Annotated in this window: 108 protein-coding genes and 1 tRNA gene (2 of these 109 only partly in view); 82 read left to right on the forward strand and 27 right to left on the reverse strand. The window is 62.5% G+C overall.

Annotated elements, in window-relative coordinates; genetic code table 11:
• Positions 1 to 597: the 3' portion of an ABC transporter ATP-binding protein gene (locus BM382_RS24160; protein ID WP_011060096.1), read on the forward strand. It extends 336 nt beyond the left edge of the window; the window shows 597 of its 933 coding nt (coding positions 337-933); the start codon falls outside the window, past its left edge; its stop codon occupies positions 595 to 597.
• Positions 594 to 1,373: an ABC transporter permease gene (locus tag BM382_RS24165; protein WP_011060097.1), complete on the forward strand. Its 780-nt coding sequence runs from the start codon at positions 594 to 596 to the stop codon at positions 1,371 to 1,373. Before BM382_RS24160 ends, BM382_RS24165 begins: the two co-directional genes overlap by 4 nt.
• Positions 1,374 to 1,426: 53 nt before the next feature.
• On the opposite strand, the gene BM382_RS24170 is transcribed toward BM382_RS24165, so the two are convergent.
• On the reverse strand, positions 1,427 to 1,942 hold the full coding sequence (locus BM382_RS24170; protein WP_015634695.1) for a DUF2062 domain-containing protein: 516 nt from the start codon (positions 1,940 to 1,942) through the stop codon (positions 1,427 to 1,429).
• A gap of 139 nt (positions 1,943 to 2,081) precedes the next feature.
• Between BM382_RS24170 and BM382_RS24175 the strand changes: the two genes are divergently transcribed.
• From BM382_RS24175 to BM382_RS24230, 12 genes are all read left to right on the forward strand, one after another.
• Positions 2,082 to 4,313, forward strand: a complete 2,232-nt coding sequence (locus BM382_RS24175; RefSeq protein ID WP_072444190.1) for a DNA internalization-related competence protein ComEC/Rec2 — start codon at positions 2,082 to 2,084, stop codon at positions 4,311 to 4,313.
• Between the two features lie 102 nt (positions 4,314 to 4,415).
• The gene (locus BM382_RS24180; protein WP_011060100.1) at positions 4,416 to 5,051 is read left to right on the forward strand and encodes a MotA/TolQ/ExbB proton channel family protein; all 636 of its coding nucleotides are present in this window, start codon (positions 4,416 to 4,418) and stop codon (positions 5,049 to 5,051) included.
• Complete coding sequence (locus BM382_RS24185; RefSeq protein ID WP_011060101.1) at positions 5,048 to 5,476, forward strand: ExbD/TolR family protein; 429 nt, start codon at positions 5,048 to 5,050, stop codon at positions 5,474 to 5,476. Before BM382_RS24180 ends, BM382_RS24185 begins: the two co-directional genes overlap by 4 nt.
• The gene (gene lpxK / locus BM382_RS24190) at positions 5,476 to 6,486 is read left to right on the forward strand and encodes a tetraacyldisaccharide 4'-kinase (RefSeq protein WP_015634697.1); all 1,011 of its coding nucleotides are present in this window, start codon (positions 5,476 to 5,478) and stop codon (positions 6,484 to 6,486) included. Before BM382_RS24185 ends, lpxK begins: the two co-directional genes overlap by 1 nt.
• Before the next feature lie 24 nt (positions 6,487 to 6,510).
• Positions 6,511 to 6,696, forward strand: a complete 186-nt coding sequence (locus tag BM382_RS24195; protein WP_011060103.1) for a Trm112 family protein — start codon at positions 6,511 to 6,513, stop codon at positions 6,694 to 6,696.
• Positions 6,693 to 7,457, forward strand: coding sequence for a 3-deoxy-manno-octulosonate cytidylyltransferase (gene kdsB, locus BM382_RS24200; protein ID WP_011060104.1), 765 nt, complete (start codon positions 6,693 to 6,695; stop codon positions 7,455 to 7,457). The genes BM382_RS24195 and kdsB overlap by 4 nt, the downstream gene beginning before the upstream one ends.
• On the forward strand, positions 7,457 to 7,921 hold the full coding sequence (locus tag BM382_RS24205; protein ID WP_015634698.1) for a low molecular weight protein-tyrosine-phosphatase: 465 nt from the start codon (positions 7,457 to 7,459) through the stop codon (positions 7,919 to 7,921). The genes kdsB and BM382_RS24205 overlap by 1 nt, the downstream gene beginning before the upstream one ends.
• Complete coding sequence (gene murB / locus BM382_RS24210) at positions 7,918 to 8,937, forward strand: UDP-N-acetylmuramate dehydrogenase (protein WP_011060106.1); 1,020 nt, start codon at positions 7,918 to 7,920, stop codon at positions 8,935 to 8,937. Before BM382_RS24205 ends, murB begins: the two co-directional genes overlap by 4 nt.
• A 242-nt stretch (positions 8,938 to 9,179) precedes the next feature.
• Complete coding sequence (locus BM382_RS24215) at positions 9,180 to 9,650, forward strand: (2Fe-2S)-binding protein (RefSeq protein ID WP_011060107.1); 471 nt, start codon at positions 9,180 to 9,182, stop codon at positions 9,648 to 9,650.
• Positions 9,647 to 11,962: a xanthine dehydrogenase family protein molybdopterin-binding subunit gene (locus BM382_RS24220; RefSeq protein ID WP_072444188.1), complete on the forward strand. Its 2,316-nt coding sequence runs from the start codon at positions 9,647 to 9,649 to the stop codon at positions 11,960 to 11,962. The genes BM382_RS24215 and BM382_RS24220 overlap by 4 nt, the downstream gene beginning before the upstream one ends.
• Entirely contained in the window at positions 11,962 to 12,957 is a 996-nt protein-coding gene (locus tag BM382_RS24225; protein WP_019092974.1) for an XdhC family protein, read from the forward strand. The genes BM382_RS24220 and BM382_RS24225 overlap by 1 nt, the downstream gene beginning before the upstream one ends.
• The gene (locus BM382_RS24230; protein ID WP_053149852.1) at positions 12,954 to 13,565 is read left to right on the forward strand and encodes a nucleotidyltransferase family protein; all 612 of its coding nucleotides are present in this window, start codon (positions 12,954 to 12,956) and stop codon (positions 13,563 to 13,565) included. The genes BM382_RS24225 and BM382_RS24230 overlap by 4 nt, the downstream gene beginning before the upstream one ends.
• A gap of 50 nt (positions 13,566 to 13,615) precedes the next feature.
• On the opposite strand, the gene rne is transcribed toward BM382_RS24230, so the two are convergent.
• Complete coding sequence (rne, locus tag BM382_RS24235) at positions 13,616 to 16,831, reverse strand: ribonuclease E (protein ID WP_072444187.1); 3,216 nt, start codon at positions 16,829 to 16,831, stop codon at positions 13,616 to 13,618.
• Positions 16,832 to 17,545: 714 nt separating this feature from the next.
• Between rne and rluC the strand changes: the two genes are divergently transcribed.
• From rluC to sppA, 3 genes are read left to right on the forward strand one after another with little or no spacing between them, the layout of a single operon-like run.
• Positions 17,546 to 18,502 carry a 23S rRNA pseudouridine(955/2504/2580) synthase RluC gene (gene rluC / locus BM382_RS24240; protein ID WP_011060111.1) on the forward strand — a complete coding sequence of 319 codons (957 nt, stop codon included), beginning with the start codon at positions 17,546 to 17,548 and terminating at the stop codon, positions 18,500 to 18,502.
• Complete coding sequence (locus BM382_RS24245; RefSeq protein WP_072444185.1) at positions 18,492 to 19,154, forward strand: HAD-IA family hydrolase; 663 nt, start codon at positions 18,492 to 18,494, stop codon at positions 19,152 to 19,154. The genes rluC and BM382_RS24245 overlap by 11 nt, the downstream gene beginning before the upstream one ends.
• Before the next feature lie 21 nt (positions 19,155 to 19,175).
• A complete protein-coding gene (gene sppA / locus BM382_RS24250) occupies positions 19,176 to 20,165 on the forward strand; it encodes a signal peptide peptidase SppA (protein WP_011060113.1) in 990 nt (329 codons plus the stop codon).
• A gap of 53 nt (positions 20,166 to 20,218) precedes the next feature.
• On the opposite strand, the gene BM382_RS24255 is transcribed toward sppA, so the two are convergent.
• Entirely contained in the window at positions 20,219 to 20,797 is a 579-nt protein-coding gene (locus BM382_RS24255; RefSeq protein WP_011060114.1) for a Maf family protein, read from the reverse strand.
• 105 nt (positions 20,798 to 20,902) lie between these two features.
• On the opposite strand from BM382_RS24255, the gene BM382_RS24260 reads away from it, so the two are divergent.
• From BM382_RS24260 to BM382_RS24355, 20 genes are all read left to right on the forward strand, one after another.
• Positions 20,903 to 21,430, forward strand: a complete 528-nt coding sequence (locus BM382_RS24260) for a YceD family protein (RefSeq protein WP_011060115.1) — start codon at positions 20,903 to 20,905, stop codon at positions 21,428 to 21,430.
• Positions 21,431 to 21,443: 13 nt separating this feature from the next.
• Positions 21,444 to 21,626: a 50S ribosomal protein L32 gene (gene rpmF / locus BM382_RS24265; RefSeq protein ID WP_003179396.1), complete on the forward strand. Its 183-nt coding sequence runs from the start codon at positions 21,444 to 21,446 to the stop codon at positions 21,624 to 21,626.
• A gap of 3 nt (positions 21,627 to 21,629) precedes the next feature.
• Positions 21,630 to 22,640, forward strand: a complete 1,011-nt coding sequence (gene plsX / locus BM382_RS24270; protein WP_072444184.1) for a phosphate acyltransferase PlsX — start codon at positions 21,630 to 21,632, stop codon at positions 22,638 to 22,640.
• A 126-nt stretch (positions 22,641 to 22,766) separates the two neighbouring features.
• On the forward strand, positions 22,767 to 23,705 hold the full coding sequence (gene fabD, locus BM382_RS24275) for an ACP S-malonyltransferase (RefSeq protein WP_011060117.1): 939 nt from the start codon (positions 22,767 to 22,769) through the stop codon (positions 23,703 to 23,705).
• 16 nt (positions 23,706 to 23,721) lie between these two features.
• The gene (gene fabG, locus BM382_RS24280) at positions 23,722 to 24,462 is read left to right on the forward strand and encodes a 3-oxoacyl-ACP reductase FabG (RefSeq protein ID WP_011060118.1); all 741 of its coding nucleotides are present in this window, start codon (positions 23,722 to 23,724) and stop codon (positions 24,460 to 24,462) included.
• A gap of 196 nt (positions 24,463 to 24,658) precedes the next feature.
• Entirely contained in the window at positions 24,659 to 24,895 is a 237-nt protein-coding gene (acpP, locus tag BM382_RS24285) for an acyl carrier protein (protein WP_003175607.1), read from the forward strand.
• 110 nt (positions 24,896 to 25,005) lie between these two features.
• Positions 25,006 to 26,250, forward strand: a complete 1,245-nt coding sequence (gene fabF, locus BM382_RS24290) for a beta-ketoacyl-ACP synthase II (protein ID WP_011060119.1) — start codon at positions 25,006 to 25,008, stop codon at positions 26,248 to 26,250.
• Positions 26,250 to 27,065, forward strand: coding sequence for an aminodeoxychorismate lyase (pabC, locus tag BM382_RS24295; protein ID WP_072444183.1), 816 nt, complete (start codon positions 26,250 to 26,252; stop codon positions 27,063 to 27,065). The genes fabF and pabC overlap by 1 nt, the downstream gene beginning before the upstream one ends.
• Before the next feature lie 3 nt (positions 27,066 to 27,068).
• Positions 27,069 to 28,268, forward strand: a complete 1,200-nt coding sequence (gene mltG / locus BM382_RS24300) for an endolytic transglycosylase MltG (protein ID WP_072444182.1) — start codon at positions 27,069 to 27,071, stop codon at positions 28,266 to 28,268.
• Positions 28,269 to 28,287: 19 nt separating this feature from the next.
• On the forward strand, positions 28,288 to 28,920 hold the full coding sequence (tmk, locus tag BM382_RS24305) for a dTMP kinase (protein ID WP_011060122.1): 633 nt from the start codon (positions 28,288 to 28,290) through the stop codon (positions 28,918 to 28,920).
• Positions 28,913 to 29,899, forward strand: a complete 987-nt coding sequence (locus BM382_RS24310; RefSeq protein WP_072444181.1) for a DNA polymerase III subunit delta' — start codon at positions 28,913 to 28,915, stop codon at positions 29,897 to 29,899. Before tmk ends, BM382_RS24310 begins: the two co-directional genes overlap by 8 nt.
• An 84-nt stretch (positions 29,900 to 29,983) precedes the next feature.
• A complete protein-coding gene (locus BM382_RS24315) occupies positions 29,984 to 30,769 on the forward strand; it encodes a TatD family hydrolase (protein ID WP_011060124.1) in 786 nt (261 codons plus the stop codon).
• A gap of 811 nt (positions 30,770 to 31,580) precedes the next feature.
• Positions 31,581 to 32,219 carry a TetR/AcrR family transcriptional regulator gene (locus tag BM382_RS24320; protein ID WP_011060125.1) on the forward strand — a complete coding sequence of 213 codons (639 nt, stop codon included), beginning with the start codon at positions 31,581 to 31,583 and terminating at the stop codon, positions 32,217 to 32,219.
• Between the two features lie 139 nt (positions 32,220 to 32,358).
• Positions 32,359 to 33,327, forward strand: a complete 969-nt coding sequence (locus BM382_RS24325) for a GTP 3',8-cyclase MoaA (protein ID WP_011060126.1) — start codon at positions 32,359 to 32,361, stop codon at positions 33,325 to 33,327.
• Between the two features lie 100 nt (positions 33,328 to 33,427).
• A complete protein-coding gene (locus BM382_RS24330; RefSeq protein WP_011060127.1) occupies positions 33,428 to 34,030 on the forward strand; it encodes a DUF4823 domain-containing protein in 603 nt (200 codons plus the stop codon).
• 22 nt (positions 34,031 to 34,052) lie between these two features.
• A complete protein-coding gene (locus BM382_RS24335; RefSeq protein WP_011060128.1) occupies positions 34,053 to 34,616 on the forward strand; it encodes a DUF1285 domain-containing protein in 564 nt (187 codons plus the stop codon).
• A gap of 70 nt (positions 34,617 to 34,686) precedes the next feature.
• Positions 34,687 to 35,400, forward strand: coding sequence for a GntR family transcriptional regulator (locus BM382_RS24340; protein ID WP_011060129.1), 714 nt, complete (start codon positions 34,687 to 34,689; stop codon positions 35,398 to 35,400).
• Entirely contained in the window at positions 35,397 to 36,395 is a 999-nt protein-coding gene (locus BM382_RS24345; protein WP_072444180.1) for an ADP-ribosylglycohydrolase family protein, read from the forward strand. Before BM382_RS24340 ends, BM382_RS24345 begins: the two co-directional genes overlap by 4 nt.
• Positions 36,396 to 36,536: 141 nt before the next feature.
• The gene (locus BM382_RS24350; RefSeq protein WP_041116809.1) at positions 36,537 to 38,003 is read left to right on the forward strand and encodes a purine-cytosine permease family protein; all 1,467 of its coding nucleotides are present in this window, start codon (positions 36,537 to 36,539) and stop codon (positions 38,001 to 38,003) included.
• Positions 37,996 to 38,916, forward strand: coding sequence for a PfkB family carbohydrate kinase (locus BM382_RS24355; RefSeq protein ID WP_015634716.1), 921 nt, complete (start codon positions 37,996 to 37,998; stop codon positions 38,914 to 38,916). The genes BM382_RS24350 and BM382_RS24355 overlap by 8 nt, the downstream gene beginning before the upstream one ends.
• Positions 38,917 to 38,942: 26 nt before the next feature.
• Here BM382_RS24355 and BM382_RS24360 read toward each other — a convergent pair whose 3' ends face one another.
• The 3 genes from BM382_RS24360 to BM382_RS24370 form a co-directional block, all read right to left on the reverse strand.
• On the reverse strand, positions 38,943 to 39,323 hold the full coding sequence (locus tag BM382_RS24360) for a Rho termination factor N-terminal domain-containing protein (protein WP_019094643.1): 381 nt from the start codon (positions 39,321 to 39,323) through the stop codon (positions 38,943 to 38,945).
• Between the two features lie 53 nt (positions 39,324 to 39,376).
• The gene (locus BM382_RS24365; protein ID WP_011060134.1) at positions 39,377 to 39,703 is read right to left on the reverse strand and encodes a hypothetical protein; all 327 of its coding nucleotides are present in this window, start codon (positions 39,701 to 39,703) and stop codon (positions 39,377 to 39,379) included.
• Between the two features lie 84 nt (positions 39,704 to 39,787).
• Positions 39,788 to 41,005: an MFS transporter gene (locus tag BM382_RS24370; protein WP_072444178.1), complete on the reverse strand. Its 1,218-nt coding sequence runs from the start codon at positions 41,003 to 41,005 to the stop codon at positions 39,788 to 39,790.
• Positions 41,006 to 41,216: 211 nt separating this feature from the next.
• On the opposite strand from BM382_RS24370, the gene BM382_RS24375 reads away from it, so the two are divergent.
• On the forward strand, positions 41,217 to 41,696 hold the full coding sequence (locus BM382_RS24375; RefSeq protein WP_011060136.1) for a GNAT family N-acetyltransferase: 480 nt from the start codon (positions 41,217 to 41,219) through the stop codon (positions 41,694 to 41,696).
• A gap of 92 nt (positions 41,697 to 41,788) precedes the next feature.
• Here the strand turns inward: BM382_RS24375 and BM382_RS24380 are convergent, their stop codons facing one another.
• Entirely contained in the window at positions 41,789 to 42,841 is a 1,053-nt protein-coding gene (locus BM382_RS24380; protein ID WP_019094642.1) for an NAD(P)-dependent alcohol dehydrogenase, read from the reverse strand.
• Positions 42,842 to 43,021: 180 nt separating this feature from the next.
• Between BM382_RS24380 and BM382_RS24385 the strand changes: the two genes are divergently transcribed.
• Positions 43,022 to 43,912: an AraC family transcriptional regulator gene (locus BM382_RS24385; RefSeq protein WP_011060138.1), complete on the forward strand. Its 891-nt coding sequence runs from the start codon at positions 43,022 to 43,024 to the stop codon at positions 43,910 to 43,912.
• Between the two features lie 169 nt (positions 43,913 to 44,081).
• Here the strand turns inward: BM382_RS24385 and BM382_RS24390 are convergent, their stop codons facing one another.
• Complete coding sequence (locus tag BM382_RS24390) at positions 44,082 to 45,746, reverse strand: electron transfer flavoprotein-ubiquinone oxidoreductase (protein ID WP_011060139.1); 1,665 nt, start codon at positions 45,744 to 45,746, stop codon at positions 44,082 to 44,084.
• A 549-nt stretch (positions 45,747 to 46,295) separates the two neighbouring features.
• Between BM382_RS24390 and BM382_RS24395 the strand changes: the two genes are divergently transcribed.
• The 14 genes from BM382_RS24395 (at position 46,296) to BM382_RS24460 (ending at position 57,871) form a co-directional block, all read left to right on the forward strand.
• Complete coding sequence (locus BM382_RS24395; protein ID WP_015634720.1) at positions 46,296 to 47,045, forward strand: electron transfer flavoprotein subunit beta/FixA family protein; 750 nt, start codon at positions 46,296 to 46,298, stop codon at positions 47,043 to 47,045.
• A 2-nt stretch (positions 47,046 to 47,047) separates the two neighbouring features.
• The gene (locus BM382_RS24400; protein ID WP_011060141.1) at positions 47,048 to 47,977 is read left to right on the forward strand and encodes an electron transfer flavoprotein subunit alpha/FixB family protein; all 930 of its coding nucleotides are present in this window, start codon (positions 47,048 to 47,050) and stop codon (positions 47,975 to 47,977) included.
• Between the two features lie 81 nt (positions 47,978 to 48,058).
• Positions 48,059 to 48,883 (forward strand): substrate-binding periplasmic protein, encoded by an 825-nt coding sequence (locus BM382_RS24405; protein WP_015634721.1) that lies wholly within the window; start codon positions 48,059 to 48,061, stop codon positions 48,881 to 48,883.
• A 9-nt stretch (positions 48,884 to 48,892) separates the two neighbouring features.
• On the forward strand, positions 48,893 to 49,249 hold the full coding sequence (locus tag BM382_RS24410; RefSeq protein ID WP_011060143.1) for a DUF4398 domain-containing protein: 357 nt from the start codon (positions 48,893 to 48,895) through the stop codon (positions 49,247 to 49,249).
• On the forward strand, positions 49,246 to 50,058 hold the full coding sequence (locus BM382_RS24415) for an OmpA family protein (RefSeq protein ID WP_072444177.1): 813 nt from the start codon (positions 49,246 to 49,248) through the stop codon (positions 50,056 to 50,058). The genes BM382_RS24410 and BM382_RS24415 overlap by 4 nt, the downstream gene beginning before the upstream one ends.
• Positions 50,059 to 50,263: 205 nt before the next feature.
• On the forward strand, positions 50,264 to 51,703 hold the full coding sequence (locus BM382_RS24420) for an aminotransferase-like domain-containing protein (RefSeq protein WP_011060145.1): 1,440 nt from the start codon (positions 50,264 to 50,266) through the stop codon (positions 51,701 to 51,703).
• 77 nt (positions 51,704 to 51,780) lie between these two features.
• Positions 51,781 to 52,281 carry a hypothetical protein gene (locus tag BM382_RS24425; RefSeq protein ID WP_026020149.1) on the forward strand — a complete coding sequence of 167 codons (501 nt, stop codon included), beginning with the start codon at positions 51,781 to 51,783 and terminating at the stop codon, positions 52,279 to 52,281.
• Between the two features lie 170 nt (positions 52,282 to 52,451).
• On the forward strand, positions 52,452 to 52,706 hold the full coding sequence (locus BM382_RS24430; protein WP_011060147.1) for a YkgJ family cysteine cluster protein: 255 nt from the start codon (positions 52,452 to 52,454) through the stop codon (positions 52,704 to 52,706).
• 43 nt (positions 52,707 to 52,749) lie between these two features.
• Complete coding sequence (locus BM382_RS24435; protein WP_011060148.1) at positions 52,750 to 53,358, forward strand: START domain-containing protein; 609 nt, start codon at positions 52,750 to 52,752, stop codon at positions 53,356 to 53,358.
• Between the two features lie 143 nt (positions 53,359 to 53,501).
• Complete coding sequence (locus tag BM382_RS24440) at positions 53,502 to 53,735, forward strand: hypothetical protein (RefSeq protein WP_015634724.1); 234 nt, start codon at positions 53,502 to 53,504, stop codon at positions 53,733 to 53,735.
• Positions 53,736 to 53,947: 212 nt separating this feature from the next.
• Entirely contained in the window at positions 53,948 to 54,289 is a 342-nt protein-coding gene (locus tag BM382_RS24445; RefSeq protein WP_011060150.1) for a ribonuclease E inhibitor RraB, read from the forward strand.
• Between the two features lie 440 nt (positions 54,290 to 54,729).
• Entirely contained in the window at positions 54,730 to 56,139 is a 1,410-nt protein-coding gene (locus tag BM382_RS24450) for a circularly permuted type 2 ATP-grasp protein (RefSeq protein ID WP_072444175.1), read from the forward strand.
• 11 nt (positions 56,140 to 56,150) lie between these two features.
• Positions 56,151 to 57,101, forward strand: coding sequence for an alpha-E domain-containing protein (locus tag BM382_RS24455; RefSeq protein WP_072444173.1), 951 nt, complete (start codon positions 56,151 to 56,153; stop codon positions 57,099 to 57,101).
• Positions 57,098 to 57,871, forward strand: a complete 774-nt coding sequence (locus BM382_RS24460; protein ID WP_072444171.1) for a transglutaminase family protein — start codon at positions 57,098 to 57,100, stop codon at positions 57,869 to 57,871. The genes BM382_RS24455 and BM382_RS24460 overlap by 4 nt, the downstream gene beginning before the upstream one ends.
• A gap of 69 nt (positions 57,872 to 57,940) precedes the next feature.
• On the opposite strand, the gene BM382_RS24465 is transcribed toward BM382_RS24460, so the two are convergent.
• A complete protein-coding gene (locus BM382_RS24465) occupies positions 57,941 to 58,747 on the reverse strand; it encodes a c-type cytochrome (protein WP_011060154.1) in 807 nt (268 codons plus the stop codon).
• Positions 58,744 to 59,193, reverse strand: a complete 450-nt coding sequence (locus tag BM382_RS24470; RefSeq protein ID WP_011060155.1) for a rhodanese-like domain-containing protein — start codon at positions 59,191 to 59,193, stop codon at positions 58,744 to 58,746. The genes BM382_RS24465 and BM382_RS24470 overlap by 4 nt, the downstream gene beginning before the upstream one ends.
• A 609-nt stretch (positions 59,194 to 59,802) precedes the next feature.
• Here BM382_RS24470 and BM382_RS24475 point away from each other — a divergent pair.
• The 3 genes from BM382_RS24475 (at position 59,803) to BM382_RS24485 (ending at position 64,006) form a co-directional block, all read left to right on the forward strand.
• Positions 59,803 to 61,008 carry an acetyl-CoA C-acetyltransferase gene (locus BM382_RS24475; protein WP_015634728.1) on the forward strand — a complete coding sequence of 402 codons (1,206 nt, stop codon included), beginning with the start codon at positions 59,803 to 59,805 and terminating at the stop codon, positions 61,006 to 61,008.
• 25 nt (positions 61,009 to 61,033) lie between these two features.
• Complete coding sequence (locus tag BM382_RS24480; RefSeq protein ID WP_072444169.1) at positions 61,034 to 63,178, forward strand: 3-hydroxyacyl-CoA dehydrogenase NAD-binding domain-containing protein; 2,145 nt, start codon at positions 61,034 to 61,036, stop codon at positions 63,176 to 63,178.
• Between the two features lie 105 nt (positions 63,179 to 63,283).
• Complete coding sequence (locus BM382_RS24485) at positions 63,284 to 64,006, forward strand: amidotransferase (protein ID WP_015634730.1); 723 nt, start codon at positions 63,284 to 63,286, stop codon at positions 64,004 to 64,006.
• A gap of 43 nt (positions 64,007 to 64,049) precedes the next feature.
• Here BM382_RS24485 and BM382_RS24490 read toward each other — a convergent pair whose 3' ends face one another.
• The 3 genes from BM382_RS24490 to BM382_RS24500 all read right to left on the reverse strand — a co-directional run bounded on the left by BM382_RS24490 (position 64,050) and on the right by BM382_RS24500 (position 66,797).
• Complete coding sequence (locus tag BM382_RS24490) at positions 64,050 to 65,021, reverse strand: magnesium and cobalt transport protein CorA (RefSeq protein WP_019093266.1); 972 nt, start codon at positions 65,019 to 65,021, stop codon at positions 64,050 to 64,052.
• Between the two features lie 145 nt (positions 65,022 to 65,166).
• Entirely contained in the window at positions 65,167 to 65,889 is a 723-nt protein-coding gene (locus BM382_RS24495) for a lysophospholipid acyltransferase family protein (protein ID WP_011060160.1), read from the reverse strand.
• 218 nt (positions 65,890 to 66,107) lie between these two features.
• Complete coding sequence (locus BM382_RS24500; RefSeq protein WP_011060161.1) at positions 66,108 to 66,797, reverse strand: crotonase/enoyl-CoA hydratase family protein; 690 nt, start codon at positions 66,795 to 66,797, stop codon at positions 66,108 to 66,110.
• A gap of 318 nt (positions 66,798 to 67,115) precedes the next feature.
• Here BM382_RS24500 and BM382_RS24505 point away from each other — a divergent pair.
• Positions 67,116 to 67,205: transfer RNA gene (locus tag BM382_RS24505), tRNA-Ser, on the forward strand.
• 183 nt (positions 67,206 to 67,388) lie between these two features.
• Here the strand turns inward: BM382_RS24505 and BM382_RS24510 are convergent.
• Positions 67,389 to 67,658, reverse strand: a complete 270-nt coding sequence (locus tag BM382_RS24510) for a hypothetical protein (protein ID WP_019093267.1) — start codon at positions 67,656 to 67,658, stop codon at positions 67,389 to 67,391.
• A gap of 920 nt (positions 67,659 to 68,578) precedes the next feature.
• On the opposite strand from BM382_RS24510, the gene BM382_RS24525 reads away from it, so the two are divergent.
• From BM382_RS24525 to BM382_RS24540, 4 genes are all read left to right on the forward strand, one after another.
• On the forward strand, positions 68,579 to 69,019 hold the full coding sequence (locus tag BM382_RS24525) for a hypothetical protein (protein WP_011060167.1): 441 nt from the start codon (positions 68,579 to 68,581) through the stop codon (positions 69,017 to 69,019).
• A gap of 399 nt (positions 69,020 to 69,418) precedes the next feature.
• Positions 69,419 to 69,784 (forward strand): glycine zipper domain-containing protein, encoded by a 366-nt coding sequence (locus BM382_RS24530; protein ID WP_015634733.1) that lies wholly within the window; start codon positions 69,419 to 69,421, stop codon positions 69,782 to 69,784.
• A gap of 90 nt (positions 69,785 to 69,874) precedes the next feature.
• Positions 69,875 to 70,054 carry a hypothetical protein gene (locus BM382_RS24535; protein ID WP_019095883.1) on the forward strand — a complete coding sequence of 60 codons (180 nt, stop codon included), beginning with the start codon at positions 69,875 to 69,877 and terminating at the stop codon, positions 70,052 to 70,054.
• A gap of 152 nt (positions 70,055 to 70,206) precedes the next feature.
• The gene (locus BM382_RS24540; RefSeq protein WP_011060169.1) at positions 70,207 to 70,902 is read left to right on the forward strand and encodes an HAD-IA family hydrolase; all 696 of its coding nucleotides are present in this window, start codon (positions 70,207 to 70,209) and stop codon (positions 70,900 to 70,902) included.
• Between the two features lie 83 nt (positions 70,903 to 70,985).
• On the opposite strand, the gene BM382_RS24545 is transcribed toward BM382_RS24540, so the two are convergent.
• On the reverse strand, positions 70,986 to 71,732 hold the full coding sequence (locus tag BM382_RS24545; protein ID WP_011060170.1) for a 3-oxoacyl-ACP reductase family protein: 747 nt from the start codon (positions 71,730 to 71,732) through the stop codon (positions 70,986 to 70,988).
• Between the two features lie 123 nt (positions 71,733 to 71,855).
• On the opposite strand from BM382_RS24545, the gene BM382_RS24550 reads away from it, so the two are divergent.
• The gene (locus BM382_RS24550) at positions 71,856 to 72,779 is read left to right on the forward strand and encodes a LysR family transcriptional regulator (RefSeq protein WP_011060171.1); all 924 of its coding nucleotides are present in this window, start codon (positions 71,856 to 71,858) and stop codon (positions 72,777 to 72,779) included.
• Positions 72,780 to 72,815: 36 nt separating this feature from the next.
• On the opposite strand, the gene BM382_RS24555 is transcribed toward BM382_RS24550, so the two are convergent.
• From BM382_RS24555 to BM382_RS24565, 3 genes are all read right to left on the reverse strand, one after another.
• Entirely contained in the window at positions 72,816 to 73,544 is a 729-nt protein-coding gene (locus BM382_RS24555; RefSeq protein ID WP_019093271.1) for an aspartate/glutamate racemase family protein, read from the reverse strand.
• Between the two features lie 54 nt (positions 73,545 to 73,598).
• A complete protein-coding gene (locus tag BM382_RS24560; RefSeq protein WP_019093272.1) occupies positions 73,599 to 75,140 on the reverse strand; it encodes an NCS1 family nucleobase:cation symporter-1 in 1,542 nt (513 codons plus the stop codon).
• Between the two features lie 488 nt (positions 75,141 to 75,628).
• Positions 75,629 to 76,363: a phosphoadenylyl-sulfate reductase gene (locus BM382_RS24565; protein ID WP_011060174.1), complete on the reverse strand. Its 735-nt coding sequence runs from the start codon at positions 76,361 to 76,363 to the stop codon at positions 75,629 to 75,631.
• 175 nt (positions 76,364 to 76,538) lie between these two features.
• Between BM382_RS24565 and thrH the strand changes: the two genes are divergently transcribed.
• Positions 76,539 to 77,156, forward strand: coding sequence for a bifunctional phosphoserine phosphatase/homoserine phosphotransferase ThrH (gene thrH / locus BM382_RS24570; RefSeq protein WP_011060175.1), 618 nt, complete (start codon positions 76,539 to 76,541; stop codon positions 77,154 to 77,156).
• 128 nt (positions 77,157 to 77,284) lie between these two features.
• On the opposite strand, the gene pabB is transcribed toward thrH, so the two are convergent.
• From pabB to BM382_RS24590, 4 genes are all read right to left on the reverse strand, one after another.
• Positions 77,285 to 78,628 (reverse strand): aminodeoxychorismate synthase component I, encoded by a 1,344-nt coding sequence (gene pabB, locus BM382_RS24575; RefSeq protein ID WP_072444167.1) that lies wholly within the window; start codon positions 78,626 to 78,628, stop codon positions 77,285 to 77,287.
• 176 nt (positions 78,629 to 78,804) lie between these two features.
• Positions 78,805 to 79,791 (reverse strand): alpha-L-glutamate ligase-like protein, encoded by a 987-nt coding sequence (locus BM382_RS24580; protein WP_019093273.1) that lies wholly within the window; start codon positions 79,789 to 79,791, stop codon positions 78,805 to 78,807.
• Positions 79,791 to 81,323: an osmotic stress tolerance membrane protein RloB gene (locus BM382_RS24585; protein ID WP_011060178.1), complete on the reverse strand. Its 1,533-nt coding sequence runs from the start codon at positions 81,321 to 81,323 to the stop codon at positions 79,791 to 79,793. Before BM382_RS24585 ends, BM382_RS24580 begins: the two co-directional genes overlap by 1 nt.
• Before the next feature lie 5 nt (positions 81,324 to 81,328).
• Positions 81,329 to 81,865, reverse strand: a complete 537-nt coding sequence (locus tag BM382_RS24590; RefSeq protein ID WP_011060179.1) for a retropepsin-like aspartic peptidase RloA — start codon at positions 81,863 to 81,865, stop codon at positions 81,329 to 81,331.
• Between the two features lie 267 nt (positions 81,866 to 82,132).
• Between BM382_RS24590 and BM382_RS24595 the strand changes: the two genes are divergently transcribed.
• The 6 genes from BM382_RS24595 (at position 82,133) to prpD (ending at position 90,757) form a co-directional block, all read left to right on the forward strand.
• Positions 82,133 to 82,855 carry a GntR family transcriptional regulator gene (locus BM382_RS24595; protein ID WP_065363437.1) on the forward strand — a complete coding sequence of 241 codons (723 nt, stop codon included), beginning with the start codon at positions 82,133 to 82,135 and terminating at the stop codon, positions 82,853 to 82,855.
• A complete protein-coding gene (gene prpB, locus BM382_RS24600) occupies positions 82,852 to 83,745 on the forward strand; it encodes a methylisocitrate lyase (RefSeq protein WP_011060181.1) in 894 nt (297 codons plus the stop codon). The genes BM382_RS24595 and prpB overlap by 4 nt, the downstream gene beginning before the upstream one ends.
• Before the next feature lie 174 nt (positions 83,746 to 83,919).
• Positions 83,920 to 85,047, forward strand: a complete 1,128-nt coding sequence (gene prpC / locus BM382_RS24605; RefSeq protein ID WP_011060182.1) for a bifunctional 2-methylcitrate synthase/citrate synthase — start codon at positions 83,920 to 83,922, stop codon at positions 85,045 to 85,047.
• A 201-nt stretch (positions 85,048 to 85,248) separates the two neighbouring features.
• A complete protein-coding gene (acnD, locus tag BM382_RS24610) occupies positions 85,249 to 87,843 on the forward strand; it encodes a Fe/S-dependent 2-methylisocitrate dehydratase AcnD (RefSeq protein ID WP_072444165.1) in 2,595 nt (864 codons plus the stop codon).
• 61 nt (positions 87,844 to 87,904) lie between these two features.
• A complete protein-coding gene (gene prpF, locus BM382_RS24615; RefSeq protein ID WP_011060184.1) occupies positions 87,905 to 89,095 on the forward strand; it encodes a 2-methylaconitate cis-trans isomerase PrpF in 1,191 nt (396 codons plus the stop codon).
• A gap of 177 nt (positions 89,096 to 89,272) precedes the next feature.
• Positions 89,273 to 90,757 carry a 2-methylcitrate dehydratase gene (prpD, locus tag BM382_RS24620; protein ID WP_011060185.1) on the forward strand — a complete coding sequence of 495 codons (1,485 nt, stop codon included), beginning with the start codon at positions 89,273 to 89,275 and terminating at the stop codon, positions 90,755 to 90,757.
• A gap of 118 nt (positions 90,758 to 90,875) precedes the next feature.
• Here prpD and BM382_RS24625 read toward each other — a convergent pair whose 3' ends face one another.
• The gene (locus BM382_RS24625) at positions 90,876 to 91,829 is read right to left on the reverse strand and encodes a DMT family transporter (RefSeq protein WP_065363439.1); all 954 of its coding nucleotides are present in this window, start codon (positions 91,827 to 91,829) and stop codon (positions 90,876 to 90,878) included.
• 93 nt (positions 91,830 to 91,922) lie between these two features.
• Between BM382_RS24625 and BM382_RS24630 the strand changes: the two genes are divergently transcribed.
• Positions 91,923 to 93,347, forward strand: coding sequence for an aminotransferase-like domain-containing protein (locus BM382_RS24630; RefSeq protein WP_072444264.1), 1,425 nt, complete (start codon positions 91,923 to 91,925; stop codon positions 93,345 to 93,347).
• 48 nt (positions 93,348 to 93,395) lie between these two features.
• On the opposite strand, the gene BM382_RS24635 is transcribed toward BM382_RS24630, so the two are convergent.
• Positions 93,396 to 94,214: a posphoenolpyruvate synthetase regulatory kinase/phosphorylase PpsR gene (locus BM382_RS24635; protein ID WP_011060188.1), complete on the reverse strand. Its 819-nt coding sequence runs from the start codon at positions 94,212 to 94,214 to the stop codon at positions 93,396 to 93,398.
• 174 nt (positions 94,215 to 94,388) lie between these two features.
• Between BM382_RS24635 and ppsA the strand changes: the two genes are divergently transcribed.
• The 9 genes from ppsA (at position 94,389) to BM382_RS24680 (ending at position 103,959) form a co-directional block, all read left to right on the forward strand.
• Complete coding sequence (gene ppsA / locus BM382_RS24640) at positions 94,389 to 96,764, forward strand: phosphoenolpyruvate synthase (protein WP_011060189.1); 2,376 nt, start codon at positions 94,389 to 94,391, stop codon at positions 96,762 to 96,764.
• 102 nt (positions 96,765 to 96,866) lie between these two features.
• Positions 96,867 to 97,856, forward strand: coding sequence for an alpha/beta fold hydrolase (locus BM382_RS24645; RefSeq protein WP_011060190.1), 990 nt, complete (start codon positions 96,867 to 96,869; stop codon positions 97,854 to 97,856).
• Positions 97,857 to 98,103: 247 nt separating this feature from the next.
• On the forward strand, positions 98,104 to 98,595 hold the full coding sequence (rraA, locus tag BM382_RS24650) for a ribonuclease E activity regulator RraA (RefSeq protein WP_011060191.1): 492 nt from the start codon (positions 98,104 to 98,106) through the stop codon (positions 98,593 to 98,595).
• 25 nt (positions 98,596 to 98,620) lie between these two features.
• A complete protein-coding gene (locus BM382_RS24655) occupies positions 98,621 to 99,616 on the forward strand; it encodes a zinc transporter ZntB (protein ID WP_015634750.1) in 996 nt (331 codons plus the stop codon).
• 63 nt (positions 99,617 to 99,679) lie between these two features.
• A complete protein-coding gene (locus tag BM382_RS24660; protein WP_011060193.1) occupies positions 99,680 to 99,925 on the forward strand; it encodes a hypothetical protein in 246 nt (81 codons plus the stop codon).
• A 2-nt stretch (positions 99,926 to 99,927) separates the two neighbouring features.
• Positions 99,928 to 100,752: a mechanosensitive ion channel family protein gene (locus BM382_RS24665; protein WP_011060194.1), complete on the forward strand. Its 825-nt coding sequence runs from the start codon at positions 99,928 to 99,930 to the stop codon at positions 100,750 to 100,752.
• A gap of 88 nt (positions 100,753 to 100,840) precedes the next feature.
• The gene (gene sigX / locus BM382_RS24670) at positions 100,841 to 101,431 is read left to right on the forward strand and encodes an RNA polymerase sigma factor SigX (RefSeq protein WP_011060195.1); all 591 of its coding nucleotides are present in this window, start codon (positions 100,841 to 100,843) and stop codon (positions 101,429 to 101,431) included.
• A gap of 107 nt (positions 101,432 to 101,538) precedes the next feature.
• Positions 101,539 to 102,516, forward strand: coding sequence for an OmpA family protein (locus BM382_RS24675; protein WP_011060196.1), 978 nt, complete (start codon positions 101,539 to 101,541; stop codon positions 102,514 to 102,516).
• A gap of 423 nt (positions 102,517 to 102,939) precedes the next feature.
• Complete coding sequence (locus tag BM382_RS24680; RefSeq protein WP_011060197.1) at positions 102,940 to 103,959, forward strand: quinone-dependent dihydroorotate dehydrogenase; 1,020 nt, start codon at positions 102,940 to 102,942, stop codon at positions 103,957 to 103,959.
• 133 nt (positions 103,960 to 104,092) lie between these two features.
• On the opposite strand, the gene BM382_RS24685 is transcribed toward BM382_RS24680, so the two are convergent.
• Positions 104,093 to 104,308 carry a ribosome modulation factor gene (locus tag BM382_RS24685; protein ID WP_015634760.1) on the reverse strand — a complete coding sequence of 72 codons (216 nt, stop codon included), beginning with the start codon at positions 104,306 to 104,308 and terminating at the stop codon, positions 104,093 to 104,095.
• A gap of 544 nt (positions 104,309 to 104,852) precedes the next feature.
• Between BM382_RS24685 and rlmKL the strand changes: the two genes are divergently transcribed.
• Together rlmKL and BM382_RS24700 are read left to right on the forward strand one after the other, a co-directional pair.
• The gene (rlmKL, locus tag BM382_RS24695) at positions 104,853 to 107,117 is read left to right on the forward strand and encodes a bifunctional 23S rRNA (guanine(2069)-N(7))-methyltransferase RlmK/23S rRNA (guanine(2445)-N(2))-methyltransferase RlmL (protein ID WP_053150032.1); all 2,265 of its coding nucleotides are present in this window, start codon (positions 104,853 to 104,855) and stop codon (positions 107,115 to 107,117) included.
• A 136-nt stretch (positions 107,118 to 107,253) separates the two neighbouring features.
• Complete coding sequence (locus BM382_RS24700) at positions 107,254 to 109,653, forward strand: sensor domain-containing diguanylate cyclase (protein WP_072444163.1); 2,400 nt, start codon at positions 107,254 to 107,256, stop codon at positions 109,651 to 109,653.
• Between the two features lie 42 nt (positions 109,654 to 109,695).
• Here the strand turns inward: BM382_RS24700 and dacB are convergent, their stop codons facing one another.
• Positions 109,696 to 111,156 (reverse strand): D-alanyl-D-alanine carboxypeptidase/D-alanyl-D-alanine endopeptidase, encoded by a 1,461-nt coding sequence (gene dacB, locus BM382_RS24705; RefSeq protein WP_015634763.1) that lies wholly within the window; start codon positions 111,154 to 111,156, stop codon positions 109,696 to 109,698.
• 234 nt (positions 111,157 to 111,390) lie between these two features.
• On the opposite strand from dacB, the gene BM382_RS24710 reads away from it, so the two are divergent.
• Entirely contained in the window at positions 111,391 to 111,735 is a 345-nt protein-coding gene (locus BM382_RS24710) for a YggL family protein (protein WP_011060201.1), read from the forward strand.
• Between the two features lie 190 nt (positions 111,736 to 111,925).
• On the opposite strand, the gene BM382_RS24715 is transcribed toward BM382_RS24710, so the two are convergent.
• Positions 111,926 to 112,979: the 3' portion of a benzoate/H(+) symporter BenE family transporter gene (locus tag BM382_RS24715; protein WP_015634764.1), read on the reverse strand. It continues 137 nt past the right edge of the window; the window shows 1,054 of its 1,191 coding nt (coding positions 138-1,191); its start codon lies off the right edge, out of view; it ends in the stop codon at positions 111,926 to 111,928.

Consider the following 112,979-nt stretch of genomic DNA (forward strand, 5'->3'; position numbering starts at 1 on the left):
GCCAAGCAGCGCGCCGAGCAGTACCTGACCCAGCTCGGCCTGTGGGACAAGCGCGATGTGCCTTCGCGTTCCCTGTCCGGTGGCATGAAGCGGCGCCTGATGATCGCCCGCGCGCTGGTGCATGAACCGCGCCTGTTGATCCTTGACGAACCTACCGCCGGGGTCGATATCGAGCTGCGCCGTTCCATGTGGAGCTTTCTTACCGAGCTCAACCAGAAAGGCATCACCATCATCCTCACCACCCACTACCTGGAAGAGGCTGAGCAACTGTGCCGCAACATCGGCATCATCGACCACGGCACCATCGTCGAGAACACCAGCATGCGCCAGTTGCTCAGCCAACTGCATGTGGAGACTTTCCTCCTCGACCTGAAGAACGACCTGAGCGTGGCGCCGCAACTGGCCGGCTATCCGACCCGGCTGGTGGACAGCCATACCCTGGAGGTCCAGGTGGACAAGGCCGTGGGCATCACCGCGCTGTTCGGCCAACTGGCCCTGCAGAACATCGAGGTGCTGAGCCTGCGTAACAAAACCAACCGTCTTGAGGAGTTGTTCGTGTCCCTGGTGGAGAAGAATCTGTCGAAGGTGGCGGTATGAGTTCGGAGTTCAAACCCAACCTGGTGGCGCTCAACACCATTGTCTATCGCGAAGTCCGGCGCTTCACCCGGATCTGGCCGCAGACCCTGCTGCCCCCGGCCATCACCATGGTCCTGTACTTCGTCATCTTCGGTAACCTGATCGGCCGGCAGATCGGCGACATGGGTGGTTTCACCTACATGGAGTACATCGTCCCGGGGCTGATCATGATGTCGGTGATCACCAACTCCTACGGCAACGTGGTATCGAGCTTCTTCGGCAGCAAGTTCCAGCGCTCCATCGAGGAGTTGATGGTCTCGCCGTTGTCGCCCCATACCATTCTCATCGGCTACACCTTGGGCGGGGTGCTGCGGGGGCTGATGGTGGGGGTCATCGTGACGCTGCTGTCGCTGTTCTTCACCACGCTGCAGGTGCACCACCTGGGCATCACGGTGCTGGTGGTAGTGTTGACCGCGACCATCTTCTCGCTGCTGGGCTTCATCAACGCAGTCTTTGCACGCAACTTCGACGATATCTCGATCATCCCGACCTTCGTGCTGACGCCCCTGACCTACCTGGGCGGGGTGTTCTACTCGATCAACCTGCTGCCGCCGTTCTGGCAGACGGTGTCCCTGGCCAACCCGGTGCTGCACATGGTCAACGCCTTCCGTTTCGGCATCCTCGGGGTGTCGGACATCAAGATCAGCATCGCCATTACCTTCATGCTGGTGGCCACCCTGGTGCTGTATATCGGTTGCGCCCGGCTGCTGGTGAGCGGGCGCGGCATGCGTCAGTAAATGCCTTTAGTGCGTCATGCAAACGGCCTCCCTCGGGAGGCCGTTTTCGTTGGTCACTGCCGTTGCTGCTTGCGCCTGGACCATTGGCGCGCGACCCACCAGCGCCAATAGAGCATGGTCAGGCAATAGGCAGTGGCCCCCAGCACCAGCCCGGCCACCACCGAGCCGAGGAGGAAGGGTTGCCACAGGGTTGCCAGCTGGCTGCTGATCCACTCCCAGGTCAGCTCGTCGGGCAGGGTGCGCGGCGGCACGTTCATCAGCCAGGCCCCCAGTTGGTAGGTGCAGAAGAACACCGGCGGCATGGTGATGGGGTTGGTCAACCAGACCAGGCTGACACTGATGGGCATATTGCCGCGCAGCCAGATGGCCAGTACCGCAGCCAGCAACATCTGCATTGGAATGGGAATAAAGGCGGCGAACAGGCCCACGGCCATGGCCCGGGCCACCGAGTGTCGATTGAGGTGCCAGAGGTTGGCGTCATGCAGCAGGGTGCCGAGAAAGCGTAAGGACTTGTGTTCCCGGATGCTGGTCGGATCTGGCATGTAACGTTTGAATAAGCGCCGGGGCATAAGGCTTCTCGGTCGGGTCAGGCGACGATTATGACCGGATTCTAGTCGGCGAAAATTCAGACATTGTGACAAATGATAAAGCCGCGCTGCCCATCCTCGACTAAGCCAAGAGTATGAACTCCCAAGGAGGGGTGGGCGGATGCGTAGCGCAATGCTGGCGCTGGCTGCGGGGCTGCTGGCGCTGGGTTTCATGCCGGCCTTGCCCCCAGGCTGGCTGCTGCTGTGTATGGCGATACTGGCCTTGATGCTGTTGCCGTTTCGTACACATCCGGTGGCATTTTTCCTGTTCGGTTTCACCTGGGCCTGTGTCTCCGCGCAGTCGGCCCTGGATGATCGCCTGGCGCCGCGCCTGGAGGCACAGACCCGCTGGCTGGAGGGGCGGGTGAGCGGCCTGCCGGAGCAGGCGGGCGGCGTGGTGCGTTTCGAGCTGGAAGATGCCCAGGCCCGCCGTGAGCGGCTGCCCCGGCGCATGCGGCTGGCCTGGCATGAGGGCCCGGCGCTCAAGAGTGGCGAGCGCTGGCGGCTGGCGGTCAAGCTTCGCCAGCCGATGGGTTTGTTGAATCCCCAGGGCTTCGATTACCAGGCTTGGCTGCTGGCGCGCCGTATCGGCGCCACCGGCACGGTCAAGGCCGGGCAGTTACTGGCACCGGCCCCGCAGGCCTGGCGGCAAGGCTTGCGCCAGCGCTTGCTAGAGGTCGAGGCACAGGGGCGCGGTGCGGGGCTGGCGGCGCTGGTGATGGGCGACGGTTCCGGCCTGACGCGGCAAGACTGGCAGCTGTTGCAGGACACCGGCACCGTCCACCTGATGGTGATTTCCGGGCAGCACATCAGCCTGCTGGCTGGGGTGATCTATTTCGCGGTGGCCGGGCTGGCCCGCCATGGTCTCTGGCCCGAGCGCTTGCCGTGGTTGCCCTGGGCCTGTGCCCTGGCCTGGCTCGGCGCCCTGGGCTACGGCCTGCTGGCGGGGTTCGATGTGCCAGTGCAGCGCGCCTGTGTGATGGTCGCCCTGGTACTGCTCTGGCGCATGCGCTTTCGCCATCTGCGGGCCGGCTGGCCCCTGCTGCTGGCGTTGAATGCGGTGTTGCTGGCCGAGCCGCTGGCCAGCTTGCAGGCGGGGTTCTGGCTGTCCTTTGCCGCAGTGGCAATCCTGATCTTGATCTTTGCCGGGCGCCTGGGGGCGTGGAGCTGGTGGCAGGGCTGGACCCGGGCCCAATGGTTGATCGCCATTGGCCTGCTGCCGCCGTTGCTGGCTCTGGGGCTGCCTATCAGCCTCAGCGGGCCGCTGGCCAATTTGCTGGCGGTGCCCTGGATCAGCTTTCTGGTGTTGCCGCAGGCTTTGCTCGGCAGCCTGCTGCTGCCGGTGCCTTATGTGGGTGAGGGCCTGTTGTGGCTGGCCGGTGGATTGCTGGACGGGTTGTTCCGCTTGCTCGGATTGATTGCCGGTGGGTGGCCGGCCTGGGTGCCGCCGCAGATCCCTCTGTGGCTATGGGGCATGAATGCTCTGGGCTGCCTGTTGCTGCTGTTGCCCAGGGGCGTGCCCATGCGGGTTCTGGGTTGGCCGCTGTTGCTCCTGGCGGTCTGGCCACCCCTGGCGCGCGTGCCCGAAGGCGAGGTGGAGGTCTGGCAGCTGGATGTGGGGCAGGGCCTGTCATTCATCCTGCGTACCCGTGATAACGCCCTGCTGTATGACGCTGGCGCGCGGGTCGCCGAATTCGACCTGGGAGAGCGAGTGGTAGTGCCGACCCTGCACAGGCTCGGCATCCGGCGGCTGGACCTGATGCTGCTCAGCCATGCCGACAACGACCATGCCGGTGGCGCCCAGGCGGTGCAGCGCGCAATGCCCGTGGGCGAGGTCCGCGGAGGCCAGCCCGAAGCCTTGCCCGCGGGCCTGCAGGCAAGGCCTTGCGACAGTGGGCTGAGCTGGGTGTGGAATGGCGTGCGCTTTCGCCAGTGGCAATGGGCAGCGGCGACCGACGGCAATCAGGCCTCGTGCGTGCTCCAGGTCGAGGCTGCCGGCGAGCGCCTGCTGCTCACCGGGGACATCGACGCCCGTGCCGAGCGAGCCTTGCTCGACAGCCCGCTGGCGGTGCGGACCCACTGGCTGCAGGCCCCCCATCACGGCAGCCGTACCTCTTCATTCATGGCCTTGCTGCAACGGCTGGCCCCCGACGCGGTGCTGATTTCCCGTGGGCGGGGCAATGCCTTCGGCCACCCCCATCCTCAAGTGCTGGCACGCTATCGGCGCCTGGACATGGCAATTTATGACAGTGCCGAACAGGGTGCCCTGAGGCTGCAACTGGGGGCCTTCGGGGCGGCGCATGGGCTTCGCGAGCAGCGGCGATTCTGGCGTGAGCCGCCCACAATGCCTTAAATAACCGTGGGTTATTAAAGCCTGTGAGCATGCGACATCACGGTCTTCGGTGCGTCCGGCCCCTATGTTAGAGTGGCGCACTTTTTCGAGGGGGCTGTCACTGTGTGGGAATTGGTCAAATCCGGCGGCTGGATGATGTTGCCGATCATTCTGAGTTCCATTGCTGCCGTGGGCATCATTGCCGAGCGTCTGTGGACCCTGCGGGCCAGCCGTGTCACCCCGCCCCACCTGCTGGGGCAGGTCTGGCGCTGGATCAAGGACAAGCAGCTGAATAAGGAAAAGCTCAAGGAACTGCGCGCCGATTCGCCCCTGGGCGAGATTCTGGCGGCGGGCCTGGCCAACTCCAAGCATGGCCGCGAGATCATGAAGGAATGCATCGAAGAGGCTGCCGCCCGGGTCATCCATGAGCTGGAGCGCTACCTCAACGCCCTCGGCACCATTGCCGCCATGGCACCGCTGCTGGGGCTGCTGGGCACCGTGCTGGGCATGATCGACATCTTCAGTTCGTTCATGGGCTCGGGCATGACCACCAACGCGCACATCCTCGCAGGCGGTATTTCCAAAGCCCTGATCACCACCGCCGCCGGCCTGATGGTGGGCATTCCCTCGGTGTTCTTCCACCGATTCCTGCAACGCCGGGTCGATGAACTGGTGGTGGGCATGGAGCAGGAGGCGATCAAGCTGGTGGAAGTGATCCAGGGCGACCGCGATGTCGATCTGGCCGAGGGCAAAGCGTGAAATTCCGTCGCAAGCCCCGGGAAACCGTGGACATCAACCTGGCGTCGTTGATCGACGTGGTGTTCATCCTGCTGCTGTTCTTTGTTGTCACCACCACCTTCACCCGGGAAACCGAGCTGCGGGTCGACCTGCCGGAAGCGGTCAGCGGCTCGCCGGCCGAAGACCAGCAGGTCAAGCAACTGGATATCGCCATCAGCGCCGACGGCGTGTTCTCGGTGAACAACCAGGTCCTGCCCAAAAATGACCTGGAGACCTTGATCGAGGCCCTGCAGAAGGAGTCGGCGGGCGACACCAACCTGCCGCTGTCCATCAGCGCCGACGGCAAGACCCAGCATCAAGCGGTGATCACTGCCATGGATGCAGCCGGCAAGCTCGGTTTCAGCCACCTGCGCATGACCACCGTCGAGGCGGACCCGGCACCCTGATGGCACTTTCCGATCGCCTGCTCAATGCCTGGTACAACGGCCACCCCGCGCTGAAACTGCTGCGCCCCCTGGAATGCCTGTATCGCCGAGTGGTGACGGGCAAGCGCCAGCGCTTTCTTGCCGGTGAGGGGGCGATCTATCAACCACCTGTGCCGCTGATCGTGGTGGGCAACATCACCGTCGGCGGCACCGGCAAGACGCCGTTGATCCTGTGGCTGGTGGAGCACTGCCAGCGCCTCGGATTGCGGGTCGGGGTGGTCAGCCGCGGCTACGGTGCCAAGCCGGCGCAACTGCCCTGGCGCGTCAGCGCCGAAGATTGCGCCGCGGTGGCCGGTGATGAGCCGCTGCTGATCGTCCAGCGCTGCGGCGTGCCGCTGATGATCGATCCGGATCGCGGCCGCGCCGTACAGGCCCTACTGGCCGCCGAGCCGCTGGACCTGATCCTGTCCGACGACGGCCTGCAGCACTACCGCCTGGCCCGTGACCTGGAGCTGGTACTGATCGATGCCGCCCGCGGCCTGGGCAACCGCCGCTGCCTGCCTGCCGGGCCGCTGCGCGAGCCGGCGGAGCGTTTGCAGAGCGTCGACGCGGTGCTCTACAACGGCGCAGTTGATGACCGTGACGAGGGGTTCGCCTTTCATCTCAAGCCCTCGGTGCTGGTCAACCTGCGCAGTGGAGAGCGCCGTGCGCTGGAGCATTTCGCCCCCGGCCAGGCGCTGCATGCGGTGGCGGGCATCGGCAATCCCCAGCGTTTCTTCAACACCCTTGAAACGCTACACTGGCGGCCTGTTCCCCATGCATTTGCCGATCACGCTCAATACAGTGCGCAGGCCTTGACCTTCACCCCGTCATTGCCGCTGGTCATGACCGAGAAAGATGCGGTCAAGTGCCGGGCTTTCGCGGCAGACGACTGGTGGTACCTGGCGGTCGATGCCCAGCCTTCGCCGGCCTTCGTCGCCTGGTTCGATACTCAGTTGATGCGCCTGCTGCCTGATCGTCTGCTGCCTTAATTCGCTTTTATCCAGGGAATCCTCATGGACACCAAACTGCTCGACATCCTCGCCTGCCCGATCTGCAAAGGCCCCCTCAAACTCAGCGCCGACAAGACCGAGCTGATCAGCAAGGGCGCGGGCCTTGCCTATCCGATTCGCGATGGCATCCCGGTGATGCTGGAAAGCGAGGCGCGCACCCTGACCACCGAAGAGCGCCTGGACAAATGAGCAGCGCCTTTACCGTTGTCATCCCGGCGCGCTACGCCTCCACTCGCCTGCCAGGCAAGCCGCTGCAACTGATCGCTGGCAAGCCGATGATCCAGTGGGTCTGGGAACAGGCGCGCAAGAGCAGCGCCGAGCGGGTCGTGGTGGCCACCGATGATCAGCGCATCGTCGAGGCCTGCCAGGGCTTTGGCGCCGAGGCGCTGCTGACCCGGGAAGATCACAACTCCGGCACCGACCGGCTGGCGGAAGTCGCCGCCCAGCTGGGCCTGGCCGCGGATGCGATCGTGGTCAACGTACAAGGCGACGAGCCGTTGATCCCGCCGTCGGTGATCGATCAGGTAGCGGCCAACCTGGCAGCCCACACCGAAGCGCGCATGGCCACCCTGGCCGAGCCGATCGAGGACGTGCAGACCCTGTTCAACCCCAATGTGGTCAAGGTGGTCAGCGACCTCAACGGCCTGGCCCTGACCTTCAGTCGCGCCACCTTGCCCTGGGCTCGGGATGCCTTTGCCCAGAGTCGTGAGCAACTGCCCGAAGGCGTGCCTTATCGCCGTCACATCGGCATCTATGCCTACCGCGCCGGCTTTCTTCACGACTTCGTCAGTTGGGGCCCGTGCTGGCTGGAAAACACCGAATCCCTGGAGCAACTGCGTGCCCTGTGGCATGGCGTGCGGATCCACGTGGCCGACGCCCTGGAAGCACCGCCTACCGGCGTCGATACCGCCGAAGACCTTGAGCGCGTTCGGCGCCTGCTGGAGGCCTGATGCGGGTTCTGTTCGTCTGCCTGGGCAATATCTGCCGCTCGCCCACCGCCGAAGGCGTGCTGCGCCGCAAGTTGCACGAGGCCGGCCTGGGTGACCAGGTGCAAGTCGCCTCTGCGGGCACCAGCGACTGGCACATCGGCAAGGCCCCGGACAAGCGCAGCCAGCAGGCTGCCTTGCGGCGCGGCTACGACCTGTCGGCACAACGGGCGCAGCAGGTCGGCAGCGCCGATTTCGCTGCCTATGACCTGATCTTCGCCATGGACCAGAGCAACCTGCGCAACCTCAAGGCCCTGCAACCGGCTCGGGGCAAGGCCGAGCTGGACCTGTTCCTGCGTCGCTACGAGGCGGCGCTGGATGAAGTGCCGGATCCGTACTACGACGGCGAGCAGGGTTTCGAGCAGGTGCTGGACCTGATCGAGGATGCCTGCGACCGGCTGGTGGTCGAATTGAAGGGGCGGCTATGACCCTGGACATTCAGGCCGATGTGTCCCTCAAGCCGTTCAACAGCTTCGGGGTCGAGGTCAAGGCGAAGTGGTTTGCCCAGGCCCACAGCGATGACGAGGTACGCGAGGCCCTGGCCTATTGCGCTACCCACCAGTTGCCGCTGCTGGTGATCGGCGGCGGCAGCAACCTGCTGCTGACGGCGGATATCCAGGCCCTGGTGCTGCGCATGGCCACTCGTGGCATTCGCCTGCTCAGCGATGACGGGCAGCGGGTGGTGGTCGAGGCCGAGGCCGGGGAAACCTGGCATCCCTTTGTCCAGTGGACCCTGGAGCAGGGCCTGTCCGGGCTGGAGAACCTGAGCCTGATTCCCGGCACCGTCGGCGCCGCACCGATGCAGAACATCGGCGCCTATGGGGTGGAGATCAAGGACGTGTTCGCCGGCCTGACCGCCCTCGATCGGCAGACCGGCGAGCTGCGGGAATTCGACCTGGCGCAGTGTCAGTTCGCGTACCGCGACAGCCTGTTCAAGCATCAGGCCGGTCGCTGGTTGATCCTGCGGGTGCGCTTTGCCCTGAACCGTGTCGATCACCTGCACCTGGAATACGGTCCGGTGCGCCAGCGCCTGAGCGAGCAGGGCATCGAACAGCCGACGGCCAGCGATGTCAGCCGGGCGATCTGCAGCATCCGCAGCGAGAAGCTCCCGGACCCTGCGGTGCTGGGCAATGCCGGCAGCTTCTTCAAGAACCCGGTGGTGCCGGCGGCACTGGCGGCGCAGATCAAGCAGTCGCATCCGGGGCTGGTGGGTTACCCCCAGGCCGATGGGCAGGTGAAGCTGGCGGCCGGTTGGCTGATCGAACAGGCGGGCTGGAAGGGCTTTCGCGAGGCGGATGCCGGGGTCCATCGCTTGCAATCGCTGGTGCTGGTCAACTATGGCGGCGCCAGCGGCCTGCAGTTGCTGGAACTGGCGCGGCGGATCCAGCGCGATATCGCCGAGCGTTTCAGTGTCGAGCTGGAGATGGAGCCCAACCTCTATTAGCGAGAGCCGGCTTGCGGTGGATAGCAAAAAGCCTTGCCTGGCTGACGTTCGGGCAAGGCTTTTTTGTTAATTGCGGCTTAACTTAGCAGGCTAAGAATCAGCTTTCTGCTGTTCCCAAAGGCCCGGTGAAGCCTGTCTTCACAAGAGAGCCCGATTAGCCTGAGCCGATCTGCGTGCACCGCAGCCGCGGTACTGCACGGCGGATGACTCGACCCCATCACTCAGAAAATGCGGGCGTGCCCATGATTACCCTGAAGCTCAACGGTCAAGATCATCAACTGGACGTCACCGAGGACATGCCGCTGCTGTGGGCTATCCGCGACGTGGCGGGCTACAACGGTACCAAGTTCGGCTGCGGCATGGGCCTGTGCGGCGCCTGTACGATTCATATCGACGGCGACCCGGCGCGCAGTTGCATCACGCCGATAGGCTCGGTGCAGGGCAAGAACGTCAGCACCATCGACAACCTGCATACCGACCCGGTAGGGCAGGTGGTGCAGCAGGCCTGGCTGGATACGGCGGTGGCCCAGTGCGGTTACTGCCAGGGCGGGCAGATCATGTCGGCCACTGCCTTGCTCAAGGTTCACCCCAACCCCAGCGACGAGCAGATCGAAGAGGCGATGCTCGGCAATATCTGCCGCTGCGGTACTTACAACCGGATCAAGACCGCGATCCGCCAGGCTTCCAGCCATCTGCAGGAGGCCAAGGCATGAACCGCCTACCGCAGGATTTTGCCCTGAGCAACCTCAGCCGCCGGGGCTTTCTCAAAGGTGTGGGGGCCACTGGAGCCCTGGTGCTGGCTGCGAGCTGGGGCTGGCAGGAAGCCTTTGCCGAGGCCAAGAAATTCGGTGCCGACGGCATGCCCCACGGCTGGGTCGATGACCCCAAGGTCTACGTGAGCATTGCCAGCGACGGCAGCGTCACGGTGATCTGCAATCGCTCGGAGATGGGCCAGGGCGTGCGCACCAGCCTGAGCATGGTGGTGGCCGATGAACTGGACGCCGACTGGGCGCAGGTCAAGGTTCGCCAGGCACCGGGTGACGAGGTGCGTTTCGGCAACCAGGACACCGACGGCTCGCGCAGCATGCGTCATTGGTACGAGCCCATGCGCCGCTGTGGCGCGGCTGCGCGGACCATGCTGGAACTGGCCGCCGCTGCGCAGTGGCAGGTGCCATTGGCGCAGTGTCGGGCGCAGTTGCACAAGGTGGTTCACCAGCCCACCGGGCGTGAGCTGGGCTATGGCGCCCTGGCCGCTGCGGCAGGCGCCCTGGCGGTGCCTGCCCGGGATAGCCTGCGCCTGAAGCAGCCCGGGGAGTTCCGCTACATCGGCAAGGAGGCCACCCGGGCCATCGATGGCCAGGACATCGTCAACGGCCGTGCGGTGTACGGCGCCGATGTGCATTTCGACGGCATGCTGTTCGCGGCGGTGGCGCGGCCCCGGGTGTATGGCGGCAAGGTCAAGTCGGTGGATGACAGCGCAGCCTTGAAGGTACCGGGGGTGATCAAGGTCATGCCCATCGACAGCCGCCCCTTGCCTTCGGAGTTCCAGCCCCTGGGCGGCGTGGCTGTGGTGGCGAGCAACACCTGGGCGGCGATCAAGGGCCGCGATGCCTTGAGGATCGAGTGGGAGGATGGTGCCAACGCTGGCTACGACTCCATCCAATACCGCAAGCAACTGGAGGCGGCGGCGCGGCAACCGGGCAAGGTGGTGCGCAGTACCGGCAACCTGGATGAGGCCCTGAAGGGTGCCGAGAGCAGCCTGGAGGCCAGCTATTACCTGCCGCACCTGGCCCAGGCGCCGATGGAGCCGATGGTGGCCGTGGCGCGATTCCAGGACGGTCGCTGCGAGGCGTGGGCACCGAGCCAGGCGCCACAGGTGACCCGCGAGCGAATCGCCGAACGCCTGGGGATCGGCTTCGAGCAGGTCACGGTGAACGTCACGCTGCTGGGCGGCGGCTTCGGGCGCAAGTCCAAGCCCGACTTCATCCTGGAGACGGCGATCCTGGCCAAGGCCTTTCCCGGCAAGGCGGTGCGGGTGCAGTGGACCCGCGAGGACGATATCCACAACTCCTACTTCCATACCGTGTCGGCGGAATACCTCAAGGCCGGGCTGAACAAGGACGGCCTGCCGGCGGCCTGGCTGCACCGCACCGTGGCGCCGAGCATCACCGCGCTGTTCGCCCCGGGGATGAATCACGAAGGCGCCTTCGAGCTGGGCATGGGCTTTACCAACATGGCCTACGCGATTCCCAACGTGCGCCTGGAAAACCCCGAGGCCGCGGCCCATACCCGGGTCGGCTGGTACCGTTCGGTGTCGAACATTCCCCATGGCTTCGCGATCCAGAGTTTTGTCGACGAACTGGCCCACAAGGCCGGCCAGGATCCGCTGCAGTACCAGCTCAAGCTGCTGGGGCCGGATCGTCAGATCGACCCCCGAACCCTGAGCGAGGAGTGGAACTACGGCGAATCCCCCGAGCGCTACCCCATTGATACCGGGCGCCTGCGCACGGTGCTGGAAACCGCGGCCAAGGCGGCCGGCTGGGGGCGCTCGCTGCCCAAGGGACGCGGTCTGGGGCTGGCCGTGCACTACAGCTTCGTGACCTATGTGGCGGCGGTGATCGAGGTGGAAGTGAAGGACGATGGCACGCTGATCGTGCATCAGGCCGATATCGCCGTGGATTGCGGCCCGCAGATCAACCCCGAGCGTATCCGCTCGCAATTCGAAGGGGCTTGCGTCATGGGCCTGGGCAATGCGGTGCTGGGGGAGATCAGCTTCAAGGAGGGCAAGGTCCAGCAGGACAATTTCCATATGTACGAAGTGGCGCGCATGTCCCTGGCGCCGAAACAGGTGCAGGTGCACCTGGTGACGCCGCCGGGGGACGTGCCCCTGGGCGGGGTGGGAGAGCCCGGTGTGCCGCCGATTGCGCCGGCCCTGTGCAACGCGATCTTCGCCGCCACCGGCAAGCGCATACGCAACCTGCCGGTGCGCTACCAGTTGCAGGGCTGGCAGCAGGCGAGCGCCTGATGGACAGCGTCGACCTGAATGTCCTGCGCAGTGTCCTGGAATGGCGGCGCGCCGGGCGCGGCGTGCTGCTGTACAGCGTGGTGCAGACCTGGGGCAGCGCGCCGCGGCCACCCGGCGCCATGCTGGCCTTGCGCGACGACGGGGTGGTGATCGGCTCGGTGTCCGGAGGCTGTATCGAGGATGACCTGATCAGCCGCCAGGGCGATGGGCGCCTGTCTCGCCACGGGCCGCCGGTGCAACTGGTGACTTACGGCGTGACCCTGGAGGAAGCGGCGCGATTCGGCCTGCCCTGTGGCGGCACCTTGCGCCTCACCGAAGAGCGGGTTGGCGACCCGGCCTGGGTCGCCGAATTGCTCCAGCGCTGCGAGGCACACCAGATCGTGGCCCGGGAGCTGAACCTGGGCACCGGCCAGGTGCTGCTCAAGACGGCGAACCGCGGCGATGAATTGGCGTTTGACGGGGTCACCCTGCGGGCGATCTACGGACCGCGCTGGCGCTTGCTGCTGATCGGCGCCGGGCAGTTGTCGCGCTATGTGGCGCAGATGGCCCGCTTGCTGGATTTCGAAGTGCTGATCTGCGATCCGCGCCAGGAGTTCGTGCATGGCTGGGAGGGGCAGGATGGACGTTTTGTCGCCGGGATGCCCGACGATGCGGTGCTGAGCATCGAGCCCGACGAGCGCACGGCAGTGGTGGCCCTGACCCATGATCCGCGCCTTGATGACATGGCGCTGCTGACGGCGCTCGACTCCCGGGCATTTTACGTCGGCGCCCTGGGTTCCCGGGCCAACAGCCAGAAACGCCGGGACAATCTGGCGCTGCTGGGTCTTTCGGCGCAGGCCATCGAGCGCTTGCACGGGCCGGTCGGATTGCCCATCGGCAGCCATACGCCGGCGGAGATTGCCTTGTCGTTGCTGGCGGAAATCGTCGCGCTGAAAAATGGCGTCGAACCGCTGCAGAAGAAGCTCCCGGTGCGAGTGGCGGAGACGGTGAGGTGAGCCGCAAGCCTTGCGCGATCATCCTGGCGGCGGGGCAGGGCAGGCGTTTTCGCCAGGTGGCCGGGGCCGGGCAGGACAAGCTGTTGGCGCCCTGCCGCGGGCGTGACGGGGTGCAGCGGCCGGTGCTGGAGCAGGTGCTGGTGAGCCTGCCGGTGGACGTTGCCCAGCGAGTGCTGGTGACCACGGCGGATCGACCCCAGGTGGCGGATCTGGCGCGTGCCTACGGTTGTCAGGTACTGGTGCTGGACTCCGTGGGCATGGGGCATAGCCTGGCCGCGGCAGTGGCTGCCTGCGCCGATGCCCATGGCTGGATGGTCTGGCTGGGGGACATGCCCTTTATCCTGCCCGCCACCGCCAGTCGGGTGATGGAAGCAATGACCGAGGAGGGCATCAGCGTGCCGCGGCTGGGGGATGAGTTGGGTCATCCGGTGGGCTTTGGCCGGTCTTATGGCGCAGCGTTGCAGGGCCTGTCTGGTGATCGGGGAGCCCGGCCGCTGTTCGCTTCGGGGCGGGTGGTGGAAGTTCCGGTGACGGATCCGGGGGTGACCTGGGATGTGGACGTTCCGCAGGCGTTGCTGTTTCCGGATTGTCAGGTGCTCCAGGTATAAAAAAGCCCCGCCCGGTTACCCGGGCGGGGCTTTTTCATGGGCTGTTGGAATCAGGCGAGAGGTTTAGGCTCGTGCTGTTCTTCCTCGGCATGCGCAGCGTGCTCGACAGCGCGCGGTGCTTGCTCGGCCACAGGGGCCGCTTCTTCCACTGCAGGTTCGGCCACTGGCGCCGGTGCAGTCTCTTCGGCTGGCGCAGGGGCGGCCTCGACCACCTCCGGCGCTTCTACCGGAGCCGGCTCGGCGGTCACCACGGCTTCAGCCGGAGCAGCGGCAGCCAGCTCGGCTTCCTTCTGCAGGCGCTCGGCTTCACGCTTGCGGCGACGCACTTCGCGTGGGTCGTTCGGTGCACGGCCATTGCTGGTCAGGGTGCTGACCGGCGCGGCTTCAGCTTCGACAGCGGGTGCGGGCTCTTCGGCCACCACTGGTGCTGCAACCGGAGCCGGCTCTTCAACCTGGGCAGGCTGCTGGGCCGCTACAGGCTCTTCAACCACCACTGCTGGCTCGGCAACCGGGGCTGGCGCAGGGGCTTCCTGAACCGGCTCGATGGCCTTTTCTTCAACCACTGGCGCCTGGGCTACAGGTTCTGCTGCCGGTTGTTCGGCAACCACAGGCTGGGCTTCGACAACCACGGCCGGTTCGGCAGCCACTTCAACCTGAGCCTGCTCTTCAGCCACTGGAGCCACTTCCACTGCAGGAACCACTGGGGCTTCTACCGGCGTGGTGGCTTCAACCACTGGGGCTTCCGGAGCCTTGTCTTCTACAGCGGCAGTCGCACGTTCGGCTTGCTGGTGAGCTTCGGCTTCAGCGTTGGCGCTGATGGCGGTGCTGGCAACCGCGGCAGTTACCGCAAGGCCGGCAGCCAGATCGGCGCTGCTTGGCTCTTCGGCGTTTTCTTCCGAGCCTTCGATCACATTGCCGTTGGCATCACGTTGGCGCTCGCGACGGTTGCTGCGACGACGCTGGCCGCGGGAGCGACGACGTGGACGTTCGCCTTCGGCGTTGTCCTGGCCGTCTTCCTGCAGTTGCTCTTCGTTCGGCAGCGCTTCTTCTTCGCTGGCGGCAGCGGCTTGAGCCTGTTCGGCACGTGGTTGGCGCTCTTCACGTGGCGCACGTGGCTGGCGCTCTTCGCGAGGCTGGCGCGCCGGACGTTCTTCGGCAACAACGGCGGCGGTAGCAGCGGCTGCAGCTGGAGCGGCGTCCAGAGGCTCGCGCAGTTCACGCACACGTTCTTCACGCTCGCCACGTGGCTTGCGCTCTTCACGCGGGGCGCGTGGCTGGCGTTCTTCGCGCGGTGCACGGGGTGCGCGTTCTTCGCGGGCTACCGCTTGAACTTCTTCACGGGCTTCGCGAACTTCGCGTGGCTGACGCTCTTCCCGTGGTGCGCGTTCTTCACGCGGGGTACGTTCTTCGCGCGGCTTGCGCTCCTCATCGCGGCGACCGTTACGGTTGCGGCTCTGCTGGCGGCCATTGCGACGCTGTTCTTCGTTGCTGCGAGCAGGGCGCTCGGTCACTGGCTTCTCGACCACGACCGGTGCGGCTGGCTCTTCCTTGGTAGCGAACAGGCTGACCAGGGACTTCACCAGGCCTTTGAACAGGCTTGGTTCGGCCACTGGAGCCGGTGCAGCTACAGGGGCAGCGACGACTTCGGTCGGAACCGGAGCGTTGGCGCGGGCCGGGGCAGTCTTCACTGCCGCTTCCTGGCGAACCAGGGTGCGGGTGGCGGCGGTTGGCTGGACTTCTTCGGCTTCGGCGGCGGCCGCTGCGATTTCGTAGCTGGACTGGTTGGTGTTGGCTTCCGGGCTGTCATCACGCAGGCGCTGAACTTCGAAGTGTGGCGTTTCGAGGTGATCGTTCGGCAGGATGACGATGCGGGCGCGGGTGCGCAGTTCGATCTTGGTGATCGAGTTGCGTTTTTCGTTGAGCAGGAAAGCGGCGACCGGAATCGGCACTTGGGCGCGCACTTCGGCGGTGCGGTCTTTCAGGGCTTCTTCTTCGATCAGGCGCAGGATCGCCAGGGACAGCGACTCGACATCACGGATGATGCCGGTGCCGTTGCAGCGCGGGCAGACGATGCCGCTGCTTTCGCCCAGGGATGGACGCAGGCGCTGACGGGACATTTCCAGCAGGCCGAAGCGCGAGATGCGGCCGATCTGCACGCGAGCGCGGTCGGCTTCCAGGCATTCGCGGACTTTTTCTTCCACGGCACGCTGGTTCTTGGCCGGGGTCATGTCGATGAAGTCGATGACGATCAGGCCGCCGATGTCACGCAGGCGCAGTTGGCGAGCGATTTCTTCCGCTGCTTCCAGGTTGGTCTGCAGGGCGGTTTCTTCGATGTCGCTGCCTTTGGTGGCGCGGGCCGAGTTGATGTCGATGGACACCAGGGCTTCGGTCGGATCGATGACGATGGAGCCGCCGGAAGGCAGTTCGACCACGCGCTGGAAAGCGGTCTCGATCTGGCTTTCGATCTGGAAACGATTGAACAGCGGCACGCTGTCTTCGTACAGCTTGATCTTGCTGGCGTACTGCGGCATCACCTGGCGGATGAAGGTCAGGGCTTCGTCCTGGGCTTCAACGCTGTCGATCAGCACTTCGCCGATGTCCTGGCGCAGGTAGTCGCGGATCGCGCGGATGATCACGTTGCTTTCCTGGTAGATCAGGAATGGCGCGGAACGATCCAGGGACGCTTCCTTGATGGCGGTCCAGAGTTGCAGCAGGTAGTCGAGGTCCCACTGCATCTCTTCGCTGCTGCGGCCCAGGCCGGCAGTGCGCACGATCAGGCCCATGTCGGCGGGTGCCACCAGACCGTTCAGCGCTTCACGTAGTTCGTTGCGCTCTTCGCCTTCGATGCGGCGGGAGATACCGCCGGCACGCGGGTTGTTCGGCATCAGTACCAGGTAACGACCGGCGAGGCTGATGAAGGTGGTCAGGGCGGCGCCCTTGTTGCCACGCTCTTCTTTCTCGACCTGGACGATGACTTCCTGGCCTTCGCTCAGGACGTCCTTGATGTTGACGCGGCCTTCGGGGGCTTTCTTGAAGTATTCGCGGGAGATTTCTTTGAGGGGCAGGAAGCCGTGGCGCTCAGAGCCGAAATCGACAAAGGCAGCCTCCAGGCTTGGTTCGATGCGAGTGATGCGGCCTTTATAGATGTTGGCCTTTTTCTGCTCGCGGGCTCCGGACTCGATGTCCAGGTCGTAGAGGCGCTGGCCGTCTACCAGAGCAACACGCAACTCTTCGGGTTGAGTTGCGTTAATCAGCATTCTTTTCATGTAGTACCGTCGGTTTCCGGGCTGCCGGAAACGGCGTTCGGCACACACGACTTCTCACGGTCGGTGTCAGGTGCGTCAGGAGTGGTTGACCACTCGAGTGTCTAGCGAGGTTCGTCCGGGTAACTAAGAACGAAGTCGCGACTTACGCGTCCTGCTTGCTGTGGTGACTAAGGCACCGCTTAAGCAAAAGTCTGTCAGGAGGAGGAATCAACCGGCGACTGTGGACGAGATGAAGCGTCTTGATAAAGCCTAATGCTACACAGTCCGACGGTTGTGCATCTCCACCCTACACGTATCCCTGATAATTCGGGTGCTGCCGCGCGCAGAATCCGCAGCGGGTTGGCATTTACCGTGAACTCCGAAAGGGGAGGTCACGCATCATGGCTAAAGGCGTTGTTTCCGCAACTTTCGCTCGGGATCGTTTGTCGCTGACTGCACTTTGTGAACTGGCCGTTAATCGCTGCGTAAAAGGCGAGTAGTCACTCTGCTTTCTACGGGTTTCAGGCCTCATGTCACCTGCGCTTGTTACAACGCCGAACTCTTCCGTTAGATAGTGAAAACTGCGTAGGACGGCCTTGCGTCCTTATGAATTGCGTTGGTCAGGGCCGGCTGTTTGCCGCTGTTCCTCTGCCCAGCCGCTTTTGGCGGCGTTCGCGACTATAGCAGCAATCATTAAGTGCTTCAAATCCATAAAAAATTGTTATCATTCGCGCCATGACGACTACTGCCCCCTCGACTCCAGGCGTTCAATTGCTTGAGGTCTCGCCGGAATATGCCGGCCAACGTATTGATAACTTCCTTCTCGCCCGGCTCAAAGGCGTGCCCAAGACCTTGATTTACCGTATTTTGCGTAAAGGCGAAGTGCGAGTGAACAAGGGGCGGATCAAGCCCGAGTACAAGCTGCAAGCGGGTGATGTGGTGCGCGTGCCTCCCGTGCGTGTGCCCGAGCGCGACGAGCCGGTGCCGCTGGCTCAAGGGTTGCTGCAGCGCCTGGAAGCCTCGATCGTCTTCGAAGACAAGGCCCTGATTGTGATCAACAAGCCTGCCGGGATTGCCGTGCATGGCGGCAGCGGCTTGAATTTCGGGGTGATCGAAGCCTTTCGTCAGTTGCGCCCGGACGCCAAGGAGCTGGAGCTGGTACATCGCCTCGATCGGGACACCTCCGGCCTGCTGATGATCGCGAAAAAACGTAGCATGCTGCGTCATCTGCATGCCGCGCTGCGGGGTGATGGCGTGGACAAGCGCTACATGGCGCTGGTCCGTGGCCATTGGGCCACGGCGGTGAAGCAGGTGCGTGCGCCGCTGCTCAAGAGCAACCTGCGCTCCGGCGAGCGCATGGTGGAGGTCAACGAAGAGGGCAAGGAGGCCTTGACCGTGTTCAAGGTGCTGCGCCGCTTCGGTGATTTCGCCACCATGGTCGAGGCCAAGCCGGTGACCGGGCGTACTCACCAGATTCGTGTGCACACCCTGCATGCCGGGCACTGCATTGCCGGTGACAGCAAGTACGGCGATGACGATTTCACTCGCGAGATCCGTGAGCTGGGCGGCAAGCGCCTGTTTCTCCATGCCTATATGTTGACGGTGCCGCTGCCCGATGGCGGCGAGCTGAAATTGCAGGCCCCGGTGGATGAGATGTGGGCCAAGACCGTGGAGCGCCTGAGTGCACCCTGATTACAAACTGCTGATCTTCGACTGGGACGGCACTCTGGCCGATTCCATTGGTCGGATTGTCGAGTCGATGCACGCATCTGCTGATCGTTCCGGCTTTCCTCGCCGCGATGACTACGCCGTCAAGGGCATTATCGGTCTGGGATTGCCAGAGGCGATTCGCACACTGTATCCGGAAATAGATGATGGGCAGTTGGTAGCCTTTCGTCAGCATTATGCGGATCACTACATTGCCCTCGAGGCCGAGCCTTCGCCTCTGTTTGCTGGTGTGGTGCAGTCTCTCGACGCCTTTCGGGATGAGGGATATCAGCTGGCTGTCGCCACCGGCAAGGCCCGGCGAGGGCTGAATCGAGTGTTGAAGGCCCATGGTTGGGAAGGGTATTTCGATATCACCCGGGCGGCCGACGAAACCGCCAGCAAGCCTCATCCGTTGATGCTGGAGGAAATCCTTGCTCATTGCGGGGTTGGGCCGCGGCAGGCTTTGATGGTTGGCGATTCGTCCTTTGATCTGTTGATGGCGCGCAATGCCGGAATGGATTCGGTGGCCGTGAGCTACGGTGCTCAGTCCATCGAGGCCTTGCAGGCATTCGAGCCGCGCTTGTCCATCGACCGTTTTCCTCAATTGCACGCCTGGCTGAGCCAGGGTGCCGATTAAGTTTTTGCTGGGGTAGCAGGCATGACCGACGAATGGAAGGCGCCGAGCAAGGCGGGCGCTGAAGGTGGTGATGATAAAAGCTGGAAACTGCTGGAGAAGACGCTGTTGGCCAGCGTCCAGGAACAGCGTCGCTCGCGGCGCTGGGGCATTTTCTTCAAGCTGTTGACCTTTGTTTACCTGTTCGCGGCGCTGGCGTTGTTCACGCCGCTGATGACCATGGAAAAGAATGCCACTCGTGGCGGTAGCTACACCGCGGTGATCGATGTCACGGGGGTGATTGCCGACAAGGAATCGGCCAGTGCTGACAATATTGTCGGCAGCCTGCGTACTGCGTTCGATGATCCCAAGGTCAAGGGCATTGTGCTGCGTATCAACAGCCCTGGCGGCAGCCCGGTGCAGTCCGGCTACGTCTATGACGAGATCCGTCGTCTGCGGGCTTTGCACAAGGACACCAAGGTCTACGCGGTGATCTCGGATCTCGGGGCGTCGGGTGCTTACTACATCGCCAGCGCTGCTGACGAGATCTATGCCGACAAGGCGAGCCTGGTGGGTTCCATTGGTGTGACGGCGGCCGGCTACGGCTTTGTCGGCACCATGGAGAAGCTGGGGGTTGAGCGTCGCACCTATACCTCGGGCGAGCACAAGTCGTTCCTGGATCCGTTCCAGCCGCAAAAGCCTGAAGAGACCCAGTTCTGGCAGGGCGTGCTGGACACCACTCATCGCCAGTTCATTGCCAGCGTCAAGCAGGGCCGTGGCGATCGCCTGAAGGACAAGGAGCATCCGGAGCTGTTCTCCGGCCTGGTGTGGTCGGGCGAGCAGGCGCTGCAATTGGGGTTGATCGATGGCCTGGGCAATACCAGTTCGGTGGCGCGGGATGTGATTGGCGAGAAAGAGGTGGTGGACTTTACCGTCCAGGAATCGCCATTTGATCGCTTCTCGAAGAAGCTCGGTGCCAGCGTGGCAGAGCAGATCGCCATGTGGATGGGCTTTCAGGGCCCAACCTTGCGCTGATCGGGTGTTGCTCAATAAAAAGCCGGCTTGAGTGCCGGCTTTTTTATGGCGGCTCAGGGTGTCTCTACGCCCTCGGCCAGCAGCATGTCCACGAGGCGGATCAGTGGCAGGCCTATAAGGCTGGTGGCGTCGCTGCCGGCGGTGCTCTGGAACAGGCTGACCCCCAGGCCTTCGGCCTTGAAGCTGCCGGCGCAATCATAGGGCTGTTCGGCGTGCAGGTAGCGTTCGATGCGGGTGCTGTCCAGGGTGCGCATGTTGACCGTGAACGGGACGCAGTCGACCTGGCAGTGGCCGGTCTGGCTGTTGAGCAGGGCCAGGCCGGTGAGGAAGGTCACACTGGCGCCGCTGGCGTCCAGCAGTTGCTGGCGGGCTTTTTCGAAGGTATGGGGTTTGCCGATGATGCGCTCGCCGAGCACCGCGACCTGGTCGGAACCGATGATCAGGTGTGCTGGATGGCTGCTTGCCAGGGCGCGGGCCTTTTCCTCGGCCAGGCGTTTCACCAGGGCCGTGGCAGACTCTCCGGGACGATGGCTTTCGTCGATGTCAGGAGAGCAGCAGGTGAAGGGCAGGCGCAGGCGGGACAGCAATTCCCGGCGGTAGGCCGAGCTTGAGGCAAGTAATAAAGGCAGCATGTGCGTCTCCTGAGGCAGGCCGGGAATTCTAGCGAGGCTTGCAAGTGACGGACAGGGCTGAATTTCCTTTGACATGGCCTGGGGCATCCCTATAATGCTGCGCCTATGTTGAATGACCCGATTCCACCTCACGTTGACCCGCGCAAATTGGCTGACCGTGGCACCACCCTTCAAGGTGAACTGCTGCTGGCCGATTTGGAGAGACTCTGCGACCCGCTTTCCGACAATGTCGGTACGGTGCAGGCTAAATTCGTTTTCGAGCGTGACGAGCGTAAAGCTGTAGTTATCCACAGCTCCATCGACGTCGAAGTCAAAATGGTTTGCCAGCGTTGTCTTGAGCTGGTCACCCTGCCGATCCACAGTGAGTGCAGTTACGCTGTGGTGAAGGAGGGTGCGAATACCCAGTCGTTGCCGAAAGGTTATGACGTGCTGGAACTGGGCGAAGATCCTTTGGATCTGCAGGCGTTGGTCGAGGAAGAGCTTTTGCTTGCCTTGCCAATCGTGCCTGCTCATCATCCGGAAGAATGCCAGCAGCCGGCGGGGCTCGATGAGCCCGAACCGAGCGAGGACGAGGTAACGCGGTCCAACCCGTTCAGTGTATTGGCGCAGTTAAAGCGTGACCCAAACGTTTAGGAGTTAATCAATTATGGCTGTTCAGCAGAACAAAAAATCCCGCTCTGCCCGTGACATGCGTCGTTCCCACGATGCTCTCGAGGCTAGCACCCTCTCCGTAGAAAAGACCACCGGTGAAGTTCACCTGCGTCACCACGTATCGCCAGAAGGCGTATACCGTGGTCGTAAAGTGATCGACAAGGGCGCTGACGAGTAATCCTTGTCCGCTCAAGTCATCGCGATTGACGCAATGGGCGGGGACTTCGGTCCCCGCAGCATTGTTCAGGCGAGTATTGCTTGTCTGTCTGCTACCCCCTCGCTGCACCTGACCCTGGTTGGTCAACCCTCCCTTCTTGAAGAACTGATTTCCGGTCAAACGGCTGTGGATCGCGCGCGCCTGACGATTACCCCTGCGAGCGAGGTGATCACCATGGACGAAAAGCCTTCCCAGGCCCTGCGGGGCAAGCCGGACTCTTCGATGCGGGTGGCCCTTGAGCTGTTGCGCGATGAGAAGGTCCAGGCCTGCGTCAGTGCCGGTAATACCGGTGCGCTGATGGCGCTGTCGCGTTATGTGCTGAAAACCCTGCCCGGAATCGATCGGCCGGCGATGGTGGCTGCCATCCCGACTCAGCGTGGCTATTGCCAATTGCTGGATCTGGGAGCCAACGTCGATTGCAGTGCCGAGCACCTGTTGCAGTTCGCCGTCATGGGCTCGGTTGCGGCGGAAACCCTGGGCATCGTGCGGCCGCGGGTGGCCTTGCTGAATATCGGCACCGAGGACATCAAGGGCAACCAGCAGGTCAAGCTGGCGGCGAGCTTGCTGCAGCAGGCCCGTGGCCTCAACTACATCGGTTTCGTCGAGGGCGATGGGTTGTATCGGGGCGAGGCGGACGTGGTGGTGTGCGACGGTTTTGTCGGCAACATCCTGCTCAAGTCCAGCGAGGGGCTGGCGACCATGATCGCCGCGCGTATAGAAGCCTTGTTCAGGCAGAATCTGCTGTCCCGGGCTGTTGGGGCGCTGGCCTTGCCGCTGATGCGCAGGTTGCAGGCGGACTTGGCGCCAGCGCGGCACAACGGTGCGAGTTTCCTCGGCTTGCAGGGGATCGTGGTGAAAAGCCATGGTTCTGCAGGCGTTCAAGGTTTCCAGAGTGCCATTCAGCGGGCGTTGATCGAGATCCAGGAAGACCTGCCGCGCCGCTTGCATGGGCGTCTTGAAGACTTGTTGCTTTAGGCGTTTTCCCTGTGGAGTGCTTAAATGTGACCGCTCAGTTCAATTGGCCATCCAACTGTCAGTTTCTTGCGTCCACCACGGTGTGACGTCAATTCTCCGACGACAAGATCATTAGGGGCTTGTTACATGTCTGCATCCCTCGCATTCGTCTTTCCAGGACAGGGCTCGCAGTCCCTCGGCATGTTGGCCGAGCTGGGCGCGCAGTACCCACTGATCCTCGATACGTTCAAAGAAGCCTCCGATGCTCTGGGCTACGACCTCTGGGCTCTGACCCAGGAAGGTCCTGCAGAGCTGCTCAATCAAACCGACAAGACCCAGCCGGCCATCCTCACCGCGTCCATCGCCCTGTGGCGTGTATGGCTGGCCGAAGGTGGCGCGCGCCCGGCTTTCGTCGCTGGTCACAGCCTGGGTGAATACAGTGCCCTGGTCGCCGCTGGCAGCCTGACCCTGGGGGAAGCGGCCAAGCTGGTCGAGCGTCGTGGCCAGTTGATGCAGGAAGCCGTGCCGGCAGGGCAGGGCGGCATGGCTGCAATTCTCGGCCTGGAAGATGCCGATGTGGTCGCCGCCTGTGCTGAAGCCGCGCAGGGCGAGGTGGTCAGCGCCGTGAACTACAACTCCCCTGGCCAGGTGGTGATCGCCGGGGCCAAGGCGGCTGTGGATCGCGCCATCGAGGGCTGCAAGGCGCGGGGCGCCAAGCGCGCCATGCCGCTGCCGGTCAGCGTGCCTTCCCACTGTGAGCTGATGCGCCCGGCCGCCGAGCGCTTTGCCGAGTCGATCGCTGCGATCAACTGGCAGGCACCGCAGATTCCATTGGTACAGAACGTCAGTGCCGCTGTGGCCGCCGACCTGGACACCCTCAAGCGCGACCTGCTGGAGCAGTTGTACAAGCCGGTGCGTTGGGTCGAGTCGGTCCAGACTCTGGCAGCCAATGGCGCCACCGAGCTGGTCGAGTGCGGCCCGGGCAAGGTCCTGGCCGGCCTCAACAAGCGCTGCGCCGAAGGCGTGTCGACCTCTAACCTGAACACCCCAGATGCTTTCGCTGCCGCCCGTGCAGCGTTGGCCTGAACTAGGAGAAGCTTGCATGAGTCTGCAAGGTAAAGTTGCACTGGTGACCGGCGCCAGCCGTGGTATCGGCCAGGCCATCGCGCTTGAGCTGGGGCGTATGGGCGCCACCGTGGTGGGTACCGCCACGTCCGCTTCGGGTGCCGAGCGCATTGCTGCCACCCTCAAGGAAAATGGCATCCAGGGCACCGGCCTTGAGCTGAACGTTACCAGTGACGAGTCCGTGGCTGCAGTCCTGGCCAGCATCACCGAGCAGTTCGGTGCGCCGGCGATCCTGGTGAACAACGCCGGCATCACTCGCGACAACCTGATGATGCGCATGAAAGATGACGAATGGTACGACGTGGTCGATACCAACCTGAACAGCCTGTATCGCCTGTCCAAGGGCGTTCTGCGTGGCATGACCAAGGCTCGTTGGGGTCGAATTATCAGTATTGGCTCGGTTGTGGGTGCCATGGGCAACGCAGGCCAAGTAAACTACGCGGCCGCCAAGGCTGGTCTCGAAGGTTTCAGCCGTGCCCTGGCCCGTGAAGTGGGTTCGCGGTCGATCACGGTGAACTCGGTTGCTCCAGGTTTTATCGACACCGATATGACCCGCGAACTGCCGGAAGCGCAGCGTGAAGCGCTGCTGACGCAAATTCCGCTGGGTCGTCTGGGCCAGGCTCAAGAGATCGCGCAAGTGGTCGCTTTTCTGGCATCCGACGGTGCGGCATACGTTACTGGGGCTACAATCCCGGTCAACGGCGGGATGTATATGTGAGTCAAATGTGACGGATTGCTTCAAAAAAATGTCATACGAGCTGTCTAAAATCCGTTATAAAGCTGCAATCAATTTATAGGCAGATGGCCAAAGGGTTTGAGGGACAAAGCTTTCAGTTGAAAAGCTGAAAAGCCTTTCTATACACTTACCCACTGGCCAGCTGCCTGAATTTGTCCATTAGGAGTGAAAACAAGGTATGAGCACCATCGAAGAGCGCGTCAAGAAAATCGTTGCTGAGCAACTGGGCGTTAAAGAAGAAGAAGTTGTTAACACCGCTTCCTTCGTTGAAGACCTGGGTGCCGACTCCCTTGACACCGTTGAGCTGGTGATGGCTCTGGAAGAGGAATTCGAGACCGAAATCCCTGACGAAGAAGCTGAAAAGATCACTACCGTTCAAGCAGCTATCGACTACGTTACCAGCCACCAGGCTTAATCGTTTGTAGTCGTCTTTTGCTGTCATGGAAAAACCGCACTGCCGTTACGGCGTGCGGTTTTTTCTTTAGGCCTGATACAAAGTGTCGTCATTAGAAAAAGGAGAGTGCTGTGTCGCGTAGACGCGTCGTAGTCACCGGTATGGGTATGTTGTCGCCACTGGGTACGGATGTGCCAAGCAGCTGGCAGGGCATTCTGGCTGGCCAAAGTGGCATCGGTCTGATCGAACACACCGACCTTTCTGCCTATTCCACCCGTTTTGGCGGCTCGGTAAAGGGCTTCAATGTCGAGGAATACCTGTCGGTCAAAGAGGCCCGCAAACTCGACCTGTTCATTCAATACGGCCTGGCAGCCGGTTTCCAGGCGGTACGCAACGCCGGTCTGGAAGTCACCGATGCCAACCGTGAACGCATCGGCGTGGCCATGGGCTCGGGTATTGGCGGTTTGACCAATATCGAGGAAACCAGCCGCATCCTGCACGATTCCGGCCCACGACGGATTTCTCCGTTCTTCGTGCCTGGCTCGATCATCAACATGATTTCCGGTTTCCTGTCCATCCACTTGGGTGCCCAGGGGCCGAACTACGCCATTTCCACTGCGTGCACCACCGGTACCCACTGCATCGGCATGGCTGCGCGCAACATCGCCTACGGCGAAGCCGACGTGATGATCGCCGGCGGTGCTGAAATGGCTGCCTGTGGCCTGGGCATGGGCGGCTTCGGCGCGTCCCGTGCACTGTCGACCCGCAACGACGAGCCGACCCGCGCCAGCCGTCCCTGGGACAAGGGGCGTGATGGCTTCGTCCTGTCCGACGGCGCCGGCGCCCTGGTTCTGGAAGAGCTGGAGCACGCCAAGGCTCGTGGGGCCACCATCTATGCGGAGCTGATCGGCTTCGGCATGAGCGGTGACGCCTATCACATGACGTCGCCTCCCGCCGATGGTGCCGGTGCTGCGCGCTGCATCGCCAATGCCCTGCGCGACGCCAAGCTCAACGTGGACCAGGTGCAGTACATCAACGCCCATGGTACTTCGACCCCGGCCGGCGACCTGGCCGAGGCCGAAGCGATCAAGAGTGTGTTCGGCGATCACGCCTACAAGCTGGCGGTCAGTTCCACCAAGTCCATGACGGGTCACCTGCTGGGTGCTGCGGGGGCGATCGAGGCGATCTTCAGTGTGCTGGCAATCAACAGCCAGGCCGCGCCGCCCACCATCAACCTGGATGAGCCGGATGAAGGCTGTGACCTCGATTTCGTGCCGCACACCGCGCGCAGCATGGACATCGACGTAGTGCTGTCCAACTCCTTCGGTTTTGGTGGCACCAACGGCTCCCTGGTGTTCCGCCGGTTCTCCGAGTGATGCACAGCTGGGTCGACGGTCAGCCGGCTGACGCACTGTCGCTCAAGGACCGCGGCCTGGCTTACGGTGATGGTCTGTTCGAGACCATTGCCGTCAAATCCGGGCGCCCGCGGCTGCTGGAGCGGCATCTGCAGCGTCTGGCCGAAGGATGTCGGCGCCTGGCGCTGACGGCGGATCAAGCCCTGATCCGCAGTGAGCTGCAGGCCTATGCGGCGGCTTTGGGGGAGGGTGTGCTCAAGCTGATCCTGACCCGGGGCGACAGCCAGCGCGGCTATGCCGCCGATCCTGCAACCGCTGCACGGCGGATTCTCCAGGGCTCCGCATTGCCGGTGTATCCCCTGGCCCATGCCGAGCAAGGCATTCGTCTGTTTCCCTGTACCACGCGCCTGGCCGAGCAGCCGCTGCTGGCCGGCCTCAAGCACCTCAATCGTCTGGAGCAGGTTCTGGCTCGTGCCGAGTGGCGTGATGCCGAGCATGCCGAAGGCTTGATGCGAGATACCTCTGGGCGAGTTATCGAAGGCGTGTTCAGCAACCTGTTCCTGGTCAGCCAGGGGCGGCTGCTGACGGCTGACCTGGGTCGCTGCGGCGTGGCCGGGGTGATGCGCGCTGAAATATTGTTTCAGGCCGAGTCATTGGGCATCCCTGCGCAAGTCGGGGATATCAGTCTCGATCAACTGCAACAGGCTGATGAAGTCTTTGTCTGCAACAGTGTCTATGGCGTCTGGCCAGTGCTTGGCTGTGCCGGGATGAGCTGGTCGGCGGGTGCGCTCACCCGTAAACTGCAGGGCATTACCCGCGCACTACTGGATGCTTGATTCGTGAGACGTAAATTACTGCTCCTGCTGGAAACCGGACTGGTCCTGGCAGGACTGCTGTTGGGTGCGAGTGCCTGGAAACTGTACTCGGCCCTGGAACAACCGCTTAACCTGAGCCAGGAACAGTTGCTCGATGTTCCCGCCGGCTCGACGCCCACCGGCACCTTCAATCGTTTGCAAGCCGAGGGTGTGCTCGATGATGCCTTCTGGCTGCGCCTGTACTGGCGCTTCAATATGGCGGGCCAGCCTCTGCACAGCGGCGAGTACCGCATGACCCCAGGCATGACCGCCGAAGGCCTGATCGGCCTCTGGCAGCGCGGTGAGGTGGTGCAGTACAGCCTGACCCTGGTGGAAGGCTGGAATTTCCGCCAGGTACGCAGCGCCCTGGCCAAGAGCGAAAAATTGCAGCAGACCCTGACGGGGCTCAGCGACAGCCAGGTGATGGAAAAGCTCGGGCATCCCGGGGTTTTCCCTGAAGGGCGTTTCTTCCCTGACACCTATCGTTTCGTTCGGGGCATGACCGACGCCGAGCTCCTGGAAAAAGCCTACGACCGCCTGGACGATGTGCTGGCCAAGGAGTGGAGCAAGCGTGCCGACGATGCGCCTTACAGCGATCCTTATCAGGCGCTGATCATGGCCTCGCTGGTGGAGAAGGAAACCGGCGTACCCCAGGAGCGTGGGCAGATCGCAGGCGTGTTCGTGCGTCGCATGCAGATTGGCATGCTGCTGCAGACCGATCCTACGGTGATCTACGGCCTCGGTGAGCGTTACACCGGCAAGTTGACCCGGGCTCATCTCAAGGAAGCCACGCCCTATAACACCTACGTGATTGCCGGCCTGCCGCCGACGCCGATCGCCATGGTCGGACGCGAGGCGATCCACGCCGCCCTCAACCCGGTGCCCGGCAAGAGCCTGTATTTTGTCGCGCGGGGCGACGGCAGCCATGTGTTCTCCGATGACCTGGATGCCCACAACAGCGCGGTGCGCGAGTTTCAGCTCAAGCGTCGCGCCGACTACCGTTCCAGCCCGGCCCCAGCCGCCACGCCAGCGGTTCCCGAAGCGGCAGGTCCGGTGCCGGAGACGCCTGCAACCCCTGGCCCGGAGACGGCTCCGGCAAGCGCCCCGCAAGCTGCGCCCGAGCCGCCTGCGACTCCGGCTCCTGCCGAGCCTGTGCCCGAGCCCGCGGCGAAAAGCCCGCAATGACATTGATTAAGGACTGCCCGTGACTGGCTTGTTTATTACCCTGGAAGGCCCGGAAGGCGCGGGCAAAAGCACCAATCGCGAGTACCTCGCCGAGCGCCTGCGCGCTGCGGGGATCGAGGTGCTGTTGACCCGTGAACCCGGTGGCACGCCGCTGGCCGAGCGGATTCGCGATGTGCTGCTGACCCCGGTGGAAGAGGTCATGAATGCCGATACCGAGCTGTTGCTGGTGTTCGCCGCGCGTGCCCAGCACCTGGCAACGGTGATTCGCCCGGCCCTGGAGCGCGGTGCGGTGGTGCTGTGCGACCGTTTCACCGACTCCACCTACGCCTACCAGGGCGCGGGCCGCGGCCTGAGCCTTGCGCGCATTGCTGCGCTGGAGGATTTCGTCCAGGGCGAGTTGCGCCCCGACCTGACCCTGGTCTTCGACCTGCCGGTGGATGTCGGCCTGGCGCGAGCCAGTGCCCGTGGCCGGCTGGATCGCTTCGAGCAGGAAGGCCAGGCCTTCTTCCAGAAGGTTCGCGAAGCCTTCCTGGCCCGCGCCGCAGCGGCGCCGCAGCGTTATGTGCTGGTGGATGCGGCGCAGCCCCTGGCCCAGGTCCAGCAGTCCCTGGACAGCTTGTTGCCGCAATTGCTGGAGCGCGCCCGTGGCTGAAGTCTTCCCCTGGCAGGACAGCCTCTGGCAGCAATTGGCGGGGCGTACCCAGCATGCCCATGCCTACCTGTTGCATGGCCCGGCGGGTATCGGCAAGCGGGCCCTGGCCGAGCGGCTGATGGCGCGCTTGCTGTGCCAGCGCCCGGAAGGCCTGGACGCCTGTGGTCAATGCAAGTCCTGCCTGTTGCTGCTGGCCGGCAGCCACCCGGACAACTACGTGCTGGAGCCGGAGGAAGCGGACAAGGCGATCAAGGTCGACCAGGTCCGCGAACTGGTGAGCTTCGTGGTCCAGACCGCCCAGTTGGGGGGGCGCAAGGTGGTGCTGATCGAGCCGGTGGAGTCGATGAATATCAACGCCGCCAACGCCCTGCTCAAGAGTCTCGAGGAGCCTTCCGGCAACACTGTGCTGTTGCTGGTAAGCCACCAGTCCAGCCGGTTGTTGCCCACGATCAAGAGCCGTTGCGTGCAGCAGGCCTGCCCGCTGCCCAGCGAGGCCATGAGCCTTGAGTGGCTGGCCCAGGCCCTGCCTGATTGCTCCGAGGAGGAGCGGGTGGAGCTCTTGACCCTGGCTGCCGGGTCGCCGCTGGCAGCGGTCAGCCTGCAGGCCCAGGGTGTTCGCGAGCAGCGGGCGCAAGTGGTGGAAGGGGTGAAGAAGCTGCTGAAACAGCAGCAGTCGCCCACGCAACTGGCCGAATCCTGGAGTGCCATTCCCTTGTTGCTGCTGTTCGACTGGTTCTGCGACTGGTCGAACCTGGTCCTGCGCTATCAACTGACCCAGGATGAGCAGGGACTGGGCCTGCAAGACATGCGCAAGGTGCTGCAATACCTGGCGCAGAAGTCCGCCCAGGCCAAGGTGCTGAACATCCAGGACTGGATCCTCGCCCAGCGCCAGAAGGTCCTGAGCAAGGCCAACCTCAACCGCGTGCTGTTGCTGGAAGCCTTGCTGGTGCAGTGGGCGGCCCTGCCTACCCAGAATTGACCCGCAGCGCCTAGACTCAGCGTTGTTTCCGCCCGGGCGCCACAACCCGGGCCTTTCATTGATCGGATGTAGTTGTAGCCTCCTATGCTCGTAGATTCCCATTGCCACCTTGACCGCCTCGATCTCGCCGCTCATGACGGCTCCCTGGATGCCGCGCTGGCTGCTGCCCGCCAGCGGGGGGTAGGGCACTTCCTGTGCATCGGTGTCAGCGCCGACAACGCGGCGGACGTCAAGGCCCTGGCCGATCGTTATGACGATGTCGACTGCTCGGTGGGCGTGCATCCGCTGGATGTGCAGCCCGGCGCAGCGCCGGCCCTGGACTGGCTGCTGGATGAACTGAATCACCCCCGGGTAGTGGCCATTGGCGAGACTGGCCTGGACTATCACTACGAGCCGGAAGCCGCCGAGCTGCAGCAGGAATCCTTCCGCCTGCACCTGCAGGCCGCCCAGCAGACCGGCAAACCGGTGGTGGTGCACACCCGCGGCGCCCGCGCCGACACCCTGGCACTGTTGCGCGAGGCGGCATTGCCCAATGCCGGTGTGCTGCATTGCTTCACCGAAGACTGGGAAATGGCCAAGGCGGCCCTGGACCTAGGTTTCTATATTTCCCTCTCGGGGATTGTCACCTTCCGCAATGCCGATGCCCTGCGGGACGTGGCCCGACAGGTGCCGGCCGACCGCCTGCTGGTGGAGACCGATTCGCCTTACCTGGCGCCGATCCCCTATCGTGGCAAGCCCAACCTGCCGCAGTACGTGCGCGAGGTGGCGGAGTTCCTGGCGATGCTGCGGGGCGAAAGCTATGAAGCCTTTGCCCAGCAGACCACGGCCAACTTCAAGCGCCTGTTCCCCTTGGCGCGGGTCAAGGGCTGAGCCTGGGTCGTACGGTGCACTGGCGCTGAATGGCGGGCAAAAAAAACCCGGGTTCTGGGGGGTGAATCCGGGTTAAGACCATTAGGAGTAAAACTAAGGCACGCGGTCCTTCGGTACCTTGATCGGCGTTTCACTTGGGGGAGATGTCCCGCCGACAGTTGAAGTATTGATCACTATTGCATTCAGTCCAGTTGCCCCTGCTCGTTTTTTAAACAAATTTGGAATACGCGCGCTTCGCTTGAGTTCTCATTTGGGTTGCCTGTATCGCAATTTTCGACGCGATCGCTGAATATCACCTGATTTTTAGCCGATAAGACTAAAAATAGCCGCATTTTCCTGAAGGTTGCCTACATAATCTGTTGCAGTTTGCGGTACCTGTCCGGCTGGCAGTTATCAACGCCATCGATACTTTCGGATTATTCTTCCGCTCTTCTAGGGCTTCTCTGATGCTGTGGGACGGCAGTTGCATTGGCCCCCGCTGAGCGACGAATCAGCCGGGCAATGATGAAATTGCGACTTATCGAGGTCTTTGCGTCGCACGCAGGGCGTGGGGCAATCCAGGGTGCTGGTTGCGGGAAAAACCAGACTTCGCGGTCTGATCCGGAGCTTGGCGGCTGTGGAAGTTTGCTATTTGAACCCTGGCCCGGCCCCGTATTCACGGGATTTCCCTGGCTTTTGGCGCCTGTCTGGAAGGTTCTGACGGGGCGGCTTTTGCGCCAGAAACACCAGCAACGATGGATGATCCGTGCATTTTGGCGCAAGTTAGGCATAATACGCGGCTTCGATTTTGACCCCGAACAGACCTTTTCTTATGCAGAAAGAACCTCGTAAGGTCCGTGAGTTTCGTCGCCGCGAGCAAGAAATTCTCGATACCGCGCTCAAGCTGTTCCTCGAACAAGGTGAAGACAGTGTCACCGTCGAGATGATTGCGGATGCCGTGGGTATCGGCAAAGGGACCATCTATAAGCATTTTAAGTCCAAGGCGGAGATCTACCTGCGCCTGATGCTCGACTACGAGCGCGACCTGAACGAGCTGCTGCACTCGGCCGACGTCGACAAGGACAAGGAAGCCCTGTCCCGGGCCTACTTCGAATTCCGCATGCGTGACCCGCAGCGCTATCGGTTGTTCGACCGCCTGGAAGAGAAGGTGGTCAAGGGCAACCAGGTGCCGGAGATGGTCGAGGAACTGCACAAGATCCGCGCGTCCAACTTCGAGCGCCTGACCCTGCTGATCAAGGGTCGCATCAGTGAAGGCAAGCTTGAAGACGTGCCGCCGTACTTCCACTACTGTGCCTCGTGGGCGTTGGTGCATGGTGCGGTTGCGCTGTACCACTCGCCGTTCTGGAGCAATGTGCTGGAAGATCAGGAAGGCTTCTTCCAGTTCCTGATGGACATCGGTGTGCGCATGGGCAACAAGCGCAAGCGCGACCCCGACACCTCGAACAGCTAAGGCATTCAGCCGCTGTATTGCGCCATCGACAAACTGTATGGCGCAGTGTCCGAGGAATATACTCAGGCATGGGACTTGCCAAAACCTGATTTTTGGGTCAGGTTTTGCCCGGTTCTCCCTTCCTACGCCGGAGTCATCCATGATCGTTGATCGTCAAGGCAGGCGCTTTCGCAACTTGCGGATCAGTCTGACGTCAGCCTGCAACTACGCCTGTACCTACTGCGTGCCCAACGGTAAGCGGCTGGTGGCTGCCCAGGACGAGTTGTCGGCCGAGGCAATGGCTCGCGGCGTGGCGTACCTGATGGAAGCGGCGGGCATCGAGCGCTTGCGCATCACCGGTGGCGAACCCCTGGTCAGTCCCAAGCTGGAAGCCTTCATGGGTGCGGTGGGGCGCATGGGGCTGGACGACATCAGCCTGACCACCAATGGCCAATTGCTTGCGCGCAAGCTGCCGTTGCTGGTGGAGGCCGGTATCCGCCGGATCAACGTTTCCCTCGATACCCTCGATGCGACGGCTTTTCGCAGCATTGCCCGTGGCGGCGACCTGGCCACGGTGCTCGATGGCATGCAGCAAGCCCGCAGTGCCGGTTTGAAGATCAAGGTCAACATGGTGCCGTTGCGTGGGCAGAACCTGGATCAGGTGATGCCGTTGCTGGATTACTGCCTGGAACGGGGTTACGAGCTGCGTTTCATCGAGCTGATGCGCATGGGCCACCTGGCCAATGATGGCAACGCTTTCCTGCAGCAGTTTGTCAGCCTGCAACAGTTACTGGACCTGATCGGCCAGCGCTACGAATACCTTCAGGCCGATGCGCCGGTGGATGCTACCGCGGTGCGCTACGCCATTCCCGGGCACGGTCATTTCGGCGTGATCGCCAACGAAAGCGTGCCGTTCTGCCGCACCTGCTCGCGTTTGCGGCTGTCCTCCACGGGCTGGCTGCACGGCTGCCTTTCTTCGAGCAATCGTCACTATGTCGGCGACCTGCTGGACAAGCCGCGCCATCAGGCTCTGCCGGCCTTGCAGCGGCTGCTGGTCAAGGCCTTGGGGGACAAGCAGGAGCTGGCCTTTTCCGGTGGAGCCACGGTGATGAAGATCATTGGCGGCTGAGGCGCTTTGCCGACGAATTCCCTTCCTTGGCGGAGCTGGCGCGGAAGCTGCATCCCGTGGCCATTCGCCGGTTTTCCGTCACCGGATTTTGGAGGGTAGGATGCGTAGCCTGGTTTTGCTGCTGGCCTTTTTGGCACTCGGCGGCTGCATGAATGTCAGTGATATGGGCGAAGGGGTGCGCTATCACCTGAGTGATGCGGGGGTGCTCGATCACAGTGATACACGCCGCACCAGCTCGTTCCGCATTCAGCCGGATTCGTTCATTTTCATTGCCCAGGGGCATTTCGTACCGCCGGGTGGCGCTTATCCGCGGCCCAACGTGGTAGCCGAGGAAGCCTTCAACGGCTTTGTCGAGTATTTCCCCATGGTGCGTCGGGCCAAGGCGCCCGAGGGCCTGAATGAAGCCATGGCCGAAGCCCGGGAAGCGGGGGCGCACTATCTGCTCTACGCCCGTTTCGCCAAGGCCGATGACCGTATCGGTAACTCTGACGAGTGGCTGGATCAGGAAGCCGTGGACCGCCTGGGGGTGGATACCAGTACCATCCAGATCATGTTGATCGAAACCAGTACCCAGTACCTGATCGATTCCGCGCGGATTCGCAGCCGTGGCGGTTTACTGACGTTCCATGACAACAAGCCACAGGATCTGCTTGGTCCGCCGTTGCAGCAATACGCGCGCGGCCTGCTGGGCCTGAGCGACTGATTGATTGAGGGAGGAGAGCGGTATGAGTGGTCCAGGCAAGGCCAACGACCTGTTGGCGCAGATTCCCAAGGCTGAAAAAGGCCTGCCGCCGGTCCACCTGTGGAACCCCGACTTCTGCGGCGATATCGACATGCGCATCGCCCGCGACGGCACCTGGTATTACCTGGGTACGCCGATCGGCCGCAAACCCATGGTCAAGCTGTTCTCCACCATCATTCGCCGCGATGGCGATGACTATTTCCTCATCACTCCGGTGGAGAAGGTCGGCATCAAGGTCGACGACGCACCCTTCGTCGCCGTGACCCTGGAGGTCGAAGGGCAGGGCGAGGCTCAGGTGCTGCGCTTTTCTACCAACGTCGAGGAGCAGGTGGTCGCCAATGACGAGCACCCGCTGCGGGTGGTGATCGACCCCCTGACCCAGGAACCGGCGCCTTACATCCTGGTTCGACACAATCTTGAAGCGCTGATCCATCGCAACGTCTTCTACCAACTGGTGGAGCTGGCGCAGACCCGCCAGATCGACGGCCAGAATTGGCTGGGGGTGTGGAGTTGTGGGGTGTTCTTTCCCATTGGTCTTGAACCCTGACGGGCGTTTCAGACGGCTGTAAGAAGATATTTCTTGCTCTGGCTCGGGCCTTTCATGTATCAAGCCGGACATGATCAAACATGTCCGATTCGATAAGAAAACAAGGGTGGTCGACGAGTTGATCCGGCGCATTGAAAGCGGCCTGTTGGAGGACGGCTTTCAACTGCCGGGCGAGCATCAGTTGGCCGAAGAATTCGGTGTCAGCCGTGGCACCTTGCGCGAGGCCCTGGCCGAGCTCAAGCGGCGCAACTACATCGCCACGCAAAGCGGCGTAGGCTCCATCGTCACCTTCGACGGTGTTGCCCTGGATCAGCATCATGGCTGGGCCCAGGCCCTGGCCGACAGCGGTGCGCTGGTCAACACCGAGGTGCTGCGCCTGGAAGCGATCCAGCGCCCGGACCTCAAGCATCGCCTGGGCACCGACCAGTTCATCGCCCTCGATCGCCGGCGCCGCAGCACCGATGGCCGGGTGCTGTCCCTGGAGCGCTCTCTGATCCCGGCTTCCGGCGAGCTGGAAGGCCTGCCTAGGGTCGGCCTGATCGATGATTCCCTGACCATTACCCTGGCCGCCTACGGCTATATCGGCGAGCGCGGCGATCAGTGGATCGGCGCCGAGCCCTTGAATGCTGAAGATGCCCAATTGCTCGGACGTGCTCCGGGCGAAGTCTTCCTCAAGGCCCTGCGTACCACCTACGACCGCCAGGGGCGCTTTATGGAGCAGGTCGAAAGCCTGCTGGACCCGCAGCATTTTCGCATGCACCTGCAGTTCGGAGAGCCGCGGTGAATGCATTGCAGCGCGCCCTGGGCGCCTTCTACGGGCTGGCCCTGGGCGATGCGCTGGGCATGCCGACCCAATCCTTGAGCCGGGAACAGATCCAGCAGCGCTTCGGCGTCATCCGCACCCTGGAGGACGCCGGCCCGGACCAGCCGATTGCCGCGAACATGCCCCGGGGCTCCATTACCGACGATACCGAGCAGGCGATCCTGGTGGCTCGCCTGTTGGTCCGGGGGCAGGGCCGGATCGCTCCGGCGGCCCTGGCCCAGAGCCTGATCGAGTGGGAGGCGCAGATGCAGGCCAAGGGTTCCCAGGATCTGCTGGGGCCTTCCACCAAACGCGCCATTGAAATGATCCTCGCCGGGGAGTCCGTTGAAGAGGCGGGCCGCTATGGCACCACCAATGGCGCCGCCATGCGCATCACGCCGGTGGGCATCGCCGCCGATGTGGCTCGGCCCGAGACGTTTCTGCAGGCGGTGGTCGAGGCCTGCCAGGTGACGCACAACACCAGCCTGGGCATTGCCAGCGCGGCGGCGGTGGCGGCGGTGGTGTCCGCCGGAATCAACGGCCAGCCTCTGGCCGAAGCCTTGGCACTTGGTGTGCAGGTCGCCCGGCAGGCCCAGGCCCAGGGGCACTGGGTAGCGGGTGCCACCATCGGTGCTCGCTTGGACTGGACCAGCACCCTGCGTGTCGACGGCGATCGGGAAGGCTTTGCGCGGATGCTCTACGAGCTGATCGGCACCTCGGTGGCTTCCCAGGAATCGGTGGTGGTGAGTTTCGCCCTGGCCCGACAAGTGGCCCTGGGGCAATTGCCGGCCTTCGAGGCACTGTGCATGGCCGCGGGCCTTGGGGGCGACACCGACACTATCGCGGCGATTCTCGGTGCCATGCTCGGCGCTTGCCTGGGGATGGATATCTGGCCTGGCGAACTGATCGGGCAGGTGCGAAAGGTCAATGAGCTGGACCTGCAGCCTCTGGTGGAACAGCTGCTGGCGCTGCGTTGAGCCGCCTTTAAGGTACAGGCCGCGGTGTGCGGCCATGTTGCCGATCGCTATGGAAAGCTATGACACGGCCAGGAATGCCGGGATGTTCTGTGACTTCCGAAATTGCCCAATACCCCTAACAACGGCAACAGGAGTTTTATCATGAGTTCATCCACGGCCGGATCAGGCGCCGGGCAACTGGAAACCCGCGGTATCGAGCCGGTTCCCGAGGCAGAGTGCGACGGGCACCCGCTGCAGCTGTTCTGGGTCTGGTTCGCGGCCAACATCAGTATTCTCGGCCTGCCCCTGGGGGCGACCCTGGTGGCGTTTCGCGGTTTGTCGATCTGGCAGGTGCTGCTGGTGGCCATCCTGGGGTCGGTGGGGTCGTTCGCCGTGGTCGGCCTGATCTCGGTAGCCGGCCGGCGCGGGCGGGCGCCGAGCCTGACCCTGTCCCGGGCAATCTTCGGGGTGCGGGGCAATATCGGCCCGACCCTGGTGTCGATGCTTTCACGGGTTGGCTGGGAGACGGTCAATACCACCACGGCGGCCTTCGTCCTGCTGTCCCTGAGCTCGATCCTGTTCCAGACCCCGGCCTCGGCCAAGGATGCGCCGCTGCTGACCCTGCTGTTCATCGGCATCTTCGTGCTGATGACCCTGAGCGTCTCCGGCCTGGGCCACGCCACCTTGCTGGTCATCCAGAAGTGGGCCACCTACGGCTTTGGTGCCCTGAACGTGCTGGTGGGCGGTTTCCTCTGCGCCACCATCGACTGGGCGGCGGTCTTCAATGCCGCGCCGGCCCCCATGAGCGCGATGATCATCGGCGTCGGCACCATGGCCGCCGGGACCGGGATTGGCTGGGCCAGTTCCGGGGCCGATATGTCGCGTTATCAGCACCGTTCGGTAACGGCCGGGCGCCTGGTGGCTTCGGCGGCGTTTGGCGCCGGCATTCCGCTGGTGTTGCTGATTACCCTGGGCGGGTTGCTGTCGGTGGGCAACGACCACCTGGCCTCGGCAGTGGACCCGATCATCGCGATCCGCGACATGCTGCCGACCTGGATGGCGGTGCCCTACCTGGTCGCGGCCTTTGGCGGCCTGCTGCTGTCCAACAACCTCTCTGTGTATTCCGCCGGCCTCACCGCGCTGACCCTGGGCCTCAAGGTCAAGCGGGTCTATGCGGTGCTGGTGGATATCGTGGCGATCTTCCTCGGCTCGATCTATTTCATGCTGATTGCCGACAGCTTCTATGGCCCTTTCATCAGCTTCATCTCCCTGCTGGCGGTGCCGATCACCGCCTGGGTAGGGATCTTCGTGGTGGACCTGATCCATCGTCATCACTACAGCGCCGATGATCTGCTCAACGTCGGCCCGAGCAGCGCCTACTGGTACCGGGGCGGCATCGAATGGCGAGCCTTTGGCGCCTGGGTGCTGGCGATTGTGCTGGGCTTCTGTTTCACCACCATCGGCACCACTGCCGAAGACGTCTGGTTCACCGGGCCCCTGGCCGATTCCTGGCTGGGGCATAACGGCCTGGGCTGGATCGTCACCTTCCTGGTGGCCGGCGGCGGTTACGCTCTACTGGGCGGTGCCCGGGACCGGCGCGCGGCCTTTGTCGAGAACGCCAATGCCTAGGTTGCTGCACACCGGCCAGGTGATAGTCGACCTGGTGATGGCGGTAGAGCGCCTGCCGGCCTCCGGAGGCGATGTGCTCGCGCAATCTGCGGGCTTCGAGGCCGGTGGCGGCTTCAACGTGATGGCCGCCGCGGCGCGCAACGGGTTGCCGGTGGTCTACCTCGGGCGCCACGGGCAGGGGCGCTTTGGCGACCTGGCGCGGGCGGCGATGCAGGGCGAAGGCATACAGATGAGCCTGGAGCCCGGCAGGGGGGCTGATACCGGTCTGTGCGTGGCCCTGACCGAAGCCTCTGCTGAACGCACCTTCATTTCCCATATCGGCGCCGAGGGCGAATTGTCGGCCGAGGATCTGGCCCGGGTCCGGGTGGAGGCGGGGGATTACCTCTATGTCAGCGGCTACAGCCTGTTGCAGGAGTGCAAGGCACGGGCCCTGCTGGACTGGTTGCTGGCGCTGCCTCGTTCGATCCCATTGATGTTCGACCCGGGGCCGTTGGCCGGTTCGGCAGATTCACCCTTGATGGCGGCGCTGTTGCCGCGGATCGATATCTGGAGCAGCAACCGCGCCGAGGCATTGCAATTGACCGGTACTTCGCAGATTGCCCAGGCGCTGGCGCAGCTCGAAAGCTGGTTGTCACCTGCGGCGTTGCTGGTGCTGCGTGATGGCCCCCGCGGCTGTTGGGTCAGCCGCCAGGGGCAGGCGGTGCAGGTGCCGGGGTTCAAGGTGGAGGCGGTGGACAGCAACGGTGCCGGTGATGCCCACGCCGGGGTCTTGGTCGCCGGGCTCGCAGCGGGCCTTGAGCCGCTGATGGCGGCTCGTCGGGCGAACGCCGCGGCGGCGATTGCCGTCACCCGGCGTGGCCCGGCCACCGCTCCGGGCAGTGCCGAAGTGGATGCCTTGCTGGCGCGCGGCTGAGTCAGCGGCGAGCAACTGGCCGCCGGTCAGCCGGCCTTGCTCAGGGCTTCGATCAGCTCCTGCTTGCGCATGCGCGAGCGTCCCGGAATCTTCTTCGCCCGAGCTTCGCGCATCAGGCTGTCCTTGCTCTGGGTGCCCAGGGACGCCGCGCTGTTGCGGGCATGCCCGTGGCGCGTAGCCACCGCGCGCCGGGCCGACTCGCTGCGGGCCCGGGCCTTGTCTGCCGGGCTTTTGTCCCGACCGGAGCCGCCCGCCCGTTCACCGCCGCCGGACTGCTTGTTCACCGTGGCCCAGGCCCGTGCTTCGGCCTGCTCCGGCGAGAGCCCGCGTTCTTCGTAGCTGGCTTCGATGGCCGCGGCCTTGCGGCGCTGGGCCAGGGTGTATTTGGCTTTGCTTCCTCGAGTCATGACATCTCTCCTCAAGGCCCTGGCGCACAGGGCCTGCTGGATTGAACCGGCGGTTACTGGCTGCTGCCTTCAGAACCTGAGCCGCCGGTGGTGGTTTTCGAGCCGGTACCGGTCTTGCCACTGTCGGGTGTGCTGGAGTCCATGGTGCCGACACCGCCCTGGCGGCCGTTGTCGTTGCCCTGAATGCGCGGGTCGGTCCCGGTCGCCGGTGGCAATGAGCCTTCGTCCATGGCCGGTGGGTTGATGTTGATCTTCGGCGTGCCCTGGGTGGCCGGGGATTTCGGGCCTTCAACCGGGTTGGTCGGGCCGGTGGCGCCGGCCAGGGCAGCAGTGGACAGCAGCCCGGCCAGGGCCAGGGCGCAGAGTTGGACCTTGATCATGGTGTCGCCTCCATTCGTTAGAGTCGTTACCTGATATTGGTCCGCTGCCGGGGCCGGTTGGTGCCTGATGATCGACGAACGGTGTTATGCACCGGCTGCCATACGCCAGTGGCCCAGGCGCCGCCAGCCCAGGCGGCCAAGGCTGATCAGCCAGTTCAGCAACGCTACGCCGAGGACCGTGAACAGCAGCGCCTGGATGCCGGCTTCGACGATGATCCGCCCGGCCAGCCAGGGAAAACCGAAGACCCCGATGAAGTACGACAGGCTGAACAGCAGCAACGCCTGGGAGGTGCAGCCGGCTGGCGCTTCGTTGGCCGCCAGGCCGTTGATCACCGAGTAGGTCAGGCCATAGCCCACTCCCAGGGTCACGGCAGCCAGCAGGTAGCTGGCGCTGCTGTCGACAGCAAATAAAAAGAGCAGGATCGACACCAGCATCAGCCCCGAGAGGAGGCAGGCAGCACGATAGGGATCGCGCTTGACCACGATCCCGGCGATCAGCAAGCGGCTGGCGATGGCGGCGCTCATGAAGCCGAGGAAGAACAGCGAGTAGTCGACGCCGCGGGAGGGGCCGTAGCTGGTCTGGAAGCTCGACAGGCCGCCGAATACGCAACCTCCCAGGCCCACCATGAGAATCGGCCAGACGGCGCGGGAGGACAGCACCTGCGCGGTGCCAGCCCAGGTGATGCTAGCCGCCGCGGTGCCCAGGTGGTTGGCCTGCTGGCGCAGCCGGCCGCCCAGCCGCCAGAAGATCAGCACACCCAGCAGGCTGGCGCCGGCGGCGATCAGAAAGGCGCTGGTCAGTGGGTAGCCCAGGGCACTGGCCAGGCGCCCCAGCAAGGGGCCGGAGCCGATTCCGGTCATCATGCTGCCCGACAGCAGTGCGAAGTAGCGGGCCCGTTGCGCAGGCTCCACCAGCATCGCCACGATGATCGGTCCCAGGGTATAGAACACCCCCCAGCCCAGGCCCAGGGTCAGGCCGAAGAACAGCAGGCCGGGGCCGACCCCCGGGGTCAGGGCAAAGCCCAGGCTGGCCACCGCCAGCAGGCAGCCGAACACTGCCACCGAGCGCGCGGCGCCGAGGCTGTCCGAGAGGTGCCCGGAGCCGATCACCGCAACAAAGGTGCTGAGCATGGCTGTGGAAATCACCGTGCCGGCATCGTGTTCATTGCCGCCACGGCTGCCGATCAGCAGCGACAGGAGAAAGGTCGAGCCGTAGGACAGCGACAGCAGGTAGCTGCCCAGGCAGAACAGGCCGAATAACGGGGCCGAGACCCGGGACTGTTGCGGGGTGCACGCCGACATGAAAGTGCCTCTTTATGCTTGAAGTCATGTCGGGCTTTCTAACATGGCGCCTCCCGGTGTTTGTTGTGTTCCTGCAGGCCTCAGGGTTAGTCGGCAGCGGAGTAAGTGCCGTGCGCAAGGAACTGGGCCGGGGGGCTTGGCATAAATGGTCGTGCATGTATTTCTGCTGCCGTTCTAATATGGCCGCCTGATTCCAACAAGAGAGCCGTCGATGACCGTAGAAATCCGTCCTGCACTGCCCAGCGATGCCCCGCAGATTCTTGCGTTCATCACCGAACTTGCCGATTACGAGCGGGCCCGCCATGAAGTGATCGCCAGCGTCGCCGATATCGAACGCAGCCTGTTCAGCGAGGGGGCCACGGCCCATGGCCTGATCTGCCTGCGCGAAGGCGTGCCGATCGGCTTTGCGGTGTTCTTCTTCAGTTATTCCACTTGGCTGGGCAGCAATTGCCTGTACCTGGAGGACCTTTACATCACTCCGGAACAACGGGGCGGCGGGGCGGGCAAGCAACTGCTGCGACATCTGGCGCAGATCGCCTGTGACAATGATTGCGGACGCTTCGAATGGAGCGTGCTGGAGTGGAACGAGCCGGCGATCCAGTTCTACAAGTCCCTGGGCGCCCAGCCTCAGGAGGAATGGGTCAAGTACCGCATGGATGGCGAAGTGCTGCGCGCCTTTGCTCGCGGCTGACGCCAGCTGGCTCGTGGAGGAGCCGGCGTGCCGGCGAAGGCGCACGCCATCGGCGCCCCCGGCGACCAGCCATGCTTTGACGGTGTCGAGAATCAGCCTTTCAAGGTCGCCATGTCGATCACGAAGCGGTACTTCACATCACCCTTGATCATGCGCTCGTAGGCTTGATTGATCTGGCGGATGTCGAGCATTTCGATATCGCAGGTGATGCCGTGCTCGGCGCAGAAGTCCAGCACTTCCTGGGTCTCGGCAATACCGCCGATCAGCGAGCCGGCCAGCACCCGGCGGCTCATCACCAGCTTTCCGGCGTGCAGCGCCGGGTCCACCGGTTCGATCAGGCCCACCAGGATATGCACGCCATCGAAGCGCAGGGTGTCGAGGTAGGGGTTGAGGTCGTGGGGCACCGGGATGGTGTCCAGGAGAAAGTCGAAGTGCCCGGCCACCGACTGCATCTGCGCCACGTCGGTGGATACGATCACATGGTCGGCACCCTGGCGGCGGGCTTCTTCGGCCTTGCTCGCGGAGCGGGTGAACAGGGTCACTTCGGCGCCCAGGGCCTTGGCGAACTTGATGCCCATGTGGCCCAGGCCGCCCATGCCGAGAATCCCTACCTTGTCACCGGGCTTGACCCCGTAATGCTTGAGTGGCGAGTAGGTGGTGATGCCGGCGCAGAGGATTGGCGCGGCGCTGGCCAAGTCGAGTTTCTCCGGAATGCGCACCACAAAGTGCTCGCTGACCACGATGCTGTCGGAGTAGCCGCCCATGGTGTTGCTGCCATCGACCCGGTCCGGGGTGGCGTAGGTCATGGTCGGGCCTTGCAGGCAGTATTGCTCCAGGTCGGCGGCGCAGGCCTCGCAGTGGCGGCAGGAATCCACCATGCAACCGACGCCCACCAGGTCGCCGACCTTGTGCTTGCTGACGTTGGCGCCGACGGCTGTGACCTTGCCGACGATCTCGTGGCCCGGCATCAGCGGGTACACGGCGATGCCCCATTCGTTGCGGGCCTGGTGGATATCGGAGTGGCAGACGCCGCAGTAGAGGATCTCGATGGCGACGTCGTCCGCACGCGGACTGCGGCGCTGGAAGCTCATGGGGGCGAGGGGAGTGGTGGCCGATTGGGCGGCATAACCGATGGCGGTGTACATGGTGGACCTCGCAAAAGCATTGACGATTGAGGCGTGGCATTCTCGGCGTCGGGCCCTGGGCCAACCATGGCGATTCCTCGGCATGTCATGCCTATTCCTCCGGCATTGGCGGTTTTCACGCGGCATTGGCGTACAGACCTGCGATGATGTTTTCGTCCCTTTTTCCGTGAAGTTTTCCCCATGCTGCTGACCCGCCATCTGGACGCCAACGCCACCCTGGTCTCGCTGATCCAGCCCCTTGCCAGCCGTGACGGTTTCGTTGCCACCGCCTTGCCCGGGGTCCAGGTGCTGCGGGCCAGTTGCGACGTGGCGCGGGGCCCGCAGATCTATGAGCCGAGCCTGATGATCATTGCCCAGGGCAGCAAGCTGGCCTACCTGGGCACGCGAACCCTGGAATACGGTGCCGGGCATTACCTGATCCAGGCCCTGTCGGTGCCCTTCGAGTGCGAAACCTTCGCCTTGCCCGATGCGCCGCTGCTGGGGGTTTCCATCGCCATCGACCGGGCGGTATTGAGCGAGCTGGTGCTGGCCATGGGCGTCACCGAAGGCCGGGCGGCTTCGGCGCAGACCCTGGAGTCGATGACCTCGGCTGTGCTCGACGACGCCATGCGTGGTTGCGTGGAACGCCTGTTGCGCTGCCTGCACGATCCTCTGGAGTGCAAGGTCATGGGCCCTTCACGGGTGCGTGAGTTGCTCTTTGCCGCTTTGCGCGGGCCCCAGGCCGATGCGCTGCGGGCGCTGGTGGAGCAGCAGGGGCAGTTCGCCCGGGTTGCGGCTTCGCTCAATCACCTGCACGAGCACTACACCGAGCCGTTGAACGTCGAGACCCTGGCCCGCTGCGCCAACATGAGCACCTCGACCTTCCACGAGCATTTCAAGCGCAGCACCCTGCTGTCGCCGGTGCAGTACCTCAAGCGCCTGCGCCTGCTCAAGGCCCAGCAGTTGCTGCTGGGAGAGGGGCTGGGCGTGGCCCAGGTGGCGCATCGTGTGGGCTACCAGAGCACTTCGCAGTTCAGCCGCGAGTACAAGCGCTACTTCGAACGCAACCCGGGCGAAGAACGCGCCGCTTGAAAACATCGCCCCCCTTGTAGGAGCTGGCTTGCCAGCGAATGCGCCCTTGGGCCGGAGCAAGGCTTGGGCGGCTCTTCGCCGGCAAGCCGGCTCCTACAGGTGGCGGTGTCGCTGAATCCCGGGCATGAAAAAGGCCCCCATAAAGGGGGCCTTCTTTTATCGCACCGGCTTACATGTTCGGGTAAGTCGGGCCGCCGGCGCCTTCCGGAGTGACCCAGGTAATGTTCTGGGCCGGGTCCTTGATGTCGCAAGTCTTGCAGTGCACGCAGTTCTGCGCGTTGATCTGGAAGCGCTTCTCGCCATCTTCCTGGGTGATCACCTCATACACGCCGGCCGGGCAGTAACGCTGGGCAGGTTCGTCGTACAGCGGCAGGTTGCGGCTCAGCGGGATGCTCGGGTCGGTCAGCTTCAGGTGGCAAGGCTGTTCTTCTTCATGGTTGGTACCGGAGATGAACACCGAGCTCAACTTGTCGAAGCTGAGTTTGCCGTCGGGTTTCGGATAGTCGATCTTCACGCAGTCCTTGGCCAGCTTCAGGCAGGCGTAGTCCGGCTTGGTGTCGTGCAGGGTGAACGGCAGTTTGCCGCCGAAGATATTCTGGTCCATCCAGTTGAAGCCCGCGCCGATGATCGGGCCGAACTTGTGCATGGCCGGGCCGAAGTTGCGGCTGGCGAACAGCTCCTCATACAGCCAGCTGGCCTTGAACGAATCGACGTAGCTCTTGAGTTCGTCGGCGCCTTCGGAACCGGCGAACAGCGAGTCGGCTACCGCATCGGCGGCCAGCATGCCGGACTTCATGGCGGTGTGGCTGCCCTTGATCTTGGCGAAGTTCAGGGTGCCAAGGTCGCAGCCGATCAGCGCGCCACCCTTGAACACCATCTTCGGCAGCGAGTTCAGGCCGCCCTTGCAGATGGCGCGGGCGCCGTAGCTGACGCGCTTGCCGCCTTCCAGGTACTGCTTGAGCACCGGGTGATGCTTGAGGCGCTGGAACTCGTCGAACGGCGACAGGTAAGTGTTGGCGTAGGACAGGTCGACGATCAGGCCCACTACTACCTGGTTGTTTTCCAGGTGATAGAGGAAGGAGCCGCCAGTGTTCTCGTTGCTCATGATGTCCAGCGGCCAGCCGGCGGTGTGCACCACCAGGCCAGGCTGGTGCTTGGCCGGGTCGATTTCCCAGATTTCCTTGAGGCCGATGCCGTAGTGCTGGGCGTCGGCGTCGCTGTCCAGGTTGAACTGCTTGATCAGTTGCTTGCCGATATGGCCACGGCAGCCTTCGGCGAACAGGGTGTATTTGCCGCGCAGTTCCATGCCGGGGGTGTACATGCCCTCTTTCGGCTGGCCTTCACGGTCGACACCCATGTCGCCGGTAAGAATCCCGCGGACTACGCCGTTTTCGTCGATCAGGGCTTCCTGGGCGGCAAAGCCCGGGTAGATTTCCACGCCCAGGTTCTCGGCCTGCTGGGCCAGCCAGCGGCACAGATTGCCCAGGGAAATGATGTAGTTGCCTTCGTTGTGCATGGTCTTGGGCACAAAGAAGTCTGGAACCTTGGTGGAGGTTTCGCCGCTGCGCAGGACATAGATGTCGTCGCGGGTGACCGGGGTGTTGAGCGGGGCGCCCAGTTCCTTCCAGTCCGGGAACAATTCATTCAGGGCCCGTGGTTCGAACACGGCACCGGAAAGGATGTGAGCACCGACTTCGGAGCCTTTTTCAACCACGCAGACGCTGATTTCCTTCCCGGCTTCAGCGGCCTTCTGCTTAAGGCGGCAAGCGGCGGACAAGCCTGCGGGGCCGGCACCGACGATGACCACGTCGAATTCCATGTATTCGCGTTCCACTAGGCTATCTCCTACTCAAGGCTCAACGGTTTTTTCTAATTGGAGGTTTGGCGTTGCATCCCCGCTTTCTCCCATCGCGCATGGGGGGGAGAAGGGGAGGACGGCCGACCTTTCTCTCTGGGCGGCGCATTATATCTACACCACTCTCAGCGTCCAATACAAACGTTTGTTTGAATTTGCCGCAGCCCAGGTAAATCAAAGAAGCGCGGCTTATAAACGGCTATTTTGCCGTATTGACCGGAAAAGGCGTTCCGGTCAAGATACGGTCGGTTTTGCGCTCGCCGTAGGCTGACTGTTGGTTTCAAGAGCACCTCTAAAGACAGGGCAAAGGCAGTAAAGGTGACGCGCGCGCAGCTTGAAAGTGCGCAGTCTACACGCCGCGATAATGAATGACTCGTCGGTCACCACTGACGAACGGTCATCACCCCGTGAGCAAGGTCAACCTTTTTGTGCGCCAGCGTTTTTGGAGGTGCCCTTGTGCCGATGAGCATCAACCGCCAGGTTCTCGCCTAGGCGACTTTCTTTTCACCGGAGAGTAACGAGGAATCCATGAAGGTTCTTGTAGCTGTCAAACGAGTGGTCGACTATAACGTCAAGGTTCGCGTCAAAGCGGACAACTCCGGCGTCGACCTCGCCAACGTCAAGATGTCGATGAACCCTTTCTGCGAAATCGCAGTGGAAGAAGCCGTACGCCTGAAAGAGAAAGGTGTAGCGACTGAAATCGTCGTCGTCTCCATCGGTCCTGCTACTGCTCAAGAGCAACTGCGTACCGCCCTGGCACTGGGTGCCGATCGCGCGATCCTCGTCGAGTCCGCTGAAGAGTTGAACTCCCTGGCCGTGGCCAAGCTGCTCAAGGCCGTGGTCGACAAGGAACAGCCACAGCTGGTGATCCTCGGCAAACAGGCCATCGATAGCGACAACAACCAGACCGGCCAGATGCTGGCAGCCCTGAGCGGCTACGCTCAAGGCACCTTCGCCTCCAAGGTCGAAGTGTCCGGCGACAAGGTCAACGTCACCCGTGAAATCGACGGCGGCCTGCAGACCGTTGCGCTGAACCTGCCAGCCATCGTCACCACCGACCTGCGTTTGAACGAGCCGCGCTACGCGTCTCTGCCAAACATCATGAAAGCCAAGAAGAAGCCGCTTGAAACGCTGACTCCTGATGCTTTGGGCGTTTCCACCGCCTCCACCAACAAGACCCTGAAAGTCGAAGCGCCGGCTGCACGCAGCGCGGGCATCAAGGTCAAGTCGGTGGCTGAACTGGTCGAGAAACTGAAAAACGAAGCGAAGGTAATCTGATCATGACTATCTTGGTAATCGCCGAACACGATAACAAGGCGCTGGCTCCGGCCACCCTGAACACCGTTGCCGCCGCCGCCAAAATCGGTGGTGACGTGCATGTACTGGTAGCCGGTCAGGGCGTTGGCGCCGTGGCTGAAGCCGCGGCCAAGATCGCTGGCGTGGCCAAAGTGCTGGTGGCCGACAACGCCGCCTACGCTCACCAACTGCCGGAAAACGTTGCGCCGCTGGTGGCCGAACTGGGCGCTGGCTACAGCCACATCCTGGCTGCCGCTACTTCCAACGGCAAAAACATCCTGCCGCGGGTTGCCGCTCAGCTGGACGTCGACCAGATCTCCGAAATCATCTCGGTAGAAAGCGCTGATACCTTCAAGCGTCCGATCTATGCCGGTAACGCCATCGCTACCGTGCAGTCCTCGGCTGCCGTAAAAGTCATCACCGTACGTGCCACCGGTTTCGACGCTGTTGCCGCTGAAGGTGGTTCGGCTGCAGTCGAAACCGTCGGCGCCGCTCACGATGCCGGCAAGTCGAGCTTCGTTGGCGAAGAGCTGGCCAAGTCCGATCGCCCTGAACTGACCGCAGCCAAGATCGTCGTTTCCGGCGGCCGCGGCATGCAGAACGGCGACAACTTCAAGCACCTGTATGCCCTGGCCGACAAGCTGGGCGCTGCTGTCGGCGCGTCCCGCGCTGCGGTGGACGCAGGTTTTGTGCCCAACGACATGCAGGTCGGCCAGACCGGCAAGATCGTTGCGCCACAACTGTACATCGCCGTCGGTATCTCCGGCGCGATCCAGCACCTGGCGGGCATGAAGGACTCCAAAGTGATCGTCGCGATCAACAAGGACGAAGAAGCGCCAATCTTCCAGGTAGCCGACTACGGCCTGGTAGCGGACTTGTTCGAAGCCGTACCTGAGTTGGAGAAGCTGGTCTAATCCGGCGTCTTCACTTATAAAGAGCCCGGCCTTTTGGCCGGGTTTTTTTATGTGTGTTTTTTGCCGGGGGAGGGTTTCGCCATGGATCTGCGCCGCATGAGTGGCTGGCCAGTGCTGTTGGGCCTGACGTTGTTGCCATCGTTGTCGATGGCGGCGGGCAAGTGCGAGCGTCTGGTGGTCACTGGCAGCCCCGATGCACCGCCTTACCTGTGGCGTGACCCTCAGGACCCCAAGCACCTGATGGGCGCCAGCGCCGACCTGCTGCAGCAGGTGGCCGGGGAGCTGGGGCTGAAGGTCGAGGTGCTGTATGCCGGCAAGCGCTCCGAGGCGCTGGACGAGGTACGCACCGGGCGCATGGACCTGCTCGCCGATGCACCGCTGACCCTCAATGAGCTGGAATCGCTGGACTACATCCACCCGGCGCTGGTGCAGAACGACTATCTGGTCTGGACCCGCAAGGATTCGACCCTCAGCTACACCCAGCCGGGAGACCTGGCAGGCCATCCCGGCGCCATGTCGGAAAAGGCCCGATTGACTCAGCCCTTTGTCGCCATGGCCAAGGAGCATCTGCAACTCAAGCGCCTGCCGAATCTGACCCAGGTCTTCCAGACCTTGCTCCTGGGGGAGGTGGACTATGTGCTGGCGCCTCGCTACGCAGGCATGGCCATGGCCCAGACCCTGGGCATGACGGCGGATCTGGCGGCGTTTCCCCAGCCCATCGACAAACCGGGGCTGTTCCTTGCGCTGTCCCATAACTCCGCCTGCAATGACCCATGGTTGCGCGGACAGTTGGCCAAAAAGATGACAGAATTGCCCGCGTCCGGTCTGACGGAGACCTTGCTGCAGCGCAATCTGGAGCGCTGGAAGGCCCAGTTGCAGCAACCCGTCAGCAGCCCAAAACAGTAGGAATCTTGTGTGACTATTCGACCTCTTTTCGCCGCCATGGCTGTTCTCGCCCTGGCGGGTTGTGCAACCGATCCGGCGCCCATCGAGCAGATGCGCCTCACCGCGCAGACGCTGGAGCAGGCCAAGGCCGTGGGGGCTTCTGCCGAGGACATGCCCGAGTTGAAACTGGCCGAAGACAAGTTCTCCCGGGCGCAGGGCAACATGCAGGATGAGTCCTACAAGAAAGCGCGGATGCGCGCCGAACAGGCCGAACTGGATGCGCGCCTGGCCGAAGCCAAGGTCCTGACCCGCAAGAGCCAGGAACAGGTGAATGCACTCAATACCCGCATCACTCGCCTGCGCAAGCAACTGGGAGATGCCCAATGAATCTGTCTACCCGGATCATCGGCAGTGCAGTGCTCCTGGCATGCGCCGGACTCTATGGCTGCGCTGGCCAGCACAGCGAAGAAGCCCTGCAGCAGGCCAGTAACGACTTCCAGAAGGTCAAGGAAGACTCCAACGTGCTGCGTATCGCGCCCAAGGACGTGATCCGTGCCGGGGAGTCCCTGGCACGTGCCGATCGCCTCTCCACCTATTGGGGCAGCGGTGGCGATGTGGAGCATTACGCCTACCTGAGTCGGCGCTACAGCGAAATCGCCCGTGAGCATACCGAACAGGCACTCAACAACGAGCGTGCGGCCAAGCTCGAGCTGGAGCGCCAGCGCCTGCAACTGGCCCTGCGCGAAGCCAAGTTGCTCAGCGTGCAGCAGCAGGGCAAATGGCTGGAAGAACAGATCATCAGCCTGGCCACCACCCAGACCGATCGCGGTCTGGTGATGACTCTGGGGGATGTGCTGTTCGATACCGGCGAAGCGGAACTGAAGAACTCGGCGAACCGCACTGTGCTCAAGGTGGTGCAGTTCCTCCAGTTGAACCCCAAGCGCGTGGTGCGCATCGAGGGTTACACCGACAACACCGGCGAGCGCCAGAGCAATCTGCAGTTGTCCAAGGACCGCGCCCAAGCCGTGGCGGATGTGCTGGTGGACCTGGGTATCGATGAAAAACGCATCCAGGTCGAAGGCTATGGCGACGACTATCCGGTGGAGGCCAATGCTTCCGAGCGGGGAAGGGCGCAGAACCGTCGGGTAGAGATCGTGTTCTCCGACGAAAATGGCCAGTTGGGCGCTTCTCGCTGAAGCTGCGCCAGTGCCACGGAAAAACCCGACGCCTTGCCCGCGTCGGGTTTTTTTATGCCTGCCAAGAGGTTCACAAAAACCCTACAGTTATGCTTTTCACTGCCCCGTGTCCTCGACTATTGTAGAAACTGTCCCAGTACACTTCTAAACTGTGCCGGTATTGTTTCACACAAGAATAAAACGCCGTGAAATCGAGTGCTGCGCCATGACCAATCTCTTGCTCTATCAACGTATCGCTCAGCAACTGGCTGAGGATATTCGCCGTGGTGTCTACCAGCCGGGGGAGCGCGTACCGTCGGTACGCAAGATGAGCTCGCAGCTCAATGTCAGCCACGCCACGGTACTCCAGGCCTACGCCAACCTCGAAGACCAGGGGCTGATTCGCGCGCGCCCGCAGTCGGGCTACTACGTGCACCAGACGCCGGCGCTGACCGCGCCCACGCCGGATATCGCCCGGGTCGAGCGCCCAGGGCTGGTGACCCGCAGCAGCATCATTCAGCAGGTGCTGGTGGAGTCCCGTCGCGAAGGTGTGTTTCCGTTGGGGGCCGCAGTGCCCAGCGTTGACTATCTGCCAGTGCGGGCGCTGCACCAGCAGTTGGCCAAGGTCACCCGGTTCCACAGCCCCCGGGCATTCAGTTACATGTTCAGCCCGGGCTTCGAGCCACTGCGGCGTCAGGTGGCCATTCGCATGCGCGATGCCGGGGTGGTGGTCGACCCGTCGGAAGTGGTGATCACCCACGGCTGCGTCGATGCCCTGCAGATGTCATTGCGGGTACTGACCCGGCCCGGGGACCTGATTGCTGCGGAGTCGCCGACCTACTACGGCCTGCTGCAACTGGCGGACTTGCTGGGGCTCAAGGTCATCGAGATTCCCAGTGATCCGTCCACCGGCATGAGCCTGGAAGCCCTGCAACTGGCGGCCAACCAATGGTCGATCAAGGCCCTGGTGCTGACCACACGCCTGAGCAATCCCCTGGGCGGCACCATGCCCGAGGAGCGGCAGAAGCAGTTGCTGCGCCTGGCATCGGATTTCGATATCCAGGTGGTCGAGGACGATATCTATGGCGAGTTGATGTTCGAGGTGGGGCGTACCAAGGCCCTCAAGGCCTATGACCGCCTGGATCGGGTGATCTACTGTTCGAGCTTCTCCAAGACCCTGTCTCCCGGCGTGCGCATCGGCTGGATGATTGCCGGCAAGTACCAGCAGGAGATCCAGCGCCTGCAGACCTTCAGCACCCATTCTGCGTGCAGCGTGACCCAGATGGGGGTTGCGGCCTACCTGGAAAACGGCGGTTATGACCGGCATTTACGGTACATCCGCCAGGAATACCGAAAGAATCTCAGCGCCTTTCAACTGGCGGTGCAGCAGTACTTCCCTGAGGGCACGCAGATCACCCGGCCCAACGGGGGCTTCATTCTCTGGGTCAGCCTGCCGGGGCGGGTCAACACCCAGGAGCTTCATGTGCGAGCCTTGCAGCAGGGCATCAGCATCGCCCCGGGGCTGATCTTCAGCAACACCGAGCAGTTCAACCACTGTGTGCGGCTCAACTGCGGTACGCCCTGGAATCGCGAGGCCGAGCGGGCCCTGATGACTTTGGGAATGCTTGCCAGCCAGTTGTGCCAGGAGGCGGCGGGCGGATTTTAATCAGTGTGGCCCTGTGCTTGTCATGGGGCCTGCAACAAGCGAGCATAGAGGACCTTTTGTCGATCTACCTGTCTTTCATGAAAGCCTTTCTACCTGCCCTCTGGTTAAGTGTCTGTCTGTTGGGAACCACCTTCGTGGCTCCTGCCCAGGCGGCTTCCTCCCAGGACAAGCCGGCTGCCGGGGCGGCCCACGCCACTAAGGCGGCCCCTGCCAAGAAGGCTCCGGCCAGCAAGGCCAAGCCTTCGGCCAGTGCCAGCAAGAGCAAGTCCGCGGCCAAGAAGGCGCCCGCCAAGCCCAAGTCCAAATGGGCCTATCAGGACATCAAGAAGCCGTTGCCCAGCGCCAAGGTGGACTTGAGCCTGCCGCCGGAAATGGTCAAGCACCTGCAGCCGGTGGGCAGTGTGCCGCTACCCAAGCGCGAGCCGCTGCTGCCTCAGATGTTTGGCGAGAAGCCCAAGGAAAGCAGCCCGTTCCAGCTCAACGGCCGCTTGCTCAGCAATGAAATGCAATTGCAGCTGCGCAACGAGGAACGTCGGGATATCGAAGGCGCGGCCCTGGATTTCGAGTTCAAGCAGTAAATTCTTCATCCTCTTCTGTGACGGGTTGGCTCGACACTTTGTCGGAGACTGATCAGTCACGCACGGTTGTGCGTCAAATCCGTTCTTTGAGTAATTTTAAACGGCTGTTTTAGCGGTTACTCTTGGCGGGCGTCATTCAACACTCTGCTTGTCGCAAGGAGCTTTTCCTCATGAACTGCCGTGAAGGTTGTGGCGCCTGCTGCATCGCCCCTTCCATCAGCACCCCGATTCCCGGAATGCCCCAGGGCAAGCCGGCGGGAGAACGTTGCCTGCATCTTTCTGTCGAACACCTGTGCGGGCTGTTCGGCCTGCCGGAGCGGCCGGCGGTGTGTGGGGCGTTCCTGGCGGATCCCGAGGTGTGTGGCGAAAGCCGCGAAGAAGCCATCCGCCTGATTGGCTGGTGGGAACAAGTGACCGCGGCATAGAGTGTTCTCAATGAACGGAACTTCAACAATAAGGAATAAGACAATGGGTTCGCTGCAACGAATGGCTGTGCTCTGTGGTTTAACCGTGCTCTTGTCGGCAACGGCCCACGCCGAAGACTGGCAAACCGCCAAGGATGAAGACGGCATCAAGGTCTCCTTGAGTGAAGTGGCCGGCTCCAAATACAAGGCCTACCGTGGTGTGACCACCATGAAGACCTCCATCGCCAAGCTCCGCGCGCTGCAGGAAGACGTGGCGGGCGCCTGCTCCTGGATCCATGAGTGCAAGACCCAGAAACTGCTCAAGCACGAGGGCGATCAAAGCTGGACCTACACCCAGTTCAACACCCCGTGGCCAGTCACTGCCCGTGATTCGGTATTGCACATCACTACCAGCGAAGCGGCCGACGGCAGCCTGACCCGCAAACTGGAGGGCGTGCCGACCTACATCCCTGAAGAGAAAGGCTTCGTGCGGGTGGCCCAGGTCGAGGGCTACTGGAAGTTCGTACCCAAAGGCGCCGATCAGGTGGAAGTGACTTACCAAGTGCACACCGAGCCGGGTGGCAGCGTGCCGTCCTGGCTGGCCAACAAGTTCGTGGTGGATGCGCCGTTCAACACCCTGAAGGCACTCAAGGCTCGCGCCGAAAAGCCTTGATCGGCTGAGTTTTGCCAGCATTACCAGGGCCGCCTTCGGGCGGCCTTGTCATTGCTGTGTTCCGGCAGCGCGGTGGAACGATTGCCCGTTGCTCAGGGTCGAGATGTTGTCAGCCCACTCATGGGGCTATCGAGGAGGCACTGATGCAAAAGTGGCAAGTCACTTTCGTTGACGATCATGGTGTCCAGTCCGTCGAGCATTTCGACTGCGACCAGCAACCGACGATGGAACGCGCCGCACAACTGGTGCGGGCCAAGTTGTTGCCAGTGAGTGCCGAACTGGACCTGAACGATCTGGACGGGCGCACCGAGGACCCCACCCTCAAGAGCCTGAAAGAGCAAAACAGCATTCAGATTCTCAGTATCACGCCGATCTAGAGAGGGTAGAGCGCGCTTCGCAGTAATTTCTGGCGACGTCCAGAGCAAGGCGCTAATCTGCAAACGAGATCAGCGAATTCTTCGCTAGGCTCTGATCTTGTCAGCTCCATGCTTGTTTCCTGACGACCCGCCCCGGGTCGTGATGCCGGTCCCTTTGGCCGGTGGTTCGGGAAACACGGAAAGTCTATCCATCGGTTTGAGGAGGACGTTTCATGAGCACAGCCGTTCAAGAAGACATCAGCAGCAGTGTGCTGCGCCGCATGAAAGAAGGCGGTTTCGACTTTTCACGATTCCATCCCATCGAGTTCTACGCCATTTTTCCGGATGAGGAGCGGGCACGCAGGGCGGCAGGACATTTTCGCGGTGAATCCTTGAATGCCCAGGTCAGCGTGCGTGACGACGGCGCCTGGTACCTGGAACTGAGCAAGGTGATGTACGCCACCTATGGCGGCATCGGGGATTTTGAACAGGACTTCGAGGCGGTGGTCGAGCCCCTGGGCGGCATCATTGAGGGCTGGGGAGTGAAACAGGAGATCCGTGGACGGCTGGTATAGCCTGCGCTAGATATACCGAGACAGACAATTGGCTGGCCCCTGGGCCGGCCAATTGTGTTTTCGGGGCCCGCACAAGGTAAAAAAAAGCCACCCGAGAGGGTGGCTAAAAGGGAAGACCGGTCAGGAGAGGGAACCGGTCGGGAGAGCCCGGACCCGGTTGTCATCGGCGTCATCAAGGTTGCAGCAGCGACTTCATCAGGCTTGGCGAAGTGTTTGCTCGATGGACGCGATTATCCCCAGCGGCCAGCGGGCAGTGAAATCAACTCTGACTATGCTGGTGATAGCCAAGACCGATGCCAGCCATGGCCGGGGCAGGGGCGGTCCGCATGCATCGGTTATGCGGGCATCGGCCTTGGGCTGCAACGGACTGATTTTGGGGCGCTTGTGCCGAAGGCACAGGGCTGGCGAAGCCCGGGTGTGCAGGTGACAGGGAGTACGGCATGAACCACAGCGCTGTTGATGAAATGCATGGGGCCGACGGCCAGGTTCGCGAGCATTACCGCGAGTTCGCCCGTTGGTTGGCCAATACCCCCGACGAACTCCTGGCCCGCCGCCGTCGCGAGGCCGACCTGCTGTTCCACCGTGCCGGCATCACCTTCACCCTGTACGGCGATGAGCAGGGCACCGAGCGGCTGATTCCCTTCGACACCATTCCCCGCATCATCCCGGCCCGGGAATGGCGGATCATCGAACAAGGGTGCATCCAGCGGGTACGGGCGCTGAACCTGTTTCTGGCCGATCTCTACCACCAGCAACGAATCATCCGCGCCGGGATCATTCCCGCCGAGCAGGTCCTGGCCAATCAGCAGTACCAGCTGGCCATGCAGGGCCTGGACCTGCACGGTGATGTCTATGCCCATGTCTGCGGAGTTGATCTGGTACGCGACGGCGACGGCCGCTACTGCGTGCTCGAGGACAACCTGCGCACCCCCAGCGGCGTCAGCTACATGCTCGAAGACCGCAAGATGATGATGCGCCTGTTTCCCGAGCTGTTCGCCGCCCAGCGCATCGCCCCCATCGACCATTACCCGAACCTGTTGCTCGATACCCTGAAAAGCTCCAGCCCCCTGGACAATCCGACGGTGGTGGTACTGACCCCGGGGCGCTTCAACAGCGCATTTTTCGAGCATGCGTTCCTGGCGCGGGAGATGGGAGTGGAGCTGGTGGAAGGTGCCGACCTGTTCGTGCGTGACGACCGGGTGTTCATGCGCACCACCGCCGGCCCGCAGGCGGTGGATGTGATCTACCGTCGCCTCGACGATGCCTTCCTCGACCCCCTGGCGTTCAACCCCGATTCCCTGCTCGGCGTGCCCGGCCTGTTGGCAGCCTACCGCTCGGGCACTGTGGTACTGGCCAACGCCATCGGCACCGGGGTGGCCGATGACAAGTCGGTGTACCCCTATGTCACCGAGATGATCCGCTTCTACCTGGACGAAGAGCCGATTCTGCAGAACGTGCCGACCTGGCAGTGCCGCCGGCCCGCCGAGCTGTCCCATGTGCTGGCCAACCTGGCGCAACTGGTGGTCAAGGAAACCCAGGGTTCCGGCGGCTACGGCATGCTGGTGGGGCCGGCGGCCACGGCGGCGCAGATCGAGGAGTTCCGCGTACGGATCAAGGCCCGGCCCGAGGCGTACATCGCCCAACCGACCCTGGCGCTGTCCACCTGCCCGACCTTTGTCGAAAGCGGCATCGCCCCGCGGCATATCGATCTGCGGCCCTTTGTCCTTTCTGGTGGTGAAACCCGTATGGTGCCCGGTGGTCTTACCCGTGTGGCCCTGCGTGAAGGTTCGTTGGTGGTGAATTCCTCACAGGGCGGCGGGACCAAGGACACTTGGGTGGTCGAGGATTAAGGAAGCCTGCCATGTTGAGTCGAACCGCTTCGGACCTGTACTGGATGTCACGCTACCTGGAGCGCGTGGAAAACCTGGCGCGGATGCTCGATGTCAGCTATTCCCTGTCGCTGATGCCCCAGGACGGGCGCGGCGATGGCCTGCACGAGCTGGCCATGCCACTGCTGATCACCGGCACCCTGGAGGATTACCACGCCCGCCACCAGGCCTTGCACGCCGAGCAGCTATTGCAGTTCTTCGCCCTGGACCCGGCCAACCCCGCCAGTATCTACAGTTGCCTGGGATCGGCCCGGGCCTGCGCCCATGCCGTGCGCGGGCGGATCACCGCCGACATGTGGGAAAACGTCAATGCCACCTGGCTGGACATCCACCAGATCGCCAGCCAGGGCCTCAGTGCCTATGGCATGAACCGCTTCTGCGAATGGATCAAGGAGCGCTCCCATCTGTTTCGTGGCGCCTCCTACGGCACCATCATGCGCAACGACGCCTTTCGCTTTATCCGCCTGGGAACCTTCATCGAGCGCGCCGACAACACCCTGCGCCTGCTGGACGCACGCTACGAGATGGCCGGCGACCAGGCCGATGCGGTGTGCGACGGCACTGCCCATGCCTATTACCAGTGGAGTGCGTTGCTGCGGGCCTTGTCTTCCTTCGAGGCCTACACCGAGGTCTATCGCGAGGCCCCCGGCGCCCGGCATGTGGCCGAGCTGCTGTTGTTGCGCGCCGACGTGCCGCGCTCGCTGCGGGCCTGTACCGAGGAGATCGACCAGATCCTCGCCAGCCTGCCCGGCGACAACGGGCGCCCGGCCCAGCGTCTGGCGGCGCAGATGGATGCACGCCTGCGCTACATCGGTATCGATCAGATTCTCGACGAAGGCCTGCACGCCTGGCTGACCGACTTCATCCCCCTGGTGCGCCAGTTGGGCAACGCGATTCACCGCTCTTATCTGGAGGCGGCATGAGACTGTCCGTGAGCCATGAAACCGCCTATCGCTACGCCGATCCGGTAGGCGCCAGCATCCAGTACCTGCGCCTGACACCCCACGACAGCGAGCGCCAGCAAGTGCTCTGCAGGCAGCTGGATCTGCCACGACCGGTGCGTGCGCAACGGGACCCCTTCGGCAACATCCTGCACGTACTGACCCTGGACGAGCCCCACGAAGCAGTGATCATCGGCGCCCGTGGCCAAGTGGATATCGATGAGCTGCGCGAGGCCGAGCATGAATGCCAGTCGCCCTTGCCGTTCCTGCGTTTCACCAGCCTGACCGAGGCGGATGCGCAGCTGCGCGAGTTCGCCGGCCGGCAATGCGCAAGGCGGCGTGATCGCACAGGGTTGATCGACCTGATGCATGGGCTGCACCAGCTCATGGCCTACACGCCTGGGGCAACGGGCGTGACCACCAGCGCGGCGCAGGCTTTCGCCGGGCGCGCCGGGGTCTGCCAGGACCACACCCACGCCTTCCTTGCCTGTGCCCGTAGCCTGGGCGTTCCGGCACGTTTTGTTTCCGGTTATCTGTACCGCGAGGACAGCGGGCAATTACTTGGCCACGCCTGGGCCGAAGCCTGGCTGGAAGGCGCCTGGTACAGCTTCGATGTGACCCACCAACTGGCGCGGCCCGAGCGCCACCTCAAGCTGGCGGTGGGCCTGGACTACCTGGATGCCTGCCCGGTACGCGGCATGCGCCGGGGCGCCGCCGGTGAGCAGATGCACGTCAGGGTGCTCCAGCAGTAACACGCGTTTTCGCTAGGAGCCGGCTTGCCGGCGAAGGCGCCAGAGGTGGCAAAGGCGATGTCGCAAGGCTCAGGGAACCTGCTTGCGCCCCGCCATGTGCCTGAGATACCCCAGCAGCAGGTCCAGCTCCTGATCCGGCAGCACGTTGTTGTTGAACCCGGGCATCTTCGCCTGGGGCCAGCGCCTCATGCTTTGCGGATCGCGGATATAGCGCTTGAGGAAATCGCCGCTGAAATACTCGGTGGGGCTGTAGGGGATATTCAGGTCCGGACCGAATTGTGAATCGCCGGCACCGTTGAGGCGGTGGCAGGCAAGGCAGTTTTTCTGGAACAGGGCAAAGCCCTGGTTGATCGGATCAGTGGCCGCCAACTGCGGATCCGGAAGCAGGGCCGGGAAGCGCTGCGCCACTGGCTCCAGGCGCTGGATGCGCGCCACCTGGAACGGCCATTGCTCCGGGCTGATATGCCCGGCGGCAGGGTCGGTCCACACCAGATAGAAAGGCCCGGCGCTGGGTTTGTCGGCAGCCAGCGCAGGCCAGGGCCGGCTCGGGTCCTCCACGGCCAGCCAGGCCTGGGCGCCCTGGCGTTCAAGCAGCGGCGCGGCGCTGAGCTCCGCGGCAAAGCCGTCCAGGGCCACGGCTTGAAGATGGTCTTCGGCCTTCAGGCCCTTGAGCAGGGTCGCCATGGGCACGGCGCGGTACTGCATGTCGCGCTTGTAGGACACATCGTCCTTGATGGTAATGGTCTGGGCCTGGGGGTGCCTTAGCAGTTCTTCGGTCTGCCAGGTGTGGCTGGCGGAGCCCAGGTCGATCAGCAGTTGCGCGGCGTGCAGCGGGCTGCTCAGCAGCAGGGCAGCGCCAAGGAGGAATACTTTCAATTGATGGCCGTCGGGTCGTCGTCAGTGGGTTCGTCGCCGGGAAGCACGTCGTCTGGTCGCGACACATGGTCGAACAGGGCGTCCCGGAGCTCTTCGTAGTTGCCGCCGTTCACGATACCGAAATAGCCGTGCTTGACCAGCGTGTCTTCGGCTTCAAGGGCGTGCTGGTTGGTGTCGCTGTAGATCACCACGGTGGCGTTGGGGTCCAGCACCACTTTGCGCAACTGGTAGGCCAGGCCCTCGGCGCTGATGCCGGTGCCGTCCTCCAGTTCGAGATTGACCTGTAGCGAGTTGTGCACATTGCCGGCGGCAAAGTCGCTCTCGTTGCGCAGATCGAGGATCAACGCCCCATCATTGATTTCGTCCACCGCGCGGTTGACGTCGATGATTCCGGCGTGAGCGTGAAAGGCGCTCAGGAGTGTGGCGAGTGCAATCCAATGGCGCATGAGTCTTCCCCTTGGTGTTCCTCAGGAAGACTGGCACACAAGTCCGTGCCCCGGTAGGAACCGGGGCCAATTTTCCGTCTCGTTGATCGAGCAGCCACAGATCAGCCGATCACTTTGGTGAGATTCGGCAAGATCAACAGCAGTGTGGTTGCGAAAAGAATGAGCCCCGCCTGACGTACTTTCGAATGCTTGAACATGGCTGAATGCCTTTTGTTGTTATTCCTGAGCGTCAATGCATGCCGGTGGGTGAACTCCATTACGAGTCACTATGAACCGGCTATGTGTCCTTTTTCTTACTTGCCCCAGTGCAGAATCCGTCTGGAACTTCCTACAGTTTCTACCTTAGGGGCCTTGAATCCTCTGGCTTAGATCCAATTCATATGAATTTATATTTCTGATTTATTAAAAGGCTATATATCGGCCCGGGCGTGCCTTGGCCGCCCTCTGGCTAGACAGCTCGCGACCCTTCATCGGCAGAGCCCTTAGCTGCCTACCGTTCGTCTGAGCGTCGGCGTCAAGGCGGCTGAGCGCATCGGTCATTGAATCCGACGCTGCCGCGCCTAAGGTGGGAGCTCGACATTTTCCCCTGCACAGCGGTTCGAGGACGTCATGACCCAAGCTTTGATATTCGATGCGTTACGCACGCCCCGCGGCAAAGGCAAGGCCGATGGCGCCTTGCACAGCGTGAAACCGGTGAACCTGACCGCGGGCCTGTTGCGCGCCCTGCAGCAGCGCTGCGAGCTGGACACCAGCCAGGTGGACGACGTGGTCCTGGGCTGTGTGACGCCCATCGGTGATCAGGGCGCCGATATCGCCAAGACCGCGGTCCAGGCTGCGGATTGGGATGTAAGCGTGGCCGGGGTGCAGATCAATCGCTTCTGCGCTTCCGGGTTGGAGGCAGTCAACCTGGGGGCGATGAAGGTGCGTTCCGGGTTCGAGGAACTGGTGGTGGTTGGCGGCGTCGAGTCCATGTCGCGGGTGCCCATGGGCAGCGACGGCGGGGCCTGGGTGCTGGACCCGGAGACCAACCTGCACAGCCATTTCACCCCCCAGGGGATTGGCGCCGACCTGATCGCGACCCTGGAAGGCTTCTCCCGGGAGGACGTCGACCGCTTTGCCCTGCACTCCCAGCAGAAGGCCGCCCGCGCCCGGGCTGGCGGGGCCTTTGCCAAATCCCTGGTGCCGGTGCAGGACCAGAACGGCATCGTGCTGCTGGACCATGACGAGTTCATTCGCGCCGATTCGACCCTGGAGGGCCTGGGCAAGCTCAAGCCGAGTTTCGAGATGATGGGGCAGATGGGCTTCGATGCCACGGCGCTACGGGTCTACAGCCATGTGGAGCGGATCGACCATGTGCACACCCCCGGCAACAGCTCGGGCATCGTCGACGGCGCGGCGCTGATGCTGATCGGCTCCGAAGCCAAGGGCCGCGAGCTGGGGCTCAAGCCCCGGGCGCGGATCGTGGCCACGGCGGTCACCAGCACCGACCCCACCATCATGCTCACCGGCCCGGCGCCGGCCACCCGCAAGGCCCTGGCCAAGGCCGGGCTGCGGGTCGAGGACATCGACCTGTTCGAAGTCAATGAGGCCTTCGCCTCGGTGGTGCTCAAGTTCATCAAGGACATGGCCATCGACCCGGCCAAGGTCAATGTCAACGGCGGCTCCATCGCCATGGGCCACCCGCTGGGGGCCACCGGCTGCGCGATCCTCGGCACCTTGCTCGATGAGCTGGAAACCCGGCGCCAGCGCTATGGCCTGGCGACCCTCTGTGTCGGCGGCGGCATGGGTATCGCCACCATCATCGAACGCCTCTGAGCCCCGACTTCAAGGAATCCCTTTCATGACCGATGCCATCCGTTACGAAAAAGGCCAGGACCAGATCGTCGTCCTGACCATCGATATGCCGGGCCAGAGCGCCAACACCATGAATGCCCTGTACCGCGACGCCATGGCCGGTGCCGTGGCGCGCTTGCAGGCCGAACGGGAATCGATTGCCGGGGTGATCATCACCTCGGCGAAAAAGACCTTCTTCGCCGGCGGTGACCTCAATGAGCTGATCAAGGTCGGCAGGCCCGAGGCCAAGGCTTTCTACGACATGGTGCTGGCCCTCAAGGGCCAGCTGCGAGCCCTGGAAACCCTGGGCAAGCCGGTGGTCGCTGCAATCAATGGCGCGGCCCTGGGCGGCGGCTGGGAAATCTGCCTGGCCTGCCATCATCGCGTTGCCCTGGACGATAAATCGGTACAGGTCGGCCTGCCGGAAGTCACCCTGGGCCTGTTGCCCGGCGGCGGCGGGGTGGTGCGCATGGTGCGCATGCTGGGCCTGGAAAAGGCTCTGCCCTATCTGCTGGAAGGCAAGAAAGTGCGCCCGCAGCTGGCGTTGCAAGCAGGCCTGATCGATGCCCTGGCGACGGACCGCGACGACCTGCTGGCCAAGGCTCGGGCCTGGATCCTCGCCAACCCGGGCGCGCAGCAGGCCTGGGATGTGCGCGGCTACCAGATCCCTGGTGGCACGCCGTCGAACCCGAAGGTTGCGCAGATGCTGGCCATCGCCCCATCGATTCTGCGAACCAAGACCCAGGGTTGCTTCCCCGCGCCGGAAAAGATCCTCTGCGCTGCGGTCGAAGGCGCCCAGGTGGATTTCGACACCGCGCAACTGATCGAGACCCGTTACTTCACCGAACTGACCACAGGCCAGGTGGCGAAGAACATGATCGGCACCTTCTGGTTCCAGCTCAACCAGATCAATGCCGGCAGCTCACGGCCACAGGGCGTGCCGCCGCAGGTCACGAAAAAACTCGGGGTGCTTGGCGCCGGCATGATGGGCGCGGGCATTGCCTATGTCAGTGCGGTGGCGGGTATCGAGGTGGTGCTCAAGGACATCAGCCCCGAGGCGGCCGAGAAGGGCAAGGCCCACTCGGCGGCGCTGCTGGAGAAAAAGGTGGCTCGCGGGCAGTTGAGCCGCGAGCAGCGGGACGCCACCCTGGCGCGGATCCGCACCACCGCCGAGGATGCCGACCTGGCCGGTTGCGACCTGATCATCGAGGCGGTGTTCGAGGATCGCGAGCTCAAGGCCAAGGTCTCCCGGGCTGCGCAGCAGGTGGTCGGCGGTGACGCGGTGATCGCCTCCAACACTTCGACCCTGCCCATCACTGGCCTGGCTACGGCAGTGCCGAACCCGGACAAGTTCATTGGCCTGCATTTCTTCAGCCCGGTGGAAAAAATGCCCCTGGTGGAAATCATCAAGGGGGCGAAAACCAGCGATGAAACCCTGGCCCGCGGCTTCGACTTTGTCTTGCAGATCAAGAAGACCCCGATCGTGGTCAATGACAGCCGCGGCTTCTTCACCTCCCGGGTGTTCGGCACTTTCACCAACGAAGGTATCGCCATGCTCGGCGAGGGCATCGCGGCGCCGATGATCGAGACCGAAGCGCGCAAGGCCGGGATGCCGGTGGGGCCGCTGGCAATTTCCGACGAGGTTTCCCTGAGCCTGATGAGCCATATCCGCCAGCAGACCGCCAAGGACCTGCAGGCCGAGGGCAAGCCGGCCATCGAACATCCGGCATTTGCCGTGATCGACCTGCTGCTCAACGAATACAAGCGCCCGGGCAAGGCGGCCGGTGGCGGTTTCTACGATTATCCGGCCGGTGCCCAGAAGCATTTGTGGCCGCAGTTGCGCACGCGCTTCTACAAGGCCGACGGGCAGATCTCGCCCCAGGATGTGCGGGATCGCCTGCTGTTCGTCCAGGCCATCGAGACCGTGCGTTGTGTGGAGGAGGGAGTGTTGCACTCCACGGCGGACGCCAACATCGGCTCGATCTTCGGCATCGGCTTTGCCGCCTGGAGCGGGGGCGCCCTGCAGTTCATCAATCAGTACGGGGTGCAGGATTTCGTCGCCCGTGCGCAGTACCTGGCCGAGCAATATGGCGAGCGTTTCCGGCCGCCGACGCTGCTTCTGGAAAAGGCTCGCCTGGGCCAGTTGTTCTGACACCGACAGGCGCTCAATGAGCTGATCCGGGGCTTGCCTTGCCGTGGTATTTCAAGGCAGGCTCTGGGCTGTTCATTATTGCCATCGCCTTGTCAGGAATTTTTTATGTCGCTACGCATCTGCATTCTTGAAACCGATATCCTGCGTCCCGAACTGGTCGATCAATATCAGGGTTACGGGCAGATGTTCCAGCGCCTGTTTTCCCAGCAGCCCATCGCTGCCCAATTCAGCGTCTACAACGTGGTCCAGGGGGAGTACCCCAGCGATGACCTGGAATTCGACGCCTATCTGGTGACAGGCAGCAAGGCCGATTCGTTCGGCACCGATCCCTGGATCCAGACCCTCAAGACCTACCTGCTGGGGCGCTACGAGCGTGGCGACAAGCTGTTGGGCATCTGCTTCGGCCATCAGTTGCTGGCATTGCTGCTGGGGGGCAAGAGCGAGCGCGCGAGCCAGGGCTGGGGTGTCGGTACCCACAGCTACAAGCTGGCGGCCAAGGCGCCGTGGATGAGCCCGGTGGTGGAGGAGCTGACGCTGCTGATCAGCCATCAGGACCAGGTTACTGCCTTGCCGGAGAATGCCACGGTGATCGCCTCCAGCGATTTCTGCCCGTTCGCGGCCTACCATATCAATGATCAGGTGCTGTGCTTCCAGGGCCACCCCGAGTTCATCCACGACTATTCTCGCGCCTTGCTGGACCTGCGCCAGGAGTTTCTCGGCGAGCAGATCTACCAGAAGGGCGTGGCCAGCCTTGAGCACGACCATCACGGCACCACTGTGGCGGAGTGGATGATGCGTTTCGTCGCTCACAAGCCCGAGGCTGCCTGAACCCGGCCATGGCCCTGCCGCAAGGCGCAGGGCCGTCGCTCCTTCAGAGCCAGCCGGAACGCTTGAAGCTGGCCCAGAGGCCGACACAACCCACGCTGATAAAACCCAGGACGCCAAAGTAGCCGTAGTGCCAACTCAGCTCCGGCATGTTCTGGAAGTTCATCCCGTAGATCCCCGCCACCGCCGTCGGAAACGCCAGGATCGCGGCCCAGGCGGCGAACTTGCGTTGCACGATGCTTTGCCGTGAAGCCTCCAGCAGTACGCCGATCTCGATGGTCTGGCTGGCGATATCGCGCAGGGTCGAGAGGTCTTCCATCTGCCGGGTGACGTGAATCTGCACATCCCGGAAGTACGGCCGCATGTTCTTGTCGATAAAGGGAAAGCTGAGCTTCTGCAGCTCTTCGCTGATCTCCACCATGGGCGCTACATGCCGGCGCAGGCGCAGCACGTCGCGGCGCAGGCCGTGCAGGTGCTGGATGTCCCGTTCGTTCAGCGAGTCGCAGAGGACGTTGCGTTCCAGCTCGTCGATTTCCGCGTGGATGGCTTCGCTGACCGGCTGGTAGTTCTCGGTAACGAAGTCCAGCAGGGCATAGAGCACGAAGTCTTCACCGTGCTCCAGCAGCAGCGGGCGCGCCTCGCAGCGCTGGCGCACGTAGCCATAGGAGGCCGAGTGGCCGTTGCGCGCGGTGATGATGTAGCCGTTGCCGGCAAAGATGTGGGTTTCGATGAACTCCAGCTTGCCCTGCTCGCGCACCGGCGAATAGGTGACGATGAACAGCGCGTCGCCGAAGGTTTCCAGCTTCGGCCGGCTGTGCTTTTCCAGGGCATCCTCGATAGCCAGTTCATGCAGGTTGAACTGGCGCTGCAGGTTGGCCAGCTCGTGGGCGTTGGGTTCCTCCAGGCCGATCCAGACGAAGTGGCCGGGCTTGGCGGCCCAGGCGGCCCCTTCGTCGAGGCTGATATCCGTGACTTTCTTTCCGCCGCTGTAGACGGCGGCAGCAACAACTCTACCCATGGTTCCGGTTCACTTCTTCTTATCAAGGGGGCGGTGACAGATAAGGTGCAGCTTAGCCTGCAATGCTCCATCAGAGTCACTGGCCGCGAGGGAGTTCGCGGACAAATAAAAGCCCGCGCAAGGCGGGCTTTTTGTGGCGCCGGGGTCAGGCGGCCTGCAGCTGGCGGTCCATGCTGGCGATGCATTCGCGCATCTGTTCGCGGCACTGGGCGATCAGCAGGGGCATGTCGTCCAGGGTCAGCCCGGCCGTGGGGATGGCGGGCAGCGAGCGGATCAGGATTTTGCCGCTGTTCCAGCGATCCAGGCGCATGTGCTTGATGTAGCTGCTGACGCACACCGGGACTATGGGCACGCCTGCGGCGATGGCCATCTGGAATGCACCTTTCTTGAAGGGCAGCAGCTCTTCCCCGAGGTTGCGGGTGCCTTCCGGGAAGACCCAGATCGAGGTGTCCTTGTGCTGCAAGGTGTGGGTGGTGGTGAGCATCGAGCGCCGGGCCTTGTGCGGGTTGCCACGGTCGATCAGCACGTTGCCTGCCAGCCAGAACAGCTGGCCGAACAGCGGCACCCATTTCAGGCTCTTCTTGCCGATGCACACGGTCCTTCGCGGCACCACGTTGCCGAATACGAACAGGTCGTAGTTGGACTGGTGGTTGGCGATGATCACGCAGCCCTGGGGTTTGTCCATCAGCGGGCCGACCTCGGCCTTGACCCGCAGGCGCAGGATGCACATCGCCGGCCAGGCGTAGAGGCGGGCGCACAGTCGGCTGTTGTCCGGGTTGAATGGGCGGCACAGGCCGAGCAGCAGGCCCAGGCTGCCTGCCAGGATAAAGTGCAAGCCCATCAACGACATACGAAGCAGATACAGCATCTAAACGGCCCACCCGGGGACAAAAGGTGGCGCAGTGTACGGATGTGCACTGTTTTCGGCAATTGCCGTTCTCAGCCGGGAGATGGGCGATGTTTAAGTACATGTTTCCAGCAATGGCTGGCGATGGTGATCTAGAGCGGTCGCGGCTTGTTGGCAAGGCATGCAGTAAAAAGCCCGGCGCGAAGGCCGGGCTGGTTCAGGTAGCAAATCCGCGGGTTTCAGCCCAGGTGCTCCTGGTCTTGGATGATCGCGTTGTCCAGGGCATCCAGCAGTGCCTTGCGCACCTTCAGCTTGGTGTTCTTGTGCGCCACCATGTTGATCTTCTTCAACTGGCGTGCAGCGGCCAGGGCGGCGCCTTGCAGTTCATCGGGCGCTACCACCTTGTCGAGGAAGCCGGCATCTACCGCGCTTTGCGGGTCGAACATCTCGCCATTGATTACCGAACGATGCAAAGCCGAGCGACGCAGGCGGTCACGGGCCAGCTCGATACCCGCGTGGTGCATGGTCATGCCGATCTGCACTTCATTGAGGCCGATGCTGAAGGGGCCTTCGACACCGATGCGATAGTCCGCCGACAGCAGCAGGAACGCGCCCTTGGCCACCGCGTGCCCCGGGCAAGCGACGATCACCGGGTAGGGGTGGGAAAGCAGGCGGCGGGCCAGGGTCGAACCCAGGGTTACCAGAGCCACGGCCTCCTTGGGGCCGGCTGTCATGACCTTGAGGTCGTAGCCGCCAGAGAGAATCCCCGGCTGGCCGGTGATGATCACCACCGCGCGATCGGCGGTAGCCTGATCCAGCGCCGCATTAAAGGCGGCAATCACGTCCGGGGAGATGGCATTGACCTTGCCATTGCTCAAGGTCAGGGTCGCGATACCGTCTTCGAGATGGTAGGAAATCAACTCACTCATGACGCAATTCCTTGTATTGAAGTGCTGCAGAAGTTACCCACCACGGTAGCTGCGGTAAAGCGCCATGACTGACTGGTGAGTCAGCCCCGAGGTCGCCAAGGGCCCTGCATCACACAGCGGGTAACGCATGGTTTCTTCTATAGGGTTGTGGGCAAGGCTGAAGAATGGCCGGTTTGCCTTATTGCATGGGGGGCTGCATTGCCCTTGGCCGGGGATCGAGCTTAAGCGCATGAAAATTCTGAAAAAAAAGTTTGCCATCTGAAAAGCGATCGACTACATTAGCGCGCCTCGACAGACTGAATCGGTTTGAAGAGATACGGTGAAGTGTCCGAGTGGCTTAAGGAGCACGCCTGGAAAGTGTGTATACAGGAAACTGTATCGAGAGTTCGAATCTCTCCTTCACCGCCACATTCTACAAACACAAACCCCTGACTTTCCTAAAGAAAGTCGGGGGTTTGTGGTTTTTGGCGTCTGAAAAATGGCCCGATGGAGCGGGTAGGGGGAGTTGTGTTGGGTTGACCCCGGGGCAGCCTGTAGCAGGCTCTGGTGCGCGCTCATTCGGCAAGCCACGCACCAGCTACGCCTGAAGAGTTACCACTGGCCGCTTATGAGGCAGCCGACGATTTCCCAACCGCTGTATTCCCACCAGGAATATCGGCTATCGGAGCAGCTTCTGGCCAGGCTGGCCATCTGGATTTCGCCCGCTGCTTTTTGGGTTCCGAAAGGGGTGTCAGTAGAAGCTGTCACCTGATTGACGGTCTGCGGAGCCTTGATCGGGGTTGGATGTACGGAAGCGTTCGCGACAGTTGCGGTGAAAGCGATCGTCGCGGATACGGCCAGAGCAGTTATGGACTTTTTCATGTTCGAATCCTTTCAGTCATCTGACAAGCGGCTTATACCTGAGCCTGACCTGCCTTTATCAATAGCCTGAACAGATCGGGCGCGCGCATGGTGTGACGCCAGGAAAGCCTAGCACCGCGTTATTTCCCGCACAGTCGCTCAACGGCACTATTGACAAAGATATAAAAAACTGGGTTTTTTTTCAGATGGTGGCGGCTGGTGAAGTAATGAAGAGCTTGAGCACATGCTTCCGGGCTGGTCTTTAAAGCTTTAATGCCAGCTGTAGTAACCCGACGACAACCGGCCCATTTTCAGCTGTTACGTGCGTTCGGGAGGTGGAGCGATCCATCGTCGCCTATGGCGTGCAGCCACTCGTCGGCGCCTGTCTGTTTTGAACGGCGGGTCGGCAAATGACTGTCTAGTCTGAACTGCCGTGACGAGCAGTATTTTCCAGGCAATCAGGAGCTTGCCGGTACTGGTCGGTTGTTGGAGGGAGCTGGGTATGAGGAGTCTTGCTTATATTGAAGACAACGGGGATGAGTTCCCAATCAACAACTTGGTGCGTTGCGGTCAGGCTGCATTCGAAGCAGAGGTTGAATCTTCTGGCACAGTTGTCAGCAAGAGAAAGGCGGCGGTGCCTGTAGCCAGCAACAAGATGTTTTTCCCCAGGGCGTTGCCGAAGAGAAGGTAACGCAGGGTGCAGACAGCCTCGCTTTATGCGGGGCTTTTTATTGCCTGGAGGTTTTTCAGGGGAAAGGTTGGCGAGGACCCATTGTTCGCTAGGGAGCTTTTTGGGCTATTTATTAAGATGTTTTCTGTGTGTTTCGGAATTTTCTTATCTCAATTTGTTATAAGTAACGATATGTTCCTTATCCCGACTCAAACGGGGCTGCGCATCCAGCGATGATGCTTTTTATATGTAGCGTGATAAGGAAATAAACGTGAAAGCCATTTTCAAACTCCTCGCACTGTCCACTCTTGTTGCCACCGCTGCAGGTTGCACCAGCTACAACACCAGCCAGCCATCTTCGCCAATCGACAGTCAGGTCAAGGCTGACCTGAAGGCGGATGTAGTAGTGGGCGAAGCGATTTCCGGTCAGTCGTCGGTCAACATCCTGTTTGGTTTCCTGAAGTTCGGTGGCGATAGCCAGTTTGCCGACGGTGTGGCTTACGGTGGTGACGGCAGTGGTGCACTGGGCGGCCTGGGCTTTGATCCGGTTAGTGCGGTCAAGTCCGCCGCGGCTTTCAAGGCAGTCAAATCTTCGGGCGCTGACCTGATCGTTGCTCCGCGTTATGAAGTGAGTGAAGAAAACTACTTCGTCTTCAAGAAAGTCTCGGTCACGGTCAAAGGCAATAAAGGCAGCATCCGCAGCATTCGTTGAGTGCAACTGCGTTCGAGCCTCTGTGGCGGGGATCGGGGCGTTGCCCTGGTAACGTTCCAAGGCGTTGCCTGCCAGCGGCCCGGTCTGAACATTTTCGGTAAGGTGAGCTGAAGATGCCTCGGGATGGGTGAAGCTCAAGGTCTGTTGGTGTTGCTCCTACTGACAGGCTCTTTTCACATAATCTTCACATCTGCCTGAGTAGGCTCGAACCATCCGTTAAAAGCAGCATCCCTAGCCCGTTCCCCAGCGGGCTTTTTTTTGCGCGGGGATAAAACTCTTTTAAAATCAGCTGTCCAAGGCACCTGGGAGCAACCCGGGTGCGGCCGCGATAGCTCGAATTGGCCAGCGTGGCACTGGGCTTTCTTGTCAGTCCGACAGTCTTTCTTTGAGGTTCAAGTCATGCGTTTAACTCTACCTGCCCTGGTTGTGGGACTTCTGCTGGCTCAAGGCGCTATGGCCGGCGATGGCACTGCGGCCATTGGTGGCGGGCTTGGCGGCGCGTTGGGCAATGTGGTCGGGCAGAAGCTCGGTGGCAGTACCGGTGCGGCAATCGGCGCGGGTGTCGCCGGTGCGGCAGGCAGTGCGGCCGGGGCGCGCAAAGGCAGCCGGGCCAAGGCGGCCATCGGTGGTGGCCTGGGTTCGGCCGGTGGCTCGCTGATCGGTAATCGCCTGGGCGGTAGCACCGGCTCGACCGTCGGTGCCGGTATCGGCGGCGCGGCCGGTGGCGCCCTGGGTAGCAGCATGGGTCACAAGAAGCGTCACTGATTCTGCCTTGCCTGAAGAAAACCCGGCCCTGCGCCGGGTTTTTTGTGTGGCTTGCCCCAGGCTTCGCCATACTCAAGGCTCTGAGTCCCGATGTTCAAGGAGACGATCATGCCCCGCGAGACGCCAGGCCAGGCACAGCCCGCTTCCGACGAGCCGGAGGTGATCAACGACCCCGGGAATGAAGACCCCGGTTCATTGCAGGACGATGCACGCGTACCTCTGCAAGAGGCGCCGGAAGGCGACAAGAGCCCGCCTGGTGCAGCCGACTAAGATCCGCAGCAACCGCCGTCCAGCCCCCTCGGTTGCTCCCGACCCAAGCCCGCCGCTATGCTGCTGAATCCTTTAATTGATGAATTGCCAAGAAGAACTGGCCGTACCTGAGCCGCTCCCTGGAATGTACTTTTGCTAACGGATCAGATGCGATGAATGCACAGTTGAATGATTTGGGGCCGATCAAGGCCGTCATTTTCGACATGGACGGCTTGCTCCTGGACACCGAGGGCATCTACACCGAGATCACCCAGTTGATCGCCGAGCGTTATGGCCGCACCTACGATTGGACCATCAAGCAGAACATCATCGGCCGGGGAGCCGGCGACCTGGCGCGCTATGTGGTCCAGGCCCTGGACCTGCCCATCAGCGCCGAAGAGTTCCTGGTGATGCGCGAACCGTTGATGCGTGAGCGCTTTCCCCGCGCCCAGGCCATGCCCGGGGCCCAAGAGCTGGTGCGGCACTTGAAGGAACACCGGATCCCCATTGCCGTGGGCACCAGTTCGTCGCAGATGTCGTTCGGCGAGAAAACCACTCGCCATGGCGACTGGTTCGCGCTGTTCGACACCATCGTCACCGCCGACGATCCGGAAGTGACGGCGGCCAAGCCGGCGCCGGATATCTTCCTCACGGCTGCCCGTCGCCTGGGGGTGGCCCCGGCCGAGTGTCTGGTGTTCGAGGATTCGCCGTTTGGCGTGACCGCGGCCAGGGCCGCTGGCATGAGCGTGATCGCAGTGCCCGATCCGGCCATGGCCGATAGCAAGTTTGCCCATGCCCACGGGATCATCCGTTCCCTCAAAGGCTTTCAGCCGGCTGCCTGCGGCTTGCCCCACCTGCACTGGGACTGATGGCTGAGCGGTAGCAAACCGCTGTTTTAAAGGCACTGAAAAACGGGCCGCCGGTCACCGGCGGCCCGTTTTTTTGTGGGGTATCAGGCGCCGAAGCCACCGTCGATGGTCAGGCTGGCGCCGGTGATATAGCCCGCTTCGGCGCTGGCCAGGTAGGCGACGAAACCGGCGACTTCTTCGGCATGGCCATAGCGACGGATAGCCATCAGGTCCATCAGGCTCGCGGCGAAGTCACTGTCCGCCGGGTTCATGTCGGTGTCCACCGGGCCGGGCTGGACGTTGTTGATGGTGATGCCCCGCGGGCCAAGGTCCCGGGCCAGGCCCTTGGTCAGGCCCACCAGTGCGGCCTTGCTCATGGCGTAGGGGCCGCCACCGGCGAATGGCATGCGGTCGGCGTTGGTGCTGCCGATGTTGATGATGCGGCCACCTTCGCCCATGTGTCGTGCGGCTTCCTGGGTGGCGATGAATACGCTGCGCACGTTGATGGCCAGGGTCCGGTCGAAGTCCTCCAGCTTGAACTCGTCCAATGGCGCAATGGCCAGCACCCCGGCGTTGTTGACCAGGATATCGAGTCGGCCAAAGGCCTTGACGCTGTCGTTCACTGCGCGGCGGATGGCCTCGGCGTCGGCACTGTCGGCGTGGATCGCCAGGGCCTTGCCACCCTTGGCGATGATGCTGTCCTGCAGGGCCTGGGCCTTGCTCGCCGAACTGACGTAGGTAAAGGCGACGCTGGCGCCTTCTGCCGCCAAGCGCTCGACAATGGCTGCGCCAATGCCGCGGGAACCGCCTTGGATCAAGGCTACTTTGCCGCTGAGGTCATATGTGCTCATGTGCTTCTCCAGAGATTCAAGGCCGGGTGCCTTGTGTTTGGAGCGAGTATCTGCCGCTGATTAGCCTCTGTGTAGCCGGTAATTTCTATACTCTGTGTAAACCAGAAGTTTAGAGTGGCCTCTATGGAAGCCTTTAGCAGTATCGAATGTTTTGTCCGCAGCGCTGAAGTCGGCAGCTTTGCCGAGGCGGCGCGGCGGCTCGGCCTGACCCCGGCGGCGGTGGGCAAGAGCGTGGCCAAGCTGGAAACCCGGGTTGGTGTGCGCCTGTTCCAGCGCAGCACCCGGCGCTTGACCCTGACCGAGGCCGGCCGCCTGTTTCTCGCGGAAGTCGCCGACAGCCTGCAGACCATCCAGAACGCGGTCAGCACCCTGGCCGATGCCCAGGGGCGCCCGGCGGGGACGCTCAAGGTCAGCATGGGCACGGTGTTTGGCGGGCTGTACATAGTGCCGATGCTCGGCGCCTTTTTGCGCCGCTACCCGGATATTCATCCCGACTGGCATTTCGACAACCGCCAGGTGGACCTGATCGGCCAAGGTTTTGATGCGGCCATTGGCGGCGGTTTCGAATTGCCCCAGGGAGTGGTCGCCCGGCGGCTGTCGCCGGCTCACCGGGTGCTGGTGGCAAGCGCCGATTACCTGCGGGGGCGGGCACCGATCAACGGGCCCGAAGACCTGCGGCATTGCCGGGGGATTCTTATCCGCTCCCCCCAGACCGGGCGCATCCGCACCTGGCAGATGACCGGTCGGGGAGGGCTGATGTGCCCGCTGGAGCTCAAGGCCAGCATGACCATGAGCGATTCCGAAGCCGCCTGCATCGCCGCGGCCCAAGGGCTGGGCCTGGCCTTGGTGAGCATGCCGTTTGCCGTCAATTACCTGCGTTCCGGGGCCTTGCAGCGGGTGTTGCCGGACTGGTACGTGGACGATGGCTTTACCTCGATCTACTACGCCGAGCACAAGATGCTCCCGGGCAAGACGCGGGCCTTCGTCGACTTCGTCATTGAGCAGTTCGCCGAGCAAGGCCTGGCTCAGGCCTTCAGCGCCTTGTAGGAGCCGGCCTGGCGACGACTCTATGTACCGCCGGCCTCAGCGCCCCGCCCGCAAGGGCCAGCCCAGCACTCGCTTGGGCCGGGGCGTGGCATAGGTGCGTACCTTGGAGGTGGATAGCCCCAGACGCACCAGGGACTCGGCAATGGTCACTGCTGCCGTTACTCCGTCCACCACCGGCACCCCGGTGCGCTGGCGAATCTGTTCATCCAGGCCGGCCATGCCCCCGCAGCCCAGGCAGATGACTTCGGCCTTGTCCTCGGTCACCGCCCGTTCGGCCTGGCGCACGATGGCTTCCACGGCGCGCAGCGGGTCTTCCTCCAGCTCCAGTACCGCCAGGCCGCTGGCCCGCACCGAGGCGCAGCGGTCATAAAGGCCGGAGAGCTTGAGCCGGTCTTCGATCAGCGGCACGGTGCGGTCCAGGGTGGTGACCACCGAGTAGGCGTGGCCAAGGAACATGGCAGTGCTGGCGGCGGCGTCGGTGATGTCCACCACTGGCACGTTCAGCAGTTCCTGCAAGCCTTCGCGGCCGTGCTCGCCGTAGCCGGCCTGGATCACCGCGTCATAGGGCTGGTCGTAGGCCAGCACCCGGTCCATTACGGCGATGGCCGCCAGGTAGCTTTCGAAGTTGCCTTCCACCGATTCGGCGCCGAAGTAGGGAGTCAGGCCGATGATCTCGGTGCCCGGCGCTGCCACGCTTTGTGCCTGGTGGGCGATGGCCTGGGTGATGGAGTCGGTGGTGTTGACGTTGACCACGAGAATTCGCATGAGGGTTCCTTGCAGGTTGGGCAGTTCAGGCCCGGCGCGCCGGGCCGGGCAGGTTCAATGGCTGACGTTGTCCACGGCGATGCTTTCGCCGCTGACGTCCGCGTAGCCGGGCTGGCGCTTGGCGATGATCAGGTAGAGCATCCCGGCGATGCCGGCGCCGATCAGCCAGGAGAATGGCGAGACGCTGGCAAAACCCGGCACCAGGGCCAGCACGATGGCGATCAGCGCCGCGGGAATAAAGGCCGCCACTGCCCGCAGGTTGACCCCGCGGCTGTAGAAATAGGCGCCTTGCGGGTCTTCGCTATAGAGCTGCGGCACGTTGACCTGGGCTTTGCGCAGGATCCAGTAGTCCACCATGATCACCCCGTACAGCGGGCCGAGCAGGGCGCCCAGGCCGGAGAGGAAATACACGATCACCAGCGGGCTGTTGTACAGGTTCCACGGCAGGATCAGCACCGCCAGCGCCGCGCTGATCAGCCCGGCGCGGCGGAAGGTCAGGTACTTGGGCGCCAGGTTGCTGAGGACGAAGGCCGGGGCGACGAAGTTGGCCATGATGTTCACCGCCACGGTCACGATCAGAAAGGCCAGGCAGCCCAGGACCAGGAACAGTGTGTTGGGGATCGAGGCGATGATCTCCGTGGGGCTTTCGATGACCCGGCCATTGATCTGGAACTGCGCGCCGCACAGCAGCACGGTGATGGTGGCAAACACCAGGATGTTCACCGGCAGGCCCCAGAAGTTGCCGACCTTGATGGTCTTGCGGCACGGCGAGGAGCGGGCAAAGTCGCAGAAGTTGAGGATCAGGGTGCCGTAGATTGCCAGCCACAGGGCGCCGCCGGCGAAGATCTGCCGCCACATTTCGCTGCCGGTCAGAGGTTCGCGGATCGACCAGGCGATCTGCCCGTCGGCCTGGGTGTACATCCAGGCGGCCAGGCAGGCCACGGTCAGCAGGATGATCGGCCCGGCGAAGGCTTCGTAGCGCCGGATCATTTCCATGCCATAGGCGAGGATTGCCAGTTGCACCAGCCAGATCACCAGGAAGCAGGCCCAGCCCAGGGTCGAGAGGCCGAGGATCGAGTTGTGGTCGTAATCGGCGAAGCCCGGATGGATGGCCGTGAGCAGCACGCGAAACACCACCGAGGCCAGGTAGGTCTGGATGCCGAACCAGGCGATGGCGATCACCGCCCGGATGAGTGCCGGAATCTGCGCGCCATGGATGCCGAAGCTGATGCGGCTGATCACCGGGAACGGCACCCCGGTCTTCTGCCCCATGTAGCCGGACAGGTTCATGAAGAAATACACCAGCGCCGCGCCTATCCCCAGGGACAGCAGGATCTGCCAGCCGCCCAGGCCCAGGGCGTAGAGGCCGATGGCGAAGGAGTAGTTGGCGATGTTGTGCACATCGTTGGTCCACAAGGCGAAGATGCTGTAGCCACCCCAGCGCCGACCTTCGACCTTGGTCGGTGCCAGGTCGCGGTTGTGCAGGCGTGGGCTGAGCGCGATGGGGGCCGCATCGGCGACCGGTTGTTGGACGTTGTGCGAATGCAGCGAGGAGGGCAGATCCAGTGCGATGTTGTTGGAAGGGCTGGTACGCATTCCGGCATGCTCCTGACTCCGGCCCTGGATGACTGTGCTTGAGCGAGGGGGCTCGACAATCTTCGTCACAGGGGAGGAATCACTGGGTTCGGGGCATCTGCAGCTTGAGTCGTGGGTCAGGCGTGCGGACGGTTAGTGTATGTATGTTTTGGTTTTTTTGTATACAAAACATACATCCACTAAAGCCACTTCTGTGCCAATTTCACGACTATGAAATTGGCTGCTGATTTCGTTTTGTTATGGGTTATTCCTAACCTTCTGAAAAGACGAGATTAAAAATTGACCGTTTGAACAGGTATTTATTTTTCGCCAGGCACGGCTTGGCGCCCAATGGATATCGGCGCAGGAAAGGCTTGTAACCTTTTGGGGCGGGGAATCTTTGAAGTGCACACAAAAATGGCACCGACGGTGACATTCTTGTGTACAGGTTTTGCTGCGGGTTGGCTTTCAGTGCGGGCGTCCTTCAGGCGCGCCCGCAGGGAAGGGGGTCAGGCTTTGCTGATGATGTTGCCGGCGTGCAAGCCGCATTCTTTCTGGGTGGCTTCCTCCCACCACCAGCGGCCTTCGCGCTCGTGCTGGTTGGGCAGTACCGGGCGGGTGCAGGGCTCGCAGCCGATGCTGATGAAGCCGCGTTCATGCAGGCTGTTGTAGGGCAGTTCGAGCATGCGGATGTAACCCCAGATCTCCTCGCTGCTCATTTGTGCCAGTGGGTTGAACTTGTACAGGGTGCGCTCCGGCGTGGAGAAGGCTGTGTCGACTTCCAGCACTGCCACCTGGCTGCGGGTACCCGGGCTCTGATCACGGCGCTGGCCGGTGGCCCAGGCGCTGACGGTGGACAGCTTGCGCCGCAGCGGTTCGATCTTGCGGATACCGCAGCACTCGCCATGGCCGTCCTTATAGAAGCTGAACAGGCCCTTTTCCTTGACGAAGGGTTCGAGCTTGCTGTGGTCCGGCGAGATCAGCTCGATCTGGATCTTGTAGTGCTCACGCACCTGATCGATGAAACGGTAGGTTTCCGGGTGCAGGCGGCCGGTATCCAGGCTGAACACCTTGACGTTCTTGTTCAGCTTCCAGGCCATGTCCACCAGCACCACATCCTCGGCACCGCTGAAGGAAATCCACAGGTCATCGCCGAACTGGGCAAAGGCCAGTTTGAGAATGTCCTGGGCAGACTTGTTGGCATAGGTCGCGGCGAGTTCAGCGACGTCGAACGATGGGGTCATCAGGGCGGTTTCCTACAGGTCGGTGGCGCTGTGCGCTCTATAGGGGGGCGATCTTAACAAAATCCACACCGCCCTGGCGCGCTCCTCTGCGTTGCGCCTGTGCAGGCGAATCGCTAGAGTTCGGCAGTCCTTTTGCTCGCTCAATTTAAATAATCAGAACCAATGGGAGTGTCTTGTGGAAATTGCCTGTCTCGATCTGGAAGGTGTACTGGTCCCGGAAATCTGGATCGCCTTTGCCGAAAAAACCGGGATTGAATCCCTCAAGGCAACTACCCGGGATATTCCCGACTACGACGTGCTGATGAAACAGCGCCTGCGGATTCTCGACGAACACGGCCTGAAGCTTTCGGATATCCAGGAAGTGATCGCCACCCTCAAGCCACTGGACGGCGCGGTGGAATTCGTCAACTGGCTGCGCGAGCGCTTCCAGGTGGTGATCCTTTCCGACACCTTCTATGAATTTTCCCAGCCCCTGATGCGCCAGCTGGGCTTTCCGACCCTGCTTTGCCACCGCCTGATCACCGATGACGGCGGCCGGGTGACCGGCTATCAGTTGCGCCAGAAAGACCCCAAGCGCCAGTCGGTGCTGGCCTTCAAGAGCCTGTACTACCGGGTGATTGCGGCGGGGGATTCCTACAACGACACGACGATGCTCGGTGAGGCGGATGCCGGCATCCTGTTCCACGCCCCGGACAACGTGATCCGCGAGTTCCCGCAGTTCCCGGCGGTGCACAGCTTTGCCGAGCTGAAGCAGGAGTTCATCAAGGCTTCCAATCGTCCCCTGAGCCTGTAAACCGGTTCGCCGGCGAAGAGCCCCTTGGATTTTTCACAAATCCTGCCGACGCCTTCGCTGGCAAGCCAGCTCCTACGGGTGGGAGAACGACGCGCTCTTGTAGGAGCCGGCTTGCCGGCGAAGGGGCCCTAAAGCCCCTGCAGCGTTTCCAGCAACACCCGCACCTTGGTGATGGATTCCTGGTATTCCTCCTGCCAGTCGGAATCCGCGACTATTCCGCCGCCGCCCCAGCAACAGATCTGCCCATCCTTGGCCAGCAGGCTGCGGATGGCGATCGAACTGTCCATTTCTCCGCGCACGTCCAGGTACAGCAGCGAACCGCAGTACAGCGCACGCCGCGTGGGTTCCAGCTCATCGATGATCTGCATCGAGCGGATCTTCGGTGCTCCGGTGATCGAGCCGCCGGGAAAGCTGCCGGCGATCAGGTCCAGGGCGTCCTTGCCATCCGCCAGCTCGCCAGTGACGCTGCTCACCAGGTGGTGCACGTTGGGGTAGCTTTCCAGGCTGAACAGCTCCGGTACCCGTACCGAGCCTATGCGGCAGGTGCGCCCCAGGTCGTTGCGCAGCAGGTCGACGATCATCAGGTTTTCCGCCCGGTCCTTGGGGCTGGCCAGCAGCTCGGCGGCATTGGCCGCGTCTTGCGCGGCATCCCGGCCGCGGGGGCGTGTGCCTTTGATCGGGCGGGTTTCCACCCGGCCCTGGCTGACGTGGACGAAGCGCTCCGGCGACAGGCTCAGCACCGCACCGCCTTGCGGCAGCCGCTGGAAACCCGAGAACGGGGTCGGGCAGGCGGCGCGCAGGGCGCAATAGGCCGCCCAGGGATCCCCCTGGTACTGGCCGCGGAAGCGCTGGGCGAAGTTCACCTGGTAGCAGTCGCCGGCCTGAATGTAGTGCTGGATGCGCTGGAACGCCTGGCGGTAGTCCTCGGCGCTCAGATCAGCCAGCATGGCGCCGGTCAGCTTGAATGCCGGCTGCGACGCGGGCAGCGGCTGGCTGAACAGTTGAATCAGGCGCTGGCGCTCGGTGGCATCCAGGCTGGGGTGGAACACCAGCTGGCTGGTGCCTGCCTGGTGGTCGTTGATCAGCGCCCAGGCATACAGGCCAAAGCGTGCATCGGGCAGTTGCAGGTCATCCCGGGCCTGGCTTGGCAGGCGCTCCAGATGGCGGCCGAAGTCATAGCTGAGGTAGCCGATCAGGCCGCCGGCGAAGGGCAGTTCATAAGGCGCGGGTAGTTGCGCCGGGCCCAGTTGCCCCAGGTTGTCCCGCAGGCGCTGGAGAAAGCCCCTGCCGCTTTCTGCGGCGGCCACGGTCAACTGCGCCAGGGGCCAGGCGCTGAGCAGGTCATAGCGCCCGCGCTCGGCGCTGGGCCGGCCGCTGTCCAGCAGCACGGCGCCGGGGGCGTGCTCGATTGCCGCGAAATACTCGGCGGGGTTGGTGCGGTAGGGGAGCGGGTGTACGGAACAGGTCAACATGCGGGGCAAATCAGCCATCGGAGCGCGGTTGGCGATTGTATGCCTCTGCAGGAGTTGCTCCTAGAGGGGATGTCGGTGTTTGCCCGGTTCGTGGCGTATTCACCGACCTGTAGCTGCTGCCGCAGGCTGCGAAAAGGTCCGCAGGACCTTCCGTTCGCACCCTGCGGCAGGCGCTATCAGCCTTCCACGGCAGGGATATGGCCAAACAGTTCCTGGGCGAAGCGTACCCGCTCCTCGACGCTTTCCTCGATGCCCTGGGCCTTGAGCTCCTCAAGGTGGGCTTCGATGGCGTGGGTGCGCTGGGTCAGGCCGCAATCGTTGGCGATCTGGATGTTCAGCCCCGGCCGCGCGTTGAGTTCGAGAATCAGCGGGCCCTTGTCCTGGTCCAGCACCATGTCCACGCCGATGTAGCCCAGGCCGCAGAGTTCGTAGCAGCCGGCCGCCAGCTTCATGAAGCCGTCCCAGTAGGGCAGTTGCACGCCGTCCACCGCGTTGGTGGTGTCCGGGTGCTTGGCAATGATGTTGTTCAGCCAGGTACCGCGCAGGGTCAGGCCGGTGGCCAGGTCGACCCCGACGCCGATGGCGCCCTGGTGCAGGTTGGCCTTGCCCCCGGACTGGCGGGTCGGCAGGCGCAGCATGGCCATCACCGGGTAGCCCATGAGCACGATGATGCGGATGTCCGGCACGCCTTCATAGCTGATGCTCTTGAAGATCTGGTCCGGGGTCACCCGGTACTCGATCAGCGCCCGGTCGCGGTGGCCGCCCAGGGAGTACAGGCCGGTGAGGATGCTGGAGATATGGTGCTCGATCTCTTCGTGGCTGATGATCTTGCCGGACACCGTGCGATAGCGGCCCTCGAAGCGGTCGGCGATCACAATGATCCCGTCACCTCCGGCGCCCTGGGCCGGCTTGATCACGAAGTCGTTGCGCCCTTTGAGGATCTCGCCGAGCTTGTCGATTTCCTTCTCGGTGGAGATCACCCCGTACAGTTCCGGCACATGGATACCGGCCTTGATCGCCCGTTCCTTGGTGATGATCTTGTCATCGACGATGGGGTACAGGCTGCGCTTGTTGTACTTGAGCACGTAGTCGGCATTACGCCGGTTGATACCCATGATTCCCCGCGCTTCCAGGGCTTTCCAGGTCTTCCACAGGCCGAACATCAGGAGTCGGCCTTGACGAAGGCTTTGAAACGCACCAGCTCCGTCAGGCGGTAGCCGCGGTAGCGACCCATCGCCAGCATGAAGCCCACCAGGATCAGCAGCATCGCCGGGAAGGTAAAGACGAAGTAGGTGAGTTCCGGCACGCTCATGATCAGGTGCGCCAGGGAGGCGGCGAACAGGGTGCCGATGGCGACTTTCATCGCATGGCCGCCGCCGCGCTCTTCCCAGGTAATGGACAGGCGTTCGATGGTCATGGTCAGGATCACCATCGGGAACAGTGCCACCGATAGGCCGCGTTCCAGGCCCAGCTTGTGGCTGAACAGGCTGATGGCGGCGATCAGCACCACGACAAAGGTCAGCACCACCGAAAGCCGCGGCAGCATCTGCAGCTTCAAGTGTTCGAGGTAGGAGCGTAAGGACAGGCCCAGCGCGGTAATCACCGTGAACAGCACGATGCCGAAGCCCAACTGGGTCTCGCGGAAGGCCAGGGCGATCAGCACCGGGGTGAAGGTGCCGAGGGTCTGCAGGCCGATCAGGTTGCGCAGCACCAGGATCACCAGCACGCCGATGGGGATCATCACCATGATCATGAAGGTCTGCTGGGTCTGCAGCGGCAGGCCGTACAGCGAGTATTCGAGGAAGTTGGCGTCGGTGTTCTCGTCGGTCAGCTTGGCCAGGCGAATGGCGTTCATTTCGCTGTTGTTGAGGCTGAAGGTGACGTTGGCTTTCTTGCCGCCATCGACGGTGATCAGGTTGTCGTCGCCGGTCCACCACAGCAGGCGGTCGCTGGGCATGCCCTGCTCACCGGTTTCCGGGTTGAAGTACAGCCAGTCGGTGCCGTTGAAGCTGCGCAGCCAGAGCTCCGGGGTCTGCGGCTGGTCGGCCACCAGGCGGATGGTGTGGACCTTTTCCACCGGCACGTGGGCGATGGACAGCAGCAGCTCGACAATCTTCGCCTTGTTGGTGCTGGACGGATCGCCGGCCAGCAGCAGCTTGGCGTTGTCGTCATTGGCGTTGTTGACCCGCTTGATGGCTTCGCTGATGAAGGTCTCGACGTCCGCCGAATGCTGGCGGATCGGCGCCAGCAGGGCGTCGGCGGCGATCTTTTCCGGGCCTTCCACGGCCATGCTGTCACGGAAGGTCGGGCCCTTGACCTTGGCTTTCTCGGCGCTGTAGCGCTTGGTCAGCACCAGGCGGTAGTACAGGGTCTGGTTGCCCTTGGCCCGGCGCGCCGACCAGGTGACCTTGCGGTTGCCGTCGACGCGGTTCACCGCCACCCCGTAGTTGTTGGAAATGAAGCTCTCGTTGAGGCTCACGTAATCGCGGCTCAGGGGCGGCACGAACATCTGGATCTTGATCGGGTCCTTGCCGTTGGCGACGAACTCGACCTTGGCATCAATGTTCCACAGATCGTCGGTAGCGTCTTCGGTCACCGGAATGCCGAGCACGAAGATCTGATAGGCCGTGATCGAAATGCCCAGCACCACCAGGATGGCGATCAGGACTTTCAGATGAAGGGTAAGAGAGCGCATTGGAATTACTCTGCGGTATGAGCGTCGGTGGCGCAGGCGGGTTTGCCAGCAGCGTATTTAAGACTGGGGTCGACCAGCGCATCGAAGCGTTTCAGGGCTTCGGAGCCGATCAGGAGCGGGTATTGGAATGCGCTGCGGTCGGTCAAGTTCACTTCGATGCTGCGCAAGGCGCTGCCCATGCAGACATCCAGGGCGATGACCGGCCGTGCGGTGTAGTTCTTGTCCTCATCGGGGTCGTAGTCGCCGGCACGGCGCTTGATCTTGCTGACCCGGGCCAGAGGCCGTTCGATGGGATGGGAATGGGCGGCGTCGATCGCCAGGTAGAAACGCACCCAGGACTCGCCATTGCGCTTGAAGCGCTTGATGTCGCGGGCACTCAGGGAAGCGGTCTTGGCCCCGGTGTCGAGCTTGGCCGCGACCTCCAGGTCGATGCCGGACAGCCGAGCGTATTCATTCAAGCCGTAGACAGTCTTGCCGGCGGCGGCGCTGATGCCGGGCAGGGCAAGCAGGCAGAGCAGTAGGGGAAGGGCCTTGAGTCTCATAGATCCTGATGGGCATGGGTTCTTCAGTTCAAGGCGACCGGCATTGCTGCGCAAGCTCCCTCGTATGCGTGCCATAAAAAGATGACAGGCCAATGCGGGCGGCATTCTAGCATGCTGGTTTTATGGCGCCAGCGCCGGGGGCGGGCCTTTTGTCTTGTCCTGGCGCTTAGGGTTATTAGACGATTGTCGACAATCTCTATTTTTCCTTTGACTGTTTTCGGTGTATTGGCTAATTTTTGCCTCATTGATTTTAAAGGTGTCGACAATATGCTGGGTCAACTCGAACACCCGATGCAGGCACAGGACGATTCTGAAACCCTGTCCGAAAACGTCTTCCGGCGGATCCAGGCGGCCATCGTCAAGGGCGAGATCGCCCCAGGCAGCAAGATCTCCGAGCCTGAACTGGCGCGCACCTACGGCATCAGTCGCGGCCCGCTGCGCGAGGCCATCCACCGCCTGGAAGGTCAGCGCCTGCTGGTGCGGGTGCCCCATGTCGGCGCCCGGGTGGTGTCCCTGAGCCATGCCGAGCTGATCGAACTCTACGAAATCCGTGAGTCCCTGGAAGGCATGGCCTGTCGCTTGGCGGCCGAGCGCATGACCACCGAGGAAATCGACGAACTGCGCCGGGTGCTCGATACCCACGAACGCGATGCGGCGTTCCAGGCCGGCGTCGGCTACTACCAGCAGGAAGGGGACTTCGACTTCCACTACCGGATCATCCAGGGCGCCGGCAACCGCACCCTCACGCAGATGCTCTGCGGCGAGCTGTATCAATTGGTGCGCATGTACCGCATCCAGTTTTCCGCGACCCCCAATCGCCCGCACCAGGCCTTTGCCGAACACCACCGGATTCTCGATGCCATTGCCGATCGCGACGGCGAACTGGCCGAGTTGTTGATGCGCCGCCACATCGGCGCCTCGAAACGCAATATCGCGCGTCACTACCAGGACAGCGCCCATCAGACAGCCACTCCACGAGGTGAGTCATGAGTTCCAACAAGAGCACTCCAGGCCAGCGTTTCCGCGATGCGGTCGCCAGCGAACAGCCGTTGCAAGTGGTCGGCGCGATCAACGCCAACCATGCCCTGCTGGCCAAGCGCGCCGGTTTCAAGGCCATCTACCTGTCGGGCGGCGGGGTCGCTGCCGGCTCCCTCGGCGTGCCTGACCTGGGCATTACCGGTCTGGACGACGTCCTCACTGATGTGCGTCGTATCACCGACGTCTGCGACCTGCCGCTGCTGGTGGACGTGGACACCGGTTTCGGGTCGTCGGCCTTCAACGTGGCGCGTACCGTCAAGTCGATGATCAAGTTCGGCGCCGCGGCGATCCATATCGAAGACCAGGTCGGCGCCAAGCGCTGCGGTCACCGCCCTAACAAGGAGATCGTTTCCCAGCAGGAAATGGTCGACCGCATCAAGGCCGCGGTGGATGCTCGTACCGACGACAGCTTCGTGATCATGGCGCGCACCGACGCCCTGGCGGTGGAAGGCCTGGAGTCGGCCCTGGAACGCGCCGCGGCGTGCATCGAGGCCGGCGCCGACATGGTGTTCCCGGAAGCCATCACCGAGCTCGAGATGTACAAGATCTTCGCCGATCGGGTGAAAGCCCCGATCCTGGCCAACATCACCGAATTCGGCGCCACCCCGCTGTACACCACCGAACAGTTGAAATCCGTGGATGTTTCCCTGGTGCTGTACCCGCTGTCGGCGTTCCGTGCCATGAACAAGGCCGCAGAAAACGTCTACACCGCGATCCGTCGCGACGGTACCCAGCAAAATGTGATCGACACCATGCAGACCCGCATGGAACTGTACGAGCGCATCGATTACCACAGCTTCGAGCAGAAGCTCGATGCGCTGTTCGCGCAGAAGAAAGGCTGAATCAATCCCTGTGGGAACGAGCTAGCTCGCGATGGCCGTCAGCGATAACGCGCAGCCCCTGATTCGCTGGGGCGCGCGGGCCCGGATCGCGAGCAAGCTCGCTCCTGCACTGTCGGGGGAGCCCCGACCCGTGAAGTTGCCAAGTCCCTAACAAATTCAAGATTGGAGAGAGCAATGGCCGAAGCAAAAGTATTGAGTGGTGCAGGTCTGCGCGGCCAGGTGGCCGGGCAAACCGCGCTGTCCACCGTGGGCCAGGCCGGTGCCGGGTTGACCTACCGCGGCTATGACGTGCGCGAACTGGCGGCCGATGCGCAGTTCGAGGAAGTCGCCTACCTGTTGCTGTACGGCGACCTGCCGACCCAGGAACAACTGGCCGCCTACAGCGCCAAGCTGAGCAAGCTGCGCGACCTGCCACAGGCGCTGAAGGAAGTGCTGGAGCGCATACCGGCCCAGGCCCATCCGATGGATGTGATGCGTACCGGTTGCTCGTTCCTGGGCAATATCGAGCCGGAGAAGGATTTCTCCCAGCAGCACGACGTCACCGACCGCCTGCTGGCGGCCTTCCCGGCGATCATGTGCTACTGGTACCGCTTCAGCCACGAAGGCGTGCGCATCAATTGCGTCAGCGACGAGCAGACCATCGGTGGCCACTTCCTGCACCTGCTGCATGGCAAGAAGCCCAGTGACTTGCACGTCAAGGTGATGAACGTCTCGCTGATCCTCTATGCCGAGCACGAATTCAATGCCTCCACCTTCACCGCCCGGGTCTGTGCCTCGACCCTGTCGGACCTCTATTCCTGTGTCACCGCGGCCATCGGTTCGCTACGCGGCCCCCTGCACGGCGGCGCCAACGAAGCGGCCATGGAGCTGATCGAGCGCTTCCAGAGCCCCGAGGAGGCGACTGCCGAGTTGCTGCGGATGCTCGAGCGCAAGGACAAGATCATGGGCTTTGGCCATGCGATCTACAAAGACAGCGACCCGCGCAACGAGGTGATCAAGGGCTGGTCGCAGAAGCTGGCTGACGAAGTCGGTGACAAGGTGCTGTTCCCGGTGTCCGAAGCCATCGACAAGACCATGTGGGAGCAGAAGAAACTCTTCCCCAATGCCGATTTCTACCACGCCTCGGCGTACCACTTCATGGGCATCCCGACCAAGCTGTTCACACCGATCTTCGTCTGCTCGCGCCTGACCGGCTGGGCCGCCCACGTGTTCGAGCAGCGTGCCAACAACCGCATCATTCGTCCAAGCGCCGAGTACATCGGCGTTGAACAGCGCAAGTTCGTGCCAATCGAGCGCCGCTGACCGGGAGGGCGCCGGTACTGTTGATTGAATGCACCGCAGCACCTGCAGGAGCGAGCTTGCTCGCGATAGCGATGGACCAGCCGACAGCGATGTCGGACCTGATTCAGTCATCGCGAGCAAGCTCGCTCCTACAGGGGATAGATGCCCATTCAACACGGTGCCAGGCGCTCCCTTTGAAACTACCGTGACCGAGCCCTGACCATGAACAGTGAATTTCGCAAGACGCTGCCCGGCAGCCAACTGGACTATTTCGACGCCCGGGCGGCGGTCGATGCGCTTAAGCCAGGCGCCTACGACAGCCTGCCCTACACTTCCCGCGTACTGGCGGAAAACCTGGTGCGCCGCTGTGATCCGGCAACCCTCAACGCTTCCCTCGGCCAACTGATCGAACGCCGCGACGACCTGGACTTCCCCTGGTTCCCGGCCCGTGTGGTGTGCCACGACATTCTTGGCCAGACCGCACTAGTGGACCTGGCCGGCCTGCGCGACGCCATCGCCGACCAGGGCGGTGACCCGGCGCTGGTCAACCCGGTGGTGCCGACCCAGTTGATCGTCGACCACTCCCTGGCGGTGGAGTGCGGCGGTTTCGACCCGGACGCCTTCGACAAGAACCGCGCCATCGAAGACCGGCGCAACGAAGACCGGTTCCACTTCATCAACTGGACCAAGAAGGCCTTCAAGAACGTCGATGTGATCCCGCCCGGCAACGGCATCATGCACCAGATCAACCTGGAGAAAATGTCCCCGGTGATCCAGGTGCTCGACGGTTTGGCCTTTCCTGATACCTGCGTCGGCACCGACAGCCACACCCCCCACGTGGATGCGCTGGGGGTGATCGCCATCGGCGTGGGCGGCCTGGAAGCCGAGAGTGTCATGCTCGGCCGCGCCTCGTGGATGCGCCTGCCGGACATCATCGGCGTCGAGCTCACCGGCAAGCTGCAGCCGGGCATCACCGCCACCGACATGGTGCTGGCGCTGACCGAGTTCCTGCGCAAGCAGAAAGTGGTGGGGGCCTGGCTGGAATTCTTTGGCGAAGGTGCCGCGGCGCTGACCCTGGGCGACCGCGCCACCATCTCCAACATGGCCCCGGAATACGGCGCCACGGCGGCGATGTTCTACATCGACCAGCAGACCATCGACTACCTCAAGCTCACCGGCCGTGAAGACGAACAGGTGCGCCTGGTAGAGAGCTACGCCAGGCACACTGGGCTGTGGGCCGACAGCCTGAAGAGCGCACGCTACGAGCGCGGCCTGCAGTTCGACCTGTCGTCGGTGGTACGCAACATGGCCGGGCCGAGCAACCCGCACGCCCGGGTCGCCACCAGCGACCTGGCGGCCAAGGGCATCGCCGGGCAGTGGTCCGAAACCCCGGGGCAGATTCCGGACGGCGCGGTGATCATCGCCGCCATCACCAGTTGCACCAACACCAGCAACCCGCGCAACGTGATCGCCGCCGGCCTGCTGGCGCGCAACGCCAACAAGCTGGGGCTGACCCGCAAACCATGGGTCAAGTCGTCCCTGGCCCCGGGTTCGAAAACCGTGGCCATGTACCTGGAAGAGGCCGGCCTGGGCCATGAGCTGGAGCAACTGGGCTTTGGCGTGGTGGCTTTTGCCTGCACGACGTGCAACGGCATGTCCGGCGCCCTGGACCCGGTGATCCAGAAGGAAATCATCGACCGCGACCTGTACGCCACCGCCGTGCTCTCGGGCAACCGCAACTTCGATGGGCGCATCCACCCTTACGCCAAGCAGGCGTTCCTGGCTTCGCCGCCGCTGGTGGTGGCCTACGCCATTGCCGGCACCATCCGTTTCGATATCGAAAAGGACGTGCTGGGCCTGGACGCCAACGGTCGGGAAATCCGCCTCAAGGACATCTGGCCGAGCGATGAAGAGATCGACGCGGTAGTCAAGGCGGCGGTCAAGCCGGAGCAGTTCCGCAAGGTCTACATCCCGATGTTCGCCATCCACGAAGACACCGGCCCGAAAGTCGAGCCGCTGTATGAATGGCGCCCGCAGAGCACCTATATCCGTCGTCCGCCGTACTGGGAAGGGGCCCTGGCCGGTGAGCGCAGCCTGACCGGGATGCGCCCGCTGGCGGTGTTGCCGGACAATATCACCACCGACCACCTGTCGCCGTCCAACGCCATCATGGCGGGTAGCGCGGCCGGCGAGTACCTGGCGAAAATGGGCCTGCCGGAAGAGGACTTCAACTCCTACGCGACCCACCGTGGCGACCACTTGACCGCTCAGCGCGCGACCTTCGCCAACCCGAAGCTGTTCAACGAAATGGTCCAGGAAAACGGCAAGGTCAAGCAGGGCTCCCTGGCGCGAATCGAGCCGGAAGGCAAAGTGACGCGGATGTGGGAAGCCATCGAAACCTACATGCAGCGCAAGCAGCCGCTGATCATCGTTGCCGGTGCCGACTACGGCCAGGGCTCGTCCCGCGACTGGGCAGCCAAGGGCGTGCGCCTGGCGGGGGTGGAAGCCATCGTCGCCGAAGGCTTCGAGCGCATCCACCGTACCAACCTGGTGGGCATGGGCGTGCTGCCGCTGGAGTTCCTCGCGGGCACCGACCGCAAGACCCTGGGTATCGACGGCACTGAAACCTACGACGTGATCGGCGCGCGCACGCCTCGGGCGCAACTGACCCTGGTGATCAACCGCAAGAACGGCGAGCGGCTCGAGGTACCGGTGACCTGCCGCCTCGACACCGCCGAAGAGGTATCGATCTACGAGGCGGGCGGTGTGCTGCAACGCTTCGCCCAGGACTTCCTGGAATCGGCAGTAGCCAGCTAAGCAACGTACCGGGGGCGGGCCGCAAGGCGCCGCCCCCGGTCATTATCGGGACCTGAAATTCATGGCATTCGTAGCGCAGATCAAGATTCCCGCCACCTACATGCGTGGCGGCACCAGCAAGGGCGTGTTCTTCAACCTGCAGGACCTGCCCGAGGCGGCCCAACTGCCGGGCGCAGCCCGTGACGCCCTGCTGTTGCGGGTGATCGGCAGCCCCGATCCCTATGACAAGCAGATCGACGGCATGGGCGGCGCCACGTCCAGCACCAGCAAGACGGTGATCCTGTCCAGGAGCATCAAGGCCGACCACGACGTCGACTACCTGTTCGGCCAGGTGGCCATCGACAAGGCCTTTGTCGACTGGAGCGGCAACTGCGGCAACCTCTCGGCGGCAGTGGGCTCCTTCGCCATCAGCAGCGGCCTGGTGAACCCGGCGCGCATTCCGCAGAACGGCGTGGCGGTGGTGCGCATCTGGCAGGCCAATATCGGCAAGAGCATCATCGCCCACGTGCCGATCACCAACGGTGAGGTCCAGGAAACCGGCGACTTCGAGCTGGACGGCGTGACTTTCCCGGCGGCCGAAGTGCAGCTGGAGTTCCTTGACCCTGCGGCCGAGGAAGAGGGTGCGGGCGGTTCGATGTTTCCCACCGGCAACCTGGTGGACGACCTGGAAGTGCCCGGTGTCGGCACCTTCAAGGCGACCCTGATCAATGCCGGGATTCCGACGATCTTCGTCAACGCGGCAGACATCGGCTATCGCGGTACCGAGCTGCAGGGCGATATCAATGGCGACCCCAAGGCCCTGGCGATGTTCGAGACCATCCGCGCCCATGGCGCCCTGCGCATGGGCCTGATCAAACACCTGGATGAAGCCGCCCAGCGCCAGCACACGCCGAAAGTGGCCTTTGTCGCCGCGCCTGCGGACTACCAGGCCTCCAGCGGCAAGGCGATCAAGGCCGGGGACGTCGACCTGCTGGTGCGGGCCATGTCCATGGGCAAGCTGCACCACGCGATGATGGGCACCGCGGCGGTGGCCATAGGTACCGCCGCGGCGATTCCCGGGACCCTGGTCAACCTGGCGGCCGGTGGTGGCGCGCGCAGCGCGGTACGTTTCGGTCATCCCTCGGGCACCTTGCGCGTCGGCGCCGAAGCCACCCGGAGCGGCGGTGACTGGACGGTGGTCAAGGCCATCATGAGCCGCAGCGCGCGGGTGCTGATGGAAGGCTGGGTGCGAGTGCCCGGCGACAGTTTCTAGGAAGAGAAGCGCTTGCTGTGGAGGGGCTTGCTGTCCAGCGGGAGCAAGCTCCCTCGCCACAGCCGCTGGTTGTGATTGAATCGCTGAGCAGGCGCAGACCTGCGATGCCGTTATTGACCTGAACCTGTCACTGAGGAATCGACACCACCTACCATCCTGTACTGGAGTGAAGCGCTCATGAGCAGCAACGTTGACCTGAACAACCGTCCCGATTACGACCAGGTCCTGCAGGACATTGCCGATTACGTCCTGGATTATTCCATCGACTCCCGAGAAGCCCTCGATACCGCACGCAATTGCCTCATGGACACCCTGGGCTGCGGCCTGCTGGCCCTGCGTTTTCCCGAATGCACCAAGCACCTGGGGCCGATCGTCGAAGGCACCGTGGTGCCTTTCGGTGCCCGGGTGCCCGGTACCAGCTATCGCCTCGACCCGGTGAAGGCGGCCTGGGACATCGGCTGCATCGTGCGCTGGCTGGACTACAACGACACCTGGCTCGCGGCCGAATGGGGCCACCCCTCGGACAACCTCGGGGGAATTCTCGCGGTGGCCGATCACCTGTCACAAAAGCGCGTGGCCAATGGCGAAGCACCGCTGACCATGAATGATGTGCTCAAGGCCATGATCATGGCCCATGAGATTCAAGGCGTGATTGCCCTGGAAAACTCCTTCAACCGTGTCGGCCTCGATCATGTGCTGCTGGTGAAAGTGGCTTCCACCGCAGTGTGCGCCAAGCTGATGGGGGCCAATCGCGAGCAGTTGCTGGCGGCACTGTCCCAGGCCTTTGTCGATGGCCAGGCGCTGCGTACCTATCGCCATGCACCCAATGCCGGTTCGCGCAAATCCTGGGCGGCGGGGGATGCCTCCAGCCGTGGAGTGCGCCTGGCGGATATCGCCCTGCGTGGCGAGATGGGCATTCCCGGCGTCCTGACGGCGCCGCAGTGGGGCTTCTATGACGTGCTGTTCAGCCATACCAACAAGGACCTGGCGCTCAAACCCGAGGGCCAGCGGCAGTTCAGCCTGACGCAGAAATACGCCAGCTACGTGATGGAAAACGTGCTGTTCAAGATCAGTTTCCCGGCAGAATTCCATGCGCAAACGGCCTGCGAAGCGGCGGTGACCTTGCATCCTCTGGTGCGCAACCGCCTGCACGAAATCGACCGCATCGTCATCACCACCCATGAGTCGGCGATCCGCATCATTTCCAAGGTCGGGCCGCTGGCCAATGCCGCCGACCGCGACCACTGCCTGCAATACATGACCGCCGTGCCCCTGGCCTTCGGCACCCTGGTGGCCGAGCATTACGAGGACGATTTCCATGCCGCGCATCCGATCATCGATCAGTTGCGCGAGAAGATGCACATCGTCGAAGAGCCTCGCTACACCCGTGAATACCTGGAGGCCGACAAGCGCTCCATTGCCAATGCGATCCAGGTGTTCTTCAAGGACGGCTCCAGCACCGAGCAGGTCGCGGTGGAATACCCCATTGGCCACCGGCGCCGCCGCGCCGAAGGCATCCCGCTGCTGGAAGACAAGTTCAAGGCCAACCTGGCCACGCGTTTCACGGCCCAGCGTTCGACGCAGATTTTCCAGCTGTGCAAGGATCAGGCGCGGCTTGAGGCGACGCCGGTGCACCGGTTCGTCGACCTGCTGGTGATCTGAAACCCACCCGTGTAGGGGCGAGCTTGCTCGCGATGAACGTCAATGATGACGCGGGCTCGCTGGGCGGACGCGGTGTCCTTAAAGCCTTCGCGAGCAAGCTCGCTCCTACAGAATCTCTTTAGCGTCGGGCGGGCTTTCCGGACAGCCATTTGTCCAGGGGCAGTTTGGTGATGGCGAAACCGCCGAGCAAGGTCGAGGAATACAGCAGCAGGTCCCGGGACAGGCTCTGGCCTTCGTACCAGGCGCCGATGATCACCGCGAACACCGGAAAAATGATGAACACGAAGGACAGGATCACCGGGTTCAGTCGTTTCAGCAGGAAAAAATAGACAATGAACCCACCCACCGAAGCCGCCAGCCCCAGATACAGCAGGGCGCCCCAGGAACGCGGGCTGATGGCGGAAAAGTCCGGGTGCTCGATCCCCAACCCCGCCAAGCACAGCAGTAGACCGGCGATGCCGATCGGCAAGGTGTTGTAGGTGATGACGCTGATGGCGCTGCCGTGTTTCTTGGTGACCACGTAACACAGTGCATGCAGCAGCGCCGCGCCGAGAATTGCCAGTACTCCCGAGAGTTCATTGTGGTCGCTGAGCAGGCCCTGGCCGCGAATGATCTGGAACAGGCTGGCAAAGCCGATGGCGATGCCGAGCAGTTGCGCCAGGTGAATCTTCTCCCGCAGCAGCAGGGCGGAAAAAATCAGGATGAACACCGGCATGCAACTGAACAGCAGCGCGGTCAGGCCGGAGGAAACGTGTACCTCGCCGTAGTTGAGCAGGGTGTAGGGCAGGCTGAAGTAGCACAGGGTGACGAATACCAGGAAGCCCCGGCTGCCCTTGGGAAACATCAGCGGCTCGCGGCGCAGCCAGGCAAAACAGGCGAACAGCGGAAAGGCAATCAGAAAGCGCAGGCCGGCGGCGGTCAGTGGCGGCACGCTTTGCACCGCAATCTTGATGCCCAGCCAGGTGGTGCCCCAACTCAGGCAGACAATCAGGAACAGGGTGCAGGTCACCAGGGTGGCAAGCCAGGGGCGGGGCAGGGCCCGGGTGTCGGATATGACGGTGCTGTTATTCACGCAGGCATTCCTTTCGTGATGAGAAATTGACCTCTATATTGGGCGAGTCATTTGCGGTAATTGAGCCCTTGAGCAACGCTATTGGTGAAAATGATGGCTGTCAAAGTAAGTATTGACACAGTGTCAATGATGCGTTCCGCATTGCAGGAAGGGGTGGGCGCCAAATACAAGCGACTGGCCGAGACCCTGGAAAAGGCCATTGCCGACGGTACGCTGGCCCCCGGTAGCAAACTGCCGCCCCATCGCCTGCTGGCGGACAAGCTGGGCGTGACCATTGGCACCATCAGCCGCGCGTACGCCGAGCTGGAACGCCTGGGACAGGTGGTGGCACGGGTCGGCGATGGTACTTATGTGCGCCAGGACGGTTTGCAGCGCCAGCGCGACAGCGGCTTTCGCAACGTCGCCGAGGAGCCGGAGGCGCTGTTCGACATGAGCCGCAACACCCATATTCCCGGCCAGGAAAGCCATTTCATCGCTCAGGGCTTGCGGGCATTGGCAGAAGATCCTTTGGGACTGCAGCAAATCGCCCGTTACAGCGCCGAGGCCGGTCTGGTGCGGTATCGCGCCGCGGGTGCGCGCTGGCTGACCCAGGATGGCCTGCAGGCGGATCCCGAGCAGGTGATTTGCGTCAACGGCGCCCAGCACGGCTTGCATGTCGCCTTGCTGGCACTGCTCAAGCCCGGCGATACCCTGGCCACTGAACACCTGACCTATCCGGGCTTGATCAGCACGGCGCGAATGTTGGGCATCAAGCTCCTGGGGTTGCCGATGGACGCACAGGGGCTGTTGCCGGAGGCCCTGGACGAAGCGTGCCGGCAGCACCGCATTTCAGCGCTGTATTGCACCCCGACCCTGCAAAACCCCACGGCTGCGGTGCAGTCCGCTGCGCGGCGCGAGGCCGTGGCAGAGCTCTGTCGCCGGCATAACCTGTTGATTCTGGAGGATGAAACCCACGCCGTGCTGATGGAGCGGCGCCCGGCGCCCCTGGCCCATTTCGCAGCGGAGCGCACGGTGCTGATCAGCAGCCTGAGCAAGGCCGTGGCGTCAGGGCTGCGGGTCGGTTTCCTGCATGCGCCGTCGCCCCTGGTGGGACGTTTGGCCGCAGCGGTACGCGCCACCTGCTGGATGGCCACGCCTTTGCCGCTGGAGCTGGTAGCGGGCTGGATCGACACGGGAGTTGCCGAGCGCCTGCGTCAGCAGCAGATGGCCGAAATCGCCCGGCGCAAGGAGCTGGTCACGGAGGTGTTGCAGGGGCTGGAGTGGCGCAGTCCGGAGGGTTGCCCGCATTTCTGGATCAGGGTTCCGGAGCCGTGGCGTGCCTCTGAAATCGAGGCGGATCTCAAGCATCAGGGATACCTGGTGGCCACTGCCGAAGCCTTTGCCGTGGGCCAGGCGGCGGTGCCGCAATTCGTCCGGGCCAGTGTCTGCAATACCTCCGCGGATGATCGTCGGCTGCAGGACGGCTTTGCCGCGTTGGCCGCGGCCTTGAAGCAGGAGAGTGGGCTGTCCCGCTGGTAGGGCGGCAGGCGAGGGGCAGTGCGGGCCTCGCCTTCGGTCGCGCAGAGGTTACTTGAAGCGCCGTTCCACGCCTTTTTCCACGAGGATCTTGGCCGAGATCTCTTCCACCGAGAAATGGGTGGAATTGATGTGGGGGATGTTTTCGCGGCGGAACAGGTTTTCCACTTCGCGCACTTCGAATTCGCACTGGGCGTAGCTGGAATAGCGACTGTTGGGCTTGCGCTCGTTGCGGATCGCGGTGAGGCGGTCGGGGTCGATGGTCAGGCCGAACAGCTTGTGCTTGTGGGCGCGCAGGGCATTGGGCAGCTGCAGGCGCTCCATGTCTTCCTCGGTCAGCGGGTAGTTGGCCGCGCGGATGCCGAATTGCATGGCCATGTACAGGCAGGTCGGGGTCTTGCCGCAACGCGACACGCCCACCAGGATCAGGTCGGCCTTGTCGTAGTAGTGGGTGCGGGCGCCGTCGTCGTTGTCCAGGGCGAAGTTCACCGCCTCGATCCGCTCCATGTAGTTGGAGTTGTGGCCAATGGAGTGGGATTTGCCGACGGAGTAGGAGGAATGTTCGCTCAACTCCTGTTCCAGGGGCGCGAGGAAGGTCGAGAAGATGTCGATCATGAAACCATTGGAGGTCGCGAGGATCTCACGAATGTCCTGATTGACGATGGTGTCGAAGATAATCGGGCGATGGCCGTCTTTTTCGGCGGCTATATTGATTTGTTGTACCATGGCCCGCGCTTTTTCCATGCTGTCGATATACGGCCGCGTGAATTTGCTGAAGGTAACGTTTTCGAACTGCGCCAACAGGCTCTGGCCGAGGGTTTCCGCTGTGATGCCGGTACCGTCGGAGATAAAGAAAGCAGATCGTTTCATTTGCGGCTTGGGCCTTAAGCTAGTGACGATTCTTGGATATGATAGGCGCGATTTGTCGGCCGGGAATGGCCCGCATTCTCACTTATTTTCCAGGTCCAGGCCATATAGCGGGCAAACGCTCCCTGGAGCAGCCGGCTTCTGAGCTTTTCCAACACAGTTAGTGGAGAGATCACCTTGGTAGAGTACGTAGTTTCCCTCGATAAGCTCGGCAAACACGATGTTGAGCATGTGGGGGGCAAGAACGCATCCCTGGGCGAGATGATCAGCAACCTCGCAGGTGCGGGCGTATCGGTCCCTGGTGGCTTCGCCACGACAGCTCAGGCTTATCGTGATTTTCTTGAGTTGAGTGGTCTGAACGACCAGATCCATGCAGCGCTCGATGCGCTGGATGTCGATGACGTCAACGCCCTGGCCAAGACCGGCGCGCAGATCCGTCAGTGGATCATGGAGGCCGAGTTCCCCGAGCGCCTCAACACCGAGATCCGTACCGCCTTCGCCGCACTGTCGGCGGGCAATCCCGACATCGCCGTGGCCGTGCGTTCCTCGGCCACCGCCGAAGACTTGCCGGACGCCTCCTTTGCCGGCCAGCAGGAAACCTTCCTCAATATCCGTGGCGTGGACAATGTGATTCGCGCTGCCAAGGAAGTGTTCGCCTCGCTCTTCAACGACCGCGCCATTTCCTACCGCGTGCACCAGGGGTTCGACCACAAGCTGGTGGCCCTGTCTGCCGGTGTGCAGCGCATGGTGCGTTCGGAAACCGGCACCGCCGGCGTGATGTTCACCCTCGACACCGAATCGGGCTTCCGTGACGTGGTATTCATCACCGGCGCCTATGGCCTGGGTGAAACCGTGGTCCAGGGCGCGGTAAACCCGGACGAATTCTACGTCCACAAGAACACCCTTGAAGCCGGTCGTCCGGCCATCCTGCGCCGCAACCTGGGCAGCAAGGCGATCAAGATGATCTACGGCGACGAAGCCAAGGCTGGTCGCTCGGTGAAAACCGTGGACGTGGACGCCGCCGATCGCGCGCGTTTCTGCCTGAGCGATGCTGAAGTCAGCGAGCTGGCCAAGCAGGCGATGATCATCGAGAAGCACTATCAGTGCCCGATGGACATCGAATGGGCCAAGGACGGCGACGACGGCAAGCTGTACATCGTCCAGGCTCGTCCGGAAACCGTGAAGAGCCGTACCCAGGCCAATGTCATGGAGCGCTACCTGCTCAAGGAAACCGGCACCGTGCTGGTGGAAGGCCGTGCCATCGGCCAGCGCATTGGCGCCGGCAAGGTGCGGATCATCAAGGACGTGTCCGAGATGGACAAGGTCCAGGCCGGCGACGTGCTGGTCTCCGACATGACCGACCCGGACTGGGAACCGGTGATGAAGCGCGCCAGCGCCATCGTCACCAACCGCGGCGGCCGGACCTGCCACGCAGCAATCATCGCTCGCGAGCTGGGCATTCCGGCAGTAGTGGGTTGCGGCAACGCCACCGAGCTGCTGAAAGATGGCCAGGGCGTGACCGTTTCCTGCGCTGAAGGCGACACCGGTTTCATCTTCGAAGGCGAACTGGGCTTCGACATCAAGCAGAACTCGGTGGATGCCATGCCGGAGCTGCCGTTCAAGATCATGATGAACGTCGGCAACCCGGACCGTGCCTTCGACTTCGCCCAGCTGCCGAACGCCGGCGTGGGCCTGGCCCGCCTGGAGTTCATCATCAACCGCATGATCGGCGTGCACCCCAAGGCACTGCTGAACTACGCCGGGCTGCCACAAGAGATCAAGGACAGCGTCGACAAGCGTATTGCCGGCTACCACGATCCTGTGGACTTCTACGTCGACAAGCTGGTTGAAGGCATCAGCACCCTGGCTGCGGCGTTCACACCGAAGAAGGTCATCGTGCGTCTGTCGGACTTCAAGTCCAACGAATACGCCAACCTGATCGGTGGCAAGCTCTACGAGCCGGAAGAAGAGAACCCGATGCTGGGCTTCCGCGGTGCTTCGCGTTACATCAGCGAATCCTTCCGTGACTGCTTCGAGCTCGAATGCCGCGCCCTGAAGCGCGTGCGCAACGAGATGGGCCTGACCAACGTCGAAATCATGGTGCCGTTCGTGCGCACCCTGGGCGAGGCCAGCCAAGTAGTTGATCTGCTGGCTGAAAACGGCCTCAAGCGCGGCGAGAACGGCCTGCGCGTGATCATGATGTGCGAACTGCCGTCCAACGCCATTCTGGCTGACGAGTTCCTCGAGTACTTCGATGGTTTCTCCATCGGCTCCAACGACCTGACCCAACTGACCCTGGGCCTGGACCGTGACTCGGGGATCATCGCCCACCTGTTCGACGAGCGTAATCCTGCGGTCAAGAAGCTGCTGGCCAATGCCATTGCCGCCTGCAACAAGGCTGGCAAGTACATCGGCATCTGCGGCCAGGGGCCTTCGGACCACCCGGACCTGGCCAAGTGGCTGATGGAGCAGGGCATTGAAAGCGTTTCGCTGAACCCGGACTCGGTACTGGAAACCTGGTTCTTCCTGGCTGAAGGTCAAGGCGCGGCGTAATCGGTGAGTGCAGAGCCGGTCGGTCGCAAGGCTGGCTGGCTCTTGAAGATTCAAGCAGGGCGTGCTTCTTCTGGATGCCGCCCTTTTTTGTGCAAGAAGAATATGCAAAGCAGCAGCAACCTATTTCCGGTCGCCTTGATCAGTGCCGAGCGTCGAGGCGACCTCAGCGAAGATGTCTATCGCTTGAAGCCCGGCAACAGTCCCGACCCTTCCGTGGAGTTGGCCGTTACCCGCCTGGGGCTGGCCGATGAGCCTGAAGCCCGGGGGATCCCCGTGGTCCTGCTGCATGGCAGCTTTTCCAATCGACGTTTCTGGTATTCGCCCAAGGGCATCGGGCTGGGGGCCTATCTGGCCCGCGCGGGATTCGATGTGTGGATTCCTGAAATGCGCGGTCACGGTTTGTCGCGCCGCAATGCCGACTACCGCAAGAACCGTGTCGCCGACTACGCTCGGTACGATTTGCCGGCAATTGCCGCCTTCGTCCGTGAGCAAAGTGTGCAGGTTCCCCATTGGATCGGTCATTCCCTGGGCGGCACTACCCTGGCGGCCGCCTTGGGCGGGCAGTACCTGGGTGATGCGGGCGTGGCTTCGGCGGCGTTTTTCGGTACCCAGATCAGCCGTACCTACTGGCCCTTGAAGATCCCGATGGTGGAGTGGGGTGGACGCCTGGTGATCAAGCGCTTTGCCCAGCTGTCCGGCTCGCGGCTCAAGCGCGGCCCCGAGGACGAGCCCATCGGGCTGGCTCTGGAGAGCATGCGCTGGCATGGATTGTTTGGTCGTTTTGGCGATGCCGACAAGGATTGGTGGGCGGGCCTGGCGCAGGTTACGGTGCCGGCACTGGCAGTCAGTGCCGCAGGGGATCATCAGGATCCGACCTGGGCCTGTCGCAAGTTGTTCGAGCAGTTGGGCAGCGAGCAGAAACAATTTGTCTGCCTGGGGCGCGAGCAGGGATTCAGCGGTAATTTCGGTCACGTCGAGATGCTGGTGAGCAAACCGGCGCAGACTGAGGTCTGGCCGCTGGTCGCGTGCTGGCTCAAGGATCAGCAGGCTCCATTGCTGGTTTCTGTTGCCGAACCCGTGGCTGCGGTTTGAGGCGAAGGCTCTGACAAGGGCATTTCGCTCGATAGCGCTTGCGGCTAAGATATGACGCATTGCGCTGTTCTGGTCACATTCAGTTATTGAGTCGGCTTTCCGTTCCGCTGGCCTGGCTGCGAAAATACGGGGCTGGCGGGTTCGCTCATCAGGCCTTGCAGGTTAAACATCTGCGGTCTGGGCGCGTATCTATATAAGGCAGCACCGACACCTTCGATCGTGTTCTTTCTGTTACAGGAGTTTCTCGATGAACCATTACCTCACTCCCGACCTGTGCGACGCCTACCCGGACCTGGTGCAGGTGGTAGAGCCGATGTTCAGCAATTTCGGTGGTCGCGATTCCTTTGGCGGTGAAATCGTCACCATCAAGTGCTTCGAGGACAACTCGCTGGTCAAGGAACAAGTGGAACTCAAGGGGCAGGGCAAGGTGTTGGTGGTGGATGGTGGCGGCTCGCTGCGCCGCGCCCTGCTGGGCGACATGCTGGCCGAGAAAGCCGCAAAAAACGGTTGGGAAGGGTTGGTGATCTACGGTTGCATCCGTGATGTGGATGTCATCGCCCAGACCGATCTTGGCGTCCAGGCCCTGGCCAGCCACCCGATGAAGACTGACAAGCGCGGCATCGGCGACCTCAATGTGGCGGTGACCTTTGCCGGTGTGACTTTTCGTCCTGGCGAGTATGTCTACGCCGACAACAATGGCGTGATCGTTTCGCCAAGCCCGCTGAAAATGCCTGAATAAACAATCGACCTGACAAGGGATGCGGATGTTCGAGGAAGAAAACGCGCAATGGGGGCTGGTACATGCCCTGGTGCTGGATGGTGAAGGCGGTGCGCGTTCGATTGCCCGGACTGAGCTCGACGACCTGCAACTGCAGGCCCATGAAAGCCTGTGGCTGCATTGGGATCGCAGCCATCCGCAGACCCAGACCTGGTTGCGTCGCTCCAGCGGCCTGAGCGAGTTCAGCTGTGACCTGCTGCTGGAGGAAAACACCCGCCCACGCCTGCTGGCGCTCCCGGACTCGGAGTTGCTGCTGTTTCTGCGGGGTATCAACCTGAACCCGGGGGCCGAGCCGGAAGACATGGTCTCGGTGCGGATCTTTGCCTCTGCCCAGCGGGTGATTTCCTTGCGCCTGCGTCAGTTGCGCGCCACCGATGAGCTGTTGGTGCAGCTTGCCGAGGGCCGAGGGCCGAAGACGTCTGCCGAACTCCTCCTTTATATGGCCGAGTACCTGACCCACAAGGTGCAGAATCTGGTCAGCGACCTCTCGGAAGTGGTCGATGGCGAGGAAGAAAAACTGGATGCCGACGAACGGTATACCCCCGAGCACGGCAGCATTTTGCAGATCCGTCGGCGGGCTGCCGGGCTCAAGCGCTTCCTGGCTCCGCAGCGGGATATCTTCGCCCAGTTGAGCCGGATAAAACTGCCCTGGTTCGCCGTGGATGATGGTGATTACTGGAACGAGCTGCACAACAGTCTGACCCGTTACCTGGAAGAGCTGGAATTGACCCGAGAGCGCGTGGGGCTTGTGCTGGAGGCCGAAGACCGGCGTTTGAGCGTGCGCATGAATCGCACCATGTACCGCTTCGGGATCATTACCGGGATCTTCCTGCCGATGAGTTTTCTCACCGGCCTTTTGGGGATCAACGTGGGCGGCATTCCGTTCTCGGCCAGCCCTTATGGTTTCATCATCGCCTGCCTTTTATTGGTGGCGGTGGCCGTGGGGCAATGGTGGTTGTTTCGTCGTTTGCGCTGGGTGTGATGATGCTTCATGTGACCCGAATAAATCTGATCGCGTCTTTTTCAGACATCACCAGAGGTGCGTATGCACGATCCGTTTGAACAGTCTTTGCGTGACATGCTCAAAGCCTCGCCATCGAGCCGCGATGACGATGCCTGCCTGGGCCGCGTACTGAAAACCGCCAACCGTCAGGTGGGGGCGGGGGATCTGTTCAGCCTTCTGGGCCGCTGGCTGCCGGCGCTGATGATCGCCTTGAATAACGGATCGGCTCATATTGCGCCGGTTTCTCGTCGTAAATCTTCTGCTCGCACTGCTGATAAGGCTGATTGAATATGGAACTGGATCTCTGGACGCAGAGCCTCGTCACGGCGATGACCGCCTTGTGGACCAAGGTGGCGAACTTCATTCCGAACCTGTTCGGCGCGTTGGTGGTGCTGTTGCTGGGCTTCGTGGTGGCCAAGCTGCTCGATACCCTGCTCTCGAAATTGCTGGCCAAGCTGGGCCTGGATCGCCTCATGGGCGGCACCGGCCTGACCAAGTTGCTGTCTCGTGCGGGTTTGCAGGTACCCATCTCGACCCTGATCGGCAAGATCGTCTATTGGTTCGTTTTGCTGATTTTTCTGGTTTCTGCTGCTGAATCCCTTGGCCTTGAGCGAGTTTCGGCTACGCTCGATATGCTTGCGCTGTATTTACCGAAGGTTTTCGGTGCTGCGCTGGTGTTGCTGGTGGGGGTTTTGCTGGCGCAACTGGCCAATGGCCTGGTGCGCGGCGCCGCAGAAGGCGTAGGCCTGGATTACGCCGGCGGCCTGGGGCGAATTGCCCAGGGGCTGGTGATCATCATCAGTATTTCCGTGGCGATCAGTCAGTTGGAGGTCAAAACCGACCTGCTCAACCATGTGATCGTCATTGTATTGATTACCGTTGGTCTGGCTGTTGCGTTGGCCATGGGGTTGGGAAGCCGGGAAATTGCCGGGCAGATTCTTGCGGGAATCTATGTGCGTGAGTTGTATCAGGTTGGGCAACAAGTACGTGTTGGTGAGGTCGAAGGCCAGATCGAAGAGATTGGCACGGTTAAAACTACATTGCTGACCGATGAGGGTGAGCTAGTCTCTCTCTCCAATCGGATCCTGCTGGAGCAGCATGTAAGTAGCCGCTAACCCGGCAAACCCTGCTAATGTATGCCGCCGCAAAATGCCCGTCATCGGGCTGCGGCGGACATTGACCTGACTGTCGGCACGACTCGTTTTGAATAAAACCCAATCGCTATCCACGCGCTATGACCCCCGTGAGCTCTCTGATGAGGAGTTGGTTGCGCGCTCACATACGGAGCTGTTTCACGTAACACGCGCCTATGAAGAGTTGATGCGGCGCTATCAGAGGACCCTATTTAATGTTTGTGCACGTTATCTGGGGAACGATCGGGATGCGGATGATGTCTGTCAGGAAGTGATGTTGAAGGTGCTGTATGGCCTTAAGAACTTTGAGGGTAAATCGAAGTTCAAGACATGGCTATATAGCATCACGTACAACGAATGCATCACGCAGTATCGCAAGGAGCGGCGCAAGCGTCGGTTGATGGACGCTTTAAGTCTTGACCCCCTCGAGGAGGCGTCTGAAGAGAAGGCGCCGAAACCTGAGGAAAAGGGTGGACTTGATCGCTGGTTGGTGCATGTGAACCCGATTGATCGGGAAATTCTGGTGCTACGATTTGTCGCAGAGCTGGAATTTCAAGAGATCGCGGACATCATGCATATGGGGTTGAGTGCTACAAAGATGCGTTACAAACGTGCTCTTGATAAATTGCGTGAGAAATTTGCAGGTATTGCTGAAACTTAGTTCGGCGCAAATATCTCTTACGTCTAGGTGAGTTCTGATAGACTTACCGCCGAGTTGTCCCCCGGTATGTGGGACTGCTTTACAATCACCAGATGGGGATTTAACGGATGAAACTGAAAAACACCTTGGGCATTGCCATTGGTTCTATTGTTGCCGTGACTTCGTTCGGCGTTCTGGCGCAAGGCCAAGGCGCGGTCGAGGGTGAACTGTTTTACAAAAAACAGTACAACGACAGCGTTAATCACGTTGAAGACGGCTTCAACCCAGGCGCATCGATCGGCTACTTCCTGACCGACGATCTGTCGTTGAACGCCACCTACGACAAGACCAACCACACCCGTTCCAACGACGGTACTGGTAACCAGAAAATCAAAGGCGACAACTTCGGCCTGAACGCTCAGTACCACTTTGGTACCGTGGGTGACGCTCTGCGTCCATACGTTTCCGGCGGTGTTGCTCACAAGAGCATGACCAACGTTGAGGCCGACGGCCACAGCGGTCGCGACCAGTCGACTTTCCTGACTGCAGGCGCTGGTGTTAAGTGGTACATCACCGACAACCTGTTCGCCCGTGCTGGCGTTGAAGCTGACTACAAGCTGGACAACGGCAAGTGGGACTACGCTCCTACCATCGGTCTGGGTGTGAACTTCGGTGGCAGCGGCGGCAAAGTCGCTCCAGCTCCAGTAGCACCAGCTCCAGCTCCAGAGCCAGCTCCAGAAGCTCCAGTTGCTGAAGTGGTTCGTGTTGAGCTGGACGTGAAGTTCGACTTCGACAAGTCGGTCGTCAAGCCTAACAGCTACGCTGACATCAAGAACCTCGCTGACTTCATGAAGCAGTACCCACAGACCACCACCGTTGTTGAAGGTCACACTGACTCCGTCGGTCCTGACGCTTACAACCAGAAGCTGTCTGAGCGTCGTGCAAACGCCGTTAAACAAGTTCTGGTTAACCAGTACGGCGTTGGCGCTAACCGCGTTCAATCCGTTGGTTACGGTGAGTCCCGCCCAGTTGCCGACAACGCAACTGAAGCTGGTCGCGCAGTTAACCGTCGCGTAGAAGCCTCGGTAGAAGCTCAAGCTAAGTAATTAGCCTTGTAGCTTGGAAAAGCCCGGCCTAGGCCGGGCTTTTCTTTGCCTGCGATTTGCCTTCCCGGTGCGGGTCATCGTAGGCCAGTAACCGGTCTATGGTGCGCCGCGAAGCCCAGGTCGATGGCGGACTTTTCCGGGGCATCGCTGCCGTTGACCCAGGCCGGCGGGGTGTTGGGAAGATCGGTCATGGCGTGGCACCTTGCATCAAAAAGCGTCGTACCCGCTGACCGGGTGAAGCCGGGACGGGTGACGACGCCATTGTCCTGGCACCTCAGCCGTCCTTGGCCGAGGTCTGCATGCACAAGAGAGTGCAAGGCATATGCCAGCCCGGTGGGGATTTTACTTCGCGCCTCGCCTGCAAGCCCCGGGGCCGGCTATAATCGGCGCCCTATTTCGCCGCCAACCGAGTTCATCCCGCCCATGTATACCCTGGCCCGCCAGCTGTTGTTCAAACTCTCCCCGGAAACCTCCCACGATCTGTCCCTGGACCTGATCGGCGCGGGCGGGCGTTTGGGCCTTAACGGGCTGTTGTGCAAGGCCCCGGCGCAGATGCCGGTCAAGGTCATGGGCCTGGAGTTTGCGAACCCGGTAGGGCTGGCTGCGGGCCTGGACAAGAACGGCGCAGCCATCGACGGCTTCGCCCAATTGGGGTTTGGTTTTGTCGAGATCGGCACCGTCACCCCACGCCCGCAACCGGGCAACCCCAAGCCGCGGATCTTCCGCCTGCCCCAGGCCGAGGCCATCATCAACCGCATGGGCTTCAACAACCTGGGGGTCGACAACCTGCTGGCACGGGTCGCGGCCTCGCAATACAAGGGCGTGCTGGGGATCAATATCGGCAAGAACTTCGACACCCCGGTGGAGAGGGCGGTGGATGATTACCTGATCTGCCTGGACAAGGTCTATGCCCACGCCAGCTATGTCACGGTCAACGTCAGCTCGCCCAATACCCCGGGCCTGCGCAGCCTGCAATTTGGCGAGTCGCTCAAGCAACTGCTGGCGGCCTTGAGCCAGCGCCAACAGGAACTGACTGCGATCCACGGCAAGCGTGTACCGCTGGCCATCAAGATCGCTCCGGACATGAGCGACGAGGAAACCGTGGAAGTGGCCCGCGCCCTGCTTGAAACCGGCATGGATGCAGTGATCGCCACCAACACCACTTTGAGCCGTGAAGGTGTCGAAGGCCTGGAGCACGGCGCCGAGGCCGGCGGCCTGTCCGGCGCACCGGTACGGGAAAAGAGCACCCACACGGTCAAGGTACTGGCTGCTGAACTGGCCGGCCGTTTGCCGATCATCGCCGTGGGCGGCATCACCGAAGGCAAGCACGCGGCTGAGAAGATCGCTGCGGGCGCCAGCCTGGTGCAGCTGTATTCGGGGTTCATCTACAAGGGGCCGGCGCTGATTCGCGAGTCGGTGGATGCCATCGCGGCCATGGGCTGAGAGGGAAGGACGGCACGCGGGCATAAAAAAGGGCTCCTCGAAGGAGCCCCTGGGCCGAAGCCCGCCGCCCGGATGGGGCGTGCGTGGTTAAGTCGTCATCTATTCAAGTTTTAGGTGTCGGAATGTGCCCTGATCAGCCGACAGCGCGAAGTTCGTTGAGTCTGTGGATGCCCGCAGTGCCTGTCATACCGTCCCAGTTGTCGCCGCGTCCTTCTCGCCAGCCGTTAATCCAGGCTTGGCGCACCGACGGTAGAGTAAATGGGCAAAGCTCACGGGACTTGCCATTAACGCCATACTGATATCCGCGTAAAAACGCTTTTTCCAACGGATCACGCTTTAGTCTTCTCATAGGGTGTTTCCCTCACTTGTTGACTGCTTTATGTCCCGTCGACCTTCGTTGAGGTCGGGCAGATTGCTTCTGCCGTTGGTGCTCGCTGCCGGCGTCGCGAGCTTTGATGTTGACACCGTTGCGGCGCCAACCTGTGTTGAGTTCTAACCAATAGGTCACAGCAAGTGAATGATCGTTTTGTCATAAGGACGTAACGATAATGCTGTCCAGGCCATAAGCCTGGGGCGGTTTTGTATCGTGCCTGTCACGCAAAGCCCCCTGTGATCAGCCTCTCACTAGATGATGAGGTTAATGCTTTAGTGAGAATGTCGAACGGTTGCACTCAACTACTATTCGACGAAGGGTCGACTTATGTCATTTTGTTGCCCTGACTTTTTATCTGTCCCGGCCTCTAAGCTCTTTTGCCCTGCAAGAAAGCCAGCCTGCCGGGGTGGGGCGGCGCAGTTTCGCGCCACACGAGCGCTCTTGAAGAAAAGCGCTTGATTGAAAACCGAACGGGCGATGCGTTGCCCGTTCACTTATTGCTAAAGGCCCTGGTATTCCCATGTCGGATCGTTACGAAATCTTCCTCACCTGTCCCAAAGGCCTTGAAGGCCTGCTGATCGAGGAAGCCGTCGGGCTTGGCCTTGAGCAAGCGCGTGAGCACACTTCTGCCGTGCGCGGCATGGCCGACATGGAGACAGCCTATCGCCTGTGCTTGTGGTCGCGCCTGGCCAACCGGGTGCTGCTGGTGCTCAAGCGCTTCCCGATGAAGGACGCCGAGGATCTCTACCACGGCGTGCTGGATGTCGACTGGCAGGACCACATGCTGGCCGACGGCACCCTGGCCGTGGAGTTCAGCGGCCATGGCTCGGGCATCGACAACACCCACTTCGGCGCCCTGAAGGTCAAGGACGCCATTGTCGACAAGCTGCGCACTCCGACCGGCGAGCGCCCTTCGGTGGACAAGCTCAACCCCGACCTGCGCATCCACCTGCGCCTGGACCGCGGCGAAGCCATCCTCTCCCTGGACCTCTCCGGTCACAGCCTGCACCAGCGCGGCTACCGCCTGCAGCAAGGCGCCGCGCCGCTCAAGGAAAACCTGGCGGCGGCGATCCTGATCCGTTCCGGCTGGCCGCGCATCGCTGCCGAAGGCGGCGCCCTGGCCGACCCGATGTGTGGCGTGGGTACCTTCCTGGTGGAGGCGGCGATGATCGCCGCCGACATCGCCCCCAATCTCAAGCGTGAACAATGGGGCTTCACTGCCTGGCTCGGCCACGTGCCGGCGCTGTGGCGCAAGTTGCACGACGAAGCGCTGGCCCGGGCCCAGGCCGGCCTCGCCAAGCCACCACTGTGGATCCGCGGCTACGAAGCCGATCCGCGTCTGATCCAGCCCGGCCGCAACAACGTAGAGCGCGCCGGCCTGAGCGAGTGGATCAAGATCTACCAGGGCGAAGTGGGCACCTTCGAGCCGCGCCCGGACCAGAACCAGAAAGGCCTGGTGATCTGCAACCCACCCTACGGCGAGCGCCTGGGTGATGAAGCCAGCCTGCTGTACCTCTATCAGAACCTCGGTGAGCGCCTGCGCCAGGCCTGCCTGAACTGGGAAGCGGCGGTGTTCACCGGCGCCCCGGACCTGGGCAAGCGCATGGGCATCCGCAGCCACAAACAGTACTCGTTCTGGAACGGCGCCTTGCCCTGCAAGCTGCTGCTGATCAAGGTCCTGCCGGATCAGTTCGTCACCGGCGAGCGCCGCACCGCCGAGCAGCGCCAGGTGGAACGCGAGCAGGCCCAGGCCGCCGCGGACGAAGCACCCGTGCGCCAGTACAACAAGAATGGCAACCCGATCAAGCCGGCCCCGGCTCCTGCTCCCGTGGTCGAGCAGGCGCGCCTGAGCGAGGGCGGGCAGATGTTCGCCAACCGCCTGCAAAAGAACCTCAAGCAACTGGGCAAGTGGGCCAAGCGCGAGGGCATCGAGTGCTACCGTGTCTACGATGCCGACATGCCGGAATACTCCCTGGCCATCGACCTCTACCAGGATTGGGTGCACGTGCAGGAGTACGCGGCGCCCAAATCGGTGGACCCGGAAAAGGCCCAGGCACGTCTGTTCGATGCCCTGGCGGCGATTCCCCAGGCGTTGAATGTCGACAAGAGCCGGGTGGTGATCAAGCGTCGCGAGCGCCAGAGCGGCACCAAGCAGTACGAGCGCCAGAGTGCCCAGGGCCAGTTCACCGAAGTTCGTGAAGGCGGGATCAAGCTACTGGTGAACCTTACCGACTACCTGGATACCGGGCTGTTTCTCGATCACCGGCCGATGCGCATGCGTATTCAGCAAGAGGCGGCGGGCAAGCGTTTCCTCAACCTGTTCTGCTACACCGCCACCGCCAGTGTGCACGCGGCCAAGGGCGGCGCGCGCAGCACCACCAGCGTCGACCTGTCGAAAACCTATCTGGACTGGGCACGCCGCAATTTCTCGCTCAACGGTTTCTCCGACAAGAACCGCCTGGAGCAGGGCGATGTGATGGCCTGGCTGGACAGCTGCCGTGACGAGTTCGACTTGATCTTCATCGACCCGCCGACCTTCTCCAACTCCAAGCGCATGGAAGGGGTGTTCGACGTGCAGCGTGACCAGGTGCAGTTGCTGGACCTGGCCATGGCACGCCTGGCGCCGGGGGGCGTGTTGTATTTCTCCAACAACTTCCGCAAGTTCCAGCTGGATGAAAACCTCGCCGCGCGCTACCAGATCGAGGAGATCACGGCGAAAACCATCGACCCGGATTTCGCCCGCAACGGCAAAATCCACCGTGCCTGGAAAGTCACCGCGCGCTGATGGCCGGATATGTCCCCGAGGCCTGTTTTTTCAGGTTTCGGGGGCTGTTTAGCGCTGGTCAAATTAGTGGCTAATAGCTATAACTCACACTTGGTCCGGATGATGCCCAAACTCGCTGGCGTGATGAGTTCTGCTTATGCCTCTGCATGTTGTACGCCCGAAAATCCTGGGTTTCATAAGTGAAGAGGTATCTGCCTGGCTGGTGGCGGTGCTGGTCCTGGTTGCGGGCGGCATCCTCACCGGGCTCTTGGCCTGGTCCACCTACAGCCTGAACAAGCAGCAGGTGCGCCAGCGCTTCCAGTTGCTGGCCGGCGAACGCTACAGCCGCATCGAAGAACGCTTTCAAGACCAGGAGCAACGCCTGGACGGCTTGCGGCGCTTCTTTGTCAATTCCGACCTGGTGACCCGCCAGGATTTCGATGGCTACGCCAAACCCTTGTTGCGCCGCACCCAGGCCTATGCCTGGGCGCCTCTGGTGAGCCGCGCCCAGCGCCCGGGGTTCGAGCAGTCGATTCGCGATCAGGGGCTGCCGGGGTTTTCCATTTTGCAGTTGAATGCCACGGGCCAGATGGAGCCGGCCGGCGAGCACGATGACTACGCGCCGGTGCTGTACAGCCAGACCCAGAGCCCCCTGGGGTCGCCCCTGGGTTACGACCTCCTGGCTCAACCCCTGCGCCGAGCCACCCTGGAACGTGCTCGGGAACTCAATGGCCTGGCGGTCTCTCCGCCTTTGCAACTGGTGGCCGTGGACCAGGCCTATGCGCGAGGGGTGCTGTTGGCGGCGCCGGTCAGGCGCGCGCAGGATGCTTCCGCCCCCCAGGACCGGCCCTACGGCTATGTTCTGGCGATCATCAGCCTGCGGCAACTGGTGGCGGACGGCCTGCCGGTTCCTGCCAGCGATAACCTGTCGGTGCGGATTCTCGACCTGTCCACCGAGGGCCAGCACGAGGTGCTCTACGAGTCGAACAACCCGCCCATCAGCAGCAGCCTGACCGCCAGCCGCCTGCTGCGCCTGGCGGACCGGGACTATCAGGTGGACATCCGCCCCAGCGCGGCCTTCCTGCACGCCAACCATTCAGCCCTGGGTAGCCTGGTGATTCTTGGCGGCATGCTCAGCCTGCTGCTCAGCGCCTTGCTCTACGTCCTGGTCAGCCAGCGTCAGCGGGCTCTGGCCCTGGTGGAGCAGCGCACCGAGGAGCTGCGTAGCAGCGAGCAGGCGTTGCGCGGCACCCACAGCCAGTTGCGCTGCGTGCTCAATGCCGCCACTCAGGTAGCGATCATTGCCACCGACCTGCGCGGAGTGATCAGCACTTTCAATGCCGGGGCCGAGCAGATGCTCGGCTACAGCAGCAGTGAGGCGGTGGGGCACCTGACCCTGGAAAGTCTGCACCTGCCCGAAGAGCTGGAAAGCTGGGCCCAGAGCCTCACCCAGCGTTACGGCAAAGCCATCCCGGTGTCCCAGGCGATGCTGGTGGAAGAGGGCATGGCCGGCGGGCATGAGGCCCGGGAATGGACCCTGGTGCGGCGTGACGGCAGCCATCTGCAAGTCAACATGCTGGCCACCCCGGTGCTCGACGACCAGGGGTTGTGGATCGGCCATCTGGCCATCTGCATCGATATCACCGAACGCAAGCGCGTGCATGAAGCCCTGGCCGCCCGTGACCGCTTGCTGCAGCGGCTCAGCGCCCACGTGCCCGGCGGGATCTATCAGTTCAAGCTGGACGCCGACGGGCATACCAGTTTTCCCTATGCCAGCGATGGCCTGCGCGAGATCTACGAGATCGAGCCGCAACTGCTGCAGCAGGATGCCGAGGCGGCATTCGAGCGCATCCATCCTGAGGATGTGGAGCGGGTGCGTGAGTCGATCCGGGTTTCGGCGCAGCAGCTCAGTCCCTGGCGCGAGGAGTACCGGGTCTGCCTGCCGCAGCGGGGGGTGCGCTGGATGCGCGGCGCAGCGAGCCCGGAAAGCCTGCGGGGCGGCGGTGTGCTCTGGCACGGCTATATATCGGATATCTCCGATCTCAAACGGGTCGAGGAGGAACTGCGGGCATTGTCGGTCACCGACTCCCTGACCGGTATCCACAACCGGCGCTACTTCCAGGAGCGGCTTCAGGCCGAGATGCACCGCCTGGAGCGAGGTGGTGGCGTCATGGCGGTGATCATGCTGGACATCGACCATTTCAAGCGGATCAACGATCAGTACGGTCACGGTGTGGGGGATCAGGTGCTGCGCGGGTTGTGCGAGCGCATCGGCCGGCGCCTGCGGCGCATCGACGTCTTCTGCCGTCTGGGGGGAGAGGAGTTCATGGTCCTGTGCCCGGACACCAGCGGCCAGCAAGCGCTGATTCTGGCGCAGGAGCTGTGGCACGGTGTGCGCAGTTCGCCGATCGGGCCGGTGAAGAGTGTCACCGCCAGTTTCGGTATCGCCAGTTGGCGTGCGGGGGAGGGTGCAGATGAGCTGCTGCTGCGGGCCGACTCTGCGGTCTATGCCGCCAAGCAGGCGGGGCGGGACCGGGTCCTGATGGAACAGCCGTGAACACTGGCGGCGCGCAAGGCTTGCCGCCGCCAGCGTCGCCGCTTACAGCACCGAAGCGCTGGTCGCCAGTTTCGGCTGGCGGTACAGGTCCAGCAGGACCTGGTCGAGTACCGAAGAGGCGCCAAATGGCCGTGGGTCGTTGAGGATTGCCACCACCGCCCAGGTATTGCCGTTGTCGTCGCGGCTGTAGCCGGCGATGGCGCGTACGGTGTTCAGGGTGCCGGTCTTGATGTGCGCCTCACCGGACATGGCGGTGCGCTTGAGGCGCTTGCGCATGGTGCCATCCATGCCGGCGATCGGCATCGAGCTGATGAACTCGGCGGCGTAGGGGCTTTTCCACGCCGCTTGCAGCAGGCCGGCCATTTCCCGGGCACTGACCCGCTCGGCACGCGACAGGCCGGAACCGTTCTCCATCACCAGGTGCGGCGAGGTGATGCCTTTCTTCGCCAGCCATTGGCGCACCACACGCTGGGCCGCCTTGGCGTCGTCGCCATCGGCTTCGTTGCGGTACTTGGCCCCCAGGCTCAGGAACAACTGCTGGGCCATGGTGTTGTTACTGTATTTGTTGATGTCGCGGATGATTTCCGCGAGGTCCGGGGAGAAGGCGCGGGCCAGGACCTTGGCATCCTTGGGTACCACGGCCAGGCGATCCTGGCCCTGGATGCTGCCGCCCAGCTCGCTCCAGATTGCCCGCACCGCGCCGGCGGTGTAGGTGGCGTGGTCCAGCAGCGACAGGTAAGTCTGGGAACTGCAACCATCACCCAACTGCCCGCCGACGGTCACGATCACGCTGCCATCGGCCTGGGTGACGGGGTTGTAGCGCACGTCTCCAGTGCACTGCTTGGTGTTGACCGCCTTGACCTGGTTGTCGATGCGGATCTTGGCGATCGGCGGCTCCACCGAAACCAGGACCCGTCCTGAGTCATTGCGGGCAACGAAGCGCAGGGCCTTGAGGTTGACCATCAGGGCGTCCGGCTTGACCAGGAACGGCTTGTTCTCGTCGTTGCCATCGTCATTGAATTCCGGCAGTTGCGGCTGCACGAAGAAGTTGCGGTCCAGCACCAGATCGCCAGTGACTTGCTGTACGCCATTGGCCCGCAGGTCACGCATCAGCAGCCAAAGCTTCTCCATGTTCAGCTTGGGGTCGCCGCCGCCCTTGAGGTACAGGTTGCCATTGAGGATGCCGCCGCTGAGGGTGCCGTCGGTGTAGAACTCGGTTTTCCACTGGTGGGTCGGGCCGAGCATTTCCAGGGCCGCGTAGGTGGTCACCAGTTTCATGGTGGAGGCCGGGTTCACCGATACATCGGCGTTGAAGATGGTCGGGGTGCCGGGGCCGTTCAGGGGAATCATCACCAGGGACAGGGCGTTATCCGGAAGTTTGCTGGCTTTGAGGGCTTGCTGGACCTTGGGGGTCAGGGTGGTGTTGACCGGGGCCGCGGAAACGGGAAAGGCCAGGGGGAGAAAAACACTGGCCAGCAACAGTGGACGCAACGATTTGATCATATGAAATGGAACCCTGCAGTCGAGGGGAAAAAAGGCGAGGGCATGCAGATAAAATCCCTCAGTGGTCATGAAAGTGTCGGCATTATGCCCCAAGGTATAGCGGCTTGTGCCGTGCCACGGGCCGCTGGGGCGGTATTTTTTTTACCAATGGCAGGGTTGCATCCTCATAGAGTCAGGCAATCGCCTGCCTAAACTGGTAAAGTGCCGCCCGTTATTACTTATGAGGATTGTTCCATGGCCACTAACCGTTCCCGCCGTCTGCGCAAAAAACTCTGCGTAGATGAATTTCAGGAGCTGGGTTTTGAGCTGAACCTGGATTTCAAAGAAGGTCTGGCTGACGAAGCTATCGACGCTTTCCTCGACGCATTCCTCAAAGAAGCGATGGAAGCCAACGGCCTGGGCTATGTAGGCGGCGACGACTTCGGTCTGGTTTGCCTGAGCAAGCGCGGTTCCGTCAGCGAAGAGCAACGTGCCACCGTTGAAGCCTGGCTCAAGGCGCGCACCGAGCTGACCACCGTTGAAGTCAGCCCGCTGCTGGACGTGTGGTACCCGGACAACGCGATCAACCCAGTCGCGTGATGTCATGCATGAGCGACCCGTCCGGGTCGCTCATGCGTTGTTGCCCGAGGGCAACCTGTCGATTTTCCCCTTTGTATCCTTGCCTCTGCCACGGGCCAGCCCCGGGCGTTGTCGTGGGCGCCGTTCGCCGGCAAGCCGGCGCGTGAGCGAGCGCCGGTCGGTGTAGAAGCCGGCTTGCCAGCGAAGCCCTTCAGGCGCTGCGCCAGTTCAGGATCATCAGGGTCACCACCCCGGCAACAATTCCCCAGAACGCCGAGCCGATGGAGAACAGCGTCAGCCCCGACGCCGTGACCATGAAGGTGATCAGCGCCGCTTCCCGTTCCTTCACTTCGCTCATGGCGATGCTCAGACCGTTGATAATCGAACCGAACAGTGCCAGGGCCGCGATGGACAGCACCAGCTCCTTGGGCAGGGCGGCGAACAGCGCCGCCAGGGTGGCGCCGAAGACCCCGGCGATGCCGTAGAAAATCCCGCACCACACCGCCGCGGTGTAGCGCTTGCTGTGATCCTCATGGGCATGGGGGCCGGTGCAGATGGCGGCACTGATGGCCGCCAGGTTGATGCCATGGGAGCCGAAGGGCGCCAGCAGCAGCGAGGCCAACCCGGTGGCGGTGATCAGCGGCGAAGCCGGGACGTTGTAGCCGTCGGCCCGCAGCACGGCGATCCCCGGCATGTTCTGCGAGGTCATGGCCACCACGAACAGCGGAATGCCGATGCTGATGGTGGCGGCCAGGGAGAAGTGCGGCGTGGTCCATACCGGGGTCGCCACTTCCAGGTGAAAGCCGCTGAAGTCCAGCAGGCCCATGGCCCCGGACAAGGCCGTACCGATCAGCAGCGCAGCCAGTACCGCATAGCGCGGCGACAGGCGCTTGACCACCAGGTAGGTGAGAAACATGCCCAGCACCAGGCCGGTGCGGTGCTGGGCGGCGACGAAGATTTCACTGCCGATCTTGAACAGAATCCCCGCCAGCAGGGCCGCCGCCAGGGACGCCGGGATCTTTTTCATCAGCCGCTCGAAGCTGCCTGTCAGGCCGCACAGGGTCACCAGCACGGCGCAGGTGATATAGGCGCCGATGGCTTCGCCGTAGGTCACTCCGGACAGGCTGGTGATCAGCAGAGCGGCGCCGGGGGTCGACCAGGCGATGGTGATGGGGGTGCGATAGCGCAGGGAGAGGCCGATGCTGCACACCGCCATGCCGATGGAAATGGCCCAGATCCACGAGGAAATCTGACCGCTGGTCAGC

This window comes from Pseudomonas sp. NFPP25 (genome assembly GCF_900116505.1).
Lineage (GTDB): Bacteria > Pseudomonadota > Gammaproteobacteria > Pseudomonadales > Pseudomonadaceae > Aquipseudomonas > Aquipseudomonas protegens.

Coding starts and splice junctions, on each gene's coding strand:
- BM382_RS24480 (WP_072444169.1), top strand. CDS start 61,034: ATGACCGATGCCATCCGTTACGAAAAAGGCCAGGACCAGATCGTCGTC.
- BM382_RS24645 (WP_011060190.1), top strand. CDS start 96,867: ATGCAAAGCAGCAGCAACCTATTTCCGGTCGCCTTGATCAGTGCCGAG.
- BM382_RS24660 (WP_011060193.1), top strand. CDS start 99,680: ATGCACGATCCGTTTGAACAGTCTTTGCGTGACATGCTCAAAGCCTCG.
- BM382_RS24565 (WP_011060174.1), bottom strand. CDS start 76,363: ATGACCCCATCGTTCGACGTCGCTGAACTCGCCGCGACCTATGCCAAC.
- BM382_RS24340 (WP_011060129.1), top strand. CDS start 34,687: ATGATCAAACATGTCCGATTCGATAAGAAAACAAGGGTGGTCGACGAG.
- acnD (WP_072444165.1), top strand. CDS start 85,249: ATGAACAGTGAATTTCGCAAGACGCTGCCCGGCAGCCAACTGGACTAT.
- rpmF (WP_003179396.1), top strand. CDS start 21,444: ATGGCTGTTCAGCAGAACAAAAAATCCCGCTCTGCCCGTGACATGCGT.
- rne (WP_072444187.1), bottom strand. CDS start 16,831: ATGAAAAGAATGCTGATTAACGCAACTCAACCCGAAGAGTTGCGTGTT.
- dacB (WP_015634763.1), bottom strand. CDS start 111,156: ATGATCAAATCGTTGCGTCCACTGTTGCTGGCCAGTGTTTTTCTCCCC.
- BM382_RS24500 (WP_011060161.1), bottom strand. CDS start 66,797: ATGAGTGAGTTGATTTCCTACCATCTCGAAGACGGTATCGCGACCCTG.
- BM382_RS24315 (WP_011060124.1), top strand. CDS start 29,984: ATGCTCGTAGATTCCCATTGCCACCTTGACCGCCTCGATCTCGCCGCT.
- BM382_RS24495 (WP_011060160.1), bottom strand. CDS start 65,889: ATGCTGTATCTGCTTCGTATGTCGTTGATGGGCTTGCACTTTATCCTG.
- BM382_RS24260 (WP_011060115.1), top strand. CDS start 20,903: ATGTTGAATGACCCGATTCCACCTCACGTTGACCCGCGCAAATTGGCT.
- BM382_RS24530 (WP_015634733.1), top strand. CDS start 69,419: ATGCGTTTAACTCTACCTGCCCTGGTTGTGGGACTTCTGCTGGCTCAA.
- rlmKL (WP_053150032.1), top strand. CDS start 104,853: ATGTCGGATCGTTACGAAATCTTCCTCACCTGTCCCAAAGGCCTTGAA.
- pabB (WP_072444167.1), bottom strand. CDS start 78,628: ATGTTGACCTGTTCCGTACACCCGCTCCCCTACCGCACCAACCCCGCC.
- BM382_RS24405 (WP_015634721.1), top strand. CDS start 48,059: ATGGATCTGCGCCGCATGAGTGGCTGGCCAGTGCTGTTGGGCCTGACG.
- BM382_RS24685 (WP_015634760.1), bottom strand. CDS start 104,308: ATGAGAAGACTAAAGCGTGATCCGTTGGAAAAAGCGTTTTTACGCGGA.
- BM382_RS24655 (WP_015634750.1), top strand. CDS start 98,621: ATGTTCGAGGAAGAAAACGCGCAATGGGGGCTGGTACATGCCCTGGTG.
- BM382_RS24355 (WP_015634716.1), top strand. CDS start 37,996: ATGCCTAGGTTGCTGCACACCGGCCAGGTGATAGTCGACCTGGTGATG.
- BM382_RS24365 (WP_011060134.1), bottom strand. CDS start 39,703: ATGATCAAGGTCCAACTCTGCGCCCTGGCCCTGGCCGGGCTGCTGTCC.
- BM382_RS24460 (WP_072444171.1), top strand. CDS start 57,098: ATGAGACTGTCCGTGAGCCATGAAACCGCCTATCGCTACGCCGATCCG.
- BM382_RS24220 (WP_072444188.1), top strand. CDS start 9,647: ATGAACCGCCTACCGCAGGATTTTGCCCTGAGCAACCTCAGCCGCCGG.
- BM382_RS24485 (WP_015634730.1), top strand. CDS start 63,284: ATGTCGCTACGCATCTGCATTCTTGAAACCGATATCCTGCGTCCCGAA.
- BM382_RS24225 (WP_019092974.1), top strand. CDS start 11,962: ATGGACAGCGTCGACCTGAATGTCCTGCGCAGTGTCCTGGAATGGCGG.
- acpP (WP_003175607.1), top strand. CDS start 24,659: ATGAGCACCATCGAAGAGCGCGTCAAGAAAATCGTTGCTGAGCAACTG.
- BM382_RS24380 (WP_019094642.1), bottom strand. CDS start 42,841: ATGTACACCGCCATCGGTTATGCCGCCCAATCGGCCACCACTCCCCTC.
- BM382_RS24545 (WP_011060170.1), bottom strand. CDS start 71,732: ATGAGCACATATGACCTCAGCGGCAAAGTAGCCTTGATCCAAGGCGGT.
- BM382_RS24535 (WP_019095883.1), top strand. CDS start 69,875: ATGTTCAAGGAGACGATCATGCCCCGCGAGACGCCAGGCCAGGCACAG.
- BM382_RS24370 (WP_072444178.1), bottom strand. CDS start 41,005: ATGTCGGCGTGCACCCCGCAACAGTCCCGGGTCTCGGCCCCGTTATTC.
- BM382_RS24680 (WP_011060197.1), top strand. CDS start 102,940: ATGTATACCCTGGCCCGCCAGCTGTTGTTCAAACTCTCCCCGGAAACC.
- BM382_RS24165 (WP_011060097.1), top strand. CDS start 594: ATGAGTTCGGAGTTCAAACCCAACCTGGTGGCGCTCAACACCATTGTC.
- BM382_RS24555 (WP_019093271.1), bottom strand. CDS start 73,544: ATGCGAATTCTCGTGGTCAACGTCAACACCACCGACTCCATCACCCAG.
- BM382_RS24635 (WP_011060188.1), bottom strand. CDS start 94,214: ATGAAACGATCTGCTTTCTTTATCTCCGACGGTACCGGCATCACAGCG.
- BM382_RS24425 (WP_026020149.1), top strand. CDS start 51,781: ATGAAAGCCTTTCTACCTGCCCTCTGGTTAAGTGTCTGTCTGTTGGGA.
- BM382_RS24450 (WP_072444175.1), top strand. CDS start 54,730: ATGAACCACAGCGCTGTTGATGAAATGCATGGGGCCGACGGCCAGGTT.
- BM382_RS24215 (WP_011060107.1), top strand. CDS start 9,180: ATGATTACCCTGAAGCTCAACGGTCAAGATCATCAACTGGACGTCACC.
- BM382_RS24415 (WP_072444177.1), top strand. CDS start 49,246: ATGAATCTGTCTACCCGGATCATCGGCAGTGCAGTGCTCCTGGCATGC.
- prpD (WP_011060185.1), top strand. CDS start 89,273: ATGAGCAGCAACGTTGACCTGAACAACCGTCCCGATTACGACCAGGTC.
- prpB (WP_011060181.1), top strand. CDS start 82,852: ATGAGTTCCAACAAGAGCACTCCAGGCCAGCGTTTCCGCGATGCGGTC.
- BM382_RS24700 (WP_072444163.1), top strand. CDS start 107,254: ATGCCTCTGCATGTTGTACGCCCGAAAATCCTGGGTTTCATAAGTGAA.
- BM382_RS24630 (WP_072444264.1), top strand. CDS start 91,923: ATGGCTGTCAAAGTAAGTATTGACACAGTGTCAATGATGCGTTCCGCA.
- BM382_RS24320 (WP_011060125.1), top strand. CDS start 31,581: ATGCAGAAAGAACCTCGTAAGGTCCGTGAGTTTCGTCGCCGCGAGCAA.
- BM382_RS24385 (WP_011060138.1), top strand. CDS start 43,022: ATGCTGCTGACCCGCCATCTGGACGCCAACGCCACCCTGGTCTCGCTG.
- rraA (WP_011060191.1), top strand. CDS start 98,104: ATGAACCATTACCTCACTCCCGACCTGTGCGACGCCTACCCGGACCTG.
- prpC (WP_011060182.1), top strand. CDS start 83,920: ATGGCCGAAGCAAAAGTATTGAGTGGTGCAGGTCTGCGCGGCCAGGTG.
- BM382_RS24590 (WP_011060179.1), bottom strand. CDS start 81,865: ATGAGACTCAAGGCCCTTCCCCTACTGCTCTGCCTGCTTGCCCTGCCC.
- kdsB (WP_011060104.1), top strand. CDS start 6,693: ATGAGCAGCGCCTTTACCGTTGTCATCCCGGCGCGCTACGCCTCCACT.
- prpF (WP_011060184.1), top strand. CDS start 87,905: ATGGCATTCGTAGCGCAGATCAAGATTCCCGCCACCTACATGCGTGGC.
- BM382_RS24550 (WP_011060171.1), top strand. CDS start 71,856: ATGGAAGCCTTTAGCAGTATCGAATGTTTTGTCCGCAGCGCTGAAGTC.
- BM382_RS24335 (WP_011060128.1), top strand. CDS start 34,053: ATGAGTGGTCCAGGCAAGGCCAACGACCTGTTGGCGCAGATTCCCAAG.
- BM382_RS24475 (WP_015634728.1), top strand. CDS start 59,803: ATGACCCAAGCTTTGATATTCGATGCGTTACGCACGCCCCGCGGCAAA.
- BM382_RS24595 (WP_065363437.1), top strand. CDS start 82,133: ATGCTGGGTCAACTCGAACACCCGATGCAGGCACAGGACGATTCTGAA.
- BM382_RS24205 (WP_015634698.1), top strand. CDS start 7,457: ATGCGGGTTCTGTTCGTCTGCCTGGGCAATATCTGCCGCTCGCCCACC.
- BM382_RS24470 (WP_011060155.1), bottom strand. CDS start 59,193: ATGCGCCATTGGATTGCACTCGCCACACTCCTGAGCGCCTTTCACGCT.
- BM382_RS24195 (WP_011060103.1), top strand. CDS start 6,511: ATGGACACCAAACTGCTCGACATCCTCGCCTGCCCGATCTGCAAAGGC.
- BM382_RS24435 (WP_011060148.1), top strand. CDS start 52,750: ATGGGTTCGCTGCAACGAATGGCTGTGCTCTGTGGTTTAACCGTGCTC.
- BM382_RS24540 (WP_011060169.1), top strand. CDS start 70,207: ATGAATGCACAGTTGAATGATTTGGGGCCGATCAAGGCCGTCATTTTC.
- BM382_RS24710 (WP_011060201.1), top strand. CDS start 111,391: ATGGCCACTAACCGTTCCCGCCGTCTGCGCAAAAAACTCTGCGTAGAT.
- BM382_RS24255 (WP_011060114.1), bottom strand. CDS start 20,797: ATGCTGCCTTTATTACTTGCCTCAAGCTCGGCCTACCGCCGGGAATTG.
- BM382_RS24175 (WP_072444190.1), top strand. CDS start 2,082: ATGCGTAGCGCAATGCTGGCGCTGGCTGCGGGGCTGCTGGCGCTGGGT.
- fabG (WP_011060118.1), top strand. CDS start 23,722: ATGAGTCTGCAAGGTAAAGTTGCACTGGTGACCGGCGCCAGCCGTGGT.
- BM382_RS24420 (WP_011060145.1), top strand. CDS start 50,264: ATGACCAATCTCTTGCTCTATCAACGTATCGCTCAGCAACTGGCTGAG.
- BM382_RS24675 (WP_011060196.1), top strand. CDS start 101,539: ATGAAACTGAAAAACACCTTGGGCATTGCCATTGGTTCTATTGTTGCC.
- BM382_RS24445 (WP_011060150.1), top strand. CDS start 53,948: ATGAGCACAGCCGTTCAAGAAGACATCAGCAGCAGTGTGCTGCGCCGC.
- BM382_RS24170 (WP_015634695.1), bottom strand. CDS start 1,942: ATGCCCCGGCGCTTATTCAAACGTTACATGCCAGATCCGACCAGCATC.
- murB (WP_011060106.1), top strand. CDS start 7,918: ATGACCCTGGACATTCAGGCCGATGTGTCCCTCAAGCCGTTCAACAGC.
- BM382_RS24455 (WP_072444173.1), top strand. CDS start 56,151: ATGTTGAGTCGAACCGCTTCGGACCTGTACTGGATGTCACGCTACCTG.
- BM382_RS24490 (WP_019093266.1), bottom strand. CDS start 65,021: ATGGGTAGAGTTGTTGCTGCCGCCGTCTACAGCGGCGGAAAGAAAGTC.
- BM382_RS24325 (WP_011060126.1), top strand. CDS start 32,359: ATGATCGTTGATCGTCAAGGCAGGCGCTTTCGCAACTTGCGGATCAGT.
- BM382_RS24560 (WP_019093272.1), bottom strand. CDS start 75,140: ATGCGTACCAGCCCTTCCAACAACATCGCACTGGATCTGCCCTCCTCG.
- BM382_RS24375 (WP_011060136.1), top strand. CDS start 41,217: ATGACCGTAGAAATCCGTCCTGCACTGCCCAGCGATGCCCCGCAGATT.
- BM382_RS24350 (WP_041116809.1), top strand. CDS start 36,537: ATGAGTTCATCCACGGCCGGATCAGGCGCCGGGCAACTGGAAACCCGC.
- BM382_RS24665 (WP_011060194.1), top strand. CDS start 99,928: ATGGAACTGGATCTCTGGACGCAGAGCCTCGTCACGGCGATGACCGCC.
- sppA (WP_011060113.1), top strand. CDS start 19,176: ATGACCGACGAATGGAAGGCGCCGAGCAAGGCGGGCGCTGAAGGTGGT.
- BM382_RS24430 (WP_011060147.1), top strand. CDS start 52,452: ATGAACTGCCGTGAAGGTTGTGGCGCCTGCTGCATCGCCCCTTCCATC.
- BM382_RS24395 (WP_015634720.1), top strand. CDS start 46,296: ATGAAGGTTCTTGTAGCTGTCAAACGAGTGGTCGACTATAACGTCAAG.
- pabC (WP_072444183.1), top strand. CDS start 26,250: ATGCACAGCTGGGTCGACGGTCAGCCGGCTGACGCACTGTCGCTCAAG.
- BM382_RS24360 (WP_019094643.1), bottom strand. CDS start 39,323: ATGACTCGAGGAAGCAAAGCCAAATACACCCTGGCCCAGCGCCGCAAG.
- BM382_RS24585 (WP_011060178.1), bottom strand. CDS start 81,323: ATGCGCTCTCTTACCCTTCATCTGAAAGTCCTGATCGCCATCCTGGTG.
- fabD (WP_011060117.1), top strand. CDS start 22,767: ATGTCTGCATCCCTCGCATTCGTCTTTCCAGGACAGGGCTCGCAGTCC.
- BM382_RS24330 (WP_011060127.1), top strand. CDS start 33,428: ATGCGTAGCCTGGTTTTGCTGCTGGCCTTTTTGGCACTCGGCGGCTGC.
- lpxK (WP_015634697.1), top strand. CDS start 5,476: ATGGCACTTTCCGATCGCCTGCTCAATGCCTGGTACAACGGCCACCCC.
- BM382_RS24440 (WP_015634724.1), top strand. CDS start 53,502: ATGCAAAAGTGGCAAGTCACTTTCGTTGACGATCATGGTGTCCAGTCC.
- BM382_RS24400 (WP_011060141.1), top strand. CDS start 47,048: ATGACTATCTTGGTAATCGCCGAACACGATAACAAGGCGCTGGCTCCG.
- BM382_RS24580 (WP_019093273.1), bottom strand. CDS start 79,791: ATGTTCGGCCTGTGGAAGACCTGGAAAGCCCTGGAAGCGCGGGGAATC.
- rluC (WP_011060111.1), top strand. CDS start 17,546: ATGACGACTACTGCCCCCTCGACTCCAGGCGTTCAATTGCTTGAGGTC.
- BM382_RS24510 (WP_019093267.1), bottom strand. CDS start 67,658: ATGAAAAAGTCCATAACTGCTCTGGCCGTATCCGCGACGATCGCTTTC.